Origin of the sequence: Moraxella catarrhalis (assembly GCF_001632285.1) — a bacterium.
Classification (GTDB): domain Bacteria; phylum Pseudomonadota; class Gammaproteobacteria; order Pseudomonadales; family Moraxellaceae; genus Moraxella; species Moraxella catarrhalis.
In genome coordinates this window covers 1-115,343 of record NZ_LWAH01000012.1, presented here as the reverse complement: position 1 = coordinate 115,343, position 115,343 = coordinate 1, and the positions used below count along the sequence as shown (strand labels likewise).

103 protein-coding genes, 3 tRNA genes, 1 pseudogene and 2 riboswitches are annotated in these 115,343 nt (G+C 40.5%); of the genes and pseudogenes, 57 read left to right on the top strand and 50 right to left on the bottom strand.

Features of this window, described 5'->3' with window-relative positions:
- Positions 1 to 74 precede the first annotated feature (74 nt).
- The gene (locus tag A4U55_RS02595; RefSeq protein ID WP_003657546.1) at positions 75 to 458 is read right to left on the bottom strand and encodes an SCP2 sterol-binding domain-containing protein; all 384 of its coding nucleotides are present in this window, start codon (positions 456 to 458) and stop codon (positions 75 to 77) included.
- 608 nt (positions 459 to 1,066) lie between these two features.
- Here A4U55_RS02595 and ccoN point away from each other — a divergent pair.
- The 11 genes from ccoN to sppA all read left to right on the top strand — a co-directional run bounded on the left by ccoN (position 1,067) and on the right by sppA (position 13,515).
- A complete protein-coding gene (gene ccoN, locus A4U55_RS02590) occupies positions 1,067 to 2,548 on the top strand; it encodes a cytochrome-c oxidase, cbb3-type subunit I (RefSeq protein ID WP_003657544.1) in 1,482 nt (493 codons plus the stop codon).
- Positions 2,549 to 2,558: 10 nt separating this feature from the next.
- Positions 2,559 to 3,197 (top strand): cytochrome-c oxidase, cbb3-type subunit II, encoded by a 639-nt coding sequence (ccoO, locus tag A4U55_RS02585; protein ID WP_063453976.1) that lies wholly within the window; start codon positions 2,559 to 2,561, stop codon positions 3,195 to 3,197.
- Positions 3,197 to 3,379: a cbb3-type cytochrome oxidase subunit 3 gene (locus A4U55_RS02580; RefSeq protein WP_003657541.1), complete on the top strand. Its 183-nt coding sequence runs from the start codon at positions 3,197 to 3,199 to the stop codon at positions 3,377 to 3,379. The genes ccoO and A4U55_RS02580 overlap by 1 nt, the downstream gene beginning before the upstream one ends.
- Complete coding sequence (gene ccoP, locus A4U55_RS02575; RefSeq protein ID WP_003660299.1) at positions 3,376 to 4,443, top strand: cytochrome-c oxidase, cbb3-type subunit III; 1,068 nt, start codon at positions 3,376 to 3,378, stop codon at positions 4,441 to 4,443. Before A4U55_RS02580 ends, ccoP begins: the two co-directional genes overlap by 4 nt.
- Positions 4,444 to 4,612: 169 nt before the next feature.
- Positions 4,613 to 6,247, top strand: coding sequence for a CTP synthase (locus tag A4U55_RS02570; protein ID WP_003660298.1), 1,635 nt, complete (start codon positions 4,613 to 4,615; stop codon positions 6,245 to 6,247).
- 145 nt (positions 6,248 to 6,392) lie between these two features.
- Positions 6,393 to 7,244, top strand: coding sequence for a 3-deoxy-8-phosphooctulonate synthase (gene kdsA / locus A4U55_RS02565; RefSeq protein ID WP_172798032.1), 852 nt, complete (start codon positions 6,393 to 6,395; stop codon positions 7,242 to 7,244).
- Between the two features lie 81 nt (positions 7,245 to 7,325).
- The gene (eno, locus tag A4U55_RS02560; protein ID WP_036378377.1) at positions 7,326 to 8,618 is read left to right on the top strand and encodes a phosphopyruvate hydratase; all 1,293 of its coding nucleotides are present in this window, start codon (positions 7,326 to 7,328) and stop codon (positions 8,616 to 8,618) included.
- Positions 8,619 to 8,652: 34 nt separating this feature from the next.
- Positions 8,653 to 9,063 carry an FtsB family cell division protein gene (locus A4U55_RS02555; protein WP_003657535.1) on the top strand — a complete coding sequence of 137 codons (411 nt, stop codon included), beginning with the start codon at positions 8,653 to 8,655 and terminating at the stop codon, positions 9,061 to 9,063.
- A gap of 66 nt (positions 9,064 to 9,129) precedes the next feature.
- Positions 9,130 to 9,858: a 2-C-methyl-D-erythritol 4-phosphate cytidylyltransferase gene (ispD, locus tag A4U55_RS02550; protein ID WP_003660296.1), complete on the top strand. Its 729-nt coding sequence runs from the start codon at positions 9,130 to 9,132 to the stop codon at positions 9,856 to 9,858.
- Positions 9,859 to 9,862: 4 nt separating this feature from the next.
- Entirely contained in the window at positions 9,863 to 12,391 is a 2,529-nt protein-coding gene (locus tag A4U55_RS02545) for a ComEC/Rec2 family competence protein (RefSeq protein ID WP_063453975.1), read from the top strand.
- A 95-nt stretch (positions 12,392 to 12,486) separates the two neighbouring features.
- On the top strand, positions 12,487 to 13,515 hold the full coding sequence (gene sppA, locus A4U55_RS02540; protein WP_003663045.1) for a signal peptide peptidase SppA: 1,029 nt from the start codon (positions 12,487 to 12,489) through the stop codon (positions 13,513 to 13,515).
- Between the two features lie 117 nt (positions 13,516 to 13,632).
- Here sppA and A4U55_RS02535 read toward each other — a convergent pair whose 3' ends face one another.
- Positions 13,633 to 13,935, bottom strand: a complete 303-nt coding sequence (locus A4U55_RS02535) for a hypothetical protein (protein WP_003657531.1) — start codon at positions 13,933 to 13,935, stop codon at positions 13,633 to 13,635.
- A 306-nt stretch (positions 13,936 to 14,241) separates the two neighbouring features.
- Here A4U55_RS02535 and A4U55_RS02530 point away from each other — a divergent pair, with 306 nt between their 5' ends.
- Positions 14,242 to 16,692 (top strand): TonB-dependent receptor, encoded by a 2,451-nt coding sequence (locus A4U55_RS02530; RefSeq protein WP_063453974.1) that lies wholly within the window; start codon positions 14,242 to 14,244, stop codon positions 16,690 to 16,692.
- 304 nt (positions 16,693 to 16,996) lie between these two features.
- Positions 16,997 to 17,353 carry a DUF4298 domain-containing protein gene (locus A4U55_RS02525; protein ID WP_003660292.1) on the top strand — a complete coding sequence of 119 codons (357 nt, stop codon included), beginning with the start codon at positions 16,997 to 16,999 and terminating at the stop codon, positions 17,351 to 17,353.
- Positions 17,354 to 17,396: 43 nt separating this feature from the next.
- On the opposite strand, the gene A4U55_RS02520 is transcribed toward A4U55_RS02525, so the two are convergent.
- Positions 17,397 to 18,104 (bottom strand): epoxyqueuosine reductase QueH, encoded by a 708-nt coding sequence (locus A4U55_RS02520; protein WP_003673306.1) that lies wholly within the window; start codon positions 18,102 to 18,104, stop codon positions 17,397 to 17,399.
- 344 nt (positions 18,105 to 18,448) lie between these two features.
- Between A4U55_RS02520 and A4U55_RS02515 the strand changes: the two genes are divergently transcribed.
- The 5 genes from A4U55_RS02515 (at position 18,449) to A4U55_RS02495 (ending at position 25,216) form a co-directional block, all read left to right on the top strand.
- The gene (locus A4U55_RS02515; RefSeq protein WP_003657525.1) at positions 18,449 to 19,936 is read left to right on the top strand and encodes an ABC transporter permease; all 1,488 of its coding nucleotides are present in this window, start codon (positions 18,449 to 18,451) and stop codon (positions 19,934 to 19,936) included.
- Complete coding sequence (gene oppC, locus A4U55_RS02510; protein WP_003660286.1) at positions 19,937 to 20,863, top strand: oligopeptide ABC transporter permease OppC; 927 nt, start codon at positions 19,937 to 19,939, stop codon at positions 20,861 to 20,863.
- Between the two features lie 36 nt (positions 20,864 to 20,899).
- Positions 20,900 to 21,946, top strand: a complete 1,047-nt coding sequence (locus tag A4U55_RS02505; RefSeq protein WP_003657522.1) for an ABC transporter ATP-binding protein — start codon at positions 20,900 to 20,902, stop codon at positions 21,944 to 21,946.
- A 57-nt stretch (positions 21,947 to 22,003) separates the two neighbouring features.
- Entirely contained in the window at positions 22,004 to 22,972 is a 969-nt protein-coding gene (locus tag A4U55_RS02500) for an ATP-binding cassette domain-containing protein (protein WP_063453973.1), read from the top strand.
- 204 nt (positions 22,973 to 23,176) lie between these two features.
- Positions 23,177 to 25,216 carry a peptide ABC transporter substrate-binding protein gene (locus tag A4U55_RS02495; RefSeq protein WP_063453972.1) on the top strand — a complete coding sequence of 680 codons (2,040 nt, stop codon included), beginning with the start codon at positions 23,177 to 23,179 and terminating at the stop codon, positions 25,214 to 25,216.
- A gap of 67 nt (positions 25,217 to 25,283) precedes the next feature.
- Here the strand turns inward: A4U55_RS02495 and A4U55_RS02490 are convergent, their stop codons facing one another.
- Together A4U55_RS02490 and A4U55_RS02485 are read right to left on the bottom strand one after the other, a co-directional pair.
- The gene (locus tag A4U55_RS02490) at positions 25,284 to 25,640 is read right to left on the bottom strand and encodes an ACP-like domain-containing protein (protein ID WP_003664246.1); all 357 of its coding nucleotides are present in this window, start codon (positions 25,638 to 25,640) and stop codon (positions 25,284 to 25,286) included.
- 280 nt (positions 25,641 to 25,920) lie between these two features.
- The gene (locus A4U55_RS02485; RefSeq protein WP_003657518.1) at positions 25,921 to 26,331 is read right to left on the bottom strand and encodes an ACP-like domain-containing protein; all 411 of its coding nucleotides are present in this window, start codon (positions 26,329 to 26,331) and stop codon (positions 25,921 to 25,923) included.
- Positions 26,332 to 26,888: 557 nt separating this feature from the next.
- On the opposite strand from A4U55_RS02485, the gene A4U55_RS02480 reads away from it, so the two are divergent.
- On the top strand, positions 26,889 to 27,923 hold the full coding sequence (locus A4U55_RS02480; protein ID WP_003657516.1) for a porin: 1,035 nt from the start codon (positions 26,889 to 26,891) through the stop codon (positions 27,921 to 27,923).
- 221 nt (positions 27,924 to 28,144) lie between these two features.
- Here A4U55_RS02480 and A4U55_RS02475 read toward each other — a convergent pair.
- From A4U55_RS02475 to leuS, 6 genes are all read right to left on the bottom strand, one after another.
- Positions 28,145 to 28,220, bottom strand: a tRNA-Asn gene (locus tag A4U55_RS02475).
- A gap of 4 nt (positions 28,221 to 28,224) precedes the next feature.
- Positions 28,225 to 28,300 (bottom strand) — tRNA-Lys (locus A4U55_RS02470).
- 20 nt (positions 28,301 to 28,320) lie between these two features.
- Positions 28,321 to 28,396, bottom strand: a tRNA-Lys gene (locus tag A4U55_RS02465).
- Positions 28,397 to 28,522: 126 nt separating this feature from the next.
- Complete coding sequence (gene holA, locus A4U55_RS02460) at positions 28,523 to 29,566, bottom strand: DNA polymerase III subunit delta (RefSeq protein ID WP_063453971.1); 1,044 nt, start codon at positions 29,564 to 29,566, stop codon at positions 28,523 to 28,525.
- A gap of 2 nt (positions 29,567 to 29,568) precedes the next feature.
- The gene (locus tag A4U55_RS02455; protein WP_003657513.1) at positions 29,569 to 30,075 is read right to left on the bottom strand and encodes an LPS-assembly lipoprotein LptE; all 507 of its coding nucleotides are present in this window, start codon (positions 30,073 to 30,075) and stop codon (positions 29,569 to 29,571) included.
- Positions 30,075 to 32,711, bottom strand: a complete 2,637-nt coding sequence (gene leuS / locus A4U55_RS02450) for a leucine--tRNA ligase (protein ID WP_063453970.1) — start codon at positions 32,709 to 32,711, stop codon at positions 30,075 to 30,077. Before leuS ends, A4U55_RS02455 begins: the two co-directional genes overlap by 1 nt.
- Before the next feature lie 120 nt (positions 32,712 to 32,831).
- On the opposite strand from leuS, the gene A4U55_RS02445 reads away from it, so the two are divergent.
- Positions 32,832 to 33,185: an arsenate reductase family protein gene (locus A4U55_RS02445; protein ID WP_003660276.1), complete on the top strand. Its 354-nt coding sequence runs from the start codon at positions 32,832 to 32,834 to the stop codon at positions 33,183 to 33,185.
- Positions 33,186 to 33,222: 37 nt separating this feature from the next.
- On the opposite strand, the gene A4U55_RS02440 is transcribed toward A4U55_RS02445, so the two are convergent.
- The 4 genes from A4U55_RS02440 to queA all read right to left on the bottom strand — a co-directional run bounded on the left by A4U55_RS02440 (position 33,223) and on the right by queA (position 38,220).
- Complete coding sequence (locus tag A4U55_RS02440) at positions 33,223 to 34,020, bottom strand: PAP2 family lipid A phosphatase (protein ID WP_003673300.1); 798 nt, start codon at positions 34,018 to 34,020, stop codon at positions 33,223 to 33,225.
- Positions 34,021 to 34,065: 45 nt separating this feature from the next.
- Entirely contained in the window at positions 34,066 to 35,802 is a 1,737-nt protein-coding gene (locus tag A4U55_RS02435; RefSeq protein WP_080534115.1) for a phosphoethanolamine transferase, read from the bottom strand.
- Positions 35,803 to 35,881: 79 nt separating this feature from the next.
- Positions 35,882 to 37,030, bottom strand: coding sequence for a tRNA guanosine(34) transglycosylase Tgt (gene tgt / locus A4U55_RS02430; RefSeq protein ID WP_003657508.1), 1,149 nt, complete (start codon positions 37,028 to 37,030; stop codon positions 35,882 to 35,884).
- A 116-nt stretch (positions 37,031 to 37,146) separates the two neighbouring features.
- Positions 37,147 to 38,220, bottom strand: a complete 1,074-nt coding sequence (gene queA / locus A4U55_RS02425) for a tRNA preQ1(34) S-adenosylmethionine ribosyltransferase-isomerase QueA (protein ID WP_003664561.1) — start codon at positions 38,218 to 38,220, stop codon at positions 37,147 to 37,149.
- 169 nt (positions 38,221 to 38,389) lie between these two features.
- Here queA and A4U55_RS02420 point away from each other — a divergent pair, with 169 nt between their 5' ends.
- Positions 38,390 to 39,586 (top strand): Mrp/NBP35 family ATP-binding protein, encoded by a 1,197-nt coding sequence (locus A4U55_RS02420; protein ID WP_013108073.1) that lies wholly within the window; start codon positions 38,390 to 38,392, stop codon positions 39,584 to 39,586.
- 90 nt (positions 39,587 to 39,676) lie between these two features.
- On the opposite strand, the gene A4U55_RS02415 is transcribed toward A4U55_RS02420, so the two are convergent.
- From A4U55_RS02415 to A4U55_RS02405, 3 genes are all read right to left on the bottom strand, one after another.
- Positions 39,677 to 40,135, bottom strand: a complete 459-nt coding sequence (locus tag A4U55_RS02415) for a hypothetical protein (protein WP_003660272.1) — start codon at positions 40,133 to 40,135, stop codon at positions 39,677 to 39,679.
- 193 nt (positions 40,136 to 40,328) lie between these two features.
- Entirely contained in the window at positions 40,329 to 42,101 is a 1,773-nt protein-coding gene (locus A4U55_RS02410) for a sodium:solute symporter family protein (RefSeq protein ID WP_003667452.1), read from the bottom strand.
- A 3-nt stretch (positions 42,102 to 42,104) separates the two neighbouring features.
- On the bottom strand, positions 42,105 to 42,371 hold the full coding sequence (locus tag A4U55_RS02405) for a DUF4212 domain-containing protein (protein WP_003657503.1): 267 nt from the start codon (positions 42,369 to 42,371) through the stop codon (positions 42,105 to 42,107).
- A gap of 349 nt (positions 42,372 to 42,720) precedes the next feature.
- Here A4U55_RS02405 and A4U55_RS09165 point away from each other — a divergent pair, with 349 nt between their 5' ends.
- Together A4U55_RS09165 and A4U55_RS09160 are read left to right on the top strand one after the other, a co-directional pair.
- A complete protein-coding gene (locus A4U55_RS09165; protein ID WP_227513415.1) occupies positions 42,721 to 43,530 on the top strand; it encodes a hypothetical protein in 810 nt (269 codons plus the stop codon).
- 45 nt (positions 43,531 to 43,575) lie between these two features.
- Positions 43,576 to 44,382 (top strand): TonB-dependent receptor domain-containing protein, encoded by an 807-nt coding sequence (locus A4U55_RS09160; protein ID WP_227513414.1) that lies wholly within the window; start codon positions 43,576 to 43,578, stop codon positions 44,380 to 44,382.
- A 177-nt stretch (positions 44,383 to 44,559) separates the two neighbouring features.
- Here A4U55_RS09160 and A4U55_RS02395 read toward each other — a convergent pair whose 3' ends face one another.
- The 4 genes from A4U55_RS02395 to gcvT all read right to left on the bottom strand — a co-directional run bounded on the left by A4U55_RS02395 (position 44,560) and on the right by gcvT (position 51,323).
- Positions 44,560 to 46,146 carry a carbon starvation CstA family protein gene (locus A4U55_RS02395; protein ID WP_013108072.1) on the bottom strand — a complete coding sequence of 529 codons (1,587 nt, stop codon included), beginning with the start codon at positions 46,144 to 46,146 and terminating at the stop codon, positions 44,560 to 44,562.
- Positions 46,147 to 46,439: 293 nt separating this feature from the next.
- Positions 46,440 to 49,292 carry an aminomethyl-transferring glycine dehydrogenase gene (gene gcvP, locus A4U55_RS02390; RefSeq protein ID WP_063453969.1) on the bottom strand — a complete coding sequence of 951 codons (2,853 nt, stop codon included), beginning with the start codon at positions 49,290 to 49,292 and terminating at the stop codon, positions 46,440 to 46,442.
- Positions 49,293 to 49,538: 246 nt separating this feature from the next.
- Positions 49,539 to 49,919, bottom strand: coding sequence for a glycine cleavage system protein GcvH (gene gcvH / locus A4U55_RS02385; RefSeq protein WP_003664572.1), 381 nt, complete (start codon positions 49,917 to 49,919; stop codon positions 49,539 to 49,541).
- Between the two features lie 303 nt (positions 49,920 to 50,222).
- Complete coding sequence (gcvT, locus tag A4U55_RS02380; RefSeq protein WP_063453968.1) at positions 50,223 to 51,323, bottom strand: glycine cleavage system aminomethyltransferase GcvT; 1,101 nt, start codon at positions 51,321 to 51,323, stop codon at positions 50,223 to 50,225.
- A gap of 117 nt (positions 51,324 to 51,440) precedes the next feature.
- A riboswitch (glycine riboswitch) is annotated at positions 51,441 to 51,551 on the bottom strand.
- Positions 51,552 to 51,564: 13 nt separating this feature from the next.
- Positions 51,565 to 51,683: riboswitch (glycine riboswitch) on the bottom strand.
- Positions 51,684 to 51,848: 165 nt separating this feature from the next.
- Between gcvT and A4U55_RS02375 the strand changes: the two genes are divergently transcribed.
- The 9 genes from A4U55_RS02375 to A4U55_RS02335 all read left to right on the top strand — a co-directional run bounded on the left by A4U55_RS02375 (position 51,849) and on the right by A4U55_RS02335 (position 57,957).
- Positions 51,849 to 52,169 carry a YcgL domain-containing protein gene (locus A4U55_RS02375; protein WP_003660261.1) on the top strand — a complete coding sequence of 107 codons (321 nt, stop codon included), beginning with the start codon at positions 51,849 to 51,851 and terminating at the stop codon, positions 52,167 to 52,169.
- 117 nt (positions 52,170 to 52,286) lie between these two features.
- The gene (locus tag A4U55_RS02370; RefSeq protein WP_003657493.1) at positions 52,287 to 52,772 is read left to right on the top strand and encodes a hypothetical protein; all 486 of its coding nucleotides are present in this window, start codon (positions 52,287 to 52,289) and stop codon (positions 52,770 to 52,772) included.
- Positions 52,773 to 53,014: 242 nt separating this feature from the next.
- Entirely contained in the window at positions 53,015 to 53,416 is a 402-nt protein-coding gene (gene rpsF, locus A4U55_RS02365) for a 30S ribosomal protein S6 (RefSeq protein ID WP_003657492.1), read from the top strand.
- A 15-nt stretch (positions 53,417 to 53,431) separates the two neighbouring features.
- Positions 53,432 to 53,659, top strand: a complete 228-nt coding sequence (rpsR, locus tag A4U55_RS02360; RefSeq protein ID WP_003657491.1) for a 30S ribosomal protein S18 — start codon at positions 53,432 to 53,434, stop codon at positions 53,657 to 53,659.
- Positions 53,660 to 53,675: 16 nt separating this feature from the next.
- Positions 53,676 to 54,155 carry a 50S ribosomal protein L9 gene (rplI, locus tag A4U55_RS02355; RefSeq protein WP_003665413.1) on the top strand — a complete coding sequence of 160 codons (480 nt, stop codon included), beginning with the start codon at positions 53,676 to 53,678 and terminating at the stop codon, positions 54,153 to 54,155.
- A gap of 448 nt (positions 54,156 to 54,603) precedes the next feature.
- Positions 54,604 to 55,515 carry an META domain-containing protein gene (locus tag A4U55_RS02350; protein WP_063453967.1) on the top strand — a complete coding sequence of 304 codons (912 nt, stop codon included), beginning with the start codon at positions 54,604 to 54,606 and terminating at the stop codon, positions 55,513 to 55,515.
- 186 nt (positions 55,516 to 55,701) lie between these two features.
- Entirely contained in the window at positions 55,702 to 56,247 is a 546-nt protein-coding gene (locus A4U55_RS02345; protein WP_003657488.1) for an NADPH-dependent FMN reductase, read from the top strand.
- Positions 56,248 to 56,391: 144 nt separating this feature from the next.
- Positions 56,392 to 57,234, top strand: coding sequence for an ion transporter (locus A4U55_RS02340; protein ID WP_003657487.1), 843 nt, complete (start codon positions 56,392 to 56,394; stop codon positions 57,232 to 57,234).
- A gap of 3 nt (positions 57,235 to 57,237) precedes the next feature.
- Entirely contained in the window at positions 57,238 to 57,957 is a 720-nt protein-coding gene (locus A4U55_RS02335; RefSeq protein ID WP_003660258.1) for a rhomboid family intramembrane serine protease, read from the top strand.
- 43 nt (positions 57,958 to 58,000) lie between these two features.
- On the opposite strand, the pseudogene argB reads toward A4U55_RS02335, so the two are convergent.
- The 6 genes and pseudogenes from argB to rsgA form a co-directional block, all read right to left on the bottom strand.
- Positions 58,001 to 58,574, bottom strand: a pseudogene (argB, locus tag A4U55_RS02330) (acetylglutamate kinase); the annotation flags it as partial.
- 132 nt (positions 58,575 to 58,706) lie between these two features.
- Positions 58,707 to 59,171, bottom strand: coding sequence for a dUTP diphosphatase (gene dut, locus A4U55_RS02325; RefSeq protein ID WP_042510394.1), 465 nt, complete (start codon positions 59,169 to 59,171; stop codon positions 58,707 to 58,709).
- A 139-nt stretch (positions 59,172 to 59,310) separates the two neighbouring features.
- Positions 59,311 to 59,757, bottom strand: coding sequence for a protein-export chaperone SecB (secB, locus tag A4U55_RS02320; RefSeq protein WP_003657482.1), 447 nt, complete (start codon positions 59,755 to 59,757; stop codon positions 59,311 to 59,313).
- Positions 59,758 to 59,800: 43 nt separating this feature from the next.
- Positions 59,801 to 60,076 carry a glutaredoxin 3 gene (gene grxC / locus A4U55_RS02315; protein ID WP_003660255.1) on the bottom strand — a complete coding sequence of 92 codons (276 nt, stop codon included), beginning with the start codon at positions 60,074 to 60,076 and terminating at the stop codon, positions 59,801 to 59,803.
- Positions 60,077 to 60,182: 106 nt separating this feature from the next.
- Positions 60,183 to 60,596: a rhodanese-like domain-containing protein gene (locus A4U55_RS02310; protein WP_003657479.1), complete on the bottom strand. Its 414-nt coding sequence runs from the start codon at positions 60,594 to 60,596 to the stop codon at positions 60,183 to 60,185.
- A 100-nt stretch (positions 60,597 to 60,696) separates the two neighbouring features.
- Entirely contained in the window at positions 60,697 to 61,812 is a 1,116-nt protein-coding gene (rsgA, locus tag A4U55_RS02305; RefSeq protein ID WP_003664588.1) for a ribosome small subunit-dependent GTPase A, read from the bottom strand.
- Between the two features lie 309 nt (positions 61,813 to 62,121).
- Between rsgA and A4U55_RS02300 the strand changes: the two genes are divergently transcribed.
- The gene (locus A4U55_RS02300; protein WP_063453995.1) at positions 62,122 to 64,146 is read left to right on the top strand and encodes a UvrD-helicase domain-containing protein; all 2,025 of its coding nucleotides are present in this window, start codon (positions 62,122 to 62,124) and stop codon (positions 64,144 to 64,146) included.
- Between the two features lie 117 nt (positions 64,147 to 64,263).
- Here A4U55_RS02300 and A4U55_RS02295 read toward each other — a convergent pair whose 3' ends face one another.
- The gene (locus A4U55_RS02295) at positions 64,264 to 65,436 is read right to left on the bottom strand and encodes an MFS transporter (protein ID WP_003660250.1); all 1,173 of its coding nucleotides are present in this window, start codon (positions 65,434 to 65,436) and stop codon (positions 64,264 to 64,266) included.
- Between the two features lie 277 nt (positions 65,437 to 65,713).
- On the opposite strand from A4U55_RS02295, the gene A4U55_RS02290 reads away from it, so the two are divergent.
- The 3 genes from A4U55_RS02290 to A4U55_RS02280 are packed head-to-tail and all read left to right on the top strand — an operon-like array spanning position 65,714 to position 68,110.
- Positions 65,714 to 66,970 carry an FAD-dependent monooxygenase gene (locus A4U55_RS02290; protein WP_063453966.1) on the top strand — a complete coding sequence of 419 codons (1,257 nt, stop codon included), beginning with the start codon at positions 65,714 to 65,716 and terminating at the stop codon, positions 66,968 to 66,970.
- 58 nt (positions 66,971 to 67,028) lie between these two features.
- Positions 67,029 to 67,388 carry a CidA/LrgA family protein gene (locus tag A4U55_RS02285; RefSeq protein ID WP_227513412.1) on the top strand — a complete coding sequence of 120 codons (360 nt, stop codon included), beginning with the start codon at positions 67,029 to 67,031 and terminating at the stop codon, positions 67,386 to 67,388.
- 5 nt (positions 67,389 to 67,393) lie between these two features.
- The gene (locus tag A4U55_RS02280) at positions 67,394 to 68,110 is read left to right on the top strand and encodes an LrgB family protein (protein WP_003657471.1); all 717 of its coding nucleotides are present in this window, start codon (positions 67,394 to 67,396) and stop codon (positions 68,108 to 68,110) included.
- 101 nt (positions 68,111 to 68,211) lie between these two features.
- Here the strand turns inward: A4U55_RS02280 and A4U55_RS09095 are convergent, their stop codons facing one another.
- The 6 genes from A4U55_RS09095 to A4U55_RS02255 all read right to left on the bottom strand — a co-directional run bounded on the left by A4U55_RS09095 (position 68,212) and on the right by A4U55_RS02255 (position 70,588).
- Positions 68,212 to 68,451, bottom strand: a complete 240-nt coding sequence (locus A4U55_RS09095) for a 3'-5' exonuclease family protein (protein WP_197711690.1) — start codon at positions 68,449 to 68,451, stop codon at positions 68,212 to 68,214.
- A gap of 7 nt (positions 68,452 to 68,458) precedes the next feature.
- Entirely contained in the window at positions 68,459 to 68,821 is a 363-nt protein-coding gene (locus A4U55_RS09090) for an exonuclease domain-containing protein (RefSeq protein ID WP_197711689.1), read from the bottom strand.
- Positions 68,822 to 68,829: 8 nt separating this feature from the next.
- Positions 68,830 to 69,066: a putative nucleotidyltransferase substrate binding domain-containing protein gene (locus A4U55_RS02270; RefSeq protein ID WP_227544948.1), complete on the bottom strand. Its 237-nt coding sequence runs from the start codon at positions 69,064 to 69,066 to the stop codon at positions 68,830 to 68,832.
- 39 nt (positions 69,067 to 69,105) lie between these two features.
- Positions 69,106 to 69,543: a DUF294 nucleotidyltransferase-like domain-containing protein gene (locus A4U55_RS02265; protein WP_003660245.1), complete on the bottom strand. Its 438-nt coding sequence runs from the start codon at positions 69,541 to 69,543 to the stop codon at positions 69,106 to 69,108.
- The gene (locus tag A4U55_RS09285; RefSeq protein WP_063453964.1) at positions 69,534 to 69,995 is read right to left on the bottom strand and encodes a DUF294 nucleotidyltransferase-like domain-containing protein; all 462 of its coding nucleotides are present in this window, start codon (positions 69,993 to 69,995) and stop codon (positions 69,534 to 69,536) included. The genes A4U55_RS02265 and A4U55_RS09285 overlap by 10 nt, the downstream gene beginning before the upstream one ends.
- A gap of 89 nt (positions 69,996 to 70,084) precedes the next feature.
- Entirely contained in the window at positions 70,085 to 70,588 is a 504-nt protein-coding gene (locus A4U55_RS02255; protein ID WP_049156638.1) for a Crp/Fnr family transcriptional regulator, read from the bottom strand.
- 269 nt (positions 70,589 to 70,857) lie between these two features.
- Here A4U55_RS02255 and dcd point away from each other — a divergent pair, with 269 nt between their 5' ends.
- Together dcd and A4U55_RS02245 are read left to right on the top strand one after the other, a co-directional pair.
- On the top strand, positions 70,858 to 71,433 hold the full coding sequence (gene dcd, locus A4U55_RS02250) for a dCTP deaminase (RefSeq protein ID WP_003657468.1): 576 nt from the start codon (positions 70,858 to 70,860) through the stop codon (positions 71,431 to 71,433).
- A gap of 106 nt (positions 71,434 to 71,539) precedes the next feature.
- On the top strand, positions 71,540 to 71,833 hold the full coding sequence (locus A4U55_RS02245; protein ID WP_003657466.1) for a polyhydroxyalkanoic acid system family protein: 294 nt from the start codon (positions 71,540 to 71,542) through the stop codon (positions 71,831 to 71,833).
- Between the two features lie 75 nt (positions 71,834 to 71,908).
- Here A4U55_RS02245 and truD read toward each other — a convergent pair whose 3' ends face one another.
- From truD to miaE, 3 genes are all read right to left on the bottom strand, one after another.
- Positions 71,909 to 72,994 (bottom strand): tRNA pseudouridine(13) synthase TruD, encoded by a 1,086-nt coding sequence (gene truD, locus A4U55_RS02240; RefSeq protein ID WP_063453963.1) that lies wholly within the window; start codon positions 72,992 to 72,994, stop codon positions 71,909 to 71,911.
- Positions 72,995 to 73,298: 304 nt separating this feature from the next.
- Entirely contained in the window at positions 73,299 to 74,768 is a 1,470-nt protein-coding gene (locus A4U55_RS02235) for an NAD(P)H-hydrate dehydratase (RefSeq protein ID WP_003660243.1), read from the bottom strand.
- Positions 74,769 to 74,789: 21 nt separating this feature from the next.
- Positions 74,790 to 75,512, bottom strand: coding sequence for a tRNA-(ms[2]io[6]A)-hydroxylase (gene miaE, locus A4U55_RS02230; RefSeq protein ID WP_003660242.1), 723 nt, complete (start codon positions 75,510 to 75,512; stop codon positions 74,790 to 74,792).
- Positions 75,513 to 76,119: 607 nt separating this feature from the next.
- On the opposite strand from miaE, the gene A4U55_RS02225 reads away from it, so the two are divergent.
- Positions 76,120 to 77,196, top strand: a complete 1,077-nt coding sequence (locus A4U55_RS02225) for a porin (protein WP_003657461.1) — start codon at positions 76,120 to 76,122, stop codon at positions 77,194 to 77,196.
- Positions 77,197 to 77,302: 106 nt separating this feature from the next.
- Here A4U55_RS02225 and A4U55_RS02220 read toward each other — a convergent pair whose 3' ends face one another.
- From A4U55_RS02220 to rsmD, 6 genes are all read right to left on the bottom strand, one after another.
- Complete coding sequence (locus A4U55_RS02220) at positions 77,303 to 77,971, bottom strand: esterase/lipase family protein (RefSeq protein WP_003657460.1); 669 nt, start codon at positions 77,969 to 77,971, stop codon at positions 77,303 to 77,305.
- Positions 77,972 to 78,104: 133 nt separating this feature from the next.
- Positions 78,105 to 78,326: a translation initiation factor IF-1 gene (gene infA / locus A4U55_RS02215; RefSeq protein ID WP_003657459.1), complete on the bottom strand. Its 222-nt coding sequence runs from the start codon at positions 78,324 to 78,326 to the stop codon at positions 78,105 to 78,107.
- A 120-nt stretch (positions 78,327 to 78,446) separates the two neighbouring features.
- Positions 78,447 to 79,253, bottom strand: coding sequence for a tRNA pseudouridine(38-40) synthase TruA (gene truA, locus A4U55_RS02210; RefSeq protein WP_003657458.1), 807 nt, complete (start codon positions 79,251 to 79,253; stop codon positions 78,447 to 78,449).
- Positions 79,250 to 80,239, bottom strand: a complete 990-nt coding sequence (locus A4U55_RS02205; protein WP_003664612.1) for an asparaginase — start codon at positions 80,237 to 80,239, stop codon at positions 79,250 to 79,252. Before A4U55_RS02205 ends, truA begins: the two co-directional genes overlap by 4 nt.
- A 153-nt stretch (positions 80,240 to 80,392) precedes the next feature.
- The gene (gene asd / locus A4U55_RS02200; RefSeq protein ID WP_003657455.1) at positions 80,393 to 81,514 is read right to left on the bottom strand and encodes an aspartate-semialdehyde dehydrogenase; all 1,122 of its coding nucleotides are present in this window, start codon (positions 81,512 to 81,514) and stop codon (positions 80,393 to 80,395) included.
- Positions 81,515 to 81,741: 227 nt separating this feature from the next.
- Positions 81,742 to 82,350: a 16S rRNA (guanine(966)-N(2))-methyltransferase RsmD gene (gene rsmD, locus A4U55_RS02195; protein WP_003657453.1), complete on the bottom strand. Its 609-nt coding sequence runs from the start codon at positions 82,348 to 82,350 to the stop codon at positions 81,742 to 81,744.
- Positions 82,351 to 82,614: 264 nt separating this feature from the next.
- Here rsmD and A4U55_RS02190 point away from each other — a divergent pair, with 264 nt between their 5' ends.
- From A4U55_RS02190 to adk, 6 genes are all read left to right on the top strand, one after another.
- On the top strand, positions 82,615 to 83,937 hold the full coding sequence (locus tag A4U55_RS02190) for a membrane protein (protein ID WP_003657451.1): 1,323 nt from the start codon (positions 82,615 to 82,617) through the stop codon (positions 83,935 to 83,937).
- Positions 83,938 to 84,113: 176 nt separating this feature from the next.
- Positions 84,114 to 86,138, top strand: coding sequence for a heme lyase CcmF/NrfE family subunit (locus tag A4U55_RS02185; RefSeq protein WP_003657449.1), 2,025 nt, complete (start codon positions 84,114 to 84,116; stop codon positions 86,136 to 86,138).
- Between the two features lie 21 nt (positions 86,139 to 86,159).
- A complete protein-coding gene (locus A4U55_RS02180; protein WP_003657448.1) occupies positions 86,160 to 86,750 on the top strand; it encodes a DsbE family thiol:disulfide interchange protein in 591 nt (196 codons plus the stop codon).
- A complete protein-coding gene (locus A4U55_RS02175) occupies positions 86,747 to 87,262 on the top strand; it encodes a cytochrome c-type biogenesis protein (RefSeq protein ID WP_013108055.1) in 516 nt (171 codons plus the stop codon). The genes A4U55_RS02180 and A4U55_RS02175 overlap by 4 nt, the downstream gene beginning before the upstream one ends.
- A 9-nt stretch (positions 87,263 to 87,271) precedes the next feature.
- On the top strand, positions 87,272 to 88,534 hold the full coding sequence (gene ccmI, locus A4U55_RS02170) for a c-type cytochrome biogenesis protein CcmI (protein WP_049149265.1): 1,263 nt from the start codon (positions 87,272 to 87,274) through the stop codon (positions 88,532 to 88,534).
- A gap of 272 nt (positions 88,535 to 88,806) precedes the next feature.
- A complete protein-coding gene (gene adk, locus A4U55_RS02165; RefSeq protein WP_063453994.1) occupies positions 88,807 to 89,463 on the top strand; it encodes an adenylate kinase in 657 nt (218 codons plus the stop codon).
- 121 nt (positions 89,464 to 89,584) lie between these two features.
- Here the strand turns inward: adk and A4U55_RS02160 are convergent, their stop codons facing one another.
- The 3 genes from A4U55_RS02160 to A4U55_RS02150 form a co-directional block, all read right to left on the bottom strand.
- Positions 89,585 to 91,900 carry a lipase family alpha/beta hydrolase gene (locus A4U55_RS02160; protein ID WP_042510388.1) on the bottom strand — a complete coding sequence of 772 codons (2,316 nt, stop codon included), beginning with the start codon at positions 91,898 to 91,900 and terminating at the stop codon, positions 89,585 to 89,587.
- Positions 91,869 to 92,693: a tetratricopeptide repeat protein gene (locus A4U55_RS02155; RefSeq protein ID WP_063453962.1), complete on the bottom strand. Its 825-nt coding sequence runs from the start codon at positions 92,691 to 92,693 to the stop codon at positions 91,869 to 91,871. Before A4U55_RS02155 ends, A4U55_RS02160 begins: the two co-directional genes overlap by 32 nt.
- Positions 92,694 to 92,968: 275 nt before the next feature.
- On the bottom strand, positions 92,969 to 94,300 hold the full coding sequence (locus A4U55_RS02150) for an MFS transporter (protein WP_003657442.1): 1,332 nt from the start codon (positions 94,298 to 94,300) through the stop codon (positions 92,969 to 92,971).
- A gap of 107 nt (positions 94,301 to 94,407) precedes the next feature.
- On the opposite strand from A4U55_RS02150, the gene A4U55_RS02145 reads away from it, so the two are divergent.
- On the top strand, positions 94,408 to 97,167 hold the full coding sequence (locus A4U55_RS02145; protein ID WP_003661393.1) for an autotransporter assembly complex protein TamA: 2,760 nt from the start codon (positions 94,408 to 94,410) through the stop codon (positions 97,165 to 97,167).
- A 125-nt stretch (positions 97,168 to 97,292) separates the two neighbouring features.
- On the top strand, positions 97,293 to 102,311 hold the full coding sequence (locus tag A4U55_RS02140; RefSeq protein WP_063453961.1) for a translocation/assembly module TamB domain-containing protein: 5,019 nt from the start codon (positions 97,293 to 97,295) through the stop codon (positions 102,309 to 102,311).
- 352 nt (positions 102,312 to 102,663) lie between these two features.
- Here A4U55_RS02140 and hemP read toward each other — a convergent pair whose 3' ends face one another.
- Positions 102,664 to 102,825, bottom strand: coding sequence for a hemin uptake protein HemP (hemP, locus tag A4U55_RS08770; protein WP_226889965.1), 162 nt, complete (start codon positions 102,823 to 102,825; stop codon positions 102,664 to 102,666).
- A 335-nt stretch (positions 102,826 to 103,160) separates the two neighbouring features.
- Here hemP and A4U55_RS02135 point away from each other — a divergent pair, with 335 nt between their 5' ends.
- A complete protein-coding gene (locus A4U55_RS02135) occupies positions 103,161 to 104,168 on the top strand; it encodes an NUDIX domain-containing protein (RefSeq protein WP_226889906.1) in 1,008 nt (335 codons plus the stop codon).
- A 167-nt stretch (positions 104,169 to 104,335) separates the two neighbouring features.
- The gene (locus A4U55_RS02130) at positions 104,336 to 105,679 is read left to right on the top strand and encodes a glyceraldehyde-3-phosphate dehydrogenase (RefSeq protein WP_063453960.1); all 1,344 of its coding nucleotides are present in this window, start codon (positions 104,336 to 104,338) and stop codon (positions 105,677 to 105,679) included.
- Between the two features lie 148 nt (positions 105,680 to 105,827).
- Here the strand turns inward: A4U55_RS02130 and A4U55_RS02125 are convergent, their stop codons facing one another.
- The gene (locus A4U55_RS02125; RefSeq protein ID WP_003660228.1) at positions 105,828 to 106,349 is read right to left on the bottom strand and encodes a GNAT family N-acetyltransferase; all 522 of its coding nucleotides are present in this window, start codon (positions 106,347 to 106,349) and stop codon (positions 105,828 to 105,830) included.
- Positions 106,350 to 106,479: 130 nt separating this feature from the next.
- Here A4U55_RS02125 and cgtA point away from each other — a divergent pair, with 130 nt between their 5' ends.
- From cgtA to A4U55_RS02110, 4 genes are all read left to right on the top strand, one after another.
- Positions 106,480 to 107,694 (top strand): Obg family GTPase CgtA, encoded by a 1,215-nt coding sequence (cgtA, locus tag A4U55_RS02120; protein WP_003657433.1) that lies wholly within the window; start codon positions 106,480 to 106,482, stop codon positions 107,692 to 107,694.
- A gap of 330 nt (positions 107,695 to 108,024) precedes the next feature.
- Entirely contained in the window at positions 108,025 to 109,101 is a 1,077-nt protein-coding gene (hemE, locus tag A4U55_RS02115; RefSeq protein WP_003657432.1) for a uroporphyrinogen decarboxylase, read from the top strand.
- 426 nt (positions 109,102 to 109,527) lie between these two features.
- Positions 109,528 to 109,689, top strand: a complete 162-nt coding sequence (locus tag A4U55_RS09085; protein WP_172798031.1) for a hypothetical protein — start codon at positions 109,528 to 109,530, stop codon at positions 109,687 to 109,689.
- Between the two features lie 219 nt (positions 109,690 to 109,908).
- Positions 109,909 to 111,210, top strand: a complete 1,302-nt coding sequence (locus tag A4U55_RS02110; protein WP_003657430.1) for a S1C family serine protease — start codon at positions 109,909 to 109,911, stop codon at positions 111,208 to 111,210.
- A 27-nt stretch (positions 111,211 to 111,237) separates the two neighbouring features.
- Here A4U55_RS02110 and A4U55_RS02105 read toward each other — a convergent pair whose 3' ends face one another.
- Positions 111,238 to 111,693, bottom strand: a complete 456-nt coding sequence (locus tag A4U55_RS02105) for an IS1 family transposase (RefSeq protein WP_080534142.1) — start codon at positions 111,691 to 111,693, stop codon at positions 111,238 to 111,240.
- A 210-nt stretch (positions 111,694 to 111,903) separates the two neighbouring features.
- Here A4U55_RS02105 and A4U55_RS09030 point away from each other — a divergent pair, with 210 nt between their 5' ends.
- The 4 genes from A4U55_RS09030 to A4U55_RS02090 all read left to right on the top strand — a co-directional run bounded on the left by A4U55_RS09030 (position 111,904) and on the right by A4U55_RS02090 (position 115,125).
- Complete coding sequence (locus tag A4U55_RS09030; RefSeq protein ID WP_003656719.1) at positions 111,904 to 112,074, top strand: hypothetical protein; 171 nt, start codon at positions 111,904 to 111,906, stop codon at positions 112,072 to 112,074.
- A 94-nt stretch (positions 112,075 to 112,168) separates the two neighbouring features.
- A complete protein-coding gene (locus A4U55_RS02100; RefSeq protein ID WP_172798036.1) occupies positions 112,169 to 113,383 on the top strand; it encodes a hypothetical protein in 1,215 nt (404 codons plus the stop codon).
- Positions 113,368 to 114,552: an MFS transporter gene (locus A4U55_RS02095; protein WP_003664224.1), complete on the top strand. Its 1,185-nt coding sequence runs from the start codon at positions 113,368 to 113,370 to the stop codon at positions 114,550 to 114,552. Before A4U55_RS02100 ends, A4U55_RS02095 begins: the two co-directional genes overlap by 16 nt.
- A gap of 288 nt (positions 114,553 to 114,840) precedes the next feature.
- Positions 114,841 to 115,125 (top strand): carboxymuconolactone decarboxylase family protein, encoded by a 285-nt coding sequence (locus A4U55_RS02090; RefSeq protein WP_003656707.1) that lies wholly within the window; start codon positions 114,841 to 114,843, stop codon positions 115,123 to 115,125.
- The last annotated feature ends 218 nt before the right edge of the window (positions 115,126 to 115,343 follow it).

The window sequence follows — 115,343 nt, the reverse complement described above, 5'->3', positions numbered from 1 at the left end:
CAAAACCCCATCAGGCTAATTTTGATGGGGGCGTTTGAAGTGTTTTTACAGTCTTTTACTTCAAATTCTTTGACTTAAAATTCGGTTATTTGCAGAATTTTTTTAAATAGCTCTTTTTGTTCTTGGCTTGGTTTGGCAGATTGTAGCGTCATGATTTGAGACATATCACCGTCAATACGAATTTTGCCAAGCATAAATGCTTCAATGGCTTGATTGGCATCACCTGTTGCGATGAGCTGTGATAATGTTTCGCTATCAACAGTGACAGTGCTGATGGCATTTTCTGTCAAACCTTGAAAAATTTTGCCTTCTTTGAGGTGTAGTTTGGCACCGTCATCGCCAGTAACTTTGGCATTTAATAAGACATTGGCTAAATTTGGCGGTAGATTTAAATTGCCTGCAGCTTGATTGAGTTCATTGACTTGATCAAACCATGCTTGGCTTAAAAATTTTGCCATAATAATTGTCCTTGACTGTTTGATAATGTCGGTTAAGGTTAAAAAAAGACACTATGCTTTAATTTGATTTGTATATTTGAGATATTATAAAGCAAAAGCACTGATTTGTCACAAGCGTCTTTGAACTAGTTTAATCTCGTACAGTTAATATAACTCGTATAGTTAATTAAAATGAGTTTTGGTTAATAATTAAACATTAAAATAAATTAAATAATCATAAGAAATTTAGCTTTATTACCAAAAAATCTCAATATTTTTACAAAATATACCCAAAAATTACATTTGTGTTGTATAATAAAAGATGAATAACTTTTGGCAATACCACATTGCCAGTATGGGTATATTTGGTGATGGCAGATTGCCACGCCACCAACGCAAGCCAAGCAGTTTTGCAATCCAAGCTAGCAAGGAATTTCAAATTTCAACCTAAAATTTGTCCATATTCCACAGAAAAATTAAGGATTTTTTCGTTTTTGCTGGCTGGTTTGATGATATTTGCCTAACTTTGCGTTACAATAGACACACAAGATCAAAGCAAGAGTAGTTTTTTCACTCGATTTGATAAAACTGCGACGCTAAATAAATCGGGCTGCACAGGAAAATATCCAATGAGTCTATATAAATCAGCAGTAGCCCCCTTATCCGTTGATCATGAATATGAAATCACGATCGTACGATTTTTTACAATCATGGCGGTATTTTGGGGTATCGTTGGCATGGCTGTCGGTGTATTCATTGCATCACAGTTGGCATGGCCAGTATTGAATTTTGACACATCATGGCTGTCTTTTGGACGACTAAGACCACTGCATACCAATGCGGTAATTTTTGCGTTTGGGGGTTCAGCACTTTTTGCAACATCTTACTATATCGTTCAACGCACTTGTAAGACCAGATTATTTGCACCTTATTTGGCATGGTTTACTTTTTGGGGCTGGCAGGCTGTTATCGTTTCTGCGGTCATCACACTGCCATTGGGTGTCACCTCTGCCAAAGAGTATGCAGAATTAGAATGGCCAATTGATATCGCCATTGCATTGGTATGGGTTGCTTATGCCATTGTTTTTTTTGGAACGCTCATCAAACGCCAAACCTCTCACATTTATGTTGCAAACTGGTTTTTTGCAGCATTCATCATCACGATTGCGTTGCTGCATATTGTCAATAGCTTGGTCGTACCAGTTGGCTTATTTAAGTCATACTCACTTTTTGGCGGCGCAACCGATGCCATGGTTCAATGGTGGTATGGACATAATGCTGTTGGTTTTTATTTGACAGCGGCGTTTCTTGGTATGATGTATTACTTTATTCCTGTACAAATTGGTCGCCCCGTTTATTCATATCGCTTATCAATTGTGCATTTTTGGGCATTGATTGCATCATATATGTGGGCAGGTGGTCACCATCTACATTACTCGGCCTTGCCTGACTGGACACAATCTTTGGGTATGGTGTTCTCATTGATTTTATTTGCACCATCTTGGGGCGGTATGATTAATGGCGTGCTGACACTTTCAGGTAGCTGGGATAAATTGCGTACAGACCCAATTATCCGTTTCTTGATTGTGGCGCTATCATTTTATGCCATGAGTACTTTTGAAGGTCCAATGCTCTCAATTAAAGCGGTTAATGCCATTAGCCATAATACTGACTGGACTGTTGGTCATGTACATTCAGGTGCATTAGGCTGGGTGGGTATGATTACCATCGGTTCAATTTATGTGCTATTGCCTCGTATCTTTAATAAGGCAAAAATGTATTCAACCAGCTTAATCACACTGCATTTTTGGCTTGCAACAACAGGTACGGTATTGTATATCGTTGCACTTTGGATTTCAGGCATTACCCAAGGGATGATGTGGCGTGCCACTAACCCAGATGGTACTTTGGCGTATGACTTTATTCAAACTGTTGTGGTCTCACATTGGCCGTATGTTGTGCGTGCATTGGGTGGTGCTTTATATGTTGGTGGTATGTTTGTCATGGCTTATAATTGCTATCGCACCATCAAAATGCCAAGCGTGCCTGAACATATCGCAGAGCCAGAAGAGGTAAATACTGGCAGTGAACAAGCAACGGCACAGGCTTAAGGGGTAAACAATGTCTAATATCACTCATGAATTAGTAGAGAAAAATACAGGTTTACTCGTCATCTTTATCGTCATTGCTGTCAGCTTTGCAACCTTGGTTGAAATTGTACCTTTGATTTATGATGAAACCGTTGCTAAAGAAGGCGGTGTAAACAAACCCATGCCAAATATGCGTCCTTGGACAGCGCTTGAGCTTGAAGGTCGTGATATTTATATCCGTGAAGGTTGCCATGTTTGCCATACACAGATGATTCGCCCATTGCGTGCAGAAGTGGAGCGTTATGGTCCGTATAGTCGTGCTGCAGAATCAACATGGGATCACCCATTCTTATGGGGTTCTAAGCGTACTGGTCCAGACCTTGCCCGTGTGGGCGGTCGTTATTCAGACCAGTGGCATGTTGACCATCTGACCGACCCTCGTTCTGTTGTTCCAGAATCTGTGATGCCATCTTATCCTTGGCTTGCGACCAATGAAGTTAATGGGACAAAAGTACAAGAAAAAATGCGTCTGTTTAAAGATCGTTTTGGGTTACCTTATACAGAAGCAGATATTGAAGCTGCACCTGACCAAGTTCAAGGTGCAACCGAGCTGGATGCCCTGGTTGCTTATTTGCAACAGTTGGGTATTGCGATGCAAGGTCAACGCTAATGAATTGGGGCGTTTTGCATAGTATTGCGACCGTTGCGGCGTTTATCACCTTTATCGGTATCGCATGGTGGGCTTATTCCCCAAAAAATAAAAAACGCTTTGAAGAAGATGCACAACTTGCGCTGGATGATCAGGACATACAACGACTATCATCAGATAAGCGCACTAAGGATATACAATGAGCTTTTTTTGGAGTTCTTGGATTACCATCTTATCATTGGGCTGCTGGCTATTCATCTTTGGTGTTCTGGTATGGACCTTGCGATCTAGACCAGTTCTTGAAGAAGATGAGACCACAGGTCACTCATATGATGGCATTCGAGAATATGATAAACCGCTGCCAAAATGGTGGTTGGTGATTTTCTTTGGTACGATGATTTGGGGCTTGGGTTATTTTATCCTTTTTCCATCAATTCAGCCAAATACATGGAAAGGCGTGACAACCGTTGAGGTGGATGGTGAGTCTGTACCTTGGACTTCTGCCAATGAACTAAACAGCCAGCTTCAAGCTAACAACCGTGTATTTACTGAAAATTTTGAGCAAAATATTTTGGAAAATGCAGGTGCAAGTGAGGCAACTGTTGTCCTTGCTAAACTAAACGACCTTCAATCACAGCGTAAAGCTGGCGAAGAAAATGCCGAACTACAAACACAGATTGATGAACAAGTCAAACTGCTGGCACCTTATGTTGATAAGCTGGCATCAGATCCAGAAGCACAAAAAATCGGTAACCGTTTATTTTTACAAAACTGTGCTTTATGCCATGGATCTAATGCAAGAGGTGCACTTGGTTATCCTGATTTGACAGATAATGATTGGTTGTATGGTGGCAACGCTGACCAAATCCTACTGACAATTCATAATGGTCGTGTTGGTTCAATGGCAGCATGGCAACAACAACTGGGTGAATCTGGTGTCCGTGCCGCAGCGGAATATGTGCTTCAGCTTTCTGGTAATCAAAATGACTATGAGCTTGATGCTGCTAAAGTTGCACAAGGTAAAGTATTGTTTGAGGCAAATTGTGTGGTCTGCCATGGTCCAGATGCCAAAGGCAGCGCTGCCATTGGTGCACCAAATCTAACGGATGATATTTGGCTATTTGGTGGTGATCGTGATGCCGTCCAAACTTCCATTCGCCATGGTCGTGCTGGTGTGATGCCAGAATGGCAAACCAAATTGGGCAATGAACGCATTATGCTGCTGGCAGCTTATGTACGCTCACTATCACAAACTGCCGCTGAATAAGTTTGGCTAATGTTTTAAGAGTCGCTTTTGCGGCTCTTTTTATTGATGGTGAAATGATTGGCAATTTTAATGCTATGATTTATTTGCAGAGAAAAATATTCCCCAAACCCCTATATTTTTTTGATGATTTTTAGTAAAATTCTATTTTACCAGCAACAGATATATTACTATGAGTACGAAATTTATCTTTGTAACCGGCGGTGTCGTGTCATCACTTGGCAAGGGCATTGCTGCAGCTTCCATTGCGGCTGTTTTGGAGGCTCGTGGTCTTAAAGTTACCATGACCAAGATGGATCCTTATATTAATGTGGATCCTGGCACGATGAGTCCATTTCAACATGGTGAAGTCTTCGTTACCGAAGATGGTGCGGAGACAGATTTGGATTTGGGCTATTATGAACGCTTTTTACGCCGTTCAAAAATGAGTAAAGCCAACAATTTTACCAGTGGTCGCATTTATCAAACCGTGCTTGCCAAAGAACGCCGTGGCGATTATTTGGGCGGTACTGTTCAGGTAATCCCTCATATTACTGATGAAATCAAGCATAAAATCCGTACCAGTGGTGAGGGCTATGACATCGCCATTATTGAGATTGGCGGTACAGTGGGTGATATTGAAAGCTTGCCTTTTATGGAAGCGGTTCGCCAAATGCAAGTTGAGCTTGGTCGCACACATTCTTTACTGATGCATTTGACTTTGGTGCCTTATATTGCTTCGGCGGGCGAATCTAAAACCAAGCCAACCCAGCATTCGGTTAAAGAACTTCGCTCCATTGGTCTACAGCCCGATGTATTAATTTGTCGATCAGAACAACCCATTTCTGAAGATAACCGTCAAAAAATTGCACTATTTACGAATGTTGAGCCACGCGGCGTCATCTTATGCGAAGATGCCAAGTCCATTTATCAAATTCCACGCCGCTTATATGAGCAAGATTTGGATGATTTGATTTGTGAGCGTTTTGGTATCACAGCACCAGAGGCGGATTTGTCAGATTGGGATAAAGTTGTTGATGATTTGTTCAACTCCCAAGGCGAGATCGTAGTTGCTATGGTGGGTAAATATGTCGAACTCCCAGATGCTTATAAATCTGTTAACGAAGCCCTACTTCATGCAGGTATTCACAATAAAACAAAAGTTAGCATTCGATATATCAGTGCCGAGGCCCTAGAAACAGATTCAGAGGCAATGAATCAGATTACCGATGTGGATGCGATTTTGGTTCCAGGTGGCTTTGGTGAGCGTGGTACTTTGGGTAAGATGAAAGCCATTCAATTTGCGCGTGAAAATAACAAGCCATTTTTAGGCATTTGCTTGGGCATGCAGCTTGCAGTCATTGAGTATGCGCGTAATGTATTGGGCATAGAAGCAAATTCTACCGAATTTGATCGAAAAACAGCCAATCCGATTATCGGCTTGATTACCGAATGGTTTGATGAAAAAGGTGAACTTCAAACCCGCTCTGATGATAGTGATTTGGGCGGCACCATGCGCTTGGGTGCTCAAGAAGCAGAATTGGTTTCAAACTCTAAGCTTGCTGAGATTTATGGCTCACATAATATCACCGAACGCCATCGCCATCGTTATGAGATGAATAATCGCTATATTGAGCCTTTGGAAAATGCTGGTATGAAAATTTCAGGCTATTCTGCCAAACAGCATTTGGTTGAGTCGGTTGAAATTGACAATCATCCTTGGTTTGTGGCGGTGCAATATCACCCAGAGTTTACCAGCTCTCCTCGAGGTGGTCATCCACTATTTAATAGCTTCATCAAAGCTGCCATAGATGTGAAACAAGCCTAATCATTAAGCACATCAAACGCTTTGGCTTTGATGTGCTTTTTACTATTTTTTGTGTTTTAAATGTACTTGGTAGTATAATGACAAAACCAAACTTGTAACTTATGCAGGATAAATAAAACTGTAAGGATTTGAGATGACACAGCCAATGATAGCCGCTCAATCAAACATTACCGTATCAGGGATTGAGATTGGTAATGATAAGCCTTTTGTTCTATTTGGCGGTATGAATGTGCTTGAAAGCCGTGAATTGGCTTTTGAGATTGCTGAGCAATATATCGATATTTGCCAAAGGCTTAATATCGGTTATGTGTTCAAGGCAAGTTTTGACAAAGCAAATCGCTCAAGCTTGCACTCTTTTCGTGGTCCAAGCCTTGAGAATGGCTTGACTTGGCTAAATGACATTAAAGAAACTTACAATGTCCCCATTATTACCGATGTGCATGAACCTTATCAGGCTGCACCTGTTGCCAAAGTTGCCGATATCCTACAATTACCTGCTTTTTTGTCCCGCCAGACGGATTTGGTGAGTGCCATTGCACGCACTGGCAAGATAATTAATGTCAAAAAAGCACAGTTTTTGGCACCACATGAAATGCGTCATATCATTAATAAATGTTTGGAAGCTGGTAATGATCAAGTGATTCTTTGTGAGCGTGGTTCGGCATTTGGTTATAATAATTTGGTTGTTGATATGCTTGGCTTTGATACCATGAAGTCAATGAATGTACCAGTATTTTTTGATGTTACGCACGCACTTCAAGAGCCGGGTGCTCGTGGTGACAGTGCAGGTGGCAGACGCCATCAGATTACCACTCTTGCTCGTGCGGGTATGGCGACAGGCTTGGCGGGTTTATTTTTAGAAGCTCATCCTGATCCTGATAAGGCGAAATGTGATGGCCCAAGTGCATTACGCCTAAATCAACTTGAGCCATTTTTGATACAAATTAAGCAGCTTGATGATTTGGTCAAAGGCTTTGAAACTTTAGATACACAATAATAGATACGCAAAATTAAAGAATTTTATCATTAATAAGTGATTGCGATAGGAGCTACTATGTACGCTGAAGATACAAAAAATATTGTAGAAATTAAAGACATTATTGCTCGAGAGATTTTGGATTCTCGTGGCAACCCAACCATTGAAGCAGATGTTATCCTTGCAAATGGTATTCGTGGTCGTGCAGCTGCACCCAGTGGGGCATCAACAGGCTCTCGTGAAGCGTTAGAATTGCGTGATGGTGACACTTCCCGTTATTTGGGTAAAGGCGTCAAAAAGGCAGTGGCGAACGCCAATAGCCAAATCCGCACCGCACTGCTTGATAAAGATGTTACACAACAAACTCAGATTGATAATATCTTAATTGAGCTTGACGGTACAGAAAATAAAGGTAATATGGGTGCAAATGCTATGTTGGCAGTATCGTTGGCGGTAGCCAAAGCAGCGGCCATTGCTCAATCATTGCCCCTGCATCAATATATTGCCAATCTGCGTGGACAAACCAGCTTAACCATGCCTGTGCCGATGATGAATATTTTAAATGGTGGCGCACATGCTGATAATACCGTTGATATCCAAGAATTCATGATTGAGCCTGTGGGATTTGCTTCATTTTCAGAGGCACTGCGTGCAGGTACCGAAATTTTCCATGCATTAAAATCAGTTCTAAAAGCACAAGGTTTAAATACGGCTGTTGGTGATGAAGGCGGATTTGCACCTAACTTACGCTCAAACGAAGAGGCAATTACTGTCATCATGCAAGCGATTGATAAAGCTGGCTATAAGGCAGGTGAAAATATCTTTTTAGCCTTAGATTGTGCAGCATCTGAATTTTATAAAAATGGTCAATACATCTTGGCAGGTGAGGGCAATAAAGCCTTTGATAGCCAAGGTTTTAGCGATTATTTAACCAGCTTATGCAACCAATATCCGATCATCTCTATCGAAGATGGTTTGGATGAAAGCGATTGGGAAGGCTGGGCATATTTAACCAAACAGTTGGGTAAAAAGGTTCAATTGGTAGGAGATGATTTGTTTGTCACCAATCCAAAGATCTTGCAAGAAGGTATTGATAAAGACATTGCTAATGCCATTTTGATCAAATTTAACCAAATTGGCACTTTAAGCGAAACTTTAGATGCGATCTATCTGGCCAAGCAAAATGGCTATGCCACTGTCATCAGCCATCGCTCGGGTGAAACTGAAGATTCAACCATTGCTGATTTGGCAGTTGGTACGGCAGCAGGTCAGATTAAGACAGGTTCACTGTGCCGTTCAGACCGTGTTGCCAAGTACAATCAGCTTTTACGCATCGAGCAGCAAGTGCGTGCCGCTTATCGTGGTCGTGAAGAATTTATCGGTCTGCGTGGCTGATCTGCGATTTTATCAATGATTTGGGAAAAACACTGTGGCAAATGTGAATCAGATACTTAAGTATATGGTGAGTAATCAGCTTAGACTGATTATTAGCATTATTATTGCAACAGTGGTTTTGGTGCTGATGCAAATACAGTATTGGTATGGTGATTATGGTCATGCCAATTTAATTGCTGTAAAAAATCAGCTGCATGAACAAAATCGCTTGAATCAAGAGCAGATCAATAAAAACAATATCTTATTGGCTGATGTCAAAGATCTAAAATCGGGTCTTTCGGCAATTGAGGAGCATGCACGGCTGGACCTTGGTTTAATTAAGCCTGGTGAAACATTTATTCAGCTGTCAAATGCACCAATTACTTATTCACGCCAGCCCTTACTTGAAATTGATGAGAGTATCGAGGCTGTTGATTCTGTACCAGAACCCATGCCCAATCACTGATATACAAAAGTTTTTGATCGCCAAACTGTTTGATCTGATTTGGCGATTTTTATTATTTGATGACTTATGAAAACAACGATTTATCCGCTCATTGTCGCTGCTGGCACAGGATCAAGATTTGGTGCCAATAAACCCAAGCAATATCTTAAAATTGGTACTAAAAGTATCTTGACACACAGTATTTCTCGATTAAATCACCCCGATCTTGATGCTTTGACCGTGGTGATTGCTCATGATGATGCCTATATTCAAGGCGAAATGTTGGACATGCAATCCTCTTTTGATCAGGCAATTTACTACACAACTGGCGGCGATGAGCGATGGCAGTCGGTGATGAATGGGCTTGACAAAATCTGTGCTGAAGGGGGTTTGGATGGTGATTGGGTGCTTATCCATGATGCAGCAAGACCATGTTTGCCTTATACTGATTTGGATCGATTGATTCATAAAATCAAAAGCAATCAATGCAATGCAGCAATATTGGCGACAGCTGTCGTGGATACATTGAAATTTGCCAAAGATAACCATATTAGCCATACGGTCAGCCGAGATGATTTATGGCAAGCGTTGACGCCTCAGGCATTTAAGATAGGGGTTTTAAAGTCGGCTTTTGAATTTGTCATCACCAACCGCCTGCAGATTACTGATGAGGCATCAGCGTGTGAAGCGATGGGGGAGTCTGTCGCCATTGTGCCAGCATCTCGGATGAATATTAAGCTGACTTACCCTGATGATTTGCCGCTTATGGAGAAGATTTTAAGTGGTTTGTTTGATGAATTGGTCAAATTAAGTTAAGCTTATGGCGGTTTGGTTATTTGTTTTTGTTGCCTTGGCTGTGCTTGCCATCTTGGGCAGTATTGAGCAATTTTGGTTTGATGAGACATGGCTTAGTATTTTAGCTTCAGATCAATGTATCTTACTGATAACTGCAGGTTTATTGTTGTGTTTGCTTGGATGGTCACTGATACCTACATCTAAATTAGCCAAAATCAATCGCTTGCTCAAAGCGTGTCTACTTGTTGCAAGTATTGTTTTGTTATTTGTGGTGCGTACATTGGTCGCATATGTTACTTATGAGATACATGCGCCAAACGCTCGCTACATGGTCAGTGCTGACGCTCATATTCATACTCTGAGTGATGGGATTTATGATGATATCTTGGGTACTTCATTTCGCCAAGTGGCGACTTTACATAATATTAAACCCATTATTCCTTCTGCTCATCACCCCTCAACTTTAAAGATTCATAATCCCTTTGGGGAATTTAATCCCAACCCTTCAATAATGCCAACTCAAGAGGATTTAGACAAATTAAAATCAATGGAGGGTATGACGGTACTTTTGTCAGCCAATCCAAATGCCACTCAAGCCGATTTGAGTAAACTTGCTAAGGTTCAGCCTGCCATGCGTTTGACTGCCGAGATTTTGATTACACCGATTGATAAAACGCCATCGGCAAGTGGTTTTGATACCAATCAATGGCTACGCACTCGCCATATTCATGCTCAAGCAAAAATTTTGTCTGTTGGTGAGATTGCACCGCTTGAGGCAGAATCTTTGGCTCAGCGGTTTTATTTTCGTCTTGAGCAATTTCGTCATCGACTCAGAACGCATTTTTATCAAGATTGGCATAAGCTTAGTGCATCGCAATCACAGGCAAAAGCGGTTTCTTTGAGCTTGATGACAGGTGATCGTGCTTTGATTGATAAACACACCAAAGAGCTGTATCAATTGGCAGGTATTTCGCATTTGCTTGCCATTTCAGGGACGCATGTGCTATTTTTAGCGGTGATTTTATCAGCACTTGTAACTTTTATGACGGATAAATTTGCACAACGCATTTATGCACACTTGCCAAGATGGCAAATTCGTATGATGGTCATGGTGTTGGCAAGTTTGGTTTATGCATTGTTTACAGGGTTTGATGTGCCTGCGGTGCGAACTGTTTATTTATTAATTGCAGCTTGGCTGGTTCGCTACTTAATACTGCCCGCTGACATGATTTCTGTGCTGGCGTGGGTAGCCTTGTTGATGATTTGGCTTGACCCTTATGTGTTATGGCAAGCAGGCTTTTGGTTGTCATTTATTGCCGTGTTGTTATTGATGCGTTATGAGTCACCCAAAATTGATATGATCAATGATACCAATCAAAATCAGGGGCAACTTGTACGGCGATGGCTTCAATTCAAACAGGCAGTGCGTTTGCAATTTTGGCTATTTTTTAGCATGCTACCTGTGTCTATCTTATTATTTGGCAAGGTATCAATCTGGGGTTTGGTGGTAAATTTATTTGCCATCGGATTGTTTGGTTTTGTTGTTGTACCCATTAACTTAATCGCTGGTGCAGTTTTTGGGATTTTGCCAGAGCTGTCGCAGCTACTTTGGGGCACATCTTCTGCTGTACTTTATTGGCTGCATGATTTTTTATATTTTGGACTAAGTAGCCAAATTGGTAGTTTGGGTGCTTGGCTATATGCACCTTTTGGGATGGCAGGATTTTTACTCAGTTTTATGGTAGTGGGCTTATGGATATTGCCAAATGTCTTACCTAGGGTACTGATTATACTACCTTTGGTGGCGATGATATTTTTGGGATTGCCCAAGCAAATACCGCATTTTAAGCTGATTATTTTGCCAAGTGATACGCCTAATATCAGTCAGATGTTGCTTAGTTATCACAATGCCAATCAACAAAAACACTGGCTTATCTTAAATGATTTGGGTGCCAAGAGCTTAAGAGCAAATCATACCCAAACGCTGACAGATCAGCTGTATCGACTGGGAGCGGCACAATATGGCATAGATGGTATCATTGTCCAAAGCCCAAGTGCCATATTTTTGCCTGTGGTGGGTCAGCTTGCTAAAGCATTGCCTGTGCATCGCTTTTGGCAGGCGGGTAATCATGAGCCTTTGGCAAATATTCATCACACACCATGTCGTGCAGGTTTATATTGGCAATCTGAAGGCATTGGCATAAAAGCTTTGACGGGTTGGCATGAGATTGGTGATGAGCGTGTACAGCACTGCGAAGTTGAAGTTTTGGCAGATTTGCCACTAAATACCCAAAATCTGACAGAAGATCAGCTTGAGCCTAATTTTGGGGAGGTTGATACCGCCACTTCAAATCAAACACAGCTTATCATCAGTACAAATCGTGAGCCAATGCTTTGGCAGCTATGGGATATGCTGTGTCTTTCTGACGAAGAATTAAAGTTGGTGACACCTGTAGGCTACCATTCGGTTTGGCTTAGCACCACACACGCCGCTGATGCCAGCCATGTTAAAGCCAATTTAGATACCCTGCAATCAATTTACTTAGATAAATAGTGAATAATCAGGTAGGCACACTATCGTTTATATGGTTTTTGAGTTACAATAAGTGTATTTTCATATTTTAAGTATTTTTGTATAAGGTATCAATTATGGCATGGCCACCAAATCCTGACAAATCGCCCCAAAAAATATCAGCTGACACACCCATGGGTGCACCCAGACAAGGCGAAGAATGGCGTCTGCTCGAAAAAACACTGCTTGCCAGCATTGAAGAGCAAAGGGCTAACCGTCTTTGGTCGGTATTTTTGAAATTACTGACCTTTGCTTTTTTGGTATTTTTTATCATTGTACTTGGTTTTGGGTGCAGCGGTTTTGGATCATCATTTGAGCGTATCGGTATTAATGAACCACACATTGCCATTATTGATGTTAATGGGGCGATCATGACAAATGGTGATGTCAATGCACAAAATATCAATGATTCTTTGATGGAGGCATTTGAGAATAACCAAGCCAAAGCCGTGGTTTTAAATATCAATTCACCAGGTGGTTCGCCAGTGCAGTCAGATGAGATTTGGCAAATGGCGATGATGCTTCGTCAAGAATATCCTGATAAAAAATTGTATGCCATCATTGGTGATCTTGGTGCATCAGGTGCATATTATATTGCATCGGCTGCTGATGAAATTTGGGTCAACCCTTCAAGTTTGGTTGGTTCTATCGGTGTAATTATGTCTGGGTACAATCTAGAAGAGCTGATGAAAAAAGTGGGCGTAAAAGATCGCACGATAACAGCAGGTGAATATAAAGATATTTTAAGTAGTAGCCGTGAGATGACCGAAACAGAACGGCAGCACATACAAGCCTTATTAAATAAGACTCACCAAAATTTTATTAAGGCGGTTAAACAAGGTCGTGGTAGTAAACTGAAAAATCCTGAACAAAATCAGCTTTTTAGTGGTCTGATTTGGACAGGTACCGATGCTGTTGAGCTGGGTTTGGCGGATAAAACAGGTGGTATTAGCCAGCTTAAAAAGACGCTTGATTTACAAACAGTCGATTATACTTATGTCAACCCAATGAATAAGTTATTTGATCGTTTTGGTGTGCAGGTTGGTAAGGGTTTGGGCGAGGGTTTAAAATTGAGCCTAAACCAAGAAGAGGCCACCATTCAATAATCAATCAAATCAAGAAAAACCACTCACTGATTATCAGTGGGTAGTTTTTTGCTGTTAGTTGGCGTCTTTATACATTCAATACTGATGACGCATTCATATTTAATTCATCCATATTTGTTAATCCAAATCGCATGTTTGATTCACATCTGTTAAGGCTTCATCGATGATGGATTGGCTAACCCCTTTTTTACGCAATTTTTCAATGAATAGCATGTCATTGGCAAGCGTGTAATTACAATTATCACGGTCCAAACCTTGGCGAATGTACAAGCGAATCAGTCCTTGAATACGGCTAAACCCATGTACTTTGGCGGTATCTTCAAGATGCTGGATAATCTCTTCAGATAGGCGTAAATGAACAGGACGCATGATGGTTTGAGGGTGGTCTGAATAACGATTTTTGATGTGTGGAGGTAGCATAAATTTCCTAATGAGTTTATTTTTATGGCATAAAGTTTGATACAATGGTCGCCATCGCTATTTTTATATTGGCATAAAATAAGCATATCAAGGTAATTGTATAAAGCAATACTTAACAATAACCTTAAAAATGGCATTTAAAGGATTATAACACGATGGTTTTTGATGTCAATTTTGCCAGGGTGGATAAGCTTGGTTTGGTTGGGATAATTTTTTTGTAATTACTTGCTTAAATTGTATCTCAACTGATTGTAATTTTTCATATATGTTATATAATACTTCAACAAATGTTATAGTATATCATATATGAAGGTTACCATGATAAAAAAACCGCTTGCCTGTGCCATATTGGCAACTTTTTCAATGCCAATGCTGGCAGAGGCGAATTTAAAGGATAAGCCAACCGTCATTTTAGATGGCGTTTCGATCACCTCTTTAGCTGACCAAAATACAGAGTTTGGCGTTAATCATTCAAAAACAGTCAGTGGCATCACAGTTTCAAAAGAGCAACTACAACAACGAGCAACCACCCTAGGCGATGCCTTGGCAGGTGAGCTTGGCGTTCATTCTAACCATTTTGGGGGCGGTGCCTCAGCCCCCATCATTCGTGGGCAGGAGGGTAAACGCCTGAAAATCCTACAAAACGGTTCAGAGGTTGTGGACATGTCTGGGTTATCGCCAGACCATGCCATAGCGGTGGACACCACACTGGCAAAACAGGTGGAGATTGTGCGAGGCTCTGGTGCCTTGTTGTACGCCTCTGGCAACTCAGCAGGCGTGGTCAATGTCGTTGATGACAAAATACCCAGCAAATTGCCCAGCAAATTACAAGGTGATGCGACGGTGCGTCTTAGCAGTGCCAACCGTGAAAAATTAATCACCGCCAGTGCCGAAGCCCCACTGGGAGAGCATGTGGCAGTGCGTGTTGCAGGGCTGTCCAAACAAGCAGCAGATTATAAAACGCCACGCTTTGACCGCCATGTCTTTAACGAAGAATCTGAATACGATGATACTCAGCCAGAATTCATCTATAAAGACACCTTAAAGCATCTGCCAGACAGCCATGCCAAATCAAACGCAGGAACGCTTGGCGTGTCATGGGTTGGCAATCAAGGCTTTTTGGGGGCATCGGTGAGCTTACGCCGAGACAAATATGGCCTGCCCAACCATTCACATGAATATGAAGAATGTAGCGTGCATGGCATTTCTCAGTCCGCCTTACAATACAAGCCATATTTGCGTTTGTATCCTTTTTTGATGGAAAATGATGACTTAGAGTTTGACAATGCAGGGCTTGAATGCCATACACATGATGACCACGACCACGACCATGCTCATGACCACGAGCACGACCACGAGCACGACCATGGCAAACCTTGGATTGATTTGAAAATGAAGCGTTATGATGTGCAAGGGCAAATCAATGCGCCGTTTGCTGGCATTGATAAAATCCGAGCCAGCATGGGCAAAGTGGATTATCATCATGATGAGATAGATGGGGGTGAGAAGACCAGCTTTTTTGATAATCAAGCCAATGTGTGGCGTTTGGAAGCCTCACATACCCCCATTCATACGCCGATGGGCAAGTTTAGCGGGGTGTTTGGGGTAGGTTATCTCACCTCAAAAAACAGCGGACTTGTGCCACCTCGTTATGAAGATGGCAATAAACAAGACACTCAAAACATCTTGCACAATAATACAACCAAAACAGGCAGTGTGTTTTGGTTTGAAGAATACAAACCCAATGACAAGCTGACCGTTGACGCCGCCGCTCGCATTGAGAAACAAACCATCACCATGGATTATGATAAAGACGCCATTTATCAGAGCTTAAACTTAGGCTTAGCAACCGCTCATGAACCAGACATACGCTTTAAACGATTGCTAGACAGCGGTACTTTAAACCCCAAAAAACAAACCGCACGCTCTTATGCTGTTGGGACGCATTTACAATTAACGCCCAAACATAAATTATCGCTGAATCTGTCGCATCAAGAACGCCTGCCAAATGCTCAGGAATTGTATGCTCACGGCATGCACCTTGCCACCAACTCGTTTGAAATTGGCAACCGCTTTTTAAACAAAGAAAAATCCAACAACATTGATTTGGGGCTGACATTTCAAGGTGATAAATGGGATTATCGTCTTGGGGGCTATCATTATGATTTTGATAACTATGTGTTTTTACAAACATTGTCACAGTATAAGCAAGGTTTGCGTGGCATGCGTCATGATAAAGACTTAAAAACCGCACGCTATGAACAAGCAGCGGCGAAATTTTATGGATTTGATGCCAACATCGGTTATCAGATTAATGATGTGTATCATGTGGCGTTATTTGGTGATTATATTCGTGGCAAGCTCACCAATTTGCCTGACAAAAAGGGCAGAACCGATGCGTATGGCAACCGTCCTCTCATCAAACAGCCAGACAGTCATACGCCAAGACTGCCACCAAAACGCCTTGGCATGAAATTAACCGCCAATGTTAATGCAAATTGGTCAGGGTTTTTGGAATATCGCCATACCTTTAAACAAGATAAATTGGCGAATTTTGAACGCCCAACCCCAGCTCATAACTTGGTGAATTTGGGGCTTAACTATCAGCACAAGCCAAGCCATCAAGCAGGCTCGGTTCAGGTATTTTTTAATGCTAACAATCTATTAAACGATAAAGTCTTTGCTCATGAGACATTTTTCCCAGACATGCCACAAATGGGGCGAAACTTTATGCTCGGGGCAAATTTCAAATTTTGACAAATCATTTAACTAAAGGCAATCAATATATGCTTGTACTAAACTATTATATTGATTAAATGTGATATTCATTAAAAATCTGCATTCACAATTAAGGAATTTGGGTGCAGATTTTTATATGGATGGTTACAGGTGGATAAATACTAAAATCATAAGGCCAATTCGTGTTATGTTTAAAAAATATACCCAATAAAGCAGTAATTTTTGTTAAGATGATACAAACGACTCTGATAGATAGTGTCTTGATAGATAGTGTATCGTAGCGGTCGTGTTAACTTTATATATTTAGACTATAGGTGCCATCATGTCCGACTTTCACACCTCCCATCAGCATAATGAGATACTTGGCAGACTCATTGAAATGCAAAAGCTGAATGATGATATTCAAGCGTTAACGCAACAACTTAAAAATGCACTCAAGCAAATACAAAAGTTGCAAGATAAGCATGCCAAACTTGATGAATTTTATCAAAAAGAATGCCAAAGTCTTTGTACCGCTTACCAAAATGGTAGTATCAGTGAGCAAGATTTGGATTATGTGAACAAAAAAGCACAGACCAAAGGTTATTCTATTTTAAGTGAAGATGGTATTTGGAATGTATTGATTGATGCTGAACAAACTCAAGTGGCATTAATTAAGCAATTGGTTCGGTCGTTATAAAGATAGTTGTCTTGTTAAAAAAGCGGATAAATCTCCGCTTTTGTCATTCTTCGTCATCACCATAGTACTTAACCCCAATCTTAATGGGTTCTCGTCCTTGGCTGCGGCGAAAATTATTGGTATCACGCAGTGAGTAAGCACAGCCACAATATTCTTGTTGATAAAAATGCTCTCGTTTGCTAATCTCAATCATGCGATTACTGCCACCGCCTTTACGCCAGTTAAAATCCCAATATTCAAGGTCGTCATAAGGGGCAGCGGCACGATGACCACAATCATTAATCTGAGCCATGTTCTTCCATCGTGAGATGCCCAAAGAACTGGTTATCACAGGAAAACCATGCTCGTGGGCGTATAGGGCGGTGCGCTCAAATCGCATGTCAAAACACATGGTACATCGTCTGCCTCGCTCAGGGTCTTGCTCCATGCCTTTGGCACGGGCAAACCAGTTGTCCATGTCATAATCAGCATCAATGAATGGTATGCCATGCTTTTGGGCAAAGGCGATATTTTCATTTTTGCGAATTTCGTATTCTTTTTTGGGGTGAATGTTGGGGTTATAAAAATAAATGGTAAATTCAATGCCACTGGCAATCATCGCCTCCATGACCTCACCTGAACAAGGGGCACAGCATGAATGTAGCAGTACTTTTTTATGTCCGTTGGGTGGGGTTAAAATAGGGCGGTCAATGGGGGTGAGTGTTGGATAATCAAAAGCTTTGGCAATTGCCACAGGTGTGTCTGTTTTCATGTCAATAGTACTCATTAATGTATGTGATTGGTTTTGTTTGGTTTTGATTATAAATTTGGCTTTTTATTTAGCATTATTGATCTATTATGCTGGTTTTTTACCGATTAAGCAAGATTTTATCATTTTATCTTGTCTTGTGTGTTGATTTATAAGACATTTTATGAAATATTTGTAAGACAGTTACTTGAGCTAAAAAAATATCAACAATATTTTACAATTGCTAATGTTGTGTTATACTAGCGTTCTTTGTTTTATTGGGTAAATAATTTATCCATAAAATTGCTTTATCCGTAAACTTGAGGCAAAACGCATAGCAAACTGCTAAGTTGATGTCAAGGAAGAATATGAGAAAGTATATTTTAAGCCGTATTTTCAGATCATTACTCTCTGTAGTTGTCGTGACGGCTTTGGTTTATGTCATTGTTTATACCTTAGTGCCAACGAGTCTTATTTTTAAACAAGACCCCAACTACAATAAGATGACCAAAACTTTGGATAAGAAAGTTGATTATGAAAATACAACTTTTGATTCCATGGGATATATTGACTATTTATCTGCTGGGGAGCTGCAAAAGCGTGTTAGTAGCCAAGGCGGCGATATTAATAGTGAAGCTGCCTACCAAAATTATCTGTCAACCTTAAATGGTCAGTGGCAGTTAAAAACCTATCCACTGAGTGAACAGTTTTATGCCACGCGTGATATCCCTATCTATGAGCGGGTGTGGTCTTTTTTCTCTAATCTGATTGAAATTGATCATCCTTGGAAGATACAAGATCCAGACAATCCCAATTTACCAAGATATATGCGGTTTGAAAAAGATGCTGCAGCAGGTTGGGCGTTGGTTGGTTCTGGTACTCACCATAAATATTTGCTATATACCAATCGTGAATTTCCTTACCTACACCAAAATTTCATTAATCTGAATTTGGGAACTTCTTACCCAACTTACAGCAATGTCCCTGTATGGCAGGTGATTACACAAGGACAAGGTCGTATCGATTTACAGGAAGTGACTTTCCCAACAGGTGTGACCAAAAAGTCATCTGTAGATATTTATAGCAGAACCTATAAAAATCCGAATACCATGGATGATATTGCCCGTGCTAATTATGGCGAAAATGACAACTATTCCAAAACTAAAACCAATTATAAAGATCCATCTATGATTTATAATTCATTTGTTATTGGGTTGTTTGGCGTATTATTCTCTTATGGAATAGGCTTGCCCATTGGTATGCTTATGGCACGCTTTAAAGATGGATTGTTTGATAAAGTTTCCACGGCAACCATGACTTTTATGCTGGCATTGCCAAGTATTGCGTTAATTTATGTCATCCGTTTTGCTGGTAGTCAACTGACAGGTTTGCCTGACTCTTTCCCAATCTTAGGGGCTTCGGATATTCGGTCTTATATTTTGCCAGCACTAATTTTGGGGATATTTAGCTTACCATATACTGTAATTTGGTTTCGTCGTTATTTGGTTGATATTCAAGCCAGTGATTGGGTGCGTTTTGCTCGTGCCAAGGGATTATCTGAATCAGAAATTTACAAAAAGCACTTATTTAAAAACGCCATGGTGCCTGTGGTTGTTGGTATTCCTGCCAGTATTATTTTAGCCATTGGTGGTGCAACACTAACCGAGACCATTTTTGCGTTTCCTGGCATGGGTAAAATGCTCATTGACTCGATTAAGGCAGCCAATAATGCCATGATTGTTGGACTGACATTTATTTTTACTGTTTTATCAATTATCTCGCTACTATTGGGAGATATCGCCATGGCATTGGTGGACCCACGCATCAAACTATCTGAAGACAAAAAAGGTGAGTAAATGGAAGTTGTTGATAAATCTAAGTTTAAATTTGTTGGTCGTGATAGCCGTGCTTCTGAGGTTATCGATACACCGACCTATTCTTATTGGAAATCGGTTGCTCGCCAGTTTTTTTCCAAAAAATCAACCTATGTGATGCTCGCCATTTTGTCAGTGATTTTATTGATGAGCTTTATTTATCCCATGGTTGTGCCTTATGATTTTAGTGATGTCAGTAATATTAATGACTTTTCTAAGCGCTATATTTGGCCAAATAGTGAATATTGGTTTGGCACTGACAAAAATGGTCATTCATTATTTGATGGCGTATGGTATGGGGCACGAAATTCCATCCTAATTTCGGTGATTGCAACCTTTATTAATATCACTATTGGCGTTGTTGTAGGTGCGCTGTGGGGCGTGTCAAAGTCTATTGATAAAATCATGCTGGAGATTTACAACATCATCTCCAATGTACCCTCAATGCTGATTATCATTGTGTTGACCTATGCATTAGGAGCGGGATTTTGGAAGCTAATTTTAGCATTTTGTATCACAGGGTGGATTGGTGTTGCTTTTACCATTCGGGTTCAAATCATGCGTTTTCGTGATTTGGAATATAATTTGGCAAGCCGAACATTGGGTACACCTAAATATAAAATTGCTGTCAAAAATTTATTGCCACAAATATTATCAATTATTATGACATTGTTGTCACAAATGTTGCCAGTTTATATCTCCTATGAAGCATTTTTATCCTTCTTTGGTATTGGTCTACCAACTACCACGCCAAGTTTGGGGCGTTTGATTGCCAATTATTCGAGCAACTTAACCACCAATGCTTATCTATTTTGGATACCACTGACGGTATTGGTATTGGTATCATTGCCATTGTATCTTGTGGGGCAAAATTTGGCAGATGCCACCGATCCACGCTCACATAAATAGATGAACTGATGAGATATCAGACAAGTAAGGACTGTCATGACTACAAATAATGTTATATTGGAAGTAAATGATTTGGTGGTTGAGTTTACAGTGCGTAAACGCATTTTAACTGCCATTCGCAATATTTCTTTGAAGTTACATGAAGGTGAAATTTTGGCTTTAGTGGGTGAGTCAGGATCTGGCAAATCCGTCTTAACCAAGACTTTTACAGGCATGTTGGAAAATAATGGTCGCATTGCCTCAGGTGATATTTTATACCGTGGACAAGATTTAACCAAACTTACCAATAATGAAGATTGGCTTAAAATTCGTGGTTCAAAAATTGCGACCATCTTTCAAGACCCCATGACCAGTTTAAGCCCAATTAAAACGATTGGTGCACAGATTGTAGAGGTAATTACCAAACACCAAAAAGTTAGTCGTAAAGAAGCCAAAATTCAAGCGATTGACTATATGCGTAAGGTTGGTATTTCCAATCCTGAAAAACGCTTTAATGATTATCCGTTTGAATATTCAGGCGGTATGCGCCAACGCATCGTTATTGCGATTGCTTTGGCGTGTCGTCCTGATATTTTGGTATGTGATGAGCCAACCACCGCTCTTGATGTTACCATTCAAGCACAAATCATTGATCTGCTAAAAAGCCTACAGCAGGAATATCGCTTTACCATCATCTTTATTACGCATGATTTGGGTGTGGTGGCTAGTATTGCTGATAAGGTTGCGGTTATGTATGCAGGTGAGATTGTTGAATTTGCATCAGTCAATGAGATATTTTACAATCCACAACATCCTTATACATGGAGCTTATTATCAAGTCTGCCACAGCTTGTTAATGATTCAGGAGAGCTGTACGCCATTCCTGGTACGCCGCCATCCTTGTACTCGCCTATTGTGGGCGATGCCTTTGCTTTGCGTTCAGAATATGCCATGGAAATTGACTTTGAACAACGACCGCCCATCATCAATGTCTCTGATACCCATTGGGCAAAAACATGGCTTTTGCATCCCGATGCACCCAAGGCCAATAAGCCTGAAGCGATCTGTGATTTGCATGAAAAAATATTGCAAAAACTATCTTAATCAGTTAGGATTTTTAAGTTAATTGATGATAACTTTAAGTAATAATAAGAGGGAATAATGTCACAGACAGTAAATACCACCACACAACAAACCGCACCAAAAAAATTGGTGGAAGTGAAAGATTTGGAAATCTCTTTTGGTGAAGGTAAAAAACGCTTCGTTGCTGTTAAAAATGCAAACTTCTTCATCAATAAAGGTGAAACTTTTTCTTTGGTTGGTGAATCAGGCAGTGGTAAAACTACCATTGGGCGTGCCATTATCGGACTTAATAACATTACAGGTGGTCAGATTATCTATGATGGTAAAGTCATTAGTAATCGACCTAAAGATGCAGAGCTGATTTGTAAGATTCAGATGATTTTCCAAGACCCTGCCGCCAGCTTAAATGAGCGTGCGACGGTTAATTATATCATCTCAGAAGGGTTATATAATTTTAAATTATATAAAGATAATGCTGACCGCTTAGCAAAAATTAAACAAATGATGGCGGAAGTTGGTTTGTTGCCTGAACATCTGACACGCTATCCTCACGAATTTTCAGGTGGTCAACGCCAGCGTATTGGTATTGCCAGAGCATTGGTTATGGATCCTGAATTTGTTATCGCTGATGAACCAATTTCTGCATTAGATGTCTCTGTGCGTGCCCAAGTGTTGAACTTGCTAAAAAAAATGCAGCGAGAAAAACATTTGACTTATTTGTTTATTGCACATGATTTGTCTGTGGTGCGTTTTATTTCTGATAGGATTGCTGTTATTTATAAAGGCGTGATTGTTGAAATCGCTGAAACTGAAGAGCTGTTTAAAAATCCTATTCATCCGTATACTAAATCATTGTTGTCTGCTGTTCCCATTCCAGACCCGATACTTGAGCGTAAAAAACAACTGATTGTATATGATCCCACGCAGCATGACTATTCTAGCGATGAGCCAGGCATGGTGGAAATTAAGCCTAATCATTTTGTTTGGGCGAATAAACAAGAGCTTGAACGCTATCAACAACACATTTCAAACCAAACAGTCGTATAACCCATACCAACTAAAATAAGGAGAAGTAGCAAGGAGGGATTACTTAAGATAATTTTATTAAATACCGTATTTGTTTGATAGGCATCATGATGGTATTGATTGAAATATGATTTTTTAAGTTTTAGATGGTTAGCATAACCTTAAGGGTGTTTAAGTTTTATTCTTAAAAACGCCATTTCACATAACAAACAAAGGACCCATGTTATGAAAAAAACGAAGTTATTTGCCACAGTAGGGGCAGCAGTATTATCAGCATCTATTTTAGCTGCATGCAGCAATAATAGCACGACAGCATCACAAGGTGGCGGTGATTTAACCACCTATAAATATGTGTTTTCAGGTGACCCAAAATCTTTAGACTATATCTTAGCCAACCAAGCTGTTACTGCCGATGTTACCACTCAGATGGTTGATGGTTTGCTAGAAAATGATGAATATGGCAACCTTGTCCCTTCTTTGGCGACTGATTGGAGCGTTTCAGAAGATGGATTAACTTATACCTACACCTTGCGTGATGGGGTATTTTGGTACACCTCAGATGGCGAAGAATATGCGCCCGTTACTGCCCATGACTTTGTGACAGGTCTAAAACATGCCGTTGACGGTAAATCTGATGCGCTTTATGTGGTTGAAGATTCTGTAAAAAACCTAAAAGCCTATAAAGAAGGTAAAGTGAATTGGGAAGAGGTTGGCGTTAAGGCTTTAGATGATAAAACCATACAATACACGCTAAACCAACCAGAATCATATTGGAATTCTAAAGTGACCTATAGTGTTCTATTCCCTGTGAATGCTAAGTTTTTACAATCTAAAGGTAAAGATTTTGGTGCTTTAGATCCTTCATCTATTTTGGTCAATGGTGCTTACTTTTTAAGTGCTTATGCATCAAAATCTTTGATGGAATTTACTAAAAATGATAATTATTGGGATGCTGACAATGTTCATGTACAGTCTGTCAAGCTAACCTATACCGATGGCTCAGATCCTGGTTCGTATTATCGTAACTTTGATAAAGGCGAGTTTAGCGTTGCACGCTTATATCCAAATGACCCAACTTACCAAGCTGCCAGTGAAAAATATCAAGATAACATCGTTTATGGCTTGATAGATGGTACAACTTATTATTTCACCTTTAACCTAAATCGTTCTGCTTTTGCCAATAGCACAAAAACGCCAGAGCAACAAGAATCTGCCAAAAAGGCAATGCTGAACAAAGATTTCCGTCAAGCGGTTATGTTTGCACTTGATCGTGCAGCTTATCAAGCACAAACTGTCGGTGAGGAAGCCAAAACCAAGGCCTTGCGTAATATGCTGGTACCGCCAACTTTTGTGTCTGCCGATGGTGAAGACTTTGGGCAAATGGTGAAAAAAGACTTGGTAGGCTATGGTACGGAATGGCAAGATGTCGATTTGTCAGATAGCCAAGATGGTCTATACAATCCACAAAAAGCCAAAGAAGAGTTTGCTAAAGCCAGACAAACTTTAGAAGCTCAAGGCGTGACTTTCCCTATCTATTTGGATTTTCCAATTGACCAAGCAGATTCGAACAGAGTTCAGCAAGCTCAATCATTCAAGCAATCGGTTGAGGCCTCATTGGGTCAAGAAAATATCATTATCAATGTCATTGAAACCGAGACCTCAACTTATGAGTCTCAAGGCTACTATGCTGAATCGCCAGAGCAGCAAGATTATGATATTATGATGGCAGGTTGGGGCCCGGATTATCAAGATCCACGCACCTATTTGGATATCATGAGTCCTATTGATGGTGCCATGCTACAAAAAACAGGTATCCACAGAGGTGGCGATAAAGCTTTAGTTAAACAAGTTGGTTTGGATACTTATCAAACACTGCTTAATCAGGCATCGGTCATCTCTAATGATAACAGTGCGCGTTATAATGCCTATGCCAAAGCACAGGCATTACTGATTGACAGTGCTTTACAAATCCCAATGGTTGCTATTGGTGGTGTACCAAGAGTTTCTAAAGGCGTACCATTTAGCGGATCATTTTCTTGGGCGGGCAATAAAGGCGGTAGCTGGTATAAGAGATTAAAACTACAAGCACAGCCTATCACGACTGAGCAATATGAGAAAGCCTATCAAGCATGGCAAAGTGAAAAATCGGCTTCTAATGCCAAATATGCCGACAGCCTTGTTAATCGTGTCAAAAAATCAGATACAGCAGCAAGCGATGCTGCAGCAACTGATGCTGCAACCACGGATACGACAACAGCGAATTGATTTAATCAATCAGCAATCAATAAAAAAGCATGGTTATCCATGCTTTTTTATTTGGGTAGTAAAAAAATTATCTTGGGTTGCAGTTTTTGAACAAAGTTTTGTTCTTTGGGTCGGTGATGACTGCAATACCGACTTGATTGTAGTTCTTGGCATCGATATAGTCTGCAGTCATGGTATAACCACCAAAGCCAAAAATTGAGCTTGTCATATCTGATGCGTTAAGATTGATGGGCATACCGACAGTTTTGCCAGAGAAGCTAGCAACGGCTTTAGATGGTAAATCTGCATCGTTAAAGATGTATTTAACATTGACACTTTTACCGCCTTGGCAGGTGTATTGTACGGTTTTTGGACTCATGGCATTGGCAGAAATAGCCATCATGCCAGCAGTAGCCACAATAAGACTAAAGGCAAGTTTTTTCATGATATTTTCCTTATGTATCAGTCATAATGACTTGTAATTGGGTATGATTGAATGTCTTAGAATGATGATTTTGACCATCAAGCGTGAGAGTAAAGATTGTTTCGGGGTTAGTGATAGGGCATTTGATTGGCTCTAGATTGATTGCTTATTTTACCAACCTAGAGCCTATCTTTAGCCATTAAATCAAATACCCAAGTTAAAATCAAGTGATATTTATGATTAAAACTTGGGATTAAAGCTTACCTTATTAATATTATTTTTATTAATATTATGTTAAGCGTTAAAGTTTTGTAACATATCTGACATTACAGCCTTTATGAGCAAAATCACCAGAAGGGCTTGTGATGTTAATGCCTAGTTTGTGATAGTTATACAATGTCATGGCATCAGTCATCAAGCTGTAGTTATTTTCATCACCAAAAACGCTATCAACATTGTCAGAACGATTTAAATTAAATGGCATAAAACGGTTTTTGCCATCAACATAAGCACTGGCATAAGTTGGCAATCTTTGTTGGTTAAAGCCATAAGTTACGGTGGCTTGCCCACCTGATTGGCAGGCATAAGTAACTTGACGCTTTAATACGGTAGAATCATGAGCTTCTTGAGCATGGTCAACTTGAGCATGAGCTGCACCAATGAATCCAACAAGTGCCAAGGCAGTCGCAGGGGCTAAAGCTAAGATTTTCATAGAATACCTCCAAATGTTGTTATTTAAAAGCTCAAATTTAAACGGTTTTGTGTATAAATTTGGCTCAGCTTCCACTTTTATCAATAATCAATTTTCTAAAGCGATCGGCATAATAACTTTAGGCTTTTGATAATAATAATATAATCCTATATAAAAATAAATACCATAGTATTATGGTAAATAACTTATAATTAAGGTAAGAATACGGTAAAAGATTGTTACCAATGCGTGATTGATACAAGTATTGATACCAGTTTTGACATGTGCCTTGAAATAGTTATCTTAAACATTGAAATATACTTAATTAAGTGTTGCATATTTGATGATTTTCTTGTAGTATCGTTACTCTACTGTGATATAACAAAACATAACATCAATATTTTAACAGAATTGTTACATTGAGTATGAATGTTAAATCATGATGACCATCGCAGGCAATCATAATCGATGCCTGATAGCATAGATGAAACTCAGGCTAAAAGTTCAGCGATAAGCCAAACTTGATGGCTGAAAATCTATGATAACCAACCTAGGAAACTTCAATCAAGGAGAGATGTATGAAAGCACAATTTACAACCCTAAAAGTCATCGGCGGACTATTTGTAGGTGGCATGATGCTAAATGCACATGCAGCACCTGAATTATATGGTTACGCATCTCTTGGCATTGCTGCTAATCATAAAAAAACAACCAACAAGACAACCAATGTCAGTACATCAACAACAGACCGCCCCTATCTGTATAGCAGCGGATCACGCATTGGCCTTAGAGGGTCTGAAAAGTTAAATGATGATTATGAGGTTTTGTACAAGTTGGAGTACCGTCTAGAAAATGATGGTGATTTACGCAATGAAAAAATCAAGCAGCCAGATGGTACTGAAAAGACTGTTGCTAAAACACGCAATTTTGAGGCTCGTGATTCATGGATTGGCGTGAAGCATAAAAAGTATGGTACCATCAAGGCGGGTCGTATGTTGTCTTTGGATCCATATGTGCGTTATACTGCCTATTTGGCGTCAGGCGTAGATGGGGTGCGTACCAATAATACCATTGCATACGAATCACCAAAAATCAAAGATGTTAGTTTTCAGGCGATGTACATCTTAGATGAAAATAAAGAGACAGATACCATTGATCGTGATGGTTATTCATTGCTTGTCAAGAAAAACACAGATACATATAATGTTGGTGCAGCTTATGCCTATTTTGGTAAAGCAAAAACCTCTTATGGCAAGATTAACTATACTGCGCGTGTGACAGGTAATTATAAAATTAATGAGGATTATAAAGTAGGTGGTATCTATCAGCATGTCGGCTATGCCAATGACGACAGTGCCAAAAATAATACAGAACAAGCTGTTGGCGTGGCTTTGCAGCATTTTAAAGACAAATGGACTCATACCGCACACATGAATCTTGTGAATAATCCTAGTGGGAAAAAGGGCGATGGGTTTGAGCTGATCGGAGCAATTGACCGTGATATTTCTAAAAATGTCTCTGCAGGCATGGATATCACCTATGGTAACTTTAACTACGCAACAGAAAAAGAATCTTACATCAACCCAACTATCTATGCGACTGTATATTTTTAACCAATTCATTGTTGGTTAATTAAGTAAGATGTGATAAAGTCAATTTACGACAAGGCGACAGATTGCCAATCTACTCAATAAAAGTACCACAATGAAAAACACCCTAAAAGTCTCATCTTTGGGGTGTTTTTATTGATTTTTAGGATATTGGTAATAGATAAAATTTTTTATGATATAAAAAAATTCCTTAGCTATTAAGATGGCTAAGGAATTTTTAAATTTGGCTCCCCAACCTGGGCTCGAACCAGGGACACACGGATTAACAGTCCGATGCTCTACCGACTGAGCTATTGGGGAATAATGGTGGGTCGTGCAGGATTCGAACCTGCGACCAATTGATTAAAAGTCAACTGCTCTACCAACTGAGCTAACGACCCTTAGCGAGTACTAGAATTAATGGTGGGTCGTGCAGGATTCGAACCTGCGACCAATTGATTAAAAGTCAACTGCTCTACCAACTGAGCTAACGACCCATATTTTTTTCTAGTCGGATACGGTATTCCATATCGCTAATGTGGTGCATATTATACCCAAAATTTTTTTTATTGCAAGCATTTATTTTAAAAAATTTCAAAAAAATTCAAATGAATCAAAATTTTTTACCGCTCATGATGTGAGTGTAAACCCTGTATATCAATCCCACAAATAGATAAAACCAATTGTCTGATTAATCGCCAAGCATTATCTTGGCTTAAGCCCTTGATGGCTTTGTCAATTTCATAAACCTGAGTAAGCCAATGCGATATCATGCCATCAGAGATGTTATTTGCAAGATTTTGATAATTCAAAACTTTATTACGCCAAATACCAAGTTTTTGGGGATCTTGGCCATTTCTTAGGGCGGCAATCAGATGAATGTCTTTTGAGATTGCCCATAAAATAATGCTGGGTGCGGTATCTGTCTGATAAAGATAATTAATGATTTTTAGGCATTGATTGGGCTGTCTTTGGATGAGTGCATCGGATAAATCAAAAACGCTGAACACGCCACCTTCAGATAAAAGTGTGCTAAGATCAGGCACATCAATTACCGAAAGCTGTGACTGACTAGGCAGAGTGTGAGCATAGGACAGACGCCATAGCGTCTGATAAGCGGTTAATAAATCATGCTGGGTATGGCCCATCAGCATCTGCCACGCATTAGCGGTGAGCGAAAGCTTAAAATCTTGAGCCTTGGCCACTAAAAGGGCACGCCGCTCAGATTCATTTTGGATAGTGCCATGGATAATCAGCCCATGCTGATCAAACAGCTTAAATGCTTTGGTATTTTGAGGTTTTTTATCTTGTTTGGGCAGCAGCCAAATCAGATGATGTGTGCTAGTACCTGCTTTGGCATCATGAGCAAAATCTATCAATTGGCTTAAGATGGCATCATCAGGCTTATGCTTACCGCTTAGAATGATGGCGGTAGATTCTTCAAACAGCGATAGCGATATAAGTTCTTGGGTAACCTCGTGCCAGCTTTTGGGGGAGGTAAGATCAATGCGTTTCATCACTTGATGATTGGCTTGCCAAATTGGATGGCATGCATCAATGAGCCATTGAATCATCAGTGGCTCATCAGAATGTAAAAGCCATAAACCGCTCAGCGTCATTGTGGGATTTTTGAGGGATTCGGTAACTGCCAAAAATCGTTTTTGCATGGCTAAGGCGTATGTATCTGACTGCCAAGCGCATAGTACTGTTCAGCGATGCGATGTGCTAGGCTGTCTTGTAGCCATACTTTAACAATTTCGCCTTGCTGATCTTTGGTTGATACACCAGCTTCATTGTACTGATAGCTACGCTCAGCTTGCACCACTCTACGAATGGTCTGACCGTTCATCTGATAGATAATATCAGCAGTTAGCACCAAGCGAATTTCGGATAACACACCGAGCAGTTTATATTCACGATAGCGTAAATTACTGACTTGGATCTGATGGGCGGCATTGGTGTCGCTCACCACACCAAGCTGAGCCATCTGTGTTTCAAGTTTGTGTTTGAGTGCATAGCTCACAGCATTATTTTCGGTGATGATATTTACATGACTATAAGTCGGCACTAACTGAATGCCTGTCTCACTGATACCTCGTAGACCAAATCCGCAGGCGGTCAATGATAGTAAAGTTAATACCATTGCACCTGCTTGAATCATAGATTTTATTTGCATCAAGCACCCGCCACAACAAAGCTGATGAGTTTATTGGGTACGACAATCTCTTTTTTAATGTCACCAATGAGATACTTCGACACACCTTCAATATTCTTGGCTTCACGGATAAGCTCGGCCTGATCTGTACCAGAGGCAACCTCCATCTTACCACGCACTTTACCATTAACCTGCACCACCATGGTGATGGTATCGTTGATTAAGGCTGATTTATCCAAGACTGGGAAAGCTTGGGTGCGTGCATCGATTTTTAGTGCTTCTAACAAATATTCGCCAACATGTGGAGCATATAAAGATAGCAATGTCAATAACGCAACGATAGCTTCATGGCGTGCAGCAATGTCATTATTATCAGTTGGTTTAAAGCTTGCAATTTCATTACAAAGCTCCATGAGGCTAGACACAGGCGTATTAAGTGCCAAATGCTCGCCTAAGCTGACATCTATTTTAGCGATGGTTTCATGAGTTTTTCGGCGTAGATTTTTGGCATCTTTTGAAAGCGTGTCTTTATTAATTGTTAGATCATTTGATTGGTGATTTTGAATGGCTGACAAATGCTCACCAACGGTACGCCATACTTTTTTGATAAAATTATGTGGACCTTTTAAGGCACTGTCTGACCATTCAAGTGTTTGGTCGGCTGGTGCGGTAAATAGTGTATAAAGACGCACAGTATCTGCACCATATTGCTCAATAATCTCTTGAGGGTCGACACCATTATTTTTGGACTTACTCATTTTTTCAATTTTGCCAATGGTGACAGGCTTGCCATCGGCTTTTAAGGTAGCGCCTTCGATTTCGGTACCATTCATGACAAAGTCAATTTCATGCGGGAAATAGTAAGTTGTACTACCATCACTGTTTGAGCGATAATAAGTACCTGCCAAAACCATCCCTTGAGCCAACAGATTGGCAAAAGGCTCATCTTTACTTACCAAGCCTTCATCACGCATCACTTTGTGGAAAAATCTTGCATAAAGTAAATGTAGTACCGCATGTTCAACACCACCGACATATTGGTCGATAGGCAGCCATTTATCGGCAGCAGTACGCTCAATCATTTGGCTGTCATCGTGTGGTGATACAAAACGCTGAGCGTACCAGCTTGATTCTACAAATGTATCAAAAGTATCGGTTTCACGCTCGGCTGGCTGACCGCACTTTGGGCAAGTGGTCTGTAGAAATTCGGGCATATTTTTGAGTGGGTTGCCACGCCCATCAGGGATAACATCGGTGGGCAGCACCACAGGCAAATCAGCTTCATCGACAGGCACTGTACCACAGTATTCGCAGTTTACCATCGGAATTGGGCAGCCCCAATAACGCTGACGACTCACGCCCCAGTCACGCAGGCGATACTGAGTGGTGGTTTGACCTAAGCCTTTTTCGGTGATGATTTCATTGACTTTGGTGACTGCGTCATGATAAGACAAGCCGTCCAAAATGCCTGAATTGATACAAAACCCTGTCTTATCACTGTACCAGTCTTGCCATTGATTGGTGCTATAGTTACTTGGTTTGTTCTTAAAATCAATGACTTGTGGAATTGGCAGATTGTACTTATTGGCAAATTCAAAATCACGCTCATCGTGTGCAGGTACTGCCATGACAGCACCAGAGCCATAGCTCATCAGTACATAGTTTGCTACCCATACTGGCACATCGGTACCTGTGATGGGATGCTTTGCGGTCAAGCCTGTATTGATACCGACTTTTTCAGCTTTGGCAATGTCAGCTTCAGCGACCGAGCCTTGTTTACATTCTGCACAAAATTCAGCGATAGCTGGGTTTTGTTTGGCGGCATGCTGAGCAAGCGGATGTTCGGCTGCGACCGCTAAGTAACTGACCCCCATGATGGTATCAGGGCGTGTGGTAAAGACACGCAAAACAGCATCATGGTCATCGATTGAATAAGTAAAATCCAACTCCATGCCTTGGCTGCGACCGATCCAATTTTGCTGCATAGAGAGTACTTGCTTTGGCCAATGCCCCTCCAAGGTTTTTAGGTCATCTAACAGCTCATCGGCATAATCAGTGATCTTAAAGTAGTACATCGGGATATCACGCTTTTCAACAATCGCACCTGAACGCCAGCCACGACCATCGACCACTTGCTCATTGGCAAGAACGGTATTATCCACAGGGTCCCAATTGACGGTGGCAAGTTTTTTATATACCAAGCCTTTTTTATACAATTGTAGAAATAGCCACTGTTCCCAGCGGTAATATTCAGGTGTGCATGTTGCAAATTCACGAGACCAATCAATCGAAAGTCCTAATGCCTTGAGCTGTTCACGCATATTAGCAATATTGTCAAAGGTCCATTTGGCAGGTGCAACCGCATTAGCGATGGCGGCATTTTCGGCAGGTAGACCAAAAGCATCCCACCCCATTGGCTGCATGACTTCGTAGCCTTTTTGGCGATAATAGCGACTAAGCACATCGGTGATGGCATAGTTGCGTACATGTCCCATGTGTAGCTTGCCGCTTGGGTAAGGGAACATCGAGAGCATGTAGCGAGTGGGTTTATCCGTTGTTTCGTTATTGGTGTGGTAGCGTTTGTCGCTTTCCCATTGGGTTTGTAGTTGTTTTTCGATGGCAGAAAAATTATAATCTTCTAAAGAAATTTGGCTCATATTGCTATCCAAAAAAAGTGGAAAGTTAAGAAATAAACTTAGCTATTATACCCAAATTTACTGATACTTTGCTATACTTTGATCACTTTAAATAAAAAACTTCATCAAGGAGACAAACCGATGGCAATCACCATTTATGGCATCAAAAATTGTAATACAATGAAAAAGGCTTTTGATAAACTAAACGAGCTTGGCAAAACATATGAATTTTTTGATTATAAAAATGAGCAACTGACTTTGGATAAGTTTGGCAAATTTGTGGCAATCTTTGGCGATAAGGTTATTAATAAACAAGGTATGACCTATCGAAAGCTTGATGATGATGCTAAAGCCATATTAAATGGCGATGATGTGTCGGCGATGTATGAAATTGTCAAAACAAATCAAAGTATGATTAAGCGTCCGATTATTTTGGGCGGTATGAAGTCGGTGATTGGGTTTGATGACGCAGAATATGAGCAAATATTTGGGTAGCTCTAGGACGGCGAACTGATTCATCTTAGAGACTTGACTAAAAATCAATGTCATGCTTTTTGGTAAAAAACACCGCTGATAAACCGCTTGCCACAAACCAAGCCAATGCCATCGATACCAAAGTATGGCTAAAAAAATGATCGCCTATCATCATTTTATAAAGCCCCATTGTCCAGCCGATGGCACTGACCAAAATCACATAACGCCAGCGTTTGTGTTGTAACGCAGGCACAAACGCCAAACCATATAAACCAAAGCCAGAGCTGGCATGAGCCGCAGGGAAGCATTTTGCACGCTGTTGGCTTAGTATGTCTTGCCATAAAGACAAATAAGGCTTATCACCAGCAAAAATGAGCAGTTCATGGGGGCAAGGCACATGCGTCAGCGATTTTAATGTTGCCACCAACAGCGGTGTTAATGCCAAAACAGCAAACACATATAAAATATCAGATTGCCCAAAGTTAGCCAAAGGCGCATAAATGGGGGCATCTCTCCGCCCAAACAGCGATTTTGCTGAGTTGTCTGTTTTATCAGCCATGGTATTGGTATCAGCAATGAATTTTGTATCGGTAATGAATTGACGCCATACTAAAGTAGTCAGCAGATACGCCCCAAACACAATCAACAACCATTTGGGTAATTTATAAAACAGCATGGAAAAGACAAATTGGTCTTTGCTTAATAACCAGCGGCCTTGCTCCACATAAAACCATGAACTGATGGTAACATCGACCGAACCATGCTCAATAAACACAGCAGTCATCACGATGACTGCCAATGCAAGCAGGGCTTGGTTGATGGGGCTGATGGGAGACACAGGGCGTAAAATTGACATTTGATGATTCTACCTAGCTATTGGAAAGCTCCATTGGAAAGCTTATCAATCCAAAGGATTAACAAATGCTGTTTTATCTGCCGTGGCTTGTGTGCTGACATCAAATAAGTTGAGCAGTGTCGGGGTGATGGCATCGTGGCTAAAGCCAGCCGTTGGCGAATTTGCCACTGCAAATGGACTGTCTACTCCCAACCAAAGTAACGCAGGAATGCTCAGTTGTTCTTTTGGGGCAAACGCCTTAGGCATGCCATGTAAATAAACGCCTTTTTCTCCTAAGCTTTCACCATGGTCGCTTAAATATAACATGGCGGTGTCAGCGTGTGTTTGTGCTGCCAACCAATCGATGGTTTGTTTTAAAAAGTCATCAGTCGCCAATAACGCATTGTCATAAGCATTAATGACCGTTTGTCGCTCACATTCTGCCAACTCGCTACTTGTACAAACAGGCAAAAACTGAGCAAATTCATCGTCATAGCGTTTATAATAAGCAGGGCCATGGTTGCCCATTTGATGCAACACTATTAATATGTCTTGATTGGCATGAGCCTTGACATGGTCATCTAAATCCACCAACATGCCCACATCACGGCATTCATCATAAGGGTTGGTGTGGCAAATGGTGTTATTGCCACCTTGAAGGGGGCTGTTTTTGTAGTCTTGATACTGTTTGGCAGGCAGGCGATTCATCACGCCTTTTGAATCAGAGTTATTATCTCGCCACAATATCGCCACACCCAAGCGGTCTAAGGTGTCAATGACATTTTCATGGTAATCGGCGGTATCAACATCGTATTTTTCTGCTCCCAAATAACTGAACATACATGGGACAGAATATGCCGTTGATGTGCCACAAGAAGTGGCATTACCAAAATTATGCACTTGCCCTAAGCTAATGAGTTTGTCCATGTGGGGAAAAGTGGCTCGCTGATAACCATTAAAAGACGCATGGTCAGCACGGGCCGTCTCACCCACCACCATCACCACCAATCTGGGCTTGCGAGTGGAAGCGGTGGTTTTTTGTATGGCATCATTGGCGTGCATGATGGTTTCGGTGGGTTTGGTGGCGTTTTTATAACTCATATTGGCAAGTTTGCCTGCTGAATACATCACCGTTACAGGATTGGTAAAAAATCGCAACGGTTTATGTTCCCTAAAAAAACTGGCGTATTGACTGCTAAATGCCAAAATGGGCAAGCCAACCAATGCCAAAGCCACAAGATAGGTAACCAGCCGCTTCATTAAACTTGCTTTGAGTGTGCCAAATGACAATGGCTGCCCAATAATCCAACAGATGGGCAAACCAGCCAACAACACAACACGGATTAAAAGCTTCATGCTTAATAAATCTTTGGTTTCTGCCGTGTCAGTTTGTAAGGCATTTTGTAGCATGGTGGTGTCGTAGACAGTGCCATAGGTGTCGGTAAAATGACCAGCAAAAGCAGCGATTAAAATAAAACAAATTGCCACCGTCTTTAAGGTATGCCGATAGCCAAGCAACACCAATAAGAGCAACAAAACGCCTGTTAAGACTACCGCCAATGAAGCGATAAAAAGTGCGTAATTTGCCAATGGGTATACTGACATGACTTGTTGAAAAAATGTCACATTGGCAGTTGTGGTCAAAAATATCGCCACAATTGCCATAAACAGATAAGCATCTAACCCTTTTAAATCTTTGGTGCGGTGATGGCGGTTAGACCAAAAGCCCTTAGACCAAAAGCTGTTGGACTTTAAAAATTTGGTAAAAGTGGTGTTGTGGGTTTGGTTGTGTTTAAGGGACATGGTGCGGTGTCTTAAAGTTAATCTTGAAACTTAAATGATAAAAAGATGCTAAGCGATATTTTAACTCATCATGAAATAATTATGAGTTAAATGGTGGCACTGCCATACCCCAGCGAGCGTAAAATTGCACTACAAATTCATCAAAGGCATGGTGTTCGATCGCTTGACGGATATCAACCATCAAGCGTTGATAATAGCGTAAATTATGAATGGTTGCCAACTGAGCTGATAACATTTCTTTACATTTATGCAGATGATAAAGATAGGCACGGCTGAAGTTTTGGCAAGTATAACAGTCGCAATGCTCATCAAGTGGTGTGTCATCGGTACGGTATTGGCTATTTTTAATGCGAATCACACCTTTATTGTCATGATTACCTGTCACAAAATAATGGCCATTTCTGGCATTGCGTGTTGGCATAACACAATCAAACATATCAACACCACGGCGTACCGCTTCAACAATATCAGCAGGCTTGCCCACACCCATCAGATAGCGAGGCTTATCATTTGGCATGGCACATGGTAGATAATCAAGTACTTTTATCATCTCTTCTTTGGGTTCACCAACAGACAGACCACCAATGGCATAACCATCAAAAGGCATCTTTAGCAAACCTTGTAAAGATTGCATACGCAAATCTTTATACATACTGCCTTGAATGATACCAAATAATGCATTTTTATTTCCCAGGCGATGATGCTCATCAAGGCAACGCTGCCCCCAGCGTAAAGACAGCTCAAGTGATTTTTTGGCGTCATCGTGTGTGGCGGGGTAAGGCGTGCATTCATCAAATTGCATGATAATATCAGAGTTTAGGTCATTTTGAATTTGCATGGAGGTTTCAGGTGATAAAAAGACTTTAGCACCATCAACAGGTGAGCGAAATGCCACACCTTCTTCGCTGATTTTACGCATTGCACCAAGGCTAAACACCTGAAAACCGCCTGAATCAGTTAAGATGGGCTTATCCCAGCCAATAAAATGATGCAGACCACCAAAATGACGAATCACTTCCATGCCAGGGCGTAGCCAAAGATGAAAGGTATTTCCAAGGATAATATCTGCACCGATACCATGGATATCACGGGGCAACATGCCTTTGACTGTACCATAAGTGCCGACAGGCATAAATGCAGGTGTTTGGACATTGCCATGTGCTAAGCTGACAGTGCCACGGCGAGCATGATTGTTGCCGCCATCGGTATGATGTAAGGTAAATTTCATAAATTTCTCTAAGGTTGTTAAATAGTAAATATTTAAATAGTAAATGTTTAATAAGCCATCAATCAGGCATGATTTTTGTATCAACTAAGGTGAGCCAAATTGGTTGTAAGCTCATGTTACTGGGCTTTTTCCAAAAACATCGCATCGCCATAGCTAAAGAAACGGTATTTGTTTTTGATGGCATGATTGTAAGCTTCTTGAATGGTTTGAGTGCCAGCAAATGCTGAGACTAACATTAAAAGCGTTGATTTTGGTAAGTGAAAATTCGTAATCAAGCAATCTACCACACCAAATTCATAAGGTGGATAAATAAAAATTTGGGTATCTCCCAAAAATTCAACCAATTCACCATGAATACGATGACGGTGTGCCGTTTCAAGCGTACGAGTAACGGTTGTGCCAACGGCAATGATGCGGCCACCTGCAGATTTGGTGTTATTGATAAGAGTAGCAGTAGACGCAGGAAGATGAGCGTATTCAGCATGCATGACATGATCGGCTAGATTGTCGACTTTGACTGGCGTAAATGTACCAGAACCAACATGCAGAGTAACAAAAGCAATTTGAACGCCTTTTTTTCTAAGCTGTGTCAATAATGCGTCATCAAAGTGTAGGCTGGCTGTTGGTGCAGCAACACTGGCGGATTTGGTGGGATTATGAAAGACAGTTTGATAACGCTCATCATCTGTTTCATCAGCCTTTCGCTCAAAATAGGGCGGAATGGGCATTTGACCATAGTTATCCAAATCAGCCAAAATGGGCGACCTAAAGCCTAGAATAAATAAATTGTCTTGGCGACCGATAACGGTAGCTTGCATCTGATTATTGGCTAAATTTAGAGTTTGCCCGACTTTTGGTGAGCGGCTTGAGCGTACATGGCACAAGGCTTTATAAAGATTGTTGTTGATTTCATCGGGCAATATGCGTTCAATCAAAACCTCAACCGCTCCCCCTGTTTGTTTTTGACCATGCAGGCGAGCTTTGATGACTTTGGTGTCATTGAGTACCAATAAATCCCCACTTTTTAATAAGTTTGGTAAATCGGTAAATCGTAAATCTTGACAGCTGTTTTTTGAGACATGCAATAGGCGTGAGCTGGTACGCTCATTTAAAGGATACCGAGCGATTAGGTCGTCAGGCAAATGGTAGTCATAGTCGCTAAGTAAGACAGGTTGGGTTTGTTGTGTCATGGCTGATGAGATTGTCAATAATAAATTGCGTATTTTAGCAAACTTTGATCATATTCTCTAGCGACTGATTGCCTTTATGACGCACCGTAACTGTGCTAAAATATCTAATGATGATAGTTATGTCTATCAAAGTGTGAGTTAATCAATCAAAGTCATCTGGTGGTGAGATATGTTTGAATTATTTAAAAAGAAAAAGCCAACAACTGACCCCATGCAAGCAGTCATTGATGAGATGATGCTCTATGGACAGCCGTTTAGGCAATATATTGAGAAAATGGATATTGTTGATGATAAAATATTGCAATTACAAATGCGAATTTTTGAGTCTGATGATACCGCTGAGCTTGAAAAACAGTATCATAAATTACAACAAAAGCTGTATCCTATTGGCATTAAAGAGGTTAATATCAATGTTACGGTCAGCTCAAAGGATAATGGCTCGGACAATACTCACAACCACACCACACAGCCCAATCTTGTCAAAACCCATCATCCCACCAAAAAAACCGATGCCATCTCCGCTCAGCATGATGATAAGCCACCCACTAAGGCAGCAACTAAGCAGTCACAACTGAACGCCCATCCACGCATCACCCATATCATCGCTGTGGCTTCAGGTAAAGGTGGCGTTGGTAAATCCACAACAACGGTAAATCTGGCGTTGGCACTTCAAAAGATGGGTAAGCGTGTCGGTATTTTGGATGCAGATATTTATGGACCTTCCATTCCAACCATGTTGGGCGTGGCAACCAAAAAGCCGATCGTAGAAAATGACCAGTTTATCCCAATTGATGCAAATGGGATGGCAGTGCTTTCAATTGGTAATTTGATTGACGCTGAAAATACACCAATTGCATGGCGTGGCATCAAAGCAACAGGCGCATTAATGCAGCTTTATAATCAAACCAACTGGCCACAGCTGGATTATTTGCTGATTGATATGCCACCAGGTACAGGGGATATTCAGCTAACTTTGGCACAGCGTATTCCTTTAACAGGGGCGATTATCGTGACAACACCACAGCATATCGCACTGCTTGATGCCAAAAAAGGCGTAGAGATGTTTCATAAAACTGATATTAGGGTGCTTGGTATTATTGAAAATATGGCACTACATACCTGTACGCATTGTGGTCATACCGAAGCGATTTTTGGGACAGGTGGCGGTGATGAAATGGCAAAAGCTTATGATGTCCCTTTACTTGGTCAATTACCACTGGATGCCAGCATTCGTGCAGCAATGGATAATGGCAAGGCGGATGAGTTAATTGATGCCAACTTAGCTTGGCATTATGAGCATATTGCTAAGCTTGTCAATGAGTGTGCTATACAGTTTACCAAAAAATCCAGTGAGCGGTTTTTTTAATGTAGAATTTTAATATAGAGTATTGATCTGGTGAGCTGATATTAATATCAAAAAGATGCTTGTGATAAGCATCTTTTTGATTGGGTGAAGCTATGGACAAAGGGCGTCGATAATATTTTGATTGGTGGTGTCATTAAATGCCAAATTAGGATGAGTGCAATCAACAGAAATGCCAAGTGGATGCACTGCTGCACGGCGTTCAAAAAAATACAGCGTACTGTGTTTAATGGCTGGATTATTAAAATCTATCCGAGTGTTGCCCTTATCTAATACCACAAATTGAAAAACCTGTGGTTTGACATACGACCAAGGGCGAAACCAAGTGCTTTTTTCTACTTTGGCAACGACGATGCTTTGGTCAGGAAGCTTGGCAATGGCATCATTTGCCCAAGCATATTCGGTATATACCTGAAAGCCAATCATTCCCAATCCTGCTGCAACAGGTACGATCCATTTTGGTGCACGCTTATAAAATAATCGGATTGGCATAACAAGACCTGCCAATAAAAAACCGCTAAAGATGGTCGCCAAGATTTCCCAAAACATCATGATTGGTTTATCCTTTATATGTGTATAAAAAATGTAATTTTATGTAGTGAAATATTATGAATAAATATTATAGATAACTACAGCATAAAATGCCATAAAAATTATCACAATCTTATGGGTGTCACCAAAAAAACTATTTAAACTTATTAAAAAATCGCCCAGAATTCTGAGCGATTTTTTATAAGAGGGTAGGTTAGTGGTTGATTGCACCGCCTGCACCTTTTGGATAACGAACACTTTCAACCAAATCTTGAACTTCTTTTGGCGGTGGATTGCCCATGGCAGATACAGCGATCGCAACAATGAAGTTAATTACAGCACCAATGGCTCCAAATGACAGTGGCGAGACGCCTAAGATCCAGTTGGCTTCCACATTTTCAAAACTATTGGTGCCTGGAATGAAGAACCAGCCCATGTATAAAAATACATAGATACATGTTGCACTCAAGCCTGCAATCATGCCAGCAGTTGCACCTGTTGAGTTGATGCGTTTTGAGAAAATACCCATCATCAGTGCTGGGAATAAGCTTGATGCAGCAATACCAAAGGCGACAGCAACAACCTGTGCAGTAAATCCTGGTGGATTCATGCCTAAATAGGTTGCAACCACGATCGCAATCGTCATTGAGATGCGTGCCGCCATAAGTTCACCTTTGTCGTTGATATCAGGTTTGATGGTTTTCTTAATAAGGTCATGTGAGATGGCTGATGAGATTGCTAATAAAAGACCTGCTGCTGTGGATAATGCCGCTGCCAAACCACCTGCTGCAATCAAACCAATGACCCAACTTGGTAGATTTGCAATTTCAGGATTAGCAAGTACTAAGATATCATTATTGGCAGTCAGCTCATTACCTTGCCAACCTTTCTCGGCAGTAACGGTTGTTGCATATTCTTCATTTTTGTCATTATAGTATTGAATTAGGCCGTCATTATTTTTGTCCTCATATTTCAAAAGACCAGTCGTTTCCCAGTTTTTCATCCACTCTGGGCGTGCTTCGTATGCCAATGCTGGCTGATTAAGCCCTTGTGGGTAAACAGTATTGATAATATTTAGACGTGCCATAGAACCTACTGCAGGTGCTGTGGTGTATAACAGTGCAATAAAGATCAATGTCCAGCCTGCCGAGATGCGTGCATCTGATACTTTAGGCACGGTAAAAAAGCGGATGATAACATGTGGCAAACCAGCAGTACCAATCATCAAAGACATGGTCAATAAGAACATATTAAGCTTATTTGGCACATCAGCGGTATACTGAGCAAAGCCAAGGTCAGCAACCAGCATATCAAGCTTTTGTAGAATTGGCATACCTGTACTGACATCATTGCCAAACATACCCAGCTGGGGAATTGGGTTACCAGTTAAGTTCAAAGAAATGAAGATGGCAGGAATGATATAAGCAACCATCAGTACACAGTACTGAGCAACTTGGGTATAAGTGATGCCTTTCATGCCCCCAAGAACTGCATAAAACAAAACAACAATCGCAGCAATGATAAGACCTGTGTTGCTATCAACTTCTAGGAAGCGAGAAAAAGCAACGCCTGCACCTGTCATTTGACCAATAACATATGTCGTACATGCCAAAATCAAGCAGACAACTGCAACTAAGCGAGCTGTTTTACTATAAAAACGATCGCCAATAAAGTCAGGAACGGTAAATTTACCAAACTTACGCAAATATGGTGCAAGCAATAAAGCCAACAGAACAAAGCCACCAGTCCAGCCCATCAGATAGGCAGAGGCAGCATAACCACCCATGGCAAGCATACCCGCCATTGAGATGAATGATGCTGCACTCATCCAGTCAGCAGCCGTTGCCATACCATTAACAACAGGGTGTACACCACCGCCTGCCACATAAAATTCTTTGGTAGAGCCAGCACGAGCCCAAATCGCAATACCAAAATAAAGAGCAAATGACAAACTAACAAAAATGATATTAATCCAAAATTGACTCATGGGTTAGTCCTCCTTGACCCCAAAGCGTTCTTCAAGCTTGTTCATTCGCCATGAATAAAAAAAGATTAAAAGAATAAAACACAAAATTGAACCTTGCTGACCGAACCAAAAACCCAAGTCAGCACCACCGAATTGGATGCCTGACAGCATTGGTCTAAGCCAAATGGCAAAGCCATGGGAAACAAGTGCCCAAATAATTAAACAAATAGTAATGATTCGGACATTGGCTGCCCAATATCCACTGGTATGATGATGTTCATGTTGTGACATAGATCACTCCTTGTCAAAGGAGCAGGGTAGGCGTATCATCAATACGATATGATGTCATGTGTGAAGCTAATCCCTGCTTACAATTTTCCTTTTGTTACCTGATTTGATGATGATAAAACCAGCGTGTTAACACCGTGTTAATAGTTGGCTGGACAAATCAGATGGTCATAGCATAGCATAACCATCATCAATTACAATCTTTTTTATGAATTTTTTATAAGATGAAGCTTCTATAAAACTAACCAAACAAGATATTAACACAAAAGCACGCACAGATGATTATTGTGATGGTGAGCATTGTCAAGCACTGAGCAACCCATTAGGATTACAGCTTAAAGATGGTAAAGTTGTGGATAAAAATGGCAATCCTTTTACGGTTGCTGCAGGTGAAAACGGTAAAGCTGTGCTTCATGCGAATGGTAAAGTGTATTCAGATTTTGACAGCAGGCGTGTTGATCAGCATTGGTTTGATTGTGATGTCTTTGACTGTGATAGTCCAGTTGATGCTTATGAAGCAAACTATGGCAGGTTTGTTCGCACCACTAAAGTCAACTTGGATCGCAGAAAAACTGATCCTAATACCAATAAAACTTACGCAACGACTTCTCAATATTCTCATAAGATACTGATGCCATTTCCGTCAAGCCAAGGGTATTTAGAAAATTTATATTCTGATCGTGATTTAAATACCAATACCAAGCAGATGAATCTTGACTTTAAAAAGTGGCTGGATAAAGGTAGTGTATCTCATCACATGACTTATGGTGCAAGCTATGAAACAACCGAAAAATCCATGGTCAATAAATCTGGATATAATGCTTGGTCATCGACTTGGTGGAGTGATAAAACCTTAGGCTGGGATTTTAGTGAAAAACTTCGTACCTGTGATAATTCATCAACATTTAATGGTCTGTTGTGCCCAAGACACACTACTTTTTCATTTTTAATTCCTGTAAAAACCAAAGATGGCTCGGTTTACTTAAATGACTCTGTCTTAATTGGTGATCGGGTTCGTTTGGGATTGGGATATCGCTATAACCGTATCAAATATCAGCAAAATTATATACCTGGACAAACTGCCAAAATTCCAGATGATTTGGTCAAAGGTCTATTTATTCCACTACCAAGCAATGATGTTGGCGAAGAACCAAAATGGTAGAGCTCAAAATACAGTGGTAGAAATGACCCAAAATTTAGAACCGATTTGGCGGATTATCATGCCAAAAAAGAGGCTTATGAGACCAAACTTGCCCAAAACCCTGCAAAAAATATTGCTTATATTGGACAACCCAAAACCCATTCGCAGCATTCATACAGTCTCTCGCCTGCGTTTGATGTGACCAAAAATATCAATTTACAGGTCAAGTATTCTAAAGGCTTTTATACCGATTTTATTGATTTTGTTTTTCGTGGTTTGGAGGATATTGAAAGAAAAAGTTCTAGAAAATGGTCAGTTTATCAAAGCATGAATCGGCAAAATGCCAAAGCAGAGGGTATTGAGATTAATTCTGTGCTAAAATTGGGTGAGCTGGTACCTGCCATAAATGGAACACAGCTCAGCTATAAGATGACACGCCAAAAAGGTCGTGCTGATGGTAATATTCCGATGAATGCCATTCAGCCTGACACCTCGGTTTTTGGTATTGGTTATGATGCTAAGAATGAAAAATTTGGTGGAAATTTGTACATTACCCGTGTCAGTGCCAAAAAGGCTGAAGATACCTACAATCTATTTTGGAAAGAGGAGCAAGCAAAAGATAGTACGCTTAGATGGAGAAGTGGCGGTTATACGACGGTTGATTTAACAGGTTATTATAAACCTACCAAAAACCTGACGCTGCAACTGGGTGCGTATAATCTTACCAATAAAAAATATATGACTTGGGATTCGGCACGCTCAATTCGACCATTTGGTACCAGTAACATGATTGATAAGAAAAATGATGAGGGAATTAATCGTTTCTTAGCGCCTGGTCGTAACTTTAAGGTCAGCTTAGAGTATGTCTTTTAATAAGCCAAAGCGTTGATTAAATGAGTAAATCATAAAACCACCCAAAATAGTAATTTTGGGTGGTTTTATGATGGATGAAAATTGATATATTTGATCATTTAAAAATCAGCTTTCGCTAAAAAACCTTTGGGCAACCAAAGGTTTTTTAATATAAATCCATTAAGACTGACTGCCAGCCTAAACTTTGGGTTCAAACACCAAAGCATCTGGGTCACCAGCCACACGCTCACGCTTAACAAATAAGAAAAATGCGGCTGTTGTTAAGATGGTTAAGCCAAAACCGATATATACCGATAGCTGGTAATCTAGCCCAAAACCGATCTTATTATAAGCCAAGAAAGTATAACATGCAGCACTCATAAAGATGGCAGGAATGGTACAAACCCAGTGCAGTTTGCGATAGCGGTATAAATAACCTGCCGCTGTCCACAACATGACCACAGCAACAGACTGATTTGCCCAACTAAAATAACGCCATAAAATTTGGAAATCAACTTTTGAGATAATAAAACCAATCACAAATAGCGGTATGGCAATCCCAAGTCGTTTTAAGAGTGTGCGTTGCTCAACATTTAAAAATTCAGCAATGATTAAGCGAGCAGCACGAAAAGAAGTGTCGCCTGAGGTGATGGGTAAAATCACCACACCAAGCACAGCGAACACGCCACCGATAGCACCAAGATAAGCAATTGAGCTGTCGTAAACAACTTTTGATGGCGAACCGACACTAATGGCTTCTTGTAAACTGACCAAATCAGGATAAAAAGATAAACCAACCGTACACCAAATCAATGCGATAATACCTTCAGCAATCATCGCACCATAAAAAATAAATCGACCTTCAGATTCATTCATCGCACAGCGAGCCATCAATGGCGTTTGTGTGGCATGAAATCCTGATAATGCACCACAGGTGATGGTCAAAAATAGCAGCGGCCAAATGGGTAAATCACCCTTAGGTTGTAAGTTTTGAAAAAAAGCATCAAATGACAAACCGCCCATACTGCTATAAAAATAGCTTTGAGTACTACCAAGCTCATTCATAACCAAGCCATAAGTCATGCCAAGCGACATGAATAATAAAAGCCCACCAAAAATAGGATAGACGCGTCCGATGATTTTATCAATGGGTAATAAGGTGGCGATAATATAATAAATAAAAATAATGGCTGTCCAAACAACGATAATGGTTTCTTTGGTCATACCAAAGACGGTATTGCTTGATGTGCCAGTAACGGCAGCCATACTTTCAGCATTATCCACAGAAATTGTACCTGTAGCGGCAGTACCAAATATATCTATTGTGATAGAGCTAAGCAGTTGTGCTGGGCTTGCAACAAATACCACACCAACCAAAACAAGCAATACAACAGCAAGCAGGTTGATAAAATGCTTAGGAATGATACCTAAATATTTGCCAGTTAAGTAGGGCATACTTGCGCCACTATTACGCACCGATAGCATACCGCACATATAATCATGTACCGCCCCAGCAAATATACAACCAATGACAATCCAGAGCATGGCGACAGGTCCATACAATGCCCCCAAAATTGGTCCAAAAATTGGGCCTGTGCCAGCGATATTTAAAAGCTGAATGAGCCAAATCTTACCCTTAGACATAGGTACATAATCCACACCATCTGCCATCGTATAGGCTGGTGTGTTTTTATTAGGATTGATGACGAAAATTTTTTCGATGACTTTGCCATAAATAAAGTAGCCAACCAATAAAATGGTTACACAAAAAAAGAACCATAACATAATCAATTATCCAACAAATGGAGTTTGAGCCACCCAGAAAAATTTTGGGCAGGCGGTGTTTGCAACAATTAGGTATAAAATAACGAAAAATTACCAGAATGTAAAGAAAATTGTATGATTCTATCTTGATAAAATCATATTTATTACTAAGTTTTAAATTAAGCGAATATTCATCATCAGCTTGATTGATAAGAAGATAAAAAAAGATTGGATAAATAAAATCCGCCCAACTTTGTTGAAACTTTGCTGAGCGGATTTTTTGGTACTTAAAGTACTATTTGGGCATTAAAGTATCATTCGTAATTTTCAATGCTCGGGCAAGCACAAATCAGATTTTTATCGCCATAAACATCATCCACCCGACCCACCGAAGGCCAGAACTTATGTGCCTTGATATAAGGCAATGGGAAGGCAGCTTCTTCACGGCTATACGGATGCGTCCATTCGCCTGTTATAACAAAGGCGGTGTGTGGGGCATTGACAAGTGGATTGTCATCTGGTGTCCAACCATCTTCGCCTGTTTGCACCTTTAAGGCCTCTTGTTTGATTTGCTTTAAGGCACTGATGAGGCGGTCAATCTCTGCTTTGCTTTCAGATTCTGTTGGTTCAATCATGAGCGTGCCTGCCACAGGAAATGACATGGTTGGTGCATGAAAGCCATAATCCATCAAACGCTTGGCAATGTCAGTTTCAGAGATGCCTGTTTGTGCTTTTAATGGGCGAATGTCAATGATACATTCATGAGCCACACGCCCATTTTTACCAGTATATAAAACAGGATAATCTTCGCTTAGCTTAGTTGCGATATAATTGGCGTTAAGCAGTGCTTGTTTGGTGGCTGATAAAAGACCATCACGACCCATCATGGTGATATACATCCATGAAATTGGCAGGATATTTGCTGAACCATAAGGAGCGGCTGAAACTGCCGAACAGTCAGACTGGGCATTAAACACAGGCACAACACGATGGTTTGAGATAAAAGGTGCTAAGTGTGATTTTAGACCAATTGGCCCCATACCAGGCCCACCACCACCATGTGGGATGCAAAAAGTTTTGTGTAAATTCATGTGTAGTACATCTGCCCCGACATCAGCTGGCTGCATGATACCAACTTGTGCATTCATGTTAGCACCGTCCATATACACCTGTCCACCGTGAGCGTGAATCATATCACAAATATCACGAATGCCCTCTTCAAAAACCCCATGCGTTGATGGATAAGTAATCATCAAAGCACCCAGTTTATCGCCATGTTCATCACATTTGGCTTTTAGGTCATCAATGTCCACATTACCATTATCATCGGTTGCAACGACCACAACTTTCATGCCCATCATCTGAGCAGTTGCTGGATTGGTGCCGTGTGCGGAGCGGGGGATTAGGCAGACATTACGCTCATCTTGACCCATACTTTCATGATAGCGACGAATGGCGAGCAAGCCTGCATATTCACCAGATGCCCCTGAATTGGGCTGCATGCTGATTTCATCAAAGCCTGTAATGGCTTTTAGCTGGGCTTGTAGGCTCTCAATCATCTGAATGTAGCCTTTGGTGTCTTCGCTGGGTGCAAATGGGTGCACATGTGAAAATTCATCCCAGGTGATGGGCAACATCTCACTGGTGGCGTTTAATTTCATGGTGCAAGAACCCAATGAAATCATTGAACGGTTCATCGCCAAATCCTTATCCTCTAAGGATTTTAGGTAGCGTAGCATTTGGTGTTCGGTGTGATGACTGTTAAACACAGGATGGGTTAAAATGTCATCTTGTCTTAATAAATCGCCCAATTGGATCTGGAGGGCATCAAGGCTGCCTTTGACTCCAAAGATTTGACACAGTTCATCAAACTCTGCTTCATCGGTAAGTTCATGAAATGATACAGAAATACCGCCATTGTCATGCTGCCATAAGTTGTAGCCTTTGTCTTTGGCGGTCTTAAAAATCGCTTGTGCCTGCCCTCCACATTCAACCAGTACGGTATCAAAAAACACATCATGACGCACTGCCAGCTCTGATGATTTGACCGCTTTGGCAAAGGCGACCGCTAGGGCGTGAATGCGTGTGGCAATGCGTTTTAGCCCTGCCGCCCCGTGATAGACGGCGTACATGCCTGCCAGATTGGCAAGGAGCACTTGACTTGTGCAAATGTTTGAATTGGCCTTTTCACGGCGGATATGTTGTTCACGGGTTTGTAGTGCCATGCGTAGGGCGGTATTACCTTGGGCGTCTTTTGATACGCCAATGATGCGACCAGGTGCCGAGCGTTTGTCTTTGTCTTTAAAGGCAAAATAGGCAGCATGTGGCCCACCAAAACCCATCGGAATGCCAAAACGCTGTGTGCTTCCCAAAGCAATATCAGCTCCCATATCAGCAGGGGATTTTAAAAGCACAAGGCTCATGATATCGCTGGCAACGATGGCATAAGCTCCGTTGTCTTTAACAGCGGTGATGACATCGGTCAAATCCACCACATCGCCATCTTTACCGACATACTGGAAAAATGCCCCAAAAAACTCACCATTTTTGGCAACATCAAAATCACCTATCACAATTTCAAAGCCAAAATATTTGGCACGAGTATGAATGACATCAAGGGTCTGTGGGTAGGTACGCTCATCCACAAAAAAGGCGTTGGATTTTGATTTACTCACACGCCTAGCCATCGCCATCGCCTCAGCGGCGGCGGTTGCTTCATCCAGCAGGCTTGCCCCTGCCAAATCCATGCCAGTTAGGTCAATACAAACTTGTTGGAAATTAAGTAAAGCTTCAAGCCGACCTTGGGCAATCTCAGCTTGATAGGGCGTATAGGCGGTATACCAACCGGGGTTTTCTAGCACATTTCGTTGGATGACCGCAGGCAGGCGAGTGGGTGAGTAACCTTGACCGATATAGCTTTTGGCAACGGTAATATTATCTGCCATGGCACGCAGTTTTGCCAAGGCGTTATGCTCACTCATGGCCTCTGGTAAATCCAAATCTTTATTCAGACGAACGGCTTTGGGAACGACAGCATCAACAAAACTGTCCAAATCATCAAAACCAACGGTTTGTAATAAGGCTTGTTGTTCATTGGCATCTTTACCAAGATGACGATGAACAAAAGCATTTTCATAGAATAATTCTGAAAAATCATTAAATGACATAAAGTTTTCCTTGTGCTGGGCTTTAAAAGTTAGTCAATGGGTGTTTAAATTGATTAACCATTGATGGATGATTGATATTTTATCAATTATTTGCCCATTTAATTGCCAATAAGGCATGATGCAAATATGTCAATGGGGCATGAGGTAAAATCAAATTTGCCAATGGCTAATCAATTTAAACAATTTAAACAAGGGCAAATTTTTACCCTTGCTTGATGATTTGAACAGTTTAATGATTTAAACAGCTTACAAAGCACTCTGGTACTCTTCGGCACTAAGTAGGTCATCATAATCGGCCACATTGGCAGGCTTGATTTTAAAGAACCATGCTTTGCCATAAGGGTCTTCGTTGGCAAGCTCTGGACTGTCTACCAGCTCATCGTTAATCTCAACGATTTCGCCAGCGATTGGTGCATAGACATCGCTGGCCGCTTTGACTGACTCCACCACGGCAATCTCTTCATCAGCAGAGACGGTGCGACCGACTTCTGGCAACTCAACAAATACCACATCACCCAGCAAATCTTGGGCGTGGTCTGTGATACCAACGGTGATGATACCGTCATCTTCAAGTTTTAGCCATTCGTGGCTGGCAACATATTTTAAATCAGCGGGGATATTACTCATGGGTCTCTCCTGTGAGTTTGGTGAATTAAATGGGGGTTAATGGGTTAAAAGGGTGTGCTTAAAAGCGGCGTACAAGGATTGTCAAGCTATTCATAGACGCATTGTTTGCTTGCTTCATCATAACGACCGCCATCATCTAAACATCTGTCTTTGGCATCACAGCCTACCAATAATAAAATAACCAAACCTGCACATAGGTATTTCATATGATTTCAATTCCTAAATCAATTTTTAAACATAATAAAACGAACATAAAGACCCAAAAGCACCTTTGATGCTTTTGGTCAGTTTTTTGGTGTACAATCAATCAAATTGCTTTTTGCCATGTCTGACAAATGGTAATTTGAGTACACGCACATCCATCTCTTTGCCACGCATGATAACTTTGGCATGCTCACCTGTAAAGCTGGCAGGCGCACGAGCGATGGCGATAGATTGGTTTAGAGTTGGGGAGAATACCCCGCTGGTGGTGATGCCAAACCCATCTTCGGTAATCACTTCCATGCCAGCACGAAGTACACCGCCTTTGGCAAGCAATAACCCAACTTGACGCATTTTGACGCCGTCATTTTTTAGGGCGATAAGGGCGGATTTACCAATAAAATCACGGTTTTCATTTTTTAAATCAACCGTCCACGCCATGCCTGCTTCTAGGGGGCTGACATCATCTGTCATGTCGTTACCGTATAGATTCATGCCAGCTTCCATACGCAAGGTGTCTCTGGCACCAAGTCCACATGGGGCGACACCTGCTTTGATGAGTTCATCGAAAAACCCAGTCGCTTCATCTGCTGGCATGACCACCTCAACGCCATCTTCACCTGTGTAGCCTGTATAAGCGGCAAACCAATCATCACCCAAATCCACACCAACAAAGGGTTTTAGGGCATTGACTTTGTCTGTCCATTCAGGCTTGACGGCAAGGAGTTTGGTGATGGCACTTGGCCCTTGTATGGCAAGCATGGCAACATCATGGCGTGGGGTCAAAGTGACACCAAATGCCCCACCAACTTTGGCAAAGTGTGCAGAGTCTTTTTCACGGGTTGCGCCGTTTGAGATGATGCGATAAGCACTCTCATCTTCGTTCATGCGATAGACGATAAGGTCATCGATGACGCCGCCATCATCGTTTAGCATGGCAGAATATAAAGCCTTACCGACAAAGCCTAATTTGGCAACATCGTTAGCAAGTAGCTTTTGTAAAAAGGCTTTGGCATTATCACCGCTGATGTCGGTAACCAGCATGTGCGAGACATCAAACATGCCTGCATCTGTCCGCACGGCATGGTGTTCATCAATTTGTGAGCCATAATTGACAGGCAACTCCCAACCGCCAAAATCAACAAGTTTGCCATTGTGTTCGGTGTGAGCATCAAATAAAGGGGTGCGTTGTGGAGCGGTCATGGTTCATTCCTTAGAGTGATGAGTGCAAAATTAGGGTGTTATTTTTAAGACATCATCATAAAGCTTATCTTAGAAAACTTATCTTAAAAAATAACATTAAAAAATAATACCAAAATTAGCACCCCATCTGTCCTTTGACCTGAGATTTTCAATGATGATGCTAGGTTTGATTTTATCATCATTTTCTTCCCTTCGGTAGGTAATTTACCATTCTCCAGATTGTGTTGGTAAGTTTCCCTACCGAGAATTTTCAGTCCATTTACCTGAGCGATTATGGGGAATGCAGTGCTAAGAGCAATGCCGTTTACGCCTTCGGTGGTATTTTGAGACCATCAAAATACACTCTCCTGAAAATCAGACCTTCTTATTATGAAAAATAATGCTACAATTTACAAGTGAAATTTTAAGCTTTTTAAAAATAATTGGTAAAATAAACCAAAATCGCTCAAAATAAATGCCAATTATCAATATTTTTAAGAAAGATTATTTAAACAATTTTATTAACATTTTATTAAGGAGTTTTGAATGCATTGTGATGTTTATAAATTTCCAAAAAATGAAGGTTGGTATGTATACATCGCCCGACCTGACTATCCAAATGACACAGAAAACCTTAAGGATTGGCTGGGTGTTTTGCCTGCAGCAATGCGTACCAAACTTGGTTTTGGGCAGTTTATTATGCATTTAGATTTGTCATCAAGGCAAAAATTAGCTCAGGCGGACATTCATCAAGTTAAAGCCAAACTTAACGAACAAGGCTATTATGTGCAAGCACCGCCATCGGAGATGCTGGCAGCTCAAGCGGCTATCAAAGCCCAAGATGCTCAGGATAAACAATTTGATTAATTTTAATCATTTAATTTTTTATCAAATTTTAAATATAACTAATTTTAATAACATTTTTATGCTTGAATGATTAAAAAAGTGTTAAAATAACCCAATTTTATTTTTGGTCAAAAATCAATGAATTGGTTAAAAAATTTACCGCTTGAGAAAATCGGTGAAGCACTGGCAGGCTTTTTTGGCTTTTGGGGGCGATTGACGGAGGGTGTGCCTGCAAGTCAGTTGCCGTTCATCGTTTATGTCGTCTGCTGTGGATTGGTGTTACTGTTGTGGCTTGTTGTCATGCGTCTGATACCCCAACCTTTTAAGGGGATTAGTTTAGCAGTGCTTGCAGCTGTTATGTTTACACCTGGTCAAGCGGCAGGGAATAGCGGTGAGATTGCCCCTGCGATGATTGGCGTATTTTATGCCATTTTGATGAAAGATTTTAGTGCTGCACTTGGGGCAGCAGTACCGATTTTTGCGATACTTGCTGCGTTGCTTGTGGTGGGTGCAGCTTGGCAGATGGTTCGAGGTGTGCTTGTGGCTAATGCTGAAAAGCAGGCTTGGGTAAGACAAGTTCAAAAGCAAAAACAACAATTGCCACAATCTGAGGACAAAAACTAAGCATTTGACCAACTGATGAAAAATATTGATTTGATTGGGTTTAAACTAAGCCGTCATACCAATTTTGTTAAAGCAAATAAGCAATGATGATTAAAAGATAAATCACACCTAGGCATTTTTATCTTGAATGTTTTAAAATTTGGTGTATAATATACGCCTTGTGACTTTTATCTAATATCTAAGTTTACATCTCCTTGCCATCATCACAAGGTGGTGGCTGTTTTAATCCGTAGGGAGTCCTTATGAGACATTATGAAGTGGTGCTACTGGTACATCCAGACCAAAGCAACCAGGTTGCCGACATGGTAACTAAGTACCGTTCTATCGTAGAAGATAATGGCGGTAATAACCATCGCCTAGAAGATTGGGGTCGCCGTCAATTGGCTTATCCAATCAATAAAATCCACAAAGCACACTATGTTTTGCTAAACATTGAGTGTAACGATGAGACATTGGCACAGTTAGAAGAGCTGTTCAAATACAACGATGCCATCATTCGCAGTCTTATCATTCGCCGTGATGAAGCCATTACCGAACAATCTCCTTTGGCAAAAGAAGCCGAAGACAAACGCACTCGTAAAGCCAACCGCCGTAACGATGTTCGCACTCAGGAAGCTGAGAGTGATAACACCGCAAGCGAATAATTAAGGAGATTACTCATGGCTCGTTTCTATCGTCGTCGTAAATTCTGCCGTTTCACCGCAGAGGGCATTACCCACATTGATTATAAAGATGTTGAACTTTTAAAACAATACATCAGCGAAAATGGTAAAATCACTCCAAGCCGTATCACGGGTACTTCTACTAAGTATCAACGCCAGCTTGCAGTTGCCATTAAACAAGCTCGTTATTTGGCTCTATTGCCATATACCGACAACCACAAGTAATTAACGGAGATAAATCATGCAAGTTATTCTATTACAGCGTGTCGTTAATCTTGGTAAGCTTGGCGAGACTGTTGATGTAAAAGCAGGTTACGGTCGTAACTATCTCATCCCACAAGGCAAAGCACTGCCTGCAACTGAAGCCAATTTGGCTAAGTTTGAAGCTCGCCGTGCTGAACTTGAAGCTTTGGAAGCCGAAGAGTTATTAGCTGCTAATGCACGTGCCGAAGCCTTAGCTGATGTGAATGTCATCATGCGTGCCAAGTCTGGTGATGAAGGTAAACTATTTGGCTCTATCGGTGCTCGTGATATCGCTGATGCATTAACTAAATCTGGCTTAGAAGTTGACCGTTCTGAGGTTAAAATGCCAGAAGGCGCTTTCCGTCAAATTGGTGAATATAAAGTTACGATCCAGCTGCACCATGATATTAGCACCGATATTTTAGTGACCATTTTGTCGGAAGATGCACCAACTGCCGATGAAGATGATAGCGAATAATTTTTATTAATGATAGTTATCTAAAAACCCCTAAAGTATTATCTTTAGGGGTTTTTGTATCATCATCTTTAGATGACCAAATTGGTTGGCTATCTTTTGGTGTATAAATTCATAAAAAATGTTCAATTATTTTTATTGATGGGCTAAAATTTTTTATCAAAATCTATTACCACAAAAGTTGATTGTTGTACACCTTATTTACATAAAAAGTACAACTTTCACCAGATATCATTACAAAAATAATAGAATTGATCTTTCTATGGGTGATAAAATACAGTGATAACATACATAAAAGTTGCATCAAAAATTTATGTCGTTTTATATTATATTAAACTTAAATAACTTAAACTTAGTGAGACTGATATATTCTAATTTGCTGTGTCATTGATTCTAAATTTTAATTTCAGTAATCCAAGGTCGCCCATACGCCAAACCCAATATGATTATGATGAAAGTGCCAAACCCCAAACTTTTAACAACTTCATTGCTTGTTTTAACTTCAGCCATAGCAGTCTTTTCTTTTTCTGCTTGCTATCAGATTGGGGATGTGGTGAATGAGGCGGCAGCTGAGGCAACACAGCAACCCCCAATTAGAACTCCCAAGCAGACTGCTAAATTAAACGCCTTCGAAAATTCAACCTATCAAACAGCAACTGATGAGCTACTTAAAGCTTATAACTGGACATTGATATCTGCCGAAGTGCAAGGAGCACCAATTCACAGCTACGAAAATATTATTAAAAATCGTGCAGGGAGCTTAAGTTTTTCAAATCGTGAACTTTACTTTAATGTGGGCTGTAACCATCACTCTCAACATTATCAATTATCTGAAGGTGTTTTATCAATTCATCACAGAACATCAACTTTAATGGCTTGTCATCATTCTGACAGTAACTCACCTGATTTAGCTCAAGTTGAATCGAAATTTGCACAGGATTTAAACGGCTCAAACCTACAAATTAAAACTGGTCCTGACGAATACACAGCCACCTTATTACTCCAAAAAGGTGCTCAGGTACTCACTTGGCAAGGTGATATGAAACCTGAAGTTCGTTTTGGGGAGTCAGTATTGCTATTTTGGGAAATTGAACCAAATAAAATTAACTGTATTGATGAAATTGGTCAAGAGCAACGATGTTTAAAAGTGCGTAATGTCACTTATAATGAACAAGGCATTAAGACTGGCTCTGGTGCATGGCGTACCTTTTATGGTCAAATTCATGGGTATGAGCATCAGCCTAATTTGCGTCAAATTATTCGACTAAATGCCTACAATAATCCTGATAGTAAAGAAAACCCATATTATATCTATGATAGACCTGTTGAAATTTACTATTTGGATGTTCCCGTGTCTCAATAATAATTGAGATCACAAATTTAGAGTGAAGTTGTCGTACGATCTGAAATAGAAAATCATGTGTGATAAATCACCTTGTTTTGGAGAGATTTTATCGGCATAATATGCTTTGAATAACAATGTCATGATGATGACAATTAGCCCATTTTATCTCATCTTATGAGCGTAAACATTTAAGGAAATCAAATTATGGCAAAGCAAGTTGCAGTATTAATCGGTAGTGCAAGCCAAACTTCTGTTAATCGGTTGGCGTTTAACTATCTTGAATCTGTTGCACCATCATCACTACAATTTAAAGTCGTTGAAATCGCAGATTTGCCACTGTATGATCGTGATTTAGACGAGCAAGATGTACCCGCTTACAACCGATTTCGTGAAGAAATCAAAGCAGCCGATGCAGTACTATGGATTAGCCCAGAGCATAATGGTGGTTGTTCGGCTATGATTAAAAATGCCATTGATATTGCATCACGCCCAATTGGTCAAAGCGTTTGGACTAATAAGCCATTGGGTTTAATCAGTGTCAATGCCAATGGTAGCTCACGGGTCACTGATCAGCTGCGTACCATTGCGACAAATCCAGCGCTCAATATGCCAACACTGCCCTTTGGTGCATACTTCGGCGGTATCTTTACTGGGGCGTTCAATGAACAAGGTGAGCTGGTATCTGAGCACGGTCAAGCAACTTTAAAGAACTTTATCAAGGCGTATGCTGAATTTATTGAAAAGTTTTAGCATCAACCGCCATCAGTTGCACGCTGATGTATGGTGATTTATAACCGCCCAATTTTGGGTGGTTATTTTTATTTACAAAGCTAAGCTACCTATTGATTTAAAATTCAGCTATAATAGACAAATCTTTGTATCATGGCTTTGTGTATGCCAGAAAAAAATTTATTAAAAAGTTCAATCAATCACAGCTTAATAAAAAATAAGATCTATATCATTATCGAAGGGACGGACACGCCTGCCGGTAAGTTATTTGATGTGCTAATCTTAGTGGCAATTATTACCAGTGTTTTGGTGGTTATGCTCGATAGCGTATTATTTTTACGCTTGCAATATGGGCGTTTATTTTTCGTTGCTGAATGGTTTTTTACGATTTTATTTACCATAGAATATGCATTGCGTCTTTATTCTGCACCAAATCTTCGTCGATATGTGACCAGTTTTTATGGGGCAGTTGATTTATTGGCACTATTGCCAACATATTTGAGCTTATTTTTTGCAGGTACGCATTATTTGCTGGTTGTTCGAATTCTTAGAATTCTTAGAATCTTTCGTGTCTTTCGACTCAAATCTTATATGCAGCAAGCTGGATTTTTGGCGGCTGCTTTTAAAACCAGCCAGCATAAAATTACGGTATTTTTTCTATCGCTACTTCTGCTTGTAACCATTTTTGGCTCAGTTTTGTATGTTGTTGAAGGCCCTGAAAATGGCTTTACAAGTATTCCTTTATCAATCTACTGGGCGGTTGTGACATTGACAACGGTAGGTTATGGCGATATTTCCCCAAAAACACCACTAGGGCAGGCGATCGCAAGTATGGTGATGATTACAGGTTATGCCATCATCGCCGTACCGACAGGGATTTTTACTGCTGAGCTAACTCGGACTATGCGGCCGCAACTTCAGCCAATTTCTTGCCCAAATTGTGGTAAATTTGGGCATGCAACTAATGCTAAATTTTGTGACCGCTGTGGTCATGACTTACATGTATAACAGATGAATTTTTCAACATTTTGGCAAACTGCACCTTTATCTTTGTTATTGATACTCAGCTTTATTGGCTTGGCGATCGTACAGTTATTGATGGGTGTTGATATAGATGCCCCAAGCACGCACGACTTACTACGATTTGGTGCTAACTTTATGCCGCTGTCGATGGTTGGCGAGCCTTGGCGACTGCTTAGCAGTGGATTTTTACATATTGGTATATTACATCTGTTATTCAACAGCTTTGCGATGTATTATTTTGGACAAGTTACCGAGATTATCATCAGCTCCGTTCATGTTGGTTTGTTATTTATTTTGGCTGTGGTAGGCGGCAACTTGCTTGGAAATTATTTGGCATGGCAGGCTGTGTTTTTGGGTACACCTTTAGCTATCAGTGCTGGAGCGTCTGGCGGTATCATGGGATTGGGTGCATTTTTATTTTCATTGGCATTGCTACAGGCACCCATTGCACTTAAGCTAAATACCAAAACTTTGGGTTTTGTGATGGCGATTAATTTACTGATGGGTTTTGCTGTCAAGGAAATTGATCATGCAGGGCATATTGGCGGCACACTTGTTGGATTTACTCTTGGTGTGGTTTATCGTTATGCTTTGTCTTATCGTCAGTATACCAATTTAATATTGACTGGTGCAATGATGGGCATGGCGATGCTATTTGGGGTAATTTGGTATTGGTTACATTGGCAAATCATGGCGGTGATTGGCTGAATTAAACCTTAAATAATATCCCATCATGGCAAATGACGGGATATTATTGCATAGGATTTGACGATTTGTTGCATAAAATCTGCGTGCCAACACCTTCTTCGGTAAATATATCAAGCAAACATGCGTGTGGCACACGACCATCAACGATAGTAACGCTGTGCAATCCCGATCTGATGGCTTCAAGTGCACCTTCAATCTTGGGAATCATACCACCTGAAATGGTTCCATCAGCAATTAAGTGATCAATATCTTTGGCTGATAAATGGGTGAGTACACGACCTTGTTTATCCAGCACGCCTTTAATATTGGTCAGTAAAAGTAAGCGTTCAGCCCCAAGAAATTTGGCGACACGGCTGGCAACCAAATCTGCATTGATATTATAGGTATCGCTATTGACATCCACCCCAAGCGATGCAATCACTGGGATAAAATTACTGGCAATCAGTATATCAACCACTTCTTTATTCACCGACTCTCAACCTCCCCCACAAAACCCAAATCCACCTCTTGGGTGCTACCATCGTCATTAAGCTTTTGCATATACAGTTTTTTTGCCAAAATTAAATTAGCATCTTTACCTGTCTACCGATGGCATTGCCACCATATTTAATCACAATCAGCTTATCTTTATATTTTTAGATATAAGGTAGGGTAGTGGTGATGACTTCAGCTATGATTTTGGCATCTGCTAGTGTCAAAGATATAACAGATTCCTAGTAACTAAGTTGATAAAGGAAAGTAATGATTAATTAATGGCGACCAGAAGACCCAAAACCACCTGATCCACGAGTGCTGATATCACTAAAAGTATCAACAATTTCAAAGTCAGGACGCATTATGGGAACAATGACATATTGTGCCATTCTTTCGGCGGGCTTAAGCTCAAAGTTGGTATCGCTGCGATTCCATATCGAGACCATCAGCTCACCTTGATAGTCAGAATCAATCAAGCCAACCAAATTACCAAGTACAATGCCGTGCTTATGGCCAAGTCCAGACCTAGGGAGAATTAGCCCAGCAAAATTAGGGTCGCTGATATAAATGGATAATCCAGTGCCAATAAGCTTGGTTTCTCCTGCGGCAATAATCATTGGCTCATCAATACAGGCTCGCAAGTCAATCCCTGCTGAGCCTGCGGTAGCACGAGTTGGCAGGGGAAAGTCTGGATGAGAGCCAATTTTAGGATTAAGGATTTTGACTTGTACGCTTTTCATAGGGACTGCTTATTTGATGGTTTTTAAGGCTATCATGATTGAATTTTATGCAATTTTTGTCAAGACCTTTACCTATCGTTGATAAAATGATAAGAATAAAGCCCGATTATGATCGAGCTTTAAAGTATCAATCTGTCACTTAGGCATTGCCTTCGTCATTTTGGGTTTCTAGCTGACTTTGTAAGAAAGCTTGTTCAAAATTCACAGGTGCAAGTAGTAACTGCGGGAAGCTACCACGCGTCACGATATCGCTGATGGCTTCTCGAGCATAAGGGAATAAAATATTTGGGCAATACGCTTGTAGCAAATGTGGCATATCTGCTTCAGGGATATTACGCATCAAAAAAATACCTGCTTGCTGAACTTCAGCGATGAACGCAACTGACTCACCAAGCTTGGCAGTTACGCTGACAGTGAGTACCACTTCTTTGTAGTCTTCATCTAAATCGTTATCGCTTGTGCTGATGCTGACATCAGTTTCAGGTTGCCATTGTTTGGTAAATACTTCGGTATTTGGCACTTCAAATGAAATGTCTTTTGTGTAGATACGCTCTAAACCGAGCTGTGGCTGAAGTTCTTCAGACATGATAATTCCTTAAATGTGTGTTATTTGTATATTAATTTGTATATTAAAAATGGCTAAATGATTGCGCCAAAAGCTCATCAAGTTTGCCATCGGCATTTAATTTATTAAGCTGATCAAAACCGCCAATGAAATTATCACCAATAAAGATTTGTGGGACAGTACGATAGCCATTGGTTTTGGCTGAGAGTGCTTCACGATCCTCAGCATTGATATCATACATGCTAATCTCATCATAAGCAACAGATTTATTATTCAAAAGCTGCTTGGCAGCCAAGCAATAAGGGCAAGTCGGTGTGGTATAGATGGTTACTTTTTGCATTGCCATTTCCATTAAATTAGGTCCACATCTTATATAAGGCTTTTCATGAATATTTCAAGGCTTATTGATAAGACTAAGCCATGATTTTTAGCTAAAATGATTTAAACTACTTTTTATTAGTACCAACCAAAGGCAAGCCCGCTGATTGATAGCCTTGAATACCGCCTTCAAGACGCATAAAATTGGGTCGATTGATCAGCTGTACAGCAGCACCTGCTTGCATGCCAATATCACAAACCAAAATCACAGGCACTTCAATGGCTTGTAATTCAGCTAGGTGATTTTTAAGGTCGTTAAACGGTATGTTTTGGCTACCAGTGATATGACCATTGGCAAACTTGTTAGCTGGGCGAATGTCAATAATGCGAGCATTTTGATTATTGACCAATAAGCCCAATTCGCTTGGCGGAACTTTACGACCACTGCGTTTGCCTTCGATGGCAAAAAATGCAATGATTAATACAATCAGCAATCCAACTAAGACTGGATGATTACCGATAAATTCAAACCAACGTTCCAAAGTATACTCCAATGTCTAATCATAAAACTCGTATTATAACGCCAAATGTATCTAATTGCACCGTTTTTCATATTCATGATGAATCATGAGCAGATTGGTATTATTTGGCAGAAGGCTTAACCGCACTTTGACCCGCCTTGGCTTCATCAATCAAGGATGTCAGGCTTTCGATACGCCTTGGTAATACCTCGCCTTGCATTGCCGCTGCCCATAAGGCACATCCTTTGGCATTGGGCGTATGATGACAATCACGAAATTGGCAACTGCCAGCCAGCGCATGCAATTCTTCAAAACCAAGCAAAATATCATCTGCCGACAGATGCCAAATCCCATATTCACGAATTCCTGGCGTATCTATGATGCCACCTTTGTCTACATGATGGGCATCATAAGGCATAAGTCGGCTGGTCGTTGTGGTGTGCTGACCAAGCTGTGAGTTTTGGGAGATGATGTTGGTGGATTGATTGGCATTGGGTAAAAGCTCATTAATTAGGCTTGATTTGCCCACACCTGATTGCCCAGCAAAGATGGACAGCTTACCATTAATGTGCCTAAAAAGTGTCTGCAAACCTGATTTGGTGTGCGTTGAGGTCTGGATTACGCTAAAGCCATATTGATCGCCCAATGCTCGATACTCATCGATCATTTGCATGATGGCATCTTGGTCATTTGAATTTTGCTCATTTAATAAATCGGCTTTATTTAATACCAATAATGGTGTGATATGATTAAGCTTGGCGATTAATAAATATCGATCGATAAGATTAACGGCAGGCTTGGGTAGTGGTGCAAATACGATGACAAGCATATCTACATTGGCAGCCACTGGCTTGACCTTATGGTAGCGATCAGGGCGAGTGATGAGTCTATGCCGATCAAGTAAATGCTCAATGCGTCCCAATCCTGCGGTCGTATCAAGGCTCAATTTGATACGATCACCTGTAGCAAGCATGGGTAAGTTGGTGCGGGCATGACAACGCCAAATCGTGCCAATCTGCACCAAAGGCTTATTAGCATCTGTGTGCTTATTAGTATCTGTGTCAGGCAAGCTTGGTATCACTGTGGGCAGATTTGTTATCTGAACATCAAGCTGCTTACCAAAGTGCGACACGATCACACCTTCGGCAAATGTCGTATCATCGGCTTGGACGGTTTGATTTTGTTCAATTTGGCGAGTTTGGCGTTTGGTTAATTTGCGGCGGCGAATCAGCGACATAAATGATGACTTTCAAATAAATAAGATTGACTAAAAATGGGTATGATAATCCCTACAAGATGCACCTTAAGATGAAGATTTTGGTAAGCTTGGTGTTCACCACTGTAGCATAAAAAATTTACTTGGGCAAATTGTGTTTGTGGTTTTTGGAAGAATTCACCAAATCAAATTTACTTGTGCATAAATTGGCCGAATTTATTTGGGAAACTGCCAAAAATCTTTTATAATACGGATTTATTTTTATCATTAACTCACAGCAATTAAGTGCTGATTGTCGCCAATCGCTTAATTGTCAAATATAAGGCAACCATGAGTAAGCTAAATCCTCGCCAATTAGAAGCGTTAAATCACATCCAAGGTCCGCTACTTGTACTGGCTGGTGCTGGCTCAGGAAAGACATCGGTTATCACCCAAAAGATTGCCCATTTGATCGAAAATTGCCGCATTCCTGCCGATCGTATCACGGCAGTGACTTTTACAAATAAAGCGGCGCGTGAGATGAAATCACGCGTTCAAAAGATTTTATCTCATGAAAAATCTCGTGGATTGACTGTTTCAACATTTCACCAGTTTGGTCTGCAATTTTTACGCTATGAATTAAAACACACATCATTAAAACCCAATTTTTCAATTTTGGATGCAGATGACTGCCAGCGTCTGCTTGCAGAACTGATGGTGCGTGATAATTTAAGCGGTGCTGAACGCCGTGAACTGGTGCATGAAGCCATCAAGAAAATCTCTGATTGGAAAAATGACCTCATTGCACCCAAAGATGCCGCTGAAACGCTCGATGACCCTGAAGATCTTGGTTTTGTGCATTTGTATGAATTATACGAGCGTAATTTGCGAGCGTATAATGCGGTGGATTTTGATGATTTGATTGCCATGCCTGTGCGTATCTTAAGGGAAAGTCATGAGGTCAAAGATAAATGGCAAAATCGTATCCGCTATCTGCTGGTGGATGAATATCAAGATACCAACACCGCACAGTATGAGTTAATTAAACTATTGGTTGGGCGTCTTGGACGATTTACAGTCGTGGGCGATGATGACCAGTCAATTTATACATGGCGAGGTGCTAAACCTGAAAATATGGCACTTTTAAAGCAAGATTTCCCCAATCTTGAGGTGGTAAAATTGGAACAAAACTATCGCTCAACCAATCACATCTTGGGTGCTGCCAATGCGGTCATCGCCAATAATGAGCATATGTTTGAAAAATCGCTTTGGTCTGATAAAGGTGATGGTGAAAAAATCCGTGTTATCACTTGTAATAATGATTTTGATGAAGCTGAACGAGTCGCCAAAGAAATTTTGACGCATCGACTACGCAATAACCAGACTTGGGATAAATATGCGGTGCTGTATCGCAGCAACTTTCAGGCTAGGGCATTGGAAGCTCAGCTAAGACAGCTTGAGATTCCGTATAAATTATCTGGTGGTACTTCATTTTTTGCGCGTACCGAAATCAAGGACTTGATGGGTTATCTTCGTATTATTATTAATCCTGATGATGATGCGGCATTTTTGCGAGTGATTAATACACCTAAGCGTGGTATCGGTTCGGTGACACTTGAAAAACTTGGACTGTTTGCACAGCACTGCGGCACATCGCTGCTTGGTGCGTGTACTCGTGCAGGTGTTAAGGACGCATTGGGTGCTAAGGCAGGTGCGATCATTGAATCTTTTGGGGAATTTATTAATTATTATACGCATCAGCTACATGATAATAGCGATCCTATGCCCTTGGTGCGTCAGATGATCACTGAGACAGGCTATATTGATTATGTCAAAGAAAGCTCCAAAAATCCCCAACAAGAAAAGGGGCGCTTAGATAACATTGAAGCCTTATACTTAAGTATCGCTGCACTGATTAATCGAGCTGATGATGAGCATGATAAGACCATTGATGCTGTGATTCGTAAGATGGTTTTGTTGGATATGCTTGAACAGCAACAAGAAGAAGAAAATACCAACAAAGTTAATCTGATGACGCTACATGCCGCCAAAGGTCTTGAATTTGATTATGTCTACATCATTGGCTGTGAAGAAAAACTGTTACCGCATGTCAATTCAATCATGAGTGCTAATATCGAAGAAGAGCGTCGCTTAATGTATGTTGGTATCACCAGAGCCAAAAGTGAGCTGACTTTATTGCTATGTAAACAGCGACGATCTGGAGCGGATTTTAAGGCGGTGACACCCTCAAGATTTCTTGATGAGTTGCCAGCAGAGTATCTATCTGGTGCTGTTACCAAAAAAGAAGATCCTAAAAAAGTCGCTGAAAACTATCTGGCAAATATTCAAGCGATGCTTGCTGCTAAGAAAAAATAAAATAGCAGCGATTAAAAAAGTTGTCTTGCATTTTTGGAATGAATGGCTTGGTATCACATATCATAATGACTTCATGATTAAAAACTAAGCTGCATGTAAGGTTGATTTAAAAATTGGCTAAGCGTGCTTACGCATGAATAAGGTCACAACGCCCAAAGCAATCAGCTGAACCACCAAGATTAGCCCAACTGTCCAAAGCCATTTGCCTTGGGCATAAGCTAAGGCACACGCCCAAGCACCAATGAAGCCACCGCCATAATAACCCATATAATACAGCCCTGACGCCAAAGACCGACCCTCGCTGACATGGCTGGTCAAATAGCTGATGGTTGCAGACTGAGTGATGAACACACCAGAGGACATTAAAGTTAGTCCCATAATAACTATACCCAAAGGCATAAACAATGTCATTAATAGGCCTGTGATAGAAACAAGGATAGCCAACAGTATCGTTGAGGTCATGCCAAAGCGTATCACCACGCGTGTGGATAATGGTGTGATGACCATACCAATCAAATAAATGGCAAAAATATTGGCAAGATCGGCAGGCGTGAGTAGATACGGGCTTTCTGATAAATGAAGATTGATGAATGTAAAACAGCCCACCAAACTAAACAAAACGCACGCTCCCAAAAATCCACTACAGATGACATGAAGATTTTTGGTGTGTGAGAATAATGTGGCAAATGCAGTACGAAAATTCTCAGAAATGATAAAATTTTGTGAACGATGTAGGGATTTATATGCCCAAATCGCACCGATTAATGTGCATATTGCCATCACTATATAGCCATAACGCCAACCAATAAAATGCTCCAAATGCCCTGCAAAAAACCGCCCACTAAAACCACCAAGTACCGTCCCTGATACATAAAGTGACATCATAGTTGTCAGTCTTGAGCTGTATTCTTCACTGATATAAGCAATCAAAACTACCGTAATGCCAGGCACGCTTACCCCTTGCAAAAACCGCCAAAAAATCACTTCATGGATACTACTTGCCATGCCAATCAGTGCTGTTGGCAGAGCAAGCATAAGTAATGAGCTTACGATGAATGGCTTTCTACCAACAGCATCAGACAGCATACCCATAAATGGCGATATCAGTGCAATGGCAAGCACGGTCGCACCTACCGCCATTCCTGCTTGAACTTCAGTTGCCTTAAGATCTATCATCAGTACAGGTAAAATCGCCTGAACTGAATACACTTGCAAAAATGCAAAAAATCCGATCATGGCAATAGTGAATTTTTCACTCAAGGTTGGCAGATGGAAATGAAGGGCAGTCATAGTCTGATTTTGGCTGAAGTTTTTGTCTATTGTAGCACAGATAAGGCGAATAAGGCTTGAGCTTTGACTTTAGATAATTTTTATAATACATGTTATGTCATTTATCAATGGCTTATTTTTGGGTTTTTGATGACTTAAATGACCTAAGAACTTAAATGATCTAAGATAAGCTACCTAAGAGTTATCCTGATTAAATAATCAGCCAATTTTGCCAAATTATTCTATAAAAATGCTAAAATATTCACTTTTAATCTCCAAGACAAGCAGGAAAAATGATATGGCACAGACTCAAAAGATGGTATTGATTGTTGGCGGTGGTCATGTCGGCTTATCATTTGCTTTATTGTTGGCACATCATGGCATTAAAAGCACACTTGTTGAGCATCATCGTTATCCGACCATTGAGCCTGATGAAGATAACGCACGCACGCAGTATTTAGACAGCCGTAATACAGCACTGTCACGCCGTACTGTGCAAATTTATCAAGAAATTGGGCTTTGGGCGTATCTTCAGAGTCATGCATGCCATATTGACCAAGTTAACATCAGTGAGCTTGGCAGCTTTGGGCATGCCACCTTAAATAAAGATGAAGAAGGTGTGGAAAGCTTTGGGCAAGTGATGGAAAATGCACATTTAGGCAGGCAGTTGTTATTGACAGTCAAGGATAGTCCCTTGATCAACTTATATGATGGTGCAAGTGTGATTGATATCGCTCAAGATGAAGCTCATGCAAGCATTACAGTAAAATTTGATACAGGTCAAATCAAAACCTTAACAGCGCCACTTGTGGTGGCTTGTGATGGACAGCATTCGGCGGTGCGTCAACGATTGAATATCGGTGTTGATATTCATGACTATGAGCAGGTTGGTATCGTTGGTGTGGTACAAACTGACAAAGCACATAAACATACGGCAATTGAACGCTTTAGTGAGGCTGGGCCTTTGGCGGTGCTGCCTTTGACAGATGGTATGGGCGATGGTGGCACAGGGCAGACGGCAGGTTATCGCCGCTCGGTGGTGTTTATTTGTCCAAAAGGTGAAGAAGGACGGTATTTAAGCGATGATGAGTATTACCTTCAGACACTCCAAACAGTTTTTGGTACGGCAGCAGGGCGATTTGTGGCGACAGGTAGGCGTGGAGCATATCCACTGACCAAAGTGCTAGCACATCGTCAGGTGTCAGGTCGTTTTGTCATTATGGGCAATGCTGCCCATACGCTACACCCTGTGGCAGGTCAAGGGTTTAATTTGTGTCTAAGAGATGCGTATACACTGGCAAATATGCTGGCAAAAGCGGTTGCCAAAGAAGGCAGTCAGGTGGATTTGGGACAATATGATCGCTTGATCCGTTATGAAAATGCTCGCCAAAAAGACCAAAAACGCGTTATCAAATTCTGTGATACTGTCGTTGGTAGCTTTTGCCACCCCAATCCTGTGATGAGATTTGTGCGTAATGTGGGCTTGATTTGTTTTGATAAAGTGCCAGGCATTAAGCCTTTGGTGGCAACTTATGCCATGGGACTTAAGTCTTGATTTTCATTGGTCATATGGCGATACAGTATAAGGATATGTCATGATCTTAAAGGCGATAATGATTGTATTTGGTTGCTTATTTCTGGGTCAAGTCATCGTGGGCTTATTTGATTTGCCGCTGCCGCCGAGCGTCGTTGGACTGATTTTATTATTTTTGGCATTGCAGGTAGGCATAGTTAAGCTTGCCACCATCGAAAAACTTGCCAAAGTGTTAATGGATTATTTGGTGCTACTTGTCGTACCTGCTTGTATTTCTATCATGCAATATCTAGACATCATTCGAGATGATTTTTGGGTGCTAATCATCGGTGTGAGTGTCAGCACAATTTTGGTGCTATTAACCTCGGCAGGCTCATACACTTGGCTAAGAAAACTTCAAAAATCTCATGCTCAAACCACCAAAAACCAAGGCAGATAAGTCAGATGGATAAATTTGTAACACTGTACCAGACGCTGTCTACCAGTCCATTTTTACTGCTGATGCTTTTGATGGGTGTATTTGAGCTGACAATATGGGCAAGAACACGCTTCAACCAGCCGTTGATTAACCCAACTTTGGTAACAACCATTGTTGTTATCTTGATTTTAAAATTTGCCAATATCAAATGGCAGGCGTTTGAACAAGCCAGTAGCTATATCACCTTTTGGCTTCAGCCTGTGGTTGTGTGTTTGGCAGTGCCTTTGTATATTCAATGGCAAAAAATTCGTGTACAGTGGCTGCCGATTTTGGTGTCTCAATTTGTGGCAAGTCTTGTTGGTATCGTCTCTGGTGTGTGGATTGTACGGGCGTTGGGCGGTAGTTATGATAGCATGATCGCAACGGCAGCGAAGTCTGTGACGATGCCGATTGCCATCGAGGTTACCCAAGCTTTGGGTGGAATTATCGGCATTACGGCGGCAACGGTGCTGATTGCAGGCGTGGTAGGTCAGATTTTTGGTGTTTGGATACTTTATAAATCAGGCATGAGATTGCCAATGGGCATGGGGTTATCACTTGGTTCGGCATCTCATGCGCTTGGTACGGTACGCTCAATGCAGCTGGGCGGGCGTTATGTGGCTTATGCGACATTGGGTCTGATTTTAAATGGCATTATGACAGCATTTTTAGCACCAGTACTGGTACCTTGGCTGGTATCATGATGACAGTGACTTTGGTCACACTGGCAGGCGGACGATAAGACGGTGATTTTATTTGGTAAACCAAATGGGGGTATGGTTTGTTTAGCCTGCTTACAATTTAGCTATACTTTTCGATGCTTTAAGGTAAGGTACATCATCGCCACATTGATGGCATCGTTCAAAGCATCATGCCTTGGTAGGTCAGGCATCCCCAAGGATTTAATCATGCCTGCCATGGCCAAATCAACATAGCTGTCATAGTATTTGTTTTTGGTTTCTTGGGCATAAAACAGCCGAGACACTTCAATTTTTGGCTGTGGCAGTTTGATACCCAGCATGGGTTTTAAAAACTTATTCACCATCACCACATCATATTCCAAAAAAATATCCCACAAGCGGTCGTCCACCCACAAACTGCAAAAATTGCTCAATGGCAAAATCTACCTTGACACCGCCACTTAAGTCCTTGGGTCTTAGTCCGTGGATGGTGACATTGGTTGCTTGTATCATGCCCTCAGGCTTGATTAAAATTTCAAAGGTTTCACTGGTTAAGATGCGATTGCCACGGATTTTGACAGCACCGATAGAGATGATTTGGGCTTCAGAGATATCAAGACTGGTTGTCTCACAATCAAAGCTGACCAACTTATCAGGATGCGTGTCATACAAAAATTCATAGCGTTTATCTTTAAGCTGACGGCGATAATAGTGATGTATTAATTTATCAAACATAACGCACCTTAAGCATAGTGTAGATTAAACTGGCTACTGACATGGTGCTTAAATTGCCTCACAACTTGTAACGCATCTTTTAATAAATCTCGCTCAAGTGTGGATAAATTTTCGGTATTAATGTGGTTTGGGGCAAGCTCTTGGTTGTGCTTGAGTGCCAAAAGTTCATTTTTTAGGCGTGTGTTCATCAGATAAGCCAATGCCTCTGAGACATCTTGGCTAAGCTGTTGTTCGATTAAACCCATCTGAGATAGCCGTGCGATGCGTTCAAAATGTTGGTCTTACTAATTTTTGCCTTGAGTGCCAATGCACAAGTGCCATGCACCACAGGGAATATTCCCATTTTTTAATATCCATTTTGTGCTTTTGTGACCCAAAATTTGTGCAAAAAATCCATGCCCATCTTCATCAAACTGATTAACTGCCCGTGCAAAACTCATCAGCATCCCCACATCGCTGTCCAAATAGCCACTTAGGTGCGTGCGTACTTCTTTAAGTAGTGCTTCATCACCGCTGACGGATTTGGCATCCATAAAAATTGCCAAATTCATCATATGATCAGGCGTGGGGTTTTTGTACCAGCTGCCTACAGTTTGCTTAAATTCACTGACCGATTGGCACCATGATGGATTATTGACCATAATTTTACCTAAGCAAGGTGGATATCCAAACTCCGCCAAAATGCCAGAAAAACGCTCAGCATAAGGCTGCATCATTTGCATATCAATGCCATCACGGACAATATCAACGCATTATCTTGATCGGTTTTTAAAACTTGTTCGCCCCGACCTTCAGAACCCATCACGACCAAACAAGTATTGGCGACAAGATTGGCAGGTGCAATCATTTGCCATGCTTTTTCAAACAGACGGCTATTAAGTACCTGCATGAGCTGGGCTAATTGTTTGGCTTGCATGCCATTGGCGTAGAGTACTGAGATGGTGTGGTTCATCTGTGATGCCACTTGGGTGAGAGCATCCAAATTGGTTGCAACTTCCAATTTTTCGGCAATCAAATGACTGTGATTGGACAAAAATGCCAAAATATCAATTTGTTTAAGTACACCAATGGGATCACCATTGGCGGTAACGACCACCCGCTGAATGCGATGATTCATCATTTTTAATAAAGCACTGAACATAAAATCATCGGCATCGGCATCGGCACAAACCAAATCAAAATGTGCCTACAGATGTGTGGCATCATTGGGGTTAAGCGTGCCTGATGAGTGAATGAAGGCATCACGAAATGCCGACTCGGTTACTAGACCGATTTACCATCGTGGTGGATGAGTAAGGATTTGGATTTATTTATCTGCATGATTTTGGTAGCGGCAATCAAACCAATTGAGCCATCATACAACTCATCATATGAGCGATAAGCATCACGCACTTTGGCAGTGAATAATCCAGCCAGCTCATTTTCACGGCGATGATCTGATTGATTTTTGAGCTTATCGGCAATATTGGCAAAAAAGTAAGCACCAAATTCGCTGTTTTCTTCGATGAGTGTACGGATGATGGTTTTGGGCATGGCGTATAATAAACTTTGTTCAACGGCAATAAAACTATGCCGATAAGACTGTCCAAACAGCGCCCGTGTATCAAAGCTATCTGAAGGGTGATACAGTGCCAATATCTCGCCACTGGCATCAATTTCTTTGACCATACCTTTGATGATGATATACAAAGTATCAATACTATCTTGTGCTTCAATGATGGCGGCATTATCATCAAAAAAGATAATATCTGTTGCTTTTTCAAGCACTTGCCTTTGATGATTGGCAGTGTATTATAAGGTACGGTACTAAAGTCAAAGCAATTCATGCCAGTCGTCCTGTATGCTTATTTTATCCATAGATCCATGCTTAATATATTAGCAGATGTCAAGAATTTCACAAGCATCAGACCATAAATTCTCCAGAAACATGGTGGGTGGGTTGGTGGTTTTTAGAGCAGATTTGTTTTAATAAGCACTACAAAAGATGGGGTAAATGCTCTATAATAAAAACAAATTTAAACACATAAGAGTAAATAATGTCTATTAAATCAGATCGCTGGATTCGTCAAATGGCCGAAAGTTATGGCATGATTGAGCCGTTTGAGCCTGAGCAGGTACGCTACAATGCACAAGGTCAAAAGTTGGTCAGCTACGGCACCTCAAGCTATGGATATGATGTACGCTGTGCTAATGAATTTAAGGTATTTACCAATGTGCATTCAGCCATCGTAGATCCCAAAAACTTTGATGATCGCAGTTTTATTGACATCATTGGTGATGAATGTATCATTCCACCAAATTCATTTGCTTTGGCGCGCACTGTTGAGTATTTTCGCATCCCAAGAGATGTACTGACGATCTGTTTGGGCAAATCCACTTATGCACGCTGTGGAATCATTGTCAATGTCACGCCACTTGAGCCTGAATGGGAGGGGCATGTAACCTTAGAATTTAGCAATACCACCAATTTGCCAGCACGCATCTATGCTGGTGAGGGTGTGGCACAGATGCTATTTTTCCAATCAGATGCTGATGATGTGTGCCAAATTTCTTATAAAGATCGTGGTGGTAAATATCAAGGTCAAACAGGTGTCACCTTACCAAAAACCTAAATTCATTGATGGTACAATAAGTGACAAAATAGCACCTAAACTGAAGATAAAATACGCTACAATGGTCAATCAATTGAGTTTCATTAACTAAGGTAAAAAGGTTTTTATGAGTGATATTTATTTTGAGCGTCAGCATGGTTTGGATTTTGAAAGTGCCAGAACGAAAGCACAAGCATGGCTACAAGAGGCCGAAAATCAGTTTGGGCTAAATATCAACTATATCAAAGGTAACAACCAAGACAATGCAAGCATTCATAAAGCAGGTGTCGATGCTCAAGCAACTTTGACTGCTGATAAAATCACCTTTCAAGCTAAACTTGGACTGTTTGCCAAACCTCTAAAAGGTGTGATCAGTTCAGGCATCAAAGAAGGCTTAGATAACTATTTCCCCCAAAGCTGATTTGAGATGATGATCTGTATTGATGATTCAGTAGTGGATTATTCATTATTTTAATCATCTTAAAATTTCATAATCTTAACTATCCTTTGATTGATACTCTTGGACAATCATAGAAATCACAACGGTAGCAAACGCACCTTTGGGCAGTCTAAATTCAAGATATAACTCATCGCCCGACCGATTCCAAGTCAGATCATACACCATCAGTCGAAGTGGGCGATATGTCAATTTGGCACCGATTTTTATCAATCCTTGGTAGAGTGTTTGGTTGTGATGATGATTAAGCAGTGTATCATAAAGCATCCGAACACTGCCGCAGTCACGCCGATCACCGATGCCAATGAGTGGTGCAGTTGGATGAATGTCGCACTGTTTGATACGGGTTTTCACATCATCCGTTGGCATATTTTGAAAAATTGAACCCGTACCCTCTAAATTAAAAACATCACCCAAAAGTGCCCGATTCCATGTACCATCAGCCACACGCTTGCCCAGCATGGCGTTAAACAGAGCACTTCTGGCGGCTGATATCAGCAGTCCATCTTTTTCGGCAAATTTTTTGTGGGGACGATAGGGCTGATCACTCATCAGCTGGCTTTCAAAAAAACTGTGAGCCTTATCAAGATTTTTACCATCGATTCCAAACCTTTGTTCACCAAAATAATTCGGCACGCCGCCAGATTTAATACGCTCAAGCGTCTCATCGATGGCATCGATATCACCGTTAAGATGACGCAGGCGAATGGCAAAATGATTGTATTTGTGCGTACCTCGGTTGAGTTTGCGACTATGCCAAATAAGATGGTTAAGTATAAAAGATTCGTCATCATTCAGATATGCTTTGGCAAAACTTTCCAAAGAAGTCTTTGGTATCGCCTTAGTGGGTAGGCGAATACTAAACCATTGATGCGTTATTGCGTGCCGATCTTTGAGTCCAGAGTAGCCGACATCACGCATAGGTACGCCCGCCCAATTGGCAAGCAGCTTTACGACATAGGTGGTATTTAGATTTATCTTGGTGATATGTAGCCACAGATGTTCACCGTTGCCTGAGTGTTCGATGTCCAAAATCTCAGTAACGATAAAGTCATTAGGCGTACTTTTAAAATCAGCGTGTAAAACGGGTGGCTGCCAAGGCAGTGGTAAAGTTGTTGGGCTCATAAATTACTTTTTGGTTGTTTTGCTTTTTGGTTATTTAATGATATCAAATTGATCAAAGTTTCGGTATGTGGTTGCCATTAGGCGTATCGGAATTTTATGATCACTGTCCTGACAGCAATTTATTTTAAATGGCAAAATCAGTCACAATAACTAAAAAATCATGTATGCCATAAGGCTAACAGATGAAAACCATTAAGATGAAGATTACCAAGAAGTGGCCAAATTCCAATTTATCATCAATAAAAACCTTGGTCAAACCGTTGATTTGAATCAGGTTTTTATTATCTGATTTGGTGATACTATGCTAATTATCAGAGGGTATGGCATTGGTTTTGAGCAGTTTGGCGGCAGTATTACCCATCTTATTGACATCAACACTGATACTCTCTTGGCTTAGTATATCACCGCTTCTGGCATGTAAAGCGATAATTTGAGCAAAGGGTAAGGTAGCATCTTGGGCGAGTAGACCTGCCAGCATACCAGATAATACATCGCCCATACCAGCGGTTGCCATGCCAGCATTACCCAAGGTACAGATACTGATATTGCCCAAAGTATCAATACTCAAAGAATTCGCTCCTTTTAAAATCCACTGTCCGCCATAGTGATTTTGTAGCTGAATAATGGCAGCCATACGATCGGCTTCAACTTGTGTTGCACTGATACCCAAAAGTCGCCCAGCTTCGGCGTGATGTGGTGTACCGATACAGTGATCAGGCAGGCGAGATGGTGGCTGATTTGCCAAATGCCATAGTGCATCGGCATCGAGTACGATTGGCATATGGTGTGTCATTAGTATTGCCAGCCACTTTTTAAAAATGCTCTTAGCCCAGTCATCACGCCCAAGCCCCATGCCAAAGCATATTGCAGTCATCTCAGTAAGCTGTGTTTGGTCAATCTTATCGATATGCCCAAGCATCAGGTTGGGGCTTTTGCTGATGATGGCGGTATGGTGATTGGGATGTGTCATGACCGTGACTCGACCTGCACCGACTTGAATGGCAGCTTCAGCACTCATCAAGGCAGCACCGCCCATGAGTGCAGAGCCACCAATGACCATGACCGAACCTGCGCCGCCTTTATGTAGATGATTGCTATGTCTGGTTCTGTTGGGTAGGCTGGGTAAGCGGTTATTTATGATAGCAATTGGCTCAAGTAACATATCAGTGGGAATTAACGGATGATTGATAATACACCCAACATAGTTTTTGGCATAACCCATGAATAACCCAGCTTTATAAGCCATTAGGCACAGTGTCATATCCACCTGTGTTGCACAGGGCAGAGGTATACCAGTATCAGGATGTAGCCCTGAAGGTATATCAATAGCGATTTTGGTACCTTTTATGGCATTATACTGCTCAATGATGGTACACCAAATATCATCCAATGGGTGTGTCAAACCATCGCCAAATAATGCATCAATATGTATATCTGCTTCGATAGGCGACTGTAAAATAGGTAAATCAGCAGCAATTACATCTTGATAAGCCCAAACAGCATCATCACTCTTAGCAGGCAGGGCAGGGTAGATGGACACATGATAATACTCCGACAAGTATACCCCAAGTAAATAACCATCACCGCCATTGTTGCCAACGCCGCACCAAATACAGATAGAGCTATCAGGCTTTAGATGAGCTTTTAGTGTATTGGACATCATCAGTGCGGCTTGCTGCATCAGCCCAAAACTACGATTACCGAGCCCAACCCAACGATTCTGCCAGTCTTTGACCGCATTTGCTGTATAGATGGGCGTTGGAAAATGATACATGATGAGTGCCTTTTAATCAGGTTACAACTTGTTGGGCGATGAGATGATTGGTGGCACACCATTTGCCATCAAAGTATCGCTTGGTGTGCCACTATGAAAGCGTAGCTCATCATCAGGCGACTGTATCAGCTCACATTCAATGTCACGAAAAAAAGCCACCCGTTCATCAATACTGTCATCTGTGATGGAGCGAGCCAACATTAAGTAGTCTTCATAATGACGGCTTTCTGATTTGAGTAAATACTTATAATAGCGTGCCAGTTTTTCATCATCAATAACCTCTGACAACGCCCCAAATCGCTCACATGATCGAGCTTCAATGAATGCACCAATAATCAGCACATCTACCATCGCAGCAGGTTCATAGGTGCGTTTGTGTTTCAAAAGCCCCTTGGCGTAGCGACCTGCAGGCAGATAATACCAATCAATGTTACGCTCTTTCATTAATGATAAAACTTGCTCATAGTGCAGCATCTCTTCACGCACCAATTGAGCCAAACGCTCTTGTAAAGTGCGATGAAATTCATAACGAAAAATCAAATTCATCGCTGTGCCTGCTGCCTTTTTTTCACAGTTAGCATGATCTTGGAGTAGCAGTGGTAGATGTTCACATGCCAAGTTTAGCCAGCGCTCCGAGGTGCGACAACCTAAAAACTCATGGATATGGCTAATATCTGTCTTGGTGCGTGCATGGGTCGTGATGACTGTTAGATCATCTTCAGGGGCGGTGATCGCTTCACTCATATATCATCCAAAATGTCATAAATAAATTTATTATACCATAGCTTAATTACCCAAATGATAGACAAATACCTAAGTTTTATATTCAAACTTATCAATGTAAAAGTTTTGGGCAATTCATTGAACAATATATTTATAATCGTTACAGTTATGCAATATTTTTATGTTCATATTACACTCACTATCTAAAATTAAGTTTATAAATATTTTATTTGTCAAGATTTTTAGGTGGGTAATAGCAATTAAATTGTAACAAATTTTTTAATTTTATTGAATTTAGTGAGCTGATTTTATCATCATTAAATCGTAATAATTCAAAATAATACAAATTTAATATACAAAAAATATTATATATATCAATTTATTACATAAATACTTATTCATATTATAGAAATTTTAATTATTAAGGTATTGCAAAATATTTTAAAGTTGGTATCCTATAGCCATAGTATAAATTTTAGTATTCCATATTGATACAACATGTAATTTTATGTTACTCTGTGTCATGATGAATTATCATCATCGTTAGCGATACATCGGCATTTTGCCAGTGTATCTTATTGACAAGTACGATTGTACTAGGGAATACACCTTTCCAGTGGAGAAAACCATGAAAAAACTTGCTCTAGCAACCGCTGTCGCTGCTTTATCTGTATCTGCTGCACAAGCAACACCGACTGTTTACGGTAAAGCATTTTTGACTATTGATGCCAACAATACTGATACAACTTATAATTCAGGTCTTGTACAATTATCTGAAGATACCAATGAAAGCGGGCTTAACTCAAATACCTCACGCATTGGTTTTAAAGGTTCTGAAGCTTTAAATGCTAATACTGATGTTGTGTATCAACTTGAATATAAGATTGACATTGATGCTGATCGTGGCGATAACTTTAAATCTCGTGATACTTACCTAGGTCTTGCTCATAAACAATACGGCACATTGTTGGCTGGTCGCTTAACAACTATTGATGACAGTGTTGATTTTGCCAGCATGTTGGAAGGTAATAATGTCGCTGACATCGGTCCTACTTTTAATGCCCCTCGTGCCAACAATGCCTTTGCTTATGTATCACCTGAGTATAATGGTACTCAGTTCTTAGCTATGTATGCATTTGACTCAGATACTGACAAGGGCGGTCTTGCCAAAGATGACCAGTTTGGTGTGGGTGCAACTTATAGCACAGGCCCTATCAATGCAGGTGCGACTTATATTCACTACGGTGATGACAGTCACATTCGCCTATCTGGCAACTATGCGGTTTCTCCAGCATTGACTGTAGGTGCTTTATATCAAATCTCAGAATTTGGTGTCGCTGCCAAAAATCAAAAAGCCAGTCCTTTGTCTGAGGGCAAGGTAGGCGATAAAAAAGAAAACACCCTTATCGTGAGTGGCGAGATGAAAACTGCCACGCCATGGACAGCCTATGGTCAGGCAACTTTGATTAAAAATGTTGCTGGTAATGATGGCGATGAGTCAGTGGGTGTTGGTATTGGTGGTAAATATGCCTTTAATAAAGCCACCACAGGTCATGTCTACACTGGCTATGTCAACAGCGAGCGTAAAAATGTCAAGTATGAGGGCAGTAATGAAACACATAAAAATGCACACAAAGATACAAAGTTTGATGGTTATAAGAACAGTGGCTTTGGTATCGGCGCAGGTTTAGAATATAAATTCTAATCTTTACCCGAAGCAAAAAAGCTCATCTTAATGATGGGCTTTTTATTGCGATAATCAATTTGGTGGTTAAATGTTAGCTATGGCTTAGGTAGTGTTTTGGTATCGATTAATGATTGGGCTGGTGTTGAAATTTACCATGGTTTAAAAAATATGCGGTTTGATGGGCAACAGTCAAATCTGTGAGTAGCCCTGTATGACTGACTGGCAGTAATAAATAATCCTTGGCATTTTGAAGTATTGTTTCAGAAACAAAGACAGTACCATCATGTTGAGCATCAAGCTTATTTAGGCGATGTAATCGCTTGTGTAGCATTAATAAAGGCAAACCAAGCCCAAAAGGTCGATTGCCTGCAATGATGCCAAGCTCAATACCATTGGGCAGTTGTGGACAAGTACCATCAAGTGCGCCCAAATAAGATTGATTGACGAATGGTTTTAGGTATGTGTTGGCATAGTGTGCAACTTGACTGCCGCAGTGTGGCGTTCCCAAGGTAACACAGCGATGTATCCGCCAGACAGGATAATTTGCCAAAAAATGCCGAATGACCAAACCACCCAAGCTATGCCCAACTAAATTGATTGGGCGATTGACATCATGGGTTTGGGTAAGATATTGATGTAGGTTTTCACTGTGTACGGCGATGGGCTGCATCAAACTGCGATAACCGTAGCGATGGGTCGATAATCCCAAATTGATTAATTTTTTCTCCAAAGGTTTCATATACCAAGGGCTTAAGTGTAAGCCATGGATGAGAATGGTTAATGGTGTATCCATCATATAAAGTACTTATTTAATTAATCACATCTTCTCAAATTGATCAGCCATCAAAAATAACTAACACAAAATACACATATTTCAAATACCAAAAAAACCCAACCAATTGATTGGGTTTGTCGTATCTGTCAGATTATTTGCCACGGTATGTAATACGACCTTTGGTTAAGTCATAAGGTGTCATTTCAACTTTGACTTTATCGCCTGTTAGGATACGGATATAGTGCTTTCTCATTTTACCTGAAATGTGGGCGATGATTTCGTGTCCATTATCTAGGCGAACCTTGAATAAAGTATTTGGCAAAGTATCAATAACCTCGCCTTCAAATTCGATAATATCGTCTTTTTTTGCCATAATCTTAAGTAATCAATAATGAATTTGGTCTATTATACTCTTTTTTGGTGAAAAATACAGCATCAAATGATGATTTTGTACGATTTATCATGACCGTGTACCTGATGTCATGATTGAGTATCAATCAGGTAAGTTTAGCCATAATGGCGTTAGTGGCATCTGCGGTAGTAGTGATTCAAAGCGTTTATGATAATAGGCATTGATAAAATATAGCCCATCAGCAGATGCGGTTGGTGGTGCCAAAGTGCGATTTTTTGCAAGCATCAGCTCATAAAATGTCTCTGGGGATATTTCTCCTCGTCCAACAGCAAATAACGCTCCCATGATGTTACGAACCATGTGATGTAAAAATCCGTCGGCTTGGATATCTAGTATCAAGTAGCTGCCATGCTGAAACAAGTTGGCATGTGTGACTGTACGTACTGGCTGATTTGATTGGCAGGCAGCTGCCCGAAAACTGCTAAAATCATGTGTACCTACGATAAATTGGCTGGCTATTATCATAGCATCTATATCAAGCTTAGTGTATTCATGCGTGACTTGATGGCGTAAAATGGCAGGGCGATAGGGCTGATTGAGTGTGATATAGCGATAACGACGAGCGATGGCACTAAAGCGAGCATGAAAATCATCAGGCATGGGCTGAACCCACCTTAAGGCAATGTCATCAGGCAGTAGGCTATTTGTACCACGCAACCAACTGTGGGCTGAGCGCTCAGCGTGCGTTACAAAATGTGCAATCATATTACCTGCGTGTACGCCTGCATCGGTACGCCCAGCAGCGATAAGCTCAATGGACTCATTGGCAATGGTGGACAGTGCTTTTTCGATGACGGCTTGTACGCCGATGACTTCTTCTTGCCGCTGCCAACCACGATAGCGTGTGCCGATGAATTCGATACCGACAGCCAAAGTATGTGTTTTCATGAGAATTTCCAGTGCCAAGCGGTGAGCTTTTGGGTGATGGATAGCCAAAGTATTTGACCATAAATAGACGGAATGGTTAATGAACCAGATGCCCAAACACCATGTTCATATTGCCAAGCCCCTGCTGCATAGTCCATATTTGTACCACCATAGGCACACATGGTGGTACAAATGATGGCAACGCCACGATCTGTTAACTTTGCCAAAGCATCAATTATGGCTTGTGACTTAGGTAGATTGCCTGCACCATAGCCAATCAAAATCACCGCACAAGCATCAGCCGCTACCAACAATTCATCAGCCAGTGCATTAGGATCGTTAGGCAGTGCATACACTGACCGAATCTTGACAGATTTAGCACGCTTAATCAATGAGGGTAATTGATTTAAGTAAATGGCGGTATTGATCGATGGTGGTGATGATTTATTAAATATGGCATCTGCTCCCATAAAGGCATTGGGTGCTTGGCTATTGATTTTTTGGGTATGTTTGGCATTGAATGATTGATGATGAAAATGGACAAATGTGCCACACTGTGCCGCTGCCAAATCCAAAGACTGCGATAAATTATTCCAAGCGTCGCTATCATAATTGATGGATAAATCAGCACATTGTGGCAATAATAAAGGCTGCATACTGCCAGTAATCACGAGACTTAAATCGGTAAATTCATCAAATGCATGTGCCAAAAAAGCCGCCAAAAAACTGAGCGTATCAGTGCCTGTGATGAGTACAAATTTTCGATAACCATCATGATAAGCGGTCAAAATCAGCTCATAAAAGCCCACAAAATCAGATGGCGTCATAAGGCTTGAGTCTTTGATGATCTGATTGTTCAAGATTTTTATATGATGATCAGTTGTGCCATATAGATTGCTGAGTATTGGCAAAAAAATCTCAGCAGGCAAAGCAGATAGTGGTGTGCCATGGCTGCCAAAAGTGCCGCCAGCATAGATGAGGCAAATGGGTGATTGGGTAGGTGTCATAATAATTAAGCTGTATTTAGGGCTATGTCAACTCAGATGTATTGTGCTTTCATAGAATAAATTTACTCAATATTATAAATAAAACTGCCTAATAAAGCCATCAAAAAAAGGTGCGTCAGTCACGACACACCTTAATTTGGTGATTTTGTAAAATCAGATACGACCTTGCAGGATGGCAAGCATACGACGCAAAGGCTCAGCAGCACCCCAAAGCAGCTGATCACCGACTGTAAATGCGGTCAAGTATTCACCGCCCATATTCAGTTTACGCAGACGACCCACAGCAACATTTAACGTACCTGTAACAGCCACAGGGGTCAGACGCTCCATGCTGGTGGCTTTATCATTTTCAACAACATCAAGCCATGGATTGTTGCTTTCACGCAGTGCGGTTGTGATCTCTGCCAAGGGAATGTCTTTGGTTAGCTTGATGGTAAGTGCTTGGCTGTGGCATCGCATGGCGCCGATACGCACACAAATACCATCGATATTGATGGTTTCATCAGCTGATTTACCTAAGATTTTATTGGTTTCAGCTTGAGCTTTCCATTCTTCACGAGATTGACCATTATCTAGCTGACTGTCAATGTAAGGAATTAAACTGCCTGCCAGTACAGCACCAAAATGCTGCTTGGGAAAATCGTCGCTACGCTGTGTATCAGCAATAGTTCTATCAATCTCAAGGATGGCTGAGGCGGGGTCATCAAGCTGATCTGACACCGAATCACGCAGAACACCCATGCCTTTGATGAGTTCACGCATGTTATTCGCACCAGCACCTGAAGCGGCTTGATAGGTCATGGCAGATACCCACTCAACCCAACCACGACGGAATAGCTCGCCAATTGCCATCAGCATTAGGCTGACTGTACAGTTGCCGCCAATAAAGTCTTTTTTACCATCAGCAAGTGCCTTATCAATGACATCACGATTGATGGGGTCTAGAATGATGATGGCATCTTCTTGCATACGCAGGCTACTGGCTGCATCAATCCAATAGCCATGCCACCCACTATCTCGCAATGCACTGTGTACTTGCTTTGTATAATCACCGCCTTGGCAGGTGATGATGGCATCGCATCGAGATAACTCTAGGATATCAGTTGCATCTTTGAGCGTACCGCCGTCCACACCATCAAAACTTGGTGCTTGACCACCAGCATTGCTGGTTGAAAAAAATACAGGCGTAATGTGCTGAAAATCGCCTTCTTCAACCATGCGACTCATCAAAACTGAGCCAACCATGCCACGCCACCCAACCAAACCAACAACCATTTTTTCTGCCATTTTAGATACCTTTTATTGGTGAAAACGCTCAATCAAACCCAGATGACTGAACTAAAAAAGAATTGATAACTATGCCCTTTTATGACTAAAAAATCAAGTCATTTTATGGTCTTTGGGCGTTTATTTTTAGTTAAGAAAAATTGTATTTGATTTGATGCTAAAAATAGTGTGTTTGTTCAATGATATTAGGATGAATACGCCATGATTTGACGGATTTAATTGGGTGTTGGTGTTAATAAATATGCCATGGCCTGACCTACTTTGGTTAATTTGATGAGAGTGAACTTGGCAGATGTGTCATCATCTAGTATGCTGTGTAAGGGTTTGTCAGCCTCAAGGTAGATTCTACTGTCAGCATGGATTAAGGCATTGTCAAGCAGATTTTCTAAAATAGGCTGCCATAAATTGAGAGCATAAGGCGGATCGATAAAAATAATATCAAAGGCATCGTGTCTATCGTGCATGGTGTTTAAAGCACTGATGGCATCGGTGCTCACAATGGTTAGCCTGTCTGATAGTTTCAAAAGCTTGGCATTTTGTTTAAGCATTTGGGCTTGAGCAAGATTTGGCTCAATCAATGTTGCTGTTTTTGCCCCACGAGATACAGCCTCAAAGCCAAGCGCACCGCTACCTGCACAAGTATCCAAAATTTTGGCATCGGTTAAATATCCAGTCAGCCAATTAAAGAGTGTCTCTTTGAGCCTATCTGGGGTGGGGCGTAGACCTTGTGCATCTACAAAGCTTAATAATCTGCGTTTATGCTGACCGCCGATGATGCGTACTTGGTTGACAGCTTTGGTGGATTTTTGAGTGGGTTTTTTCATGACAATGATCGTTTAAACAGTTATTGGGCGAGAGTAATATTTGGTTTTGGATTGATTAGCATGATTGATGGTCGTTAGCCTAAGGCTATTTTTTGTCGCAAAAAGTACATTGCCTTTGATTTTGTATTCTTTAATTTTGTATAATGCTACCTTTGATAAAATCACCGCAAACACCATGAAAACATGCTACAATACGATGTGTTATCATATCATGATTTTAATCAATAAACTCCATTTAACTTTCTTAATCCCAAGATTGACACTATGTTTTCATCCCTTTGGCAAGCTTTAAGTGAGCATCCTGAATTTATCGCCATGCTGACCATCCCACCTGTCACAGCATTTGTGACTTGGGCGCATGTGTGGATGGCACTTGAGATGTTGTTTTATCCGATTAAATTTTGGGGCATACGCATTTTTGGGCTGCCGTTTAGTTTAAAAGGTGTGGGGTGGCAAGGTATTGTGCCTGCCAAGGCTGGCAAAATCTCTGGTATTATTGTTGACCAAACACTCTCAAAACTTGGGTCTTTAGATGAGTTTTTTCAGGCGATGGAACCTGAAGAGATGGCGGAGTTTATCACTGCCACCGTTGATAAAAATCTAGAAAGCTTAATTGATGAAATTATGCTTGAGCGGTCTTATACTCTATGGACGCATACGCCATATGCCATACGCCGCCGTATTTATGCCCACGCTCACTCACATTTGGCGGCAATTATGAAATCTTTGGTCATGGATTTGACTTATAATGTTGAGTCGCTCGTAGATATGCGTGAGATGATTGTCACCAAAATGGAAAATGACCGTAAGCTTATGGTGGATATGTTTTTACGGGTCGGCAAAAAAGAAATTAATTTTATTTGGAAAATTAGTGCTTTGATTGGCTTTGGCTTTGGTGTGCTCCAAATGGCCATTTTTTACTTTGTACCGCAGCATTGGACAGTGCCTTTTTTTGCGATGATTTGGGGAGCGTTGACCAATTGGATTGCCATTTGGATGGTATTTAACCCAGTTGAGCCTAAAACTGTCCCATTTGTTCGCCTATTTCGTTATGAGATGGTTGATCATCAAAAACGAATCGTATGGATGCACCCGCATTGGCATAAATATTCTTGGCAAGGTGGTTTTATGAAGCGTCAGGATGAGGTTTCAACTGTTTTTGCCGAAATTGTCGTCAATGAACTTGTAACACTTGAAAATATCATGAATGAAATGATGTATGGCAGGCGAGCGGATAAAACCCGAGAGTTGGTGAAATCTCATCTTTATGAGATGCTTGAAGATCCAATTGTGGCAACAAGCCTAAAAGTGGGTATGGATAAGCGTAGTCTTGACACCTTTAAAGATACAATTATTGATAAATCCATCGATGCAACGATGGTGCCTATTCGTGATCCCAAACTCAATGTTTCTCGAGCCAATAAAATTTTTGGATTATTTGAAAGTCGTATTCGTGCCCTAACTCCTAAAGAGTTTCAAAATTTATTAAGACCAGCTTTTCAAGAAGATGAGATCACCTTAATTATCTTAGGTGGTATCACGGGATTTTTGGCAGGTTGGTTACATTTGGTGATTGTCTTTTTTTAGTCAAATATCGTTGATTTGGTACATATTACAAGAATATCGCCATATGAGTTATCTTGGAGTGGGTTGGTTCGTTTAACCGATAATAAGCTAACCAAGCTAACCGATAATAAGTTAACAGATAACAATTTAACATCAAAAAGCCCCGCAAAATTTTGCCAGCAAATGAGTGTTTTACTATGCTAATAACAGAACTTGGATACTTTTCGCTATTGCTTGCGTTGGTACTTGCAATGCTACAAGCCATTTTACCCGCCATCGGTGTTATCAAACATCAAGTACAGTGGCAAAGACTGGCACCAAGTCTAGCGATGGCACAGTTTTTAGCGATGGCTGTATCATTTTTGGCATTGATTGCAGGTTTTTTATATAATGATTTTAGCTTAGTTTATGTCGCTAAGCATTCAAATAGCTTGATGCCTTGGTATTATAAGCTTTCTGCAACTTGGGGCGGGCATGAAGGCTCGTTGCTACTTTGGATGACAATTTTGGCAACTTGGTGTATGTTGGTTGCTGTATTTAGCCGTGGCTTACCATTACAGATGCGTGCTCGGGTTTTATCTATATTAGGCGGTGTGCAGGTTATGATGCTTGCAATGATGATTTTTACCTCATCACCGTTTGACCGTGTTTTACCAAGTTTGCCTGTTGATGGTGCTGATTTAAATCCATTATTACAAGATCCTGGTCTGATTTTTCATCCACCCATGCTTTATATGGGTTATGTGGGGCTTGCAGTACCATTTGCGTTTTGTATGGCAGCATTATGGGCGGGTCGCTTAGATGCAGTTTGGACACGCTGGAGCCGCCCCTGGACATTGGTTGCGTGGACATTTTTAACCTTAGGCATTGCTTTGGGTTCGTGGTGGGCGTACTATGAATTGGGCTGGGGTGGCTGGTGGTTTTGGGACCCTGTCGAAAATGCATCACTCATGCCATGGCTTGCCGCTACGGCACTCATGCACTCTTTGGCTGTTACCGAGAAACGAGGTGTATTTAAAGCTTGGACGATGATGCTTGCGATTTTTGCCTTTGCATTATCTTTACTTGGAACATTTCTAGTTCGCTCAGGGGTCATTACCTCAGTGCATTCGTTTGCAGCTGACCCAACCCGTGGTTTGGCTGTACTGGCGATTTTAACAATCGTTATTGGGTTTGGCTTATTAATGTTTGCATTGCGTGGTTGGAGATTGACTGTTGAAAGCAGTTACCGTCTCAAATCAAGAGAAACCATGTTGGTGGTTAATAACTTAGTTTTGTTGGTTGCAACATTGGTCGTCTTATTGGGTACTTTATACCCCATCATTGCCGATTTTTTCAAATTAGGTCAAGTATCTGTCGGTCCTCCGTATTTTAATGCATTGTTTGTGCCGCTCACTTGGCTTTTGCTTGGATTTATGGGCGTTGGCGTTGTCATGCGTTATAAACACGATAGCCGCCCATTTTTAGCAACCTTAATGGCTTGTGCCATCGGTGCATTTGTACTTGGATCTGCGCTGGCTTATATGGTGTCTCAATTGGCAGAAGAGCCATTGTTTGATTATGGTATTTATGTCTCTGGGATTTTATCGTTGTGGGTGCTTATCTTTATTATCTTAGACATTAAAGATAAACTAAAGCATCATAAAGGCGGTATTTTTTCAGGCTTAGCCAAGCTTAGCCCAAGCTACTGGGGTATGCAGATTGCACATATTGGCGTGATTGTCTGTATGATGGGTGTGGCAGCGACCAGCAGTATGAGTATTGAAAAAGATGTTGCCATGACAGTGGGCGATAGCGTACATGTTCAAGGCTATGATTTTTATTTACAAGAATTTGAGATGATTCAAGGGGTCAATTATGATGCCACTCAAGCTACCATCATTGTTAGACAGCATGGTCGGCAAATTGCTGTATTATATCCCCAAAAGCGTGATTATGTTGTCAGTATGATGCCAATGACCGAAGTTGGTATTCGACCAAGTTTATTAAATGAAATGTATGTGGCATTAGGTGAGCCAATCAGCACTCAAAATGGTCAAGTAGATATGAATACTTGGGCGGTGCGTGTCTATGTCAAACCTATGGTACGCTGGATTTGGTTGGGTGCAATTATTATGGCTGTCGGTGCATTCATCGCTATTTTGGATAAACGATATCGCATTTACCAAACCAAGTCTGGTAAATATTCATCAAAGTTCAACAAAACCATGACAAACCAATAAAACCATCAAAGGAGTATTATCATGGCAAAACCCAATAAACGCTTGATGTTGTTTATTATTCCGCTGATTATCTTTATGATACTGGTGGTGATGTTCTTTATGCGACTTGGCAAGCCGACCGAGATTAATACCAGTCGTTTGGTGGGCAATCCCTTGCCAAACTTAAGCTTACCCTTATTATCCGATACCACACGCACAATCACCAAGGCAGATTTTCCAGATACGCCATTTATTTTAAATGTTTGGGGTTCGTGGTGTTTGACTTGCCATGCTGAGCATCCATTTTTGCTTAAGCTGCATGAGCAAGGCGTTCCCATTATTGGTGTTAATTATAAAGATGAGCTGTCTGAAGCGTTGGCATATTTAAATAAAAATCAAGATCCGTTTGTTTATTCTGTACAGGATGTTACGGGTGATTTTGCCCTTGATTTGGGGCTGATGGGTGCACCTGAAAGCTATGTTGTGGGGACAAATGGCATTGTTTATCAACATATTATTGGTGAGATTGGTGAGAAAAATTGGGATGGTATTCAACACTGTTTGACAGCGGTTGCTGATGATGGTTTATCCGATGCCAAAAAAATTAAAGCCTGTCATAAGGATGATTCATGAACTTGTGTGCTTTGATGATGGTATTGGTGATTGGCGTATCAACCACCGCCGCCGCAAGCTTTGAGCTGTATGAATTTGATTCGCCTCAGCAAGAGGCTCAGTATCGAGTACTCATCGAAGAGCTGCGTTGCCCAAAATGCCAAAATCAAAATTTGGCAGGCTCAGATGCACCCATCGCCCAAGACTTAAAACAAAAAACCTATGAAATGGTCAAAGATGGTCGTAGTGATGCTGAGATTCGTAATTATATGTTTGAGCGTTATGGAGATTTTATCAGCTATAAGCCGCCTGTGCGTCCATCTACATGGATTTTATGGTTTTTTCCACCCATTCTTTTGTTACTTTTGCTGTTGGGCTGGATTTATAAAGCCCAAAAAGGTCGTTCTTGGTCTAAGCAAATCCCCACAAGTCATGCACCTTTATCTGCTGGTGAAGAAGCAAAACTTAAAAAAATCTTGGCACATCATCAAAATAAATCGTTGGATGGCAGTGACTCAAAACCAACAAAATAAGGCATCAATATGACACCAAGTTTAATTTTATTTTTCTCATTGTGTGCTGTTTTGACGGTATTGCTCTCTTTGGTAGTCATTCTACCTTGGCGAAAAGTTGGCGTATCATCTGACAATCAACTGATGGCGATTAATGTGCAGATTTTTGGTGAACGCATTGCTGAGCTTGATGCTGATAAAGCAGCAGGGGTTATTGATGAGGCATCTTATCAAACCCAAATCACCGAACTAAAACGCCAGCTGATAGATGCCCAAACGACGACAGAAGCACAAACGCCCGTTGGTATCAAAGGGCGTGCAATTATCATGATTTGGATTCCGATATTGGCTGTCATTGCTTATATGATGACCGCCGATCGTACGGCAGTTTTTACACTTTGGCAAGCTCAAGATAAAGTCGGTCAAGTGGCGGACGATTTATTAACTGGTAAGATTGATGTACCGCCTGAATGGGCAGCCAAAGAGTCAACGGCACTCATCAGTGCCATGCAAACCAATGTGCATCGCAATGCTGATGATGCTAATCGCTGGATGCGTTTATCTGAGCTATTTATGATGCTCGAGGCACAGCCACAAGCATTAGAAGCATTGGCACGGGCCAATCGCTTACAGCCTGATAATGAAGAGATTGCATTAACTTATGCACAGACCAATTTTTTTATCAATGAAGGCAGAATGGATGCAACAACGCATAAGATTTTAACCCAAATCTTAACCCAAACACCCAATCATGAAGGTGCCATGATGATGATGGCAATGGGTGAGGTGCGTGCAGGTAATTATCCTAATGCCAAAGCATGGATTGCCAGATTACGCTCAAGTTTGATGGCACGCTCAGGTGACCATAGTGAAGCTTTGGCAAGTTTGGATAAGTTGGTTGAAAATATTGATAATCAGCAGGCTGCTGTTGCCCAAGGTGTGACGATTACCATCAATCTGGCACCCGCCTTGGTAGACAAGCTAAGACCTGATGATGTCTTATTTGTCTCTATTAGTGGGCAATCAGGCGGCGCACCTTATGCTGTCAAAAAACTGCCAGCCAGTGAGCTTATGAGTCAACAAGCGGTTAGTGTGACACTAAGTGATATGGATGCCATGATGCCAACACGAATACTGTCATCAGCACGCCAAGCGGGCGAGGCATTGGTAGTAAATGCACGCATCAGTCATTTGGGTGATGCCATGCCTAAAGCGGGCGATTTGGCAGCCAATCCGATCATTTTGGATAAACAAACCGAAGTGTCTTTGATGATTTCTCAAATTGTGCCATAAAATAGTTATAAGCCTAGTATTGGTTAATATTGAGTTTATTGATAATTTATAAAATGTATGTTGAGAAGAATAATCAGGTCTTTTTACTTAAAGTACTCAAAGACTCATGATGACAGTTGGTTGAATGGGTGAATATAAATATTCATAAAAACTTGTGATTTCATTGGATTTTATGATAAAAAACTTGAACAATTTCTCAATGTGCTTTATAGTACAATCTGTTACTAACAGCCGCTTGCCATCAGGCAGTTTTATTTGGAGAATACATCATGATGCGTATCATTTTACTAGGTCCACCAGGTGCAGGCAAAGGCACACAAGCCCAGTTGATATCAAAGGAATTTGGCATTCCTCAAATCTCAACTGGTGATATGTTGCGTGCAGCAATTAAAGCAGGTACTGAGCTTGGTAAGCAAGCAAAAAGTGTCATGGATGCAGGTCAATTGGTTTCTGATGAGCTGATTATTAATTTGGTTAAAGAACGCTTAAAACAGCCAGATTGTGACAATGGTTGTATTTTTGATGGATTCCCACGCACAATCCCACAAGCCAAAGCACTGGCAGATGCTGGTATTGCCATTGACTATGTGATTGAAATCAGCGCCCCTGATGATGAAATCGTAAGCCGTATGTCGGGTCGCCGTGCACATTTGGCATCAGGTCGTACTTATCATGTGATCTATAATCCCCCAAAAACTGACGGTATTGATGATGTCACAGGCGAGGCACTGGTGCAGCGTGATGATGATAAAGAAGAAGTGGTGCGTGATCGCTTATCGGTATATCACGCCCAAACCACGACATTGATTAGTCATTATCAAGAAGTTGCCAAATCGGGCGAAAATGCCCCTGAATATCATGACTTTGATGGAACAAAATCCATCGATACGGTTCGTGATGAGATTTTTGCTGTTTTAAAATCTGAATAATACTCAGTATCTGAATAATACTCGGTCATTTGACAATAAAGCCCATCACTCACTATTTTGATGATGGGCTTTATTGTGCCTTGATTTAATGATTTTATATATTCAATGATCTTATATCAAATTATTGATCCAAATGCTCATGTAAAATCTTACGCAGCTGTACGATGGTTTTTGGGTTCTCGTGTGTGTTGTGTTTACCTTCAACAATAATTTCAGATGCCGCTCCCTCAAGATGCGAGCTTGTATAAGGTACGATGCCATCAGAAATTGTTTTACCGACAGCGTCACCTTGTTGATTGGTATTGGTATGGTTGCCGATAATGCTATGATAACGCACAGATGGGCTAATTTGAATATCTTTGGTCAGTGCCATAAAAGAAGAATGATCTGACAACTGGCTTGCACCATTTTGAAGGTATAAAGTGCCTAAGAAGCTTTGGGATTGAATATCATTGGTAAATATTGTACCAAGCGATCTGGTCAGTTCGATAGGCAGTTTGATGATACGCCGAGCAGCGCGAGTAAACCAGCGATCTGCATAATCTGTACCACGATGAGGTGCTGATAAAAAAATCGCTTCATCAACTTGTGGTAATGATGATAATACTAATCGATTGGAGAGTGTTTGGCGTTGGTCAGCGGATAGATGATTGATCAGCTTATATTGTTCCTTATGACCGAGTGTATGAAGCTTTTGGGTCAAATCGGTATCAGAAACCAACAATCTTGAGATGACACCGCCCATGCTATGCCCAATTAAAACCGCATTATGACTGGCTTTGTCTTGTCCATTGGGGTCAAGCTTGGCAAAAGTATGACGGATTAATTCATGAATTTGATAGCGGTTTTCTAAAATGGGCAGGTTAGTTGCATAGGCAACTTGCCATACTTGATAGTTTTCATTAAGCTTAGAATCGGTCAGTAGGGTATTGGTAAGATTCACCCAAGTGGCAGGGCTTGATGCCAAACCATGCAGCATAATGATGACTTTTTGGTCAGGATTATACGGTTTTAGCATAAATAGTTCAGGTAAAGCGATGGCATCAGAACGAGAAATCATATTCGTCAGCGAGACTTGTCTTAGCTGATTTTCAGCCAACCACAACGCATAGCCCGCTGAAAAATTCGCTGTCAAAGGATATGATGTATCGCCGATTTTGACATGAGTGTTATTGCTTGGATTAAAAAAATAGGCATAAAACTCATGTGATGACAGTACCTCATCAATGGTATTGCCCATAGGTTTAATGATGGCGGTAAGCTGAATGTGCCCGACATGATGAATGCGATCGTCTAAGGCCTTATTGCGTGCAAGCTTTTTGAGATTATCAATACTGGTGGTGTGCCGATCATTGATAGCACCAACGAAACTGACACCAAGCCCTGAGCGTCGTGCATTGACATCCAAATCCAGCAATCTAGAATCATAAGCAGAAATCATCTCAGAAAACAGCTCGCTGCTGTGTTCGTGTTGTTTGAGCTTACTTGTCAAAAAATCACGATCACCAACAGAGATATGCAGTGTATTTTGACCGTGGTCATTGCTGAGAACACGACCAATTCTTAGCTGATTGTAGATAGGTTCTAATTGCTCAGATGATACCACATCCTGAAATTTGGCATTATAAAACGCACCATGATCTTTGCGATAAATTTGAGTGATTAAATCATTGATGGCAAGGTGATAAAGATCAAGCGTTCGGATATCAGACTCTTGGGGAAGAGATGAGGGAGTACCATGACCGCCTAAGCTGTAATAAAATAAATAAGCATAGCTATATTTGACAGTTTGATAAAGTGCATCTCGATACTTGGCATGACACTCAGTGCGAGCTTTTTGCTGATTTTCAGCGATGTCTTTACTGATGGGTGCATTGGTATAATAAGGATCAATGGGCGGCCTGGCAAGTTCGATGCGACACGCCTCTTGGGCGATGAGATTGTCAGCATATGTATAATACAACTCACTAAATACAGACAGTTGTAAACGATTGGGCATTTCGATAAAAAAAATTGATCTAACATCATCAACACACGCTTCAAAATCCGCCATGCAACTTTCTTGGGTATAACCTGCCGAAACTAAAATAGATTGTGTCGCTGCACTGACACGACCGTTTGTAATGATACTGCTTCTTGTTTTTTCAAGTAATTTGGCAGGTGTCTGTTTGGGCGGTATAAGCATATGACAAGCGCTCAAAATCATCATTAAGCTGGCAGGCAACAAAAGCTTACCTAAGCGTAATTTACTTGGTTTTATTGGTAAAGTCTGCATGGATTTCTCTGGTGAAGCGTATGGCGGTTCGTCAGGGTTTAAATCAGCTACAATCAGCCAAGATTTATCATAATAAAAAAAATCCGTACAATCAAGAGACTGTACGGAAGATAATAGACTTACCAACGCATTATTTGATGGGCTTGACATGAATGTCATCATCTTTGATATTCCAAATGTAATAACCACCGTTGTCAACAATACGAATTTGTTCAGCAATTTGGGCGTGATTTGGGTGTTTGTTAGCCAAAGTACGCAAGCGTTTGAGTGCTGCTGTGCGATTGTCATTTAGCAAATCTGCTTGAGCGATGCTTTGTTCAGCCTCAACATTGCCCATTGAAACTGCCTTATCTAAATATTTACGACCTTCTTTAAAACCACCTGATTCAGACAGCATAATCCCAAATAGCAGGTTGGCTTCAAGGTCATTTGGTTTTAATTGTAAGGCTTTTTGCATGTATGTGCCTGCACGAACTGTATAGGTTGTACCAAGATTAAGATTTCTTGCGATACCGTTTAATTTAGCGGCACGAATGACAACATCAAATGACGCATCAGGCGTGCTGGCATAAGATTCAATCCAATCTGACAGATGTTTGATATTTTCTGTCGTGATATATTCAGCGGTACGATTTGGGAAATTGGTTGGATAATGGCGAGCATTTGGGGCGATATCATCCAAAAACTCATCAACCAAAGTAACATCTAAAATGACGGTGCCTGCGGTATTGGCGGCAATGGTAATAGTTGGAATATTTTTGATTTCTGTGATTAAAATATTGGGTGCGGGCAGACCTTGCACGATGGTTTGTAGTAAATCAGCAGTGCCAGCACGAGCCGTGATGGTTTCGGTGATTTCACCACGCATAGTTGGGCTTTGATAGGTGGTGTTAGCGATGGCGGTAGAGGCAAAAATGGCAGTAAAAACTGATAATGTCAGTGCTAATTTTTTCATAAAAAATCCATGATAATGATGACTGAATGAATAATTGATTAGGGTGTAGTAACCCTTGATAAAATTTTATTGAAAATTGATAAAAATTGACAATTTTGGTTCATTTTGTATGAAAATGGCTAAATTTTATGATTTGATGGCAATCGCCTAAAATTACCAGTAAATACAATCTAAAATCCTAAAATTTATCAAATCATATCAAATTTTATGCTACTTTAAGGTAACGATTTACAAAAATTTGCATAAAATCTTACCCTTTTGTTGCAAATTGAAAATCAAGGCAAAATCGCCGTTTCATCCGTATGGATTGGTAAAGTGCGATCATATTTTTTTAATTTTAGACATAAAAACAGACCGAATATGGCATTTAATATTGCTGTGATGGCAAACAACTGAGCCAAACTCAGTTTGATGACTGCCAAAATAATAATTGAGAAAATTGCAGAAATAACCATAAAAATGGCATTTAAAATATTATTCGCCCCAACAATGCGTGAACGGTAATCAATGGGTGCATATGCTTGCATGGCAGTATATAGTGGTACAATATACACGCCGCCACTAAATCCCAATAAAAACAGTGCGATAAATACCGGCCAAGCGTGCAACTGATGTATGATATCCATCACAGCATACGGCCAAATAGGTAATGCCAAAGACAGCTGATTTAAAGAAAAATATAACGCCATCGCAAAGACTGACAGACCTAATAATCCATAAGGCAGTAAGCGAAAGCTGACTTGATTTTTGGTGAGCGTTTTACACAGTAGTGAGCCTATGGCAATACCAACAGAAAATAAGCTCAGCAAAAAGATGACCACAGATTCATCTGCGTGTAATAAAACCTTGGTGACTTCAGGTGTTTGCGTCAAAAAAGTTGCACCATAAAACCAAAACCAACTATTACCTAAAGTGATAAAAAACAATAAGGGCAGATGATACAGGTACTTGAGTAGTTCAAAGCTCGTACCAGCAATATTCCAATTGATGGATAAATCAGGTGCATGAACTTTAGTTTTTGGGATTTGGCGTGCTGATAAATAACCAAGTATTGCCACAACGATGGTTACCGTAGCCAGCCAATATTCAGAGAAATATAGCTGTGTTAAGATGCCTGCCGTCATCATGCCTGTTAAAATGGCAAGGCTGGTGCTGGTTTGAAATAATCCATTGGCTGCAACCAGCTCATCATGACGCATGGTTTCGGGTAAATAAGCATATTTAATAGGACCAAAAAAGGTGGATTGAGTACCCATCATAAATAAGCAAAAAAACAGTAGGCTGTATATTTCATAAATAAAACCCACAGCAGCGACTGCCATGATGATGATTTCAAGTAATTTGATATGCCCAGTTAAGGTAGATTTTTCGTATTTATCGGCAATCTGACCTGCCAATGCTGAGAATAAAAAATAAGGCAAGATGAATAATAATGCTGCCAAATTATTTAATAAGCTCACCTCGGTTTCAAGTTTTGCTGCCGCTGAATAGGTGAGTACTAATATCAATGCTTGCTTAAAAATGTTATCGTTAAATGCCCCAAAAAATTGAGTAAAAAACATTGATGTAAACACTTGACGGCGAAATAAGTTTAATTGGCTTGCCATAATTTATCGGTATTTTAAGCTAAAGTTGGGGTAAATTTTGGGCTTTCATCATGTACAAACTCTGCTATAATAGCAGGAATTTGATTTTTTATCTTGAGTTTTTTTGTATGTCAAAGCCCGTTTTGTTTGCAAATTGCAGTTTTATGCCTGTCGCATTGGCGGCTTATTTGCCTTTGATGACATCGCAAGCATTGGCACAACAAAATAACTCTGCAAACATCATCAATCATATACCCGCTCATGACACCGCCATCAATCAAGCAAAGGCAGGCAATCCACCTGTTTTGCTAACACCTGAGCAGATACAAGCACGCCTTAATGCTGCTGGACTGAATGCTAAGCCCCAATCACAAGCTTTGGATGTTGTCAATTTTGATGATCAATCGCCGATATCTCGTATCGGTGAGCAATCACCCCCTTTGGGTTTGGATATGTCGGTCATCGAAGAAACCACACCGCTAAGCTTGGAGGAATTATTTGCTCAGGAATCTACTGAGATGGGAATCAATCCAAATGATTATATTCCAGAATATCAAGGCGAGCAACCTAATAGTGAGGTGGTTGTACCACCGACATTAGAACCTGAAAAACCAGGTTTGATCAAGCGTCTTTATGCACGCCTATTTAATGATGGTGTCAATAAGGTGCCTAGGCTTAAGGCAAAATTTTATCAATCATCGCAATCAGGCGAAACCAGTGCGATTGGGTCATCGCATCAAAAAACAGAGCCTTATGCAAATATCAAAGCAGCACTTGAAGACATCACCCAAGAGTCAGCGATGGATTTGAATGGCTCTATCCCACGCCTAAGGCAAACTGCTTTGGTGGCAGCGCGTGCTGTCGGTTATTATGATATTGATTTATCAATCATAAGAAATAGCATCGGAGAGGTGGATGTCATCATCCATGATTTAGGTGAACCTGTTTATATTGATTATCGAGCGGTGGAGGTACGAGGTGAAGGTGCTGATGATAAAGCATTTACTACCGTGGCGGATGAGGTGCCATTGCTGATCGGCGATGTCTTTCATCATGGCAAGTACGAAACCAAAAAAAATCTCATCGAAAATGCCAGTGCTGAACATGGATATTTTGATGGGCGTTGGCTGGATCGTTCAGTTGATGTAATTTTGCCAGATAATACCGCTGATGTCAGCTTAATTTATGATACAGGTACGCAGTATCGCTTTGATGAGGTGGTATTTTTTACCATTGATCCTAAAACCAATCAATTGACAACCGATCCAGATAAGCTGCCAGTTAAACGAGAATTACTTGAGCAGTTACTCACCGTTAACATGGGAGAGGCTTACAATTTACAGGCGGTGCGTGCACTTTCAAATGATTTGATTGCCACACGGTATTTTAATATGGTGAATACCGAGATTGTCTTTCCAGAGCGTGAACAGATCCAAAACGACCAAGTGAGCTTTGAGCAGTCTTCAAGTAGCCGTACTGAACCAGCACAAGTTGATGAAAGCACACTTGAACCTGTCATTGAAACCGTTGAGCTAACGGATGGGATATTAATGGATATTTCGCCCATCGAATTTAGTGCATCTAATCTGATTCAAGACAAGCTAAATTTGGTGGCTGCCAAGGCTCGCCATTTATATGACATGCCTGATGATAGGGTGCTTGCCATCAATCATGATGATGGTGTAAATCGCTCTATTTTGGGCAGAATCAGCGATGCCGTATCTGCCGTTGCACGCGCTATTTTACCTGATGAATCTGAAAATGAGGTAATAGATTTGCCCGAGCGTACCGCATTGGCTAATCGCAAGACCCCTGCCGATGTCTATCAAAGTAAAAAAGTGCCGCTATATGTCTTTGTGGCGAGTGATAAACCACGAGATGGTCAAATTGGTTTGGGCTGGGGATCGGACACAGGTACCCGCCTAGTCACAAAATTTGAGCATAATTTGATTAATCGTGATGGCTATCAAGCAGGCGCTGAGCTAAGACTGTCTGAGGATAAAAAAGGGGTCAAGTTATATGCCACCAAACCGCTTAGCCACCCTCTAAATGATCAGCTAAGAGCAACTTTGGGTTATCAACAAGAAGTTTTTGGTCACTCTACCAATGGTTTTGATTTATCCACACGCACCCTAGAGCATGAGATTAGCCGTAGTATTATCCAAAATGGTGGCTGGAATCGTACTTATTCATTGCGTTATCGTCTTGATAAGCTTAAAACCCAAGCACCCCCTGAAACATGGCAGGATTTACCAGTGGATTTTGTCAATGGTAAGCCAAGCCAAGAGGCGTTATTGGCAGGTGTTGCTGTGCATAAAACGGTTGCAGATAATTTGGTTAATCCGATGCGTGGCTATCGTCAGCGATATTCTTTAGAGGTTGGCTCAAGCGGTTTGGTATCGGATGCTAATATGGCTATTGCTCGAGCTGGTATTAGTGGCGTGTATAGTTTTGGGGATAATGCTTATGGCAGCAATCGTGCCCATCAGATGACTGGTGGCATACAAGTAGGATACATTTGGTCGGATAATTTTAATCATGTGCCATATCGTTTGCGTTTTTTTGCTGGTGGCGACCAAAGTATTCGTGGATATGCACATGACAGTTTATCACCTATATCAGATAAGGGTTATCTGACAGGCGGTCAAGTATTGGCGGTTGGTACAGCTGAATATAATTATGAATTTATGAAAGATTTGCGTTTGGCGGTTTTTGGTGATATTGGTAATGCTTATGATAAAGGCTTTACTAATGATACCAAAATTGGTGCAGGTGTCGGTGTTCGCTGGGCATCACCTGTCGGTCAAGTTCGTGTTGATGTGGCAACTGGTGTCAAAGAAGAGGGCAATCCCATTAAGCTGCATTTTTTTATTGGCACACCATTTTAATTCAGCTTAGTTTATTATTTTATTTATTTTACGATTTTATATCGCCGACAGATTGGCGTGAATTGATAATTTTAACCATTTGTGATTAAATGACGCATTGGTAATTAGATGTCTAAAGGCGGCACATGACTCATCAGGATAATTCAAAAAACTCGTCATCGGCAGAAAATGGGGTTTCTGCTGGCGTTGCTGCACTGACTAAAACTCAGCCCAAACCACCAAACCCACCCAAACCACAATGGCTAATCTATTTAATTCGCTTAATTGTTGGAGCAATTATTGCCGCTTTATTGTTGTTGGCGGTGTTATTTGCCATGACCAACAGCGAGTCAGGTTCAAAGTTTTTAATCGAAAAAATTGCGTTAGAAACTGGCACTAAGCTTAAGTACAGCGAAGGCTCAATTCGCCATGGAGTTTGGGTGCAAGATGTCAAAATCGCTCAAAGTGAAGATATTACCATCACCATTAATCGTGCCTATGTACAGCTTGGGTGGCGAGCCTTGTTTGCTCGCCAAGTGCATTTGGTCAATCCTAAGATTGATAAAGTTTATGTGACAAACACCAAGCCATCAACAGGCGAACCCTTTGATTATGCGACCATCAACCTACCAGTGACGCTTAAGCTTGAAAATGCCAAAGTCAATGAAATTATCTATGACCAAGTGGATTCTGAGCCTGTCGTACTGCATCATATCGCATTTGATCACGCATCATGGGCAGATTCAACAGTTAAAATTGATAACGCCATGCTAAGCTATGGTGATGATATTAATATCAGCCATGCCACTGGTGGAATTGATTTAACAGGTCATTATCCGCTGTCGTTGTCGGCAGATGTGCATATCTTGGCACTTGATGATGCGTATTTTGATACTTTGTCGGTGAAAGCAGGCGGTAGCCTTAAGCGTACCGTTGGTACACTCACTGGCAAATATAATCAGCATCATGTGACAGGCAGCTTTATCGCTCAAGGGTTGGATAAAAACTCACCTTTTAGTGCACGCCTTGATTTTGATGAAGTACGATTGCCTTATGCTGACAGTCAAAATATTTTACTAAAAAATGGCTCTATCATCGCTGATGGCGTCATCTCAAATATCGAGCTACGCATTAACACTGAGTTATCCGCCAAAGATATTCCTGATGGGCATTATCACGGTCGTGGAATTATTCGTGGCAGTACCATGCAAATCCCATATTTGCAGGCTGATACTGCCAATGGTACTTTGGTGGCAACGGGTGATATGACTTGGGAAGATGGCTATGAGCTTGATGCCACCATTACAGCAGACGGCTATCGTATCCGTGAAGAGATGCCAAGTGATTATCATGAATATAGAGCCTATCTACCTAAGGTTTTGACAGGCTCACTTGGGGTTAAGTATACGCTATTAGACAAAGCCAGTCATGATACTCGGTTTGAGTTTGATCTGAATCAAAAAGACGGTGAACGCATTCAAGCGACGCTGGCTCAAAATCAACAGAGTGATCATGAGCCTTGGCGTATTGATGCGACTTGGGCAAATCTAATCCGCCATGATATTCCACAAATTGGTGAGATTCATAGCCGCTCAGGTCAGGCATCAGTTCGTTTGGAGAACGGACATACCTATATTAACGCCTCTGCTGACATTGTTAAACTTAATGCCGTCCCAAGCGGATCATATCATGTGCAAGCAAATATTGAGCAAAATCAGCACTTGCACTTGACAGATTTTAACTATCAAGGCGTGATGGGCGAGTTGACAGGTACTGGCAGGGTTGATTTTGCGACTGCCCAAAGACCGCTTGAGTGGCAGCTTGATGTCACTGCCAATCCAGTCAAACCCAATGCGTATTTTCAAACACCCAATCAAACACCGTTTGAGCAAATTTCAGGCAGAATAATTGCTTCAGGGCGTCTGCGTGAGATAGATGGTGTGTCAATTCATGACATTAAAGTGGATGACAGTGATTTAACCGCTTTATTAAATGACGGCAAGCAAGTACATCTGATGGGTCAAGGCGTCAGCAAGATTAGGCTACAAGATGGACAAATTAGCCATCTTAAGGCAAATTTTGATGGCAAGCTTGCTCAAGATATCTTACCGCAGGTAGCTGACTCAAGCATTGGATTGGATATTGAAGGTGATTTGAATGATTTGACCATCACACGGGCAGTCATGATGAATGACTCAGGCAAAGTATCGCTTGCAGGTCGTCTTGGATTAAATGACGGTATTCATTGGCAAATTCAAGGGCGATTAGATGAGGTGGATACCGCCGCTTTTGTTGATGATGACAATTTAGTTGCGATCATCACAGGCGATCTTGCCACATCAGGCAGATATCGTGATGGCGTGATGGATGATATCGCACTCACTTTTGATGGTCAAGTGATTAACAATTCAATCCCAAATGGTCATCTAAGTATTGATGCGACAGGTTCTGGCAATCGCTTTATGGTCAATCATCTAAGACATGATGGCACAGCAGGCACGCTGAATGCGACAGGCTGGGTAGATATTAGCCAAGGTGCTGCATGGCAGCTAGAGGCTGATATGAATTCATTGAATTTGGGTGCATTTATCCAGTCGCTAGATACTGACTTAAACGGTACAATTCAGCTTGCAGGCAACTGGCAAGAGTCTCATCAAGTCATTGATATCAGTAATTTGGATATTACAGGTAGCTACAATAATCAGCCGCTCATCGCTTCAGGCAGTCTCTACGCTGAGCTTGCACTGCCCAAGGATCTTGCTGGGTATATCCAAAGTATCAAGCAAGCAAGCCGCCCACCGACTTCATCTGATGATTTATTGGCACTAAAAAATCGTATTGATAACAACGCACGCCAAACCCAAAATATCGTTCATAAACTCAATGCTGATAATCTACAAGTCCGCATTGGCAATAATCATTTGGCCATATCAGGCGATGAAAGACAGTTGACCGCCAGTGTGAATGTGATTGATCTTGGGCAGCTGATTGATACCGCAAGTGGTGCGATTCAAGGCGGTGTGATTGTCGTCAATGATCATCACGCTTTGCCAACTTTATATATTGATGCCAGTGTCTCATCACTCAGATTTGCCAATATCACCATCCAAAACGCCCAAGCTATCGGTAAAATTGTCAATCTGGGTAATAGCGAAAGCCAGCTGTTGGTTCAGGGTGATGATATTATCGTGATGGGACGCACCATTAAATCTGCTCGGATGGATTTTAGTGGCACAGAAGCCGATCATATCTTATCAATTTCAACCAAAAGCGGTGATATCGAAGCATCTATGCATATTGATGGGGCATTTAATCGCAACAATATGCGATATCATGGTGTTTTGTCTGATGGTTTTGTCAAGAGTGGATTTGGCAAAATGTCACAGCGTCAGCCGACCGAGTTTAGCTATGGATTGGATGATAATAGCTTACAAATTGCAGCGCATTGTTGGCAATCGGCACATATCCAAGGCGATGGCGTGGGTGCGATTTGTTTACAAGATACATTAAGTTATACACCGCAATCAGGGAATGTCAATCTTATTATCCAAAATCTTGATACTCAAGTACTATTGGCGGCTCTACCCAGTGATATTCATTGGAAATCCATGCTCAATGGTCGCATTAAGGCAATGTGGCAGGCAGGTCAATCACCTTTGGTTGATGCTGTACTGTATTCTGATGATGGTACAATTGGCTTAACTCAAGAAGAGACAGGTTATATTGAGATGCCATATCAGCGTGCGTCTGTGATTGCCAAAAGTGTTGATAATGGCTTAAAGGTAAGAACCGATATCTTGGGTACGGCAGGTCGTGGTTATGCCGATGTAATCATCAACCCCAAGCAAACAGACAAGCCCATTTCTGGTGCGCTTGTTATGAATGATCTTAATTTGGCGGTATTGCGACCATTTTTCCCGAGCATTCAAACATTGAGCGGTAAAGTCAGCTTGGCAGGTGGCTTAGGTGGTACATTATCCAAACCATTGTTTTATGGTAATGCCAATTTAAAGAATGGTGCATTAGCGATTGTTGGCGTACCAGTGCCCATTTCTGATGTTGATGCCACGGTGAACATACGAGGTACTAAAGCACGCTTAGACGGTAGATTTATGGGTGGTGAGGGTCATGGTGTGCTTTATGGTGAAATGGATTGGGCAGAAGAGCTGTATGCTCGCCTTGGCGTATTTGGTGAAAATCTGACCGTCAGCCAGCCACCGCTTGTGACGGCACAAATCAGCCCTGAGCTGGAAGTGATTATCAGACCTTTCCAAAAATTTGTAGATGTTCAAGGCGTTGTTAGTATCCCATCAGCAACCATTCGTCCGCCAGAGGCAACCGCAGATATCGTAACCGAATCCCCAGATGTATCAGTCATTGACCGCCGTATCACAGGTAATATTGACCAGATTTTAAGTAGAGCGAAACCTTGGGATATTAATGCAAATATCGGTGTTGATTTGGGTAATGAGATTGAATTTCGTGGATTTGGGGCGGTATTACCATTGGCAGGCGCGATACATTTGACTCAGTCAGGACAAGGTGCAATGCAAGCTCTTGGCGTGGTTCAGGTTTCTAAACGCACAAAAATCGATGTCATCGGTCAAAATTTGGATTTAAATTATGCCCAAATTCGTTTTGATGGCGACATGCTTAATCCACGCTTATCTATTGAGGGTGAAAAACAAATTGAAGGGCAAACGGTGGGCGTTCGCATTCGTGGAACGGCATCAAATCCAAACATTACCGTATTTAATGATGCAGGTTTGGATGAATACCAAGCAATGAATGCACTGGTGACAGGACGCATTAGCGAATCAAGTGATTTGGGTATCACAGAGCAGGGTTTTCGCTCACAAGTAACCAATCACCTTGCTGCTGCTGGCTTAAGCTTAGGTTTGTCAGGAACCAGAGATTTAACCAACCAAATTGGTCACGCATTTGGTTTTCAGAGTTTGACCATTGATGCCTCGGGCAGCTCAGATGATACCAATGTTAATGTTACAGGCTATATTACACCAGATTTGTATTTGCGTTATGGCGTGGGTGTGTTTAATGCTGAATCAACCTTATCCATGCGTTATCAATTGACACGCCGTGTTTATATTGAAGCAACCAGTGCCGCTGAAAATATGGTTGATGTGATTTATCGTTGGAAGTTTTAGCCAAAAAACCATTCATAAATGCGTTTGAATGTGTATCAGATGATGAATAAAAAGGCATTGATCAGAAGTTTTATCCATGCCAAATGTTTGATGAAATTGATTTTAATCTGTATGTCATTTTAACAAAGTAATTGTCAGCATTTTTAGACCGATTGATACCTTAAAAACCCAACAAGCATCATCTGTCAGTACAAATGATGCCTGTTGGGTTGGAGAAAAACGGTTTTTATTAAAGTGATTTAAGATATTAAACTGATCTAAAATCAATATGATACATTATGTTAATAATTTCATGTTAATATCTTGATAATAGCTAATGTCGCCAATGGATCATTAGATAATTATGAGATAATTACTTGGTCAAAATTAATCGATTATTTCGAGTTAAACGCAGGCGGTACTCTTCCCCTTGATGTTCAATACGCACTTCCTTGGTCATGGCAAAAAGATTTTGTGAGTATAATGTTGGTAAGCGAATGTGATCACGGTTACTAAAATAACGAGCGATACTCATAGTCATGGCGATTTTCCTTGTGTTGACGGGTGATGGGTGGTTATCCCAAGCCGTATGCTAAACTACTATCTTACTAAAGTGCACTCTGATTCAAATATATTTTGAGTGCTGGCATGATTGCCATTAAAATGATCCATTACCGTTTTATCATTAGGTTAATTTTCGAATGATATTGGTTTTTAAACAGCAATAATTATCATTTGTAGTTATAATAGCAGGTTTTTAGTAAATTGCAAATATAAATATCAAAATTTGATAAAATTCATTAAAAAAATCCATAACTGATTGAAAAATAAAAACTTATGCAAGTAAATTGTATCCATAATCATAACATTGTGTCTGTTGCAGTAGCTGTACTGAGATATACAGATAAATTTTTGGTAGCAAAGCGTCATATGCATCAACACCAAGGGGGTAAGTGGGAATTTATTGGGGGTAAGATTGATGCAAACGAATCTGCCAAACAGGCGTTGATGCGTGAGGTTAATGAAGAAATTGGTCTATCATTAAATACCGACCAGTTGGTTTTTATGGGAAAAGTGTATCATGATTATCAAGATAAAAAGGTATATTTATATACTTATGAAGTATATCTAACCAAAAAACAATATCATGATTTTTTATATTGCCAAAAAGGACTTGAAAATCAAGCGTTGAGATGGCTTGATATGGATGAAATGATTGCTAAGGTTAATCAATTTCCTGTCGCTAACGCACGGATTATGGATTGGATTGGATTACCAAATCTGCTGTATATCAGCCATGCGGTGGATTACTTTGGTGATTTTGATGGTTTTGTGAATTATTATAGCAACCAGTTGCCTAAATCCGCCTATTTTTATTGTCGACCTTGCGTGGGTACTGATGATGCCATTAGGCTGCTAACTTTACTAAAATCTAAGCGTCCAGATATTAATTTTGTGGTCAGTTGGTCGGTTTGTCAAGCTGCCCAAGATATGATGAAAGTACTTGGTGGCGTCATGGTGAAATTAACTTGTGATGAACTTGAATATTTTTCTGCTAATTTTGATAAACTGCCAACCGATTTACCGCTTTGGGTTGGTGTGCATGATAAAAAAGAGGCAATGATGGCCAATCAGCTTGCCAAAAGCCATCGCATCGTAGCGGCACTTATCTCACCTGTACACAAAACAAAAACCCATCCTAAGGCTCATGCGCTTGGTTGGCAGGGGTTTGAGTCCTTGGCTAAGCTGTGTGATATGCCAAGTATGGCATTGGGTGGGATGACATACTTTGATATGAATTGTGCAAAAAATCATGGTGCAAAAGGTATTGCAGGAATTAGGGGGCTGATTTTATCTCATAATAGCCAGCATTATTGAACGATAAGATAAACCATGCAAGCACTTGGCATAGCACGCTTTATTCTTGTGTCAATGTGTTCACACAAGAATTAACATTGCCAAGCTTTAAATATTGATTTATAATTCGGGCATATCACTTGTTTTAGACCTAAAAATTTTGACGAAAAGACCGTAAGGAAAATATCATGTCAAACCTTTATTCTACCCATTTATCTTCTCGAAAAACCCAAGAAATTCAAGCAGTTGAGTTACTTGTTGCCCTAAATACTTTGGCAAGCAGACAGGTTTTGGTAACCTTTTTGGGCGAGCGTATGACATTGGATGTGGTGGCATTGATAGCACTGCATGATAAATATGGTGTGGCATTGGCTGATACTTTGGCGTTTGCCAAGGCTTTGGTTGATCATGGTTTAGAAAATACATCGCTTGATATTGTACAAGCAATCAAAGCACAAAAGTCAGCCAATGAGTTTGATAGCGGTAGTCAAATCAAAGCAACCGATGTGGTATTGTATGGATTTGGCCGCATTGGCCGCATTTTGGCACGCTTATTGATGAGTCGCCCTGCGTCAGAGTCAGGCTTACAGCTTAAGGCCATTGTCGTGCGTCCAGCGGGTGAGGGTGATTTGGCTAAGCGTGCATCGCTATTAGAACGAGATTCGGTACATGGTTGGTTTAATGGCTCTGTACAAGTTGATACCACAAATAATGGTATTATTGTCAATGGTCGCTTTATCAAGGTAATTTATGCGTCTGACCCATCAGAGGTGGATTATACAGCACATGATATCAATGATGCGATTGTCATCGATAATACAGGCAAATGGAAAGATGAAGCGGGGCTTGGTAAACATTTGGCATCAAAAGGTGTAAAAAAAGTGTTACTAACAGCACCTGCCAAAGGCGAAATTAAGAATATTGTCTATGGCGTCAATCACGATACCATTGGTAGCGATACCATTGTATCAGCGGCCAGCTGTACCACCAATGCCATCACACCAACACTGAAAGTTTTACATGATGAATATGGTATTGTTCATGGTCATATGGAGACCATTCACGCATTCACCAATGACCAAAATTTGGTAGATAATCACCATAAAGCTGACCGCCGTGGTCGTGCTGCACCACTGAATATGGTCATGACCAGTACAGGTGCAGCGTCTGCAGTATCCAAAGCCATTCCTGAGCTTAAAGGCAAACTGTCAGGCAACGCCATTCGTGTACCTACCCCAAATGTTTCATTGGCAATTTTAAACTTAAACTTTGAAAAATCAGTGGGTGATACTAAGGCAATTAACGCCTTTATCCAATCCAAGGCACAAAGTGAGCAGTGGCAGGCACAGATTGACTATTCAGACTCACCTGAGGCGGTGTCAACTGATTTTGTGGGTTCTGAAAAAGTGGCAATTTTTGATGCCAAAGCAACCATTGCTACTGATAACCGTGCCACCTTATATGTTTGGTATGATAATGAGATGGGCTATAGCACTCAAGTTATCCGTGTGGCTGAAGAGATGGCAAAATAAAGCCTTATCTAACTTTTGAGTTACCCAGCTATTTTGACCAAAAGCCTATCAGTTAATGCTGATGGGCTTTTTGGCTAAAAAGACATTCTTGGCTCACCAAAGAGCGATTTAGAGTGATTTAGTTTACAATCATATTATGAAATTTTACTTAAATATCAATCCAATATCGGCGAATGGTTTTACCATTGGTATTTAACTTATTTTCTAAAATACCACCGTGATTCTCAATCACCTTAGCAGATGCCAAATTGCTATCATCACAGGTAATGAGTACTTGATTTAAGCCATTTTGTTGACAGTGTGTCAGTGCAAGCTTGAGCATTTGGCTGGCGATACCTTGACCCCAGTAATTTGGATGAGTACTGTAGCCAATATGTCCGCCTTGAACTTTTAAAAACTCATTCAATTGATAACGCACATTAATCACCCCAAGAACCAAACCCAACTCATCGACACCAAAAAAAGTATCATCCGCTACTTTAACAAAGGCATGATTTGGTGCAGGTGTGCCTGCAGGTGCACGACTAAAATTAAGCCAGTCTTCATAACTGTCAAATAAAGAAAGTGACATACCGTGTAATACCAGCCCATTATCTTCAAAGGCTTTGGCGAGTGATAAAATTTGCGACTGATGAGCTAGTGTCGGCACTATGAGTGAAATCTTAGGCATGATAATTCCTTAAACCTTATTATAAGAGGTTTTATTTTACCGTATAAATGATTTTGTGTTTTGTTATTTTTCAATCATTGGGCAATTTGTGCTACAATATTCATCAATTAACTAAAATTTGAGCAAAATTATGCGTTTTATTGATGAAGCTGTAATCAGCGTCAAAGCAGGTGATGGCGGTAACGGGATTGTTAGCTTTCGCCGTGAAAAATTTGTTCCCAAAGGCGGACCAGATGGTGGCGATGGTGGCAAAGGCGGTGATGTTTATGCCATTGCTGATGACAATACCAACACCTTAGTGGACTATCGCTATACTCGTAAGTTTGAAGCACACCGTGGTGAAAATGGTGGCAGCAAAAACCGTTCAGGTAAGGGTGCTGATGATATCTATTTGGCAGTACCGATAGGGACAACGATTATTGATACTGATTTGGATGTGGTGATTGGAGATTTAACCGAAAAAGGTCAAAAAATCTTGATTGCCAAAGGTGGTGATGGTGGTTTTGGTAATACACGCTTTAAATCTTCTACCAATCAAGCACCTCGTAAAGCAACACCTGGATTTGCTGGTGAGACAAGAAATATCAAGCTTGAGCTTAAAGTTGTGGCCGATGTTGGTTTGATTGGTTTGCCAAATGCAGGTAAATCGACCTTTATTCGTCAGGTCTCAGCTGCCAGACCTAAAGTGGCTGATTATCCGTTTACAACACTTGTACCAAACTTAGGTGTGGTAGATGTTGGCTCGCATCAATCTTTTGTTATGGCAGATATCCCAGGTTTGATTGAGGGTGCATCTGATGGTGCAGGGCTTGGCATTCGATTTTTAAAGCATGTGGCACGCACGCGTCGTTTGTTACATATTGTTGATGTTCAACCAATTGATGAATCAGATCCTGTTGCTAATGCACAGATTATCTTAAATGAATTGAATAAGTTTTCTCAAGAGTTATCACAGCTGCCACAAATTTTGGTATTAAATAAAATTGACCAAATTCCCAACGAGCAGCGTGATGCTGTTTGTCAAGATATCATCACACGATTAGGCTGGGCAGGCGAGGTATTTTACACCTCAACGCTGACTGGCGAAGGGGTTGAAGCGGTCAAACATCATTTGATGCAGGTCATTGAAGATGAGCGTGAGCGTGAGCTTGAAGATCCGATGTTTGCTGAAGCGCAGGCGGCTCGCTTTGCACGCCTTGAAGAAGAAGTGCGTCATAATACCGAAATCCAAAAAGAAGCTTATCGTGCGATGCGTAAAGCACAGCGTGAGGGCGGTGATGGTGATGACGATGATGATTGGAATGATGACGATTATGATGTTGCAGTTGAATATGCACCTTATTAAAGTGAGCTGGCATCATCATTTTAAGGGTTTATCAGCGTTTTTAAGCATATTTATTTTACATGCAATGGCCTGTTAATTTGGCAAATTGTTTGTGCTATTTAAATATTGTATAAACTTAAATATTGTATAAACCATCGTTTGGCGACCAGATTGGGGATGTGATGCCTGTAATCGCAATCAACCAAAAATTTTGCTATCTATTGGCATGATTGAGATTTATGGTATCCGTGATGATATGACCATTTTATAACTTGATAAACATAGATTTTTACTTATATTATTTAAATAATTAAGTTATTAATCCTAAAAAATAAATTGATAGAGAGATTTATGACAGCACAGTTTGCCCCCCTAAAAAATGATCGCTTGTTGCGTGCATTAAAGTTCTTACCTGTGGATACCACACCAGTTTGGATGATGCGTCAAGCAGGGCGATATTTACCAGAGTATAAGCAAGTGCGTGCACAAGCAGGCGATTTTTTAAGTCTATGTAAAGATATTGATAAGGCAACAGAAGTAACTTTACAACCATTGCGTCGGTTTGAGTTGGATGCTGCAATTTTATTTAGTGATATTCTAACCATTCCTGATGCTTTTGATTTGGGTCTATACTTTGCTGAAGGTGAAGGTCCTAAGCTGACCAAGACGGTGCGGACAGAGTCACAGATTATGGCGCTGCCAAAGATTGACATGACTTCATCACTTGATTATGTGATGAAGGCTGTAACAAGCATTCGCAAAGCATTAAATGGTCAGGTGCCATTGTTTGGTTTTAGTGGCAGTCCTTGGACTTTGGCAACTTATATGGTTGAGGGCGGTTCTAGCCGTGAATTCCGCCATACCAAACACATGATGTATGCCACGCCTGAGCTTTTACATGCATTGCTTGCAAAAATTACCGATGCAGTGGTTGATTATTTAGATGCACAGATTGTGGCAGGCGCACAGATTGTGCAGATTTTTGACAGTTGGGGTGGAGTGCTTGGTCATCGCCAGTTTACCGAATTTAGCCATGCTTATAATCGTAAGATTGTTGCCCGCCTAAAAGCCATTCATCCTGATGTGCCTGTGATATTATTTACCAAAGGCGGCGGCTTATGGCTAGATGTTCAAGCAGATAGCCAAGCTGATGCACTGGGTTTAGATTGGACAATGCCATTAGATAAGGCGCGTCACTTACTACACGCCCTAAATGCCAAAAAAGCAATACAGGGAAACTTGGATCCTGCAACCATTTTTGGTTCACCCAAGATGATACAAATGGAGGTTCATCGTATGTTAGATGATGCGTATGTCCTTGATAAATCAGGTTATGTTGCCAACTTTGGTCATGGCATTACACAGTGGTCAAATCCTGACCATGCTAAGGCATTTATTGATGCAGTGCATGATTATCAGATTTCATAATAAGTTAGACCGCCCCCTAAGCGATATACTCAGGGGGTTTATCAATAGCGATATTTGTTCTAAATTGGTAACTCAATCATCAATCAAGTGTATTGCCATAAAATCATCTGATACCAAAAGATAATAGTATTGAAGCTTTGTCATTTGGATATTTATTTAATAAATTTATTTAAGATAATATTCATTATCTATGATATTTTAAAGATAAAATAATCACTAAGGCTTGAGCTTTGGCATAATATTATGAATGATATTCATCAAAGATATCAGATTTTTTATTCACTATAAATTTAAAATTATTCATCAATATGTTGTGAGTTATTTGCAATCTAACCACATTTCCGCTAGGATAATTATTTGATTGTTAACATGTTAAGGGATGAGATTTATGAGTATCACTGAGCAAAAAAATTAATATCGGTATCGTTGGGGGTTATTCCTGATACCCGTTCGGTTCGAGTATCTAATAAACTGTGTATCGGCATTCATCACGATATCGATGTTTTGACAATCATTGTGGTGCAAGACACTTGTCAAGGGTGCAGCAGGGCAAGCGGTACAAAATATGAACATCATGTTTGGTTTTAATGAGATAATAGGACTGGATTTGGTGCCAGTGATGCCTTGATTGGGTATGTTATTAATGATTGGCTTGTGCTGACATAGTTATTCGATAAATTACTTGTAAACTATGGTGAATTTTATTAGCATTATTCAACAGTACCCCAATAAATGGGTAATATTGATATGCTAAAATATTGCCATAACCCTATCTAAGACTCCAAAAAGCATAATTTTAAGGTATGTATGCAAACAAATATCCGTTTTCATCATCAGTCTGGAATCAGTGTTCTACTGATTGTTTCATGGCTTTTGCTGGCTGTATTTGCACTTATTATTGGCTATTTGGTGATGAACCCAAGTATCATAACCAAAGAACAATTAGAGCAGCCATCTGCCATAAGTGTATCGAATGAAGGTGAGTGGCAACCCATCATCGCCGATGATAGTACAAAAATACATCCTGATACACCTGCACCAATTGCGTCATATTATGAAGCAGTAAACCGAGCTGCCCAGTCGGTCGTGAATATTTATACCACCCAAAATGCACACCATCAACTATATTCAAACGATCCTGTATTGCAGCAGTTTTTGGAGCGTTATTATGGTGGAGCACCACATCAAGGCGTAAATCTAGGCTCAGGTGTAGTGGTGTCTAGCGAAGGCTATATCGTCACTAATGCCCATGTGATTAACGGTGCTGATGAGATTACAGTGGCACTAAATGATGGTCGTAAAGCACGTGCTACCGTTATCGGTAGTGATGCAGACAGTGATTTGGCGGTGATTAAGGTTGAGCTGGATAATCTTGTACCAATGGCATTTCGTGCTGAGCCAATTCGTGTTGGCGATGTATCACTGGCAATTGGTAACCCATTTGGTGTTGGTCAAACAGTTACCCAAGGCATCATTTCTGCGACAGGACGCACTGGTATCGGTGTCAGTAGTTTTGAGGATTTTATCCAAACAGATGCAGCAATTAATCCAGGAAACTCTGGCGGTGCTTTGGTTGATGCTAATGGTGCTTTGATTGGGATTAATACGGCGATTTATTCACGCTCTGGCGGTTCGATGGGGATTGGTTTTGCCATTCCCAATCAAATTGTCCAGCAAGTTATGACATCCCTCATCACCACAGGTAAAGTTAGCCGTGGCTGGATGGGGATTGAAATGGTGCGTATGACAGATGATCCTACAAATATCGAGAGTCGCTCGAATGTTATTATTCGTCGAGTTTGGCAGAATAGTCCAGCAGAGCATGCAGGCTTAAAATCTGGTGATAAGATTGTGCGTATTGATGGCGTACACATTACCAGTATCAATGAGCTTGTCGGTGTTGTCGCTCGTAAAGCACCTGACAGTCAGCTGACTGTTGAGATCATGCGTGATCAGAGACCGATGACCGTACAGGTGATATTAGCTGAGCGACCCAGCTCAGAAACATTAAGCCAACCTGTACAAAACTCACTCAGTCAGTCAAGACAAAGTACACAGCTTGAACAACTATTGCAAGAGCTAGAATTCCTGCATGGCACACCGCAATGATGCAGTTTAATATTAGGCATTGTTAAATTAAAATACATATCTTAAGCTACCATTCCACTTAGCAAATAATAAATTCAACGTGTTTTCTATCATTTTTTCGGATTTAGAATAACACTTTGACTTTCTTGTAAATCTTGCTATGAAATGCCTAATGAGACTATTATAGCCCTCTATGGTAAAAGTTTGAGCTTTGCTTGTTATATGTTTTGGCTTTAAAATGACTTGACGATAAGATTTCCAGTAGTCACTAAAAAACAGTTGAATGTTATGGGTATTTAACTGCTGATAAAGTCGTTTAAAGGTGTTAGTGTCTGTTTTACCACAGACAAAGCCTAAGATTTGTTTACTGTTTGTATCAATGGCTTGTTTTTTAATGCCATTACTTTTTTGGTTGCTTCGTTGCTTCACAGAAAAATAGTGATGGTAACCTTTGCATTTGTATCGTTGTTTGCCATTGCCCAAGCCTGCTTTTACAAATGACATTTTGGGCAATTATTAAATGTTTCGTTCACAAGTTTCTTTGTGCTATGGTAAAGTATTGAGCTATTTTAACTTGGGTATTGTTTTTTAACAATACCATTTTTTTCAAGATAGGTCTTGACTTTTGTTATTATGTATTGTGTAATCAAGATCAGTTGTATTCTGATATGGTTGTCAATGACCTATATCACTATTAACAAGGATATCACTATTATGGATATGATGACTGATTTGACTCTCCAAGACTTCAACCCACTAAGCAAGCATGTAAAATATGCACAGATGCCAGATGAACCGCCAGCATCAACGATGCGTAGCGGTCAATCTCAGACTGTGGATTATCATTCCACGGCAGCAGATGTGCATACCAAGCATTCCGCGTAATTCTTAAGCTTACCTTTAACCATTAAAGATATAGATGACAATACATATTGGATTACAACTTTCTTTTATCTAATGGTTTTTGATAGGTTTAGTTATGGTATCTATAACAGATAAAGCGGAATTTTTGAATTTTTGGAATAGAGAAGCAGTAGAATTTAATACATTGCATTCACACCAAATAATGTTTGATGAGAAAACAATATTTGAAACTTTTTTGTATTATAAAAATCACCTACAAGACTTTCAAACACACAATAAAGCCACAGACTTTATTACTTCCATCAATGGCATTCTAACACCAATTCCAAATCGTGATATGCTTGCGATATCCAATGATGTTGATATGGATAATTATATTACACGACTTGAACATATGAACCAAAATAATGATTGGTGTATTGCTTATTTTGGCTTACATACTATCAATGCACAGATTTGGGATATAGCAAGAAATTTTGCTCATATTATTTACAATAATACCGATAAAAAACCAACAGGACGAGTAGATGTAGATTGTTTTTTGGGCAATTATGCATCAACACATTCAGGCGTGCATGTAGATTATGCACATAATTTTGCTTTTACTCTAAGAAATGGCAAAAGTATGTATACTTGGTCGCCCAATCAAAAAACAGTAAAAGGACTAAAATATCCACACTATGAACAATACAAGGATAGTGCTACAATCATTCAAAACCGAAGTGACAATATTTGTTATTTTCCTTATGACTATTATCATGTAGCAGAGAGTAAAGGTGCTACTTCTTTAGTTGTAAATATCGCATTTTGGGAAGACAATGATGATGTTGATACCATATTTGAACAAGTTGGTAAGAGTTTGTTTGTTGGAAGTGATGGTTTAAATCATATTAAATTCAATAATTTTCCCAATCACAATTTTAATTCTGGATTGGTAAGCCTAAGCGATGATAATCTTGAGATTATTCATCATATTAGCAATCGACTGAATGATTTTAATATAAAACTTAAAATAATTACCTATCAGCTTATTAAGACAACCAGTTTGGGTTTGTTTGTTCCTAGACCAATACAAAAACAAAAAATGGATTGTCTTTTCTTAATAAAAGATAATAATGCTGTATTGCAGTGGATTAGATTGGACGATATGTTAATTATATCATCTAATGGTCATTGTTCCTGTATTTCTTATCATCAAGATATTGACATTTTGTTAAATTATATTTTAAACAATGAGGTTATTGATATTGAGAGATGTGGGCAAGAGAATATCTTTGCTGTCATAAATAAATTATATTTATGGGGGTGTTTGGTATGTGCTACCCGCTAGTTATTATTGCAGTCGTTGTTTTGGCACTAGGAAGTTTCGCCGATGAAGCAATGTTGGTTAGTTTTGCTCTTACATTAGCTAGTGGTGACTCAAAAAATTTAACCTTACTATATGCTCTGTCTATGATTGGTGGCGTTACTGCCAGTCGTAGTGGTGCGTTTATTTTGCCAAAAATTAGTGAAAAGATTATTTTGCCCACTGTGTTTTTTCTACAAGGGTTGATCATACTCGCCTTTTATTTTTTTGCTAATTCAGCATTGTTGATTTTAGTTCTTAGTTTTTTATTGGGGTATTTGGGTTCGCTACTGTGGACTGTGTTTTTATCAGTGTTGCCAAATTACTTTTCTAACAATTTAACTCTTGCTAACAAATTAACTCAAACCATTAAAAACGCTGGATTTGTTTTTGCTCCCAGTTTAACAGGATTGGCATTTGGTTTTATTGAGAAGGACCTGGTATTTATTTTGTCAGCCATTAGCTTTTTTTGTTTTATTTTATTGATGTTGAATGGTCATCATTCTAATAAGCAACAACCAATAGATGAAACATCAAACAATAATTATATTATTTCTTATCGGCAATTTATAAAAAACCATACTATTCAAAAAGTTTTATTATTTTTTACGATTACTATTTCTTTAACTTCCGCATTAAATATTATTATCATTCCTTATATCAATCATCAGTTAAATCTTAGTCCATTTATTTATGGGACAACTTTATCTATGATGAGCTTGGGTTTATTAATTAGTCCAATGTTATTTAGTGACTTCTTTAAAAAAATAGGACAGGTTTCTGGTGCTTATTTGGCGGCTGGGTTAATGGGTGTTGGTATGATGGGGTTTGGTTTGGCAAGTATGTTGTCTAATTATTGGGTAATTTTTGTTTTATTTTTTTCTGGATTGTTAGTTGGTGTCGGAAATGGTGTGCAAAATACGCTTATGAGTGAATTTATGCTCAATTTTTGTGGAAATTACACTAAACAACTAATGCCTCATTATGTATTATCACTGCAATGCTGTGTGCTGCTTGGATTTGCTATAACTTTTTTAATTAAATCAGAGTGGATTATTTTAAGTTTGCTTTTGTTTGGATTTATTGTTGTGGTATGCGGTGTTTTGGGTGCTTGGATAAATAGTCATATAATACAGGAAAAATGGGAAATATAGTTAAATACATTATACTTCATAAATGACAATTATTTTTTAAAAACCCCATAAAAACCCCATAAAATCATATTTATTTATGGGGTGTTTTTGATTATAATGAAATTTATTTTAAATGATGGCAAAGGTTTATGGTAAATAATGCCATCATCAGGTAATAAGGAATTGTTATGAGCAATCAAACCCCTCTTTTAAACTTAACCCCCAAACAAACCGTCCCCATTGCTGCTGTTGTGGTCTTTGTGCTGGCTTTGACGATGATTTATATCCAATACCCCAGATTTGGTTGAAATGCTTATTAATTCAATTTATGGTAATATCTATCAAAGAGGTGTCTTAACAACAAAAGAGAGACATATTGCAACATTGTCTGCATTGATTGCAATGGGTGGCTCCAAAAGACAATTGTCATTTCAAGGTCTAGCTGCTTACAAATTAGGTATAACAAAAGAAGAAATTCAGGAAATTCTAATACAAAATGCCATATTCAGTGGATTTACTAGGGCGATGAACGCAGCTGTCTTGCTTGATGAAGCTTATAAGAAATATGTGCAGGGTAAAGATAGTGAAGCATAAAGATTTTTATTTGTATCAATTATCTGAAACTTTATTAAATACCGCTATTAAAACTATCGGTATCTTGTTTGCTTGGTTGATGCTGACCACATTTAACTTATCTCAATCATTGGGGTTATTTATTGGTACTTCTTGGTTTTGTCAGATAATTGCGTTATTGTTATTTTCTTGGATTTATCAACAGTCTGATATTAAAATGGCATTGTTAAATTAAAATA

Bases quoted from the DNA above. Each gene is read 5' to 3' on its own strand.
- rplI (WP_003665413.1), top strand. From the start codon at position 53,676: ATGCAAGTTATTCTATTACAGCGTGTCGTTAATCTTGGTAAGCTTGGC.
- A4U55_RS02205 (WP_003664612.1), bottom strand. From the start codon at position 80,239: ATGACACCTACCCAATCACCCATTTGCCTCATCTATGCTGGCGGCACT.
- A4U55_RS02130 (WP_063453960.1), top strand. From the start codon at position 104,336: ATGTCAAACCTTTATTCTACCCATTTATCTTCTCGAAAAACCCAAGAA.
- A4U55_RS02105 (WP_080534142.1), bottom strand. From the start codon at position 111,693: ATGTCATTTGTAAAAGCAGGCTTGGGCAATGGCAAACAACGATACAAA.
- gcvT (WP_063453968.1), bottom strand. From the start codon at position 51,323: ATGACCGCTCCACAACGCACCCCTTTATTTGATGCTCACACCGAACAC.
- gcvP (WP_063453969.1), bottom strand. From the start codon at position 49,292: ATGTCATTTAATGATTTTTCAGAATTATTCTATGAAAATGCTTTTGTT.
- A4U55_RS02410 (WP_003667452.1), bottom strand. From the start codon at position 42,101: ATGAGTCAATTTTGGATTAATATCATTTTTGTTAGTTTGTCATTTGCT.
- A4U55_RS02445 (WP_003660276.1), top strand. From the start codon at position 32,832: ATGGCAATCACCATTTATGGCATCAAAAATTGTAATACAATGAAAAAG.
- ccoO (WP_063453976.1), top strand. From the start codon at position 2,559: ATGTCTAATATCACTCATGAATTAGTAGAGAAAAATACAGGTTTACTC.
- A4U55_RS02265 (WP_003660245.1), bottom strand. From the start codon at position 69,543: ATGCAAATGATGCAGCCTTATGCTGAGCGTTTTTCTGGCATTTTGGCG.
- A4U55_RS02525 (WP_003660292.1), top strand. From the start codon at position 16,997: ATGTCCGACTTTCACACCTCCCATCAGCATAATGAGATACTTGGCAGA.
- A4U55_RS02345 (WP_003657488.1), top strand. From the start codon at position 55,702: ATGGCAAAGCAAGTTGCAGTATTAATCGGTAGTGCAAGCCAAACTTCT.
- ccoN (WP_003657544.1), top strand. From the start codon at position 1,067: ATGAGTCTATATAAATCAGCAGTAGCCCCCTTATCCGTTGATCATGAA.
- A4U55_RS09095 (WP_197711690.1), bottom strand. From the start codon at position 68,451: ATGGTGAATAAGTTTTTAAAACCCATGCTGGGTATCAAACTGCCACAG.
- A4U55_RS02500 (WP_063453973.1), top strand. From the start codon at position 22,004: ATGTCACAGACAGTAAATACCACCACACAACAAACCGCACCAAAAAAA.
- A4U55_RS02495 (WP_063453972.1), top strand. From the start codon at position 23,177: ATGAAAAAAACGAAGTTATTTGCCACAGTAGGGGCAGCAGTATTATCA.
- A4U55_RS02490 (WP_003664246.1), bottom strand. From the start codon at position 25,640: ATGAAAAAACTTGCCTTTAGTCTTATTGTGGCTACTGCTGGCATGATG.
- A4U55_RS02405 (WP_003657503.1), bottom strand. From the start codon at position 42,371: ATGTCACAACATGAACATCATCATACCAGTGGATATTGGGCAGCCAAT.
- A4U55_RS02530 (WP_063453974.1), top strand. From the start codon at position 14,242: ATGAAGGTTACCATGATAAAAAAACCGCTTGCCTGTGCCATATTGGCA.
- A4U55_RS02440 (WP_003673300.1), bottom strand. From the start codon at position 34,020: ATGTCAATTTTACGCCCTGTGTCTCCCATCAGCCCCATCAACCAAGCC.
- truD (WP_063453963.1), bottom strand. From the start codon at position 72,994: ATGAGCCCAACAACTTTACCACTGCCTTGGCAGCCACCCGTTTTACAC.
- secB (WP_003657482.1), bottom strand. From the start codon at position 59,757: ATGTCTGAAGAACTTCAGCCACAGCTCGGTTTAGAGCGTATCTACACA.
- A4U55_RS02090 (WP_003656707.1), top strand. From the start codon at position 114,841: ATGCTTATTAATTCAATTTATGGTAATATCTATCAAAGAGGTGTCTTA.
- asd (WP_003657455.1), bottom strand. From the start codon at position 81,514: ATGGTTGTTGGTTTGGTTGGGTGGCGTGGCATGGTTGGCTCAGTTTTG.
- hemE (WP_003657432.1), top strand. From the start codon at position 108,025: ATGACAGCACAGTTTGCCCCCCTAAAAAATGATCGCTTGTTGCGTGCA.
- A4U55_RS02175 (WP_013108055.1), top strand. From the start codon at position 86,747: ATGAACTTGTGTGCTTTGATGATGGTATTGGTGATTGGCGTATCAACC.
- rsmD (WP_003657453.1), bottom strand. From the start codon at position 82,350: ATGAAAAAACCCACTCAAAAATCCACCAAAGCTGTCAACCAAGTACGC.
- tgt (WP_003657508.1), bottom strand. From the start codon at position 37,030: ATGAAATTTACCTTACATCATACCGATGGCGGCAACAATCATGCTCGC.
- A4U55_RS02350 (WP_063453967.1), top strand. From the start codon at position 54,604: ATGAAAGTGCCAAACCCCAAACTTTTAACAACTTCATTGCTTGTTTTA.
- dut (WP_042510394.1), bottom strand. From the start codon at position 59,171: ATGAAAAGCGTACAAGTCAAAATCCTTAATCCTAAAATTGGCTCTCAT.
- A4U55_RS02415 (WP_003660272.1), bottom strand. From the start codon at position 40,135: ATGATGTTTTGGGAAATCTTGGCGACCATCTTTAGCGGTTTTTTATTG.
- A4U55_RS02515 (WP_003657525.1), top strand. From the start codon at position 18,449: ATGAGAAAGTATATTTTAAGCCGTATTTTCAGATCATTACTCTCTGTA.
- rpsF (WP_003657492.1), top strand. From the start codon at position 53,015: ATGAGACATTATGAAGTGGTGCTACTGGTACATCCAGACCAAAGCAAC.
- A4U55_RS02140 (WP_063453961.1), top strand. From the start codon at position 97,293: ATGACTCATCAGGATAATTCAAAAAACTCGTCATCGGCAGAAAATGGG.
- A4U55_RS02145 (WP_003661393.1), top strand. From the start codon at position 94,408: ATGTCAAAGCCCGTTTTGTTTGCAAATTGCAGTTTTATGCCTGTCGCA.
- A4U55_RS02300 (WP_063453995.1), top strand. From the start codon at position 62,122: ATGAGTAAGCTAAATCCTCGCCAATTAGAAGCGTTAAATCACATCCAA.
- A4U55_RS02280 (WP_003657471.1), top strand. From the start codon at position 67,394: ATGGATAAATTTGTAACACTGTACCAGACGCTGTCTACCAGTCCATTT.
- A4U55_RS02420 (WP_013108073.1), top strand. From the start codon at position 38,390: ATGTTTGAATTATTTAAAAAGAAAAAGCCAACAACTGACCCCATGCAA.
- ccoP (WP_003660299.1), top strand. From the start codon at position 3,376: ATGAGCTTTTTTTGGAGTTCTTGGATTACCATCTTATCATTGGGCTGC.
- A4U55_RS02595 (WP_003657546.1), bottom strand. From the start codon at position 458: ATGGCAAAATTTTTAAGCCAAGCATGGTTTGATCAAGTCAATGAACTC.
- A4U55_RS02485 (WP_003657518.1), bottom strand. From the start codon at position 26,331: ATGAAAATCTTAGCTTTAGCCCCTGCGACTGCCTTGGCACTTGTTGGA.
- A4U55_RS02335 (WP_003660258.1), top strand. From the start codon at position 57,238: ATGAATTTTTCAACATTTTGGCAAACTGCACCTTTATCTTTGTTATTG.
- A4U55_RS02340 (WP_003657487.1), top strand. From the start codon at position 56,392: ATGCCAGAAAAAAATTTATTAAAAAGTTCAATCAATCACAGCTTAATA.
- kdsA (WP_172798032.1), top strand. From the start codon at position 6,393: ATGATAGCCGCTCAATCAAACATTACCGTATCAGGGATTGAGATTGGT.
- miaE (WP_003660242.1), bottom strand. From the start codon at position 75,512: ATGAGTGAAGCGATCACCGCCCCTGAAGATGATCTAACAGTCATCACG.
- ccmI (WP_049149265.1), top strand. From the start codon at position 87,272: ATGACACCAAGTTTAATTTTATTTTTCTCATTGTGTGCTGTTTTGACG.
- A4U55_RS02190 (WP_003657451.1), top strand. From the start codon at position 82,615: ATGTTTTCATCCCTTTGGCAAGCTTTAAGTGAGCATCCTGAATTTATC.
- rpsR (WP_003657491.1), top strand. From the start codon at position 53,432: ATGGCTCGTTTCTATCGTCGTCGTAAATTCTGCCGTTTCACCGCAGAG.
- dcd (WP_003657468.1), top strand. From the start codon at position 70,858: ATGTCTATTAAATCAGATCGCTGGATTCGTCAAATGGCCGAAAGTTAT.
- A4U55_RS02290 (WP_063453966.1), top strand. From the start codon at position 65,714: ATGGCACAGACTCAAAAGATGGTATTGATTGTTGGCGGTGGTCATGTC.
- A4U55_RS02235 (WP_003660243.1), bottom strand. From the start codon at position 74,768: ATGTATCATTTTCCAACGCCCATCTATACAGCAAATGCGGTCAAAGAC.
- truA (WP_003657458.1), bottom strand. From the start codon at position 79,253: ATGAAAACACATACTTTGGCTGTCGGTATCGAATTCATCGGCACACGC.
- sppA (WP_003663045.1), top strand. From the start codon at position 12,487: ATGGCATGGCCACCAAATCCTGACAAATCGCCCCAAAAAATATCAGCT.
- A4U55_RS02535 (WP_003657531.1), bottom strand. From the start codon at position 13,935: ATGCTACCTCCACACATCAAAAATCGTTATTCAGACCACCCTCAAACC.
- gcvH (WP_003664572.1), bottom strand. From the start codon at position 49,919: ATGAGTAATATCCCCGCTGATTTAAAATATGTTGCCAGCCACGAATGG.
- A4U55_RS02270 (WP_227544948.1), bottom strand. From the start codon at position 69,066: ATGGGTTTAATCGAACAACAGCTTAGCCAAGATGTCTCAGAGGCATTG.
- A4U55_RS02455 (WP_003657513.1), bottom strand. From the start codon at position 30,075: ATGCAAATAAAATCTATGATTCAAGCAGGTGCAATGGTATTAACTTTA.
- A4U55_RS02370 (WP_003657493.1), top strand. From the start codon at position 52,287: ATGAATTGGTTAAAAAATTTACCGCTTGAGAAAATCGGTGAAGCACTG.
- A4U55_RS02100 (WP_172798036.1), top strand. From the start codon at position 112,169: ATGGTATCTATAACAGATAAAGCGGAATTTTTGAATTTTTGGAATAGA.
- A4U55_RS02285 (WP_227513412.1), top strand. From the start codon at position 67,029: ATGATTGTATTTGGTTGCTTATTTCTGGGTCAAGTCATCGTGGGCTTA.
- ispD (WP_003660296.1), top strand. From the start codon at position 9,130: ATGAAAACAACGATTTATCCGCTCATTGTCGCTGCTGGCACAGGATCA.
- cgtA (WP_003657433.1), top strand. From the start codon at position 106,480: ATGCGTTTTATTGATGAAGCTGTAATCAGCGTCAAAGCAGGTGATGGC.
- A4U55_RS02505 (WP_003657522.1), top strand. From the start codon at position 20,900: ATGACTACAAATAATGTTATATTGGAAGTAAATGATTTGGTGGTTGAG.
- oppC (WP_003660286.1), top strand. From the start codon at position 19,937: ATGGAAGTTGTTGATAAATCTAAGTTTAAATTTGTTGGTCGTGATAGC.
- A4U55_RS02125 (WP_003660228.1), bottom strand. From the start codon at position 106,349: ATGCCTAAGATTTCACTCATAGTGCCGACACTAGCTCATCAGTCGCAA.
- leuS (WP_063453970.1), bottom strand. From the start codon at position 32,711: ATGAGCCAAATTTCTTTAGAAGATTATAATTTTTCTGCCATCGAAAAA.
- A4U55_RS02160 (WP_042510388.1), bottom strand. From the start codon at position 91,900: ATGATGACATTCATGTCAAGCCCATCAAATAATGCGTTGGTAAGTCTA.
- hemP (WP_226889965.1), bottom strand. From the start codon at position 102,825: ATGAGTATCGCTCGTTATTTTAGTAACCGTGATCACATTCGCTTACCA.
- A4U55_RS02225 (WP_003657461.1), top strand. From the start codon at position 76,120: ATGAAAAAACTTGCTCTAGCAACCGCTGTCGCTGCTTTATCTGTATCT.
- A4U55_RS02110 (WP_003657430.1), top strand. From the start codon at position 109,909: ATGCAAACAAATATCCGTTTTCATCATCAGTCTGGAATCAGTGTTCTA.
- A4U55_RS02245 (WP_003657466.1), top strand. From the start codon at position 71,540: ATGAGTGATATTTATTTTGAGCGTCAGCATGGTTTGGATTTTGAAAGT.
- A4U55_RS02095 (WP_003664224.1), top strand. From the start codon at position 113,368: ATGTGCTACCCGCTAGTTATTATTGCAGTCGTTGTTTTGGCACTAGGA.
- infA (WP_003657459.1), bottom strand. From the start codon at position 78,326: ATGGCAAAAAAAGACGATATTATCGAATTTGAAGGCGAGGTTATTGAT.
- A4U55_RS02220 (WP_003657460.1), bottom strand. From the start codon at position 77,971: ATGGATACACCATTAACCATTCTCATCCATGGCTTACACTTAAGCCCT.
- A4U55_RS02295 (WP_003660250.1), bottom strand. From the start codon at position 65,436: ATGACTGCCCTTCATTTCCATCTGCCAACCTTGAGTGAAAAATTCACT.
- A4U55_RS02150 (WP_003657442.1), bottom strand. From the start codon at position 94,300: ATGGCAAGCCAATTAAACTTATTTCGCCGTCAAGTGTTTACATCAATG.
- A4U55_RS02375 (WP_003660261.1), top strand. From the start codon at position 51,849: ATGCATTGTGATGTTTATAAATTTCCAAAAAATGAAGGTTGGTATGTA.
- queA (WP_003664561.1), bottom strand. From the start codon at position 38,220: ATGACACAACAAACCCAACCTGTCTTACTTAGCGACTATGACTACCAT.
- A4U55_RS02180 (WP_003657448.1), top strand. From the start codon at position 86,160: ATGGCAAAACCCAATAAACGCTTGATGTTGTTTATTATTCCGCTGATT.
- A4U55_RS02520 (WP_003673306.1), bottom strand. From the start codon at position 18,104: ATGAAAACAGACACACCTGTGGCAATTGCCAAAGCTTTTGATTATCCA.
- A4U55_RS02545 (WP_063453975.1), top strand. From the start codon at position 9,863: ATGGCGGTTTGGTTATTTGTTTTTGTTGCCTTGGCTGTGCTTGCCATC.
- A4U55_RS02185 (WP_003657449.1), top strand. From the start codon at position 84,114: ATGCTAATAACAGAACTTGGATACTTTTCGCTATTGCTTGCGTTGGTA.
- holA (WP_063453971.1), bottom strand. From the start codon at position 29,566: ATGCAAAAACGATTTTTGGCAGTTACCGAATCCCTCAAAAATCCCACA.
- A4U55_RS02395 (WP_013108072.1), bottom strand. From the start codon at position 46,146: ATGTTATGGTTCTTTTTTTGTGTAACCATTTTATTGGTTGGCTACTTT.
- rsgA (WP_003664588.1), bottom strand. From the start codon at position 61,812: ATGTCGCTGATTCGCCGCCGCAAATTAACCAAACGCCAAACTCGCCAA.
- A4U55_RS02580 (WP_003657541.1), top strand. From the start codon at position 3,197: ATGAATTGGGGCGTTTTGCATAGTATTGCGACCGTTGCGGCGTTTATC.
- A4U55_RS02435 (WP_080534115.1), bottom strand. From the start codon at position 35,802: ATGTCCCTTAAACACAACCAAACCCACAACACCACTTTTACCAAATTT.
- adk (WP_063453994.1), top strand. From the start codon at position 88,807: ATGCGTATCATTTTACTAGGTCCACCAGGTGCAGGCAAAGGCACACAA.
- A4U55_RS02480 (WP_003657516.1), top strand. From the start codon at position 26,889: ATGAAAGCACAATTTACAACCCTAAAAGTCATCGGCGGACTATTTGTA.
- A4U55_RS02155 (WP_063453962.1), bottom strand. From the start codon at position 92,693: ATGAAAAAATTAGCACTGACATTATCAGTTTTTACTGCCATTTTTGCC.
- A4U55_RS02570 (WP_003660298.1), top strand. From the start codon at position 4,613: ATGAGTACGAAATTTATCTTTGTAACCGGCGGTGTCGTGTCATCACTT.
- A4U55_RS09090 (WP_197711689.1), bottom strand. From the start codon at position 68,821: ATGTTTGATAAATTAATACATCACTATTATCGCCGTCAGCTTAAAGAT.
- A4U55_RS09030 (WP_003656719.1), top strand. From the start codon at position 111,904: ATGGATATGATGACTGATTTGACTCTCCAAGACTTCAACCCACTAAGC.
- grxC (WP_003660255.1), bottom strand. From the start codon at position 60,076: ATGCAAAAAGTAACCATCTATACCACACCGACTTGCCCTTATTGCTTG.